This window comes from Donghicola eburneus (genome assembly GCF_900115865.1).
Taxonomy (GTDB): Bacteria; Pseudomonadota; Alphaproteobacteria; order Rhodobacterales; family Rhodobacteraceae; genus Donghicola; species Donghicola eburneus.
In genome coordinates this window covers 1-115,343 of sequence record NZ_FOXY01000009.1, presented here as the reverse complement: position 1 = coordinate 115,343, position 115,343 = coordinate 1, and the positions used below count along the sequence as shown (strand labels likewise).

At 56.8% G+C, this 115,343-nt stretch carries 105 protein-coding genes and 2 pseudogenes (1 of these 107 running past the window's edge); 45 read left to right on the top strand and 62 right to left on the bottom strand.

All coding sequences use genetic code 11. The annotated features are described in order from the left end of the window. The 6 genes from BM225_RS15795 to BM225_RS15770 form a co-directional block, all read left to right on the top strand. Positions 1-986, top strand: the 3' portion of a protein-coding gene (locus BM225_RS15795; RefSeq protein ID WP_092464912.1) for a mandelate racemase/muconate lactonizing enzyme family protein. 211 nt of this gene lie to the left of the window's left edge; the window shows 986 of its 1,197 coding nt (coding positions 212-1,197); its start codon lies off the left edge, out of view; it ends in the stop codon at positions 984-986. Beyond that, complete coding sequence (locus BM225_RS15790; RefSeq protein ID WP_092464911.1) at positions 983-1,750, top strand: SDR family oxidoreductase; 768 nt, start codon at positions 983-985, stop codon at positions 1,748-1,750. The genes BM225_RS15795 and BM225_RS15790 overlap by 4 nt, the downstream gene beginning before the upstream one ends. Positions 1,751-1,766: 16 nt before the next feature. Beyond that, positions 1,767-2,723: a 2-hydroxyacid dehydrogenase gene (locus tag BM225_RS15785; protein ID WP_245780523.1), complete on the top strand. Its 957-nt coding sequence runs from the start codon at positions 1,767-1,769 to the stop codon at positions 2,721-2,723. Between the two features lie 117 nt (positions 2,724-2,840). Then, the gene (locus tag BM225_RS15780) at positions 2,841-3,851 is read left to right on the top strand and encodes an AraC family transcriptional regulator (protein WP_092464910.1); all 1,011 of its coding nucleotides are present in this window, start codon (positions 2,841-2,843) and stop codon (positions 3,849-3,851) included. Between the two features lie 96 nt (positions 3,852-3,947). Then, positions 3,948-5,147: a methyl acetate hydrolase AcmB gene (gene acmB / locus BM225_RS15775; protein ID WP_092464909.1), complete on the top strand. Its 1,200-nt coding sequence runs from the start codon at positions 3,948-3,950 to the stop codon at positions 5,145-5,147. 69 nt (positions 5,148-5,216) lie between these two features. Continuing rightward, a complete protein-coding gene (locus BM225_RS15770; protein ID WP_092464996.1) occupies positions 5,217-6,101 on the top strand; it encodes a helix-turn-helix domain-containing protein in 885 nt (294 codons plus the stop codon). 43 nt (positions 6,102-6,144) lie between these two features. Here the strand turns inward: BM225_RS15770 and BM225_RS15765 are convergent, their stop codons facing one another. Then, positions 6,145-7,779 (bottom strand): flavin-containing monooxygenase, encoded by a 1,635-nt coding sequence (locus tag BM225_RS15765; RefSeq protein WP_092464908.1) that lies wholly within the window; start codon positions 7,777-7,779, stop codon positions 6,145-6,147. A 233-nt stretch (positions 7,780-8,012) separates the two neighbouring features. Between BM225_RS15765 and BM225_RS15760 the strand changes: the two genes are divergently transcribed. Further along, complete coding sequence (locus BM225_RS15760) at positions 8,013-9,062, top strand: zinc-dependent alcohol dehydrogenase family protein (RefSeq protein WP_092464907.1); 1,050 nt, start codon at positions 8,013-8,015, stop codon at positions 9,060-9,062. Positions 9,063-9,176: 114 nt separating this feature from the next. On the opposite strand, the gene BM225_RS15755 is transcribed toward BM225_RS15760, so the two are convergent. The 3 genes from BM225_RS15755 to BM225_RS15745 all read right to left on the bottom strand — a co-directional run bounded on the left by BM225_RS15755 (position 9,177) and on the right by BM225_RS15745 (position 12,232). Further along, positions 9,177-10,691, bottom strand: a complete 1,515-nt coding sequence (locus BM225_RS15755; protein WP_092464906.1) for a tripartite tricarboxylate transporter permease — start codon at positions 10,689-10,691, stop codon at positions 9,177-9,179. A 7-nt stretch (positions 10,692-10,698) separates the two neighbouring features. Then, complete coding sequence (locus BM225_RS15750) at positions 10,699-11,172, bottom strand: tripartite tricarboxylate transporter TctB family protein (protein WP_092464905.1); 474 nt, start codon at positions 11,170-11,172, stop codon at positions 10,699-10,701. A gap of 88 nt (positions 11,173-11,260) precedes the next feature. Next, positions 11,261-12,232 (bottom strand): tripartite tricarboxylate transporter substrate binding protein, encoded by a 972-nt coding sequence (locus BM225_RS15745; RefSeq protein WP_092464904.1) that lies wholly within the window; start codon positions 12,230-12,232, stop codon positions 11,261-11,263. Between the two features lie 181 nt (positions 12,233-12,413). Between BM225_RS15745 and BM225_RS15740 the strand changes: the two genes are divergently transcribed. Continuing rightward, positions 12,414-13,421: a LysR family transcriptional regulator gene (locus tag BM225_RS15740; RefSeq protein ID WP_092464903.1), complete on the top strand. Its 1,008-nt coding sequence runs from the start codon at positions 12,414-12,416 to the stop codon at positions 13,419-13,421. A gap of 11 nt (positions 13,422-13,432) precedes the next feature. Here BM225_RS15740 and BM225_RS15735 read toward each other — a convergent pair whose 3' ends face one another. Together BM225_RS15735 and BM225_RS15730 are read right to left on the bottom strand one after the other, a co-directional pair. Further along, a complete protein-coding gene (locus BM225_RS15735; protein WP_072703555.1) occupies positions 13,433-14,530 on the bottom strand; it encodes a tRNA-dihydrouridine synthase in 1,098 nt (365 codons plus the stop codon). A gap of 153 nt (positions 14,531-14,683) precedes the next feature. Beyond that, on the bottom strand, positions 14,684-15,418 hold the full coding sequence (locus tag BM225_RS15730) for a class I SAM-dependent methyltransferase (protein WP_092464902.1): 735 nt from the start codon (positions 15,416-15,418) through the stop codon (positions 14,684-14,686). Between the two features lie 128 nt (positions 15,419-15,546). Between BM225_RS15730 and BM225_RS15725 the strand changes: the two genes are divergently transcribed. From BM225_RS15725 to BM225_RS15715, 3 genes are read left to right on the top strand one after another with little or no spacing between them, the layout of a single operon-like run. Continuing rightward, positions 15,547-16,683, top strand: a complete 1,137-nt coding sequence (locus tag BM225_RS15725) for an ABC transporter substrate-binding protein (RefSeq protein WP_092464901.1) — start codon at positions 15,547-15,549, stop codon at positions 16,681-16,683. Between the two features lie 45 nt (positions 16,684-16,728). Continuing rightward, positions 16,729-17,793 (top strand): FecCD family ABC transporter permease, encoded by a 1,065-nt coding sequence (locus BM225_RS15720; protein ID WP_092464900.1) that lies wholly within the window; start codon positions 16,729-16,731, stop codon positions 17,791-17,793. Next, the gene (locus BM225_RS15715; RefSeq protein WP_072703567.1) at positions 17,787-18,551 is read left to right on the top strand and encodes an ABC transporter ATP-binding protein; all 765 of its coding nucleotides are present in this window, start codon (positions 17,787-17,789) and stop codon (positions 18,549-18,551) included. The genes BM225_RS15720 and BM225_RS15715 overlap by 7 nt, the downstream gene beginning before the upstream one ends. Here the strand turns inward: BM225_RS15715 and BM225_RS15710 are convergent. The 19 genes from BM225_RS15710 to BM225_RS15620 all read right to left on the bottom strand — a co-directional run bounded on the left by BM225_RS15710 (position 18,548) and on the right by BM225_RS15620 (position 39,483). Further along, on the bottom strand, positions 18,548-19,069 hold the full coding sequence (locus tag BM225_RS15710) for a hypothetical protein (protein WP_092464899.1): 522 nt from the start codon (positions 19,067-19,069) through the stop codon (positions 18,548-18,550). The two genes, BM225_RS15715 and BM225_RS15710, sit on opposite strands and share 4 nt — an antisense overlap. Continuing rightward, positions 19,066-20,163: a DUF3500 domain-containing protein gene (locus BM225_RS15705; RefSeq protein WP_092464898.1), complete on the bottom strand. Its 1,098-nt coding sequence runs from the start codon at positions 20,161-20,163 to the stop codon at positions 19,066-19,068. The genes BM225_RS15710 and BM225_RS15705 overlap by 4 nt, the downstream gene beginning before the upstream one ends. Positions 20,164-20,709: 546 nt before the next feature. Further along, positions 20,710-21,162, bottom strand: coding sequence for an SRPBCC family protein (locus BM225_RS15700; protein WP_072703575.1), 453 nt, complete (start codon positions 21,160-21,162; stop codon positions 20,710-20,712). A gap of 163 nt (positions 21,163-21,325) precedes the next feature. Continuing rightward, entirely contained in the window at positions 21,326-22,111 is a 786-nt protein-coding gene (locus BM225_RS15695) for an XdhC family protein (RefSeq protein ID WP_092464897.1), read from the bottom strand. After that, on the bottom strand, positions 22,108-23,292 hold the full coding sequence (locus tag BM225_RS15690) for a vWA domain-containing protein (protein ID WP_092464896.1): 1,185 nt from the start codon (positions 23,290-23,292) through the stop codon (positions 22,108-22,110). Before BM225_RS15690 ends, BM225_RS15695 begins: the two co-directional genes overlap by 4 nt. Then, positions 23,289-24,167: an AAA family ATPase gene (locus tag BM225_RS15685; RefSeq protein WP_092464895.1), complete on the bottom strand. Its 879-nt coding sequence runs from the start codon at positions 24,165-24,167 to the stop codon at positions 23,289-23,291. Before BM225_RS15685 ends, BM225_RS15690 begins: the two co-directional genes overlap by 4 nt. A 115-nt stretch (positions 24,168-24,282) precedes the next feature. After that, on the bottom strand, positions 24,283-26,715 hold the full coding sequence (locus tag BM225_RS15680) for an aerobic carbon-monoxide dehydrogenase large subunit (protein ID WP_092464894.1): 2,433 nt from the start codon (positions 26,713-26,715) through the stop codon (positions 24,283-24,285). Further along, positions 26,712-27,206: a (2Fe-2S)-binding protein gene (locus tag BM225_RS15675; RefSeq protein ID WP_092464893.1), complete on the bottom strand. Its 495-nt coding sequence runs from the start codon at positions 27,204-27,206 to the stop codon at positions 26,712-26,714. The genes BM225_RS15680 and BM225_RS15675 overlap by 4 nt, the downstream gene beginning before the upstream one ends. A 13-nt stretch (positions 27,207-27,219) precedes the next feature. Continuing rightward, a complete protein-coding gene (locus BM225_RS15670; protein WP_092464892.1) occupies positions 27,220-28,074 on the bottom strand; it encodes an FAD binding domain-containing protein in 855 nt (284 codons plus the stop codon). Between the two features lie 212 nt (positions 28,075-28,286). Then, positions 28,287-29,399, bottom strand: a complete 1,113-nt coding sequence (locus BM225_RS15665) for an MHYT domain-containing protein (RefSeq protein WP_092464891.1) — start codon at positions 29,397-29,399, stop codon at positions 28,287-28,289. Positions 29,400-29,511: 112 nt separating this feature from the next. Beyond that, the gene (locus tag BM225_RS15660) at positions 29,512-30,864 is read right to left on the bottom strand and encodes an NAD(P)/FAD-dependent oxidoreductase (protein ID WP_092464890.1); all 1,353 of its coding nucleotides are present in this window, start codon (positions 30,862-30,864) and stop codon (positions 29,512-29,514) included. 15 nt (positions 30,865-30,879) lie between these two features. Beyond that, a complete protein-coding gene (locus tag BM225_RS15655) occupies positions 30,880-32,202 on the bottom strand; it encodes an NAD(P)/FAD-dependent oxidoreductase (RefSeq protein ID WP_092464889.1) in 1,323 nt (440 codons plus the stop codon). Between the two features lie 8 nt (positions 32,203-32,210). Beyond that, positions 32,211-33,092, bottom strand: coding sequence for an ABC transporter permease (locus BM225_RS15650; protein ID WP_072703601.1), 882 nt, complete (start codon positions 33,090-33,092; stop codon positions 32,211-32,213). 10 nt (positions 33,093-33,102) lie between these two features. Then, complete coding sequence (locus BM225_RS15645; RefSeq protein WP_092464888.1) at positions 33,103-34,053, bottom strand: ABC transporter permease; 951 nt, start codon at positions 34,051-34,053, stop codon at positions 33,103-33,105. Positions 34,054-34,122: 69 nt separating this feature from the next. Further along, positions 34,123-35,784 (bottom strand): peptide ABC transporter substrate-binding protein, encoded by a 1,662-nt coding sequence (locus tag BM225_RS15640; protein WP_092464887.1) that lies wholly within the window; start codon positions 35,782-35,784, stop codon positions 34,123-34,125. A 101-nt stretch (positions 35,785-35,885) separates the two neighbouring features. After that, complete coding sequence (locus BM225_RS15635) at positions 35,886-37,217, bottom strand: NAD(P)/FAD-dependent oxidoreductase (RefSeq protein ID WP_092464886.1); 1,332 nt, start codon at positions 37,215-37,217, stop codon at positions 35,886-35,888. Next, the gene (locus BM225_RS15630; RefSeq protein ID WP_092464885.1) at positions 37,217-37,918 is read right to left on the bottom strand and encodes an SDR family NAD(P)-dependent oxidoreductase; all 702 of its coding nucleotides are present in this window, start codon (positions 37,916-37,918) and stop codon (positions 37,217-37,219) included. Before BM225_RS15630 ends, BM225_RS15635 begins: the two co-directional genes overlap by 1 nt. Continuing rightward, positions 37,915-38,418 (bottom strand): MarR family winged helix-turn-helix transcriptional regulator, encoded by a 504-nt coding sequence (locus BM225_RS15625; protein ID WP_092464884.1) that lies wholly within the window; start codon positions 38,416-38,418, stop codon positions 37,915-37,917. The genes BM225_RS15630 and BM225_RS15625 overlap by 4 nt, the downstream gene beginning before the upstream one ends. Positions 38,419-38,892: 474 nt before the next feature. Continuing rightward, positions 38,893-39,483 (bottom strand): helix-turn-helix transcriptional regulator, encoded by a 591-nt coding sequence (locus BM225_RS15620; protein ID WP_092464995.1) that lies wholly within the window; start codon positions 39,481-39,483, stop codon positions 38,893-38,895. Between the two features lie 151 nt (positions 39,484-39,634). On the opposite strand from BM225_RS15620, the gene BM225_RS15615 reads away from it, so the two are divergent. The 4 genes from BM225_RS15615 (at position 39,635) to BM225_RS15600 (ending at position 45,122) form a co-directional block, all read left to right on the top strand. Next, the gene (locus BM225_RS15615) at positions 39,635-40,237 is read left to right on the top strand and encodes a superoxide dismutase (protein WP_092464883.1); all 603 of its coding nucleotides are present in this window, start codon (positions 39,635-39,637) and stop codon (positions 40,235-40,237) included. A gap of 54 nt (positions 40,238-40,291) precedes the next feature. After that, complete coding sequence (locus BM225_RS15610) at positions 40,292-40,663, top strand: DoxX family protein (protein ID WP_092464882.1); 372 nt, start codon at positions 40,292-40,294, stop codon at positions 40,661-40,663. Positions 40,664-40,765: 102 nt separating this feature from the next. Further along, positions 40,766-41,965 (top strand): efflux RND transporter periplasmic adaptor subunit, encoded by a 1,200-nt coding sequence (locus BM225_RS15605; protein WP_092464881.1) that lies wholly within the window; start codon positions 40,766-40,768, stop codon positions 41,963-41,965. 10 nt (positions 41,966-41,975) lie between these two features. After that, positions 41,976-45,122, top strand: a complete 3,147-nt coding sequence (locus BM225_RS15600) for an efflux RND transporter permease subunit (protein WP_092464880.1) — start codon at positions 41,976-41,978, stop codon at positions 45,120-45,122. A gap of 198 nt (positions 45,123-45,320) precedes the next feature. Here the strand turns inward: BM225_RS15600 and BM225_RS15595 are convergent, their stop codons facing one another. From BM225_RS15595 to BM225_RS15560, 8 genes are all read right to left on the bottom strand, one after another. Next, positions 45,321-46,946: an ABC transporter ATP-binding protein gene (locus BM225_RS15595; RefSeq protein ID WP_245780516.1), complete on the bottom strand. Its 1,626-nt coding sequence runs from the start codon at positions 46,944-46,946 to the stop codon at positions 45,321-45,323. Between the two features lie 181 nt (positions 46,947-47,127). Then, positions 47,128-48,153, bottom strand: coding sequence for a YeiH family protein (locus BM225_RS15590; protein WP_092464878.1), 1,026 nt, complete (start codon positions 48,151-48,153; stop codon positions 47,128-47,130). A 116-nt stretch (positions 48,154-48,269) separates the two neighbouring features. After that, positions 48,270-49,328, bottom strand: coding sequence for a TRAP transporter substrate-binding protein (locus tag BM225_RS15585; RefSeq protein ID WP_092464877.1), 1,059 nt, complete (start codon positions 49,326-49,328; stop codon positions 48,270-48,272). 29 nt (positions 49,329-49,357) lie between these two features. After that, on the bottom strand, positions 49,358-50,647 hold the full coding sequence (locus BM225_RS15580) for a TRAP transporter large permease (protein ID WP_072703639.1): 1,290 nt from the start codon (positions 50,645-50,647) through the stop codon (positions 49,358-49,360). A gap of 1 nt (position 50,648) precedes the next feature. Beyond that, the gene (locus BM225_RS15575; protein ID WP_092464876.1) at positions 50,649-51,236 is read right to left on the bottom strand and encodes a TRAP transporter small permease; all 588 of its coding nucleotides are present in this window, start codon (positions 51,234-51,236) and stop codon (positions 50,649-50,651) included. 58 nt (positions 51,237-51,294) lie between these two features. Further along, complete coding sequence (locus BM225_RS15570; RefSeq protein ID WP_092464875.1) at positions 51,295-51,789, bottom strand: flavin reductase family protein; 495 nt, start codon at positions 51,787-51,789, stop codon at positions 51,295-51,297. After that, entirely contained in the window at positions 51,789-52,679 is an 891-nt protein-coding gene (locus tag BM225_RS15565) for an aldo/keto reductase (RefSeq protein WP_092464874.1), read from the bottom strand. The genes BM225_RS15570 and BM225_RS15565 overlap by 1 nt, the downstream gene beginning before the upstream one ends. Continuing rightward, entirely contained in the window at positions 52,679-53,833 is a 1,155-nt protein-coding gene (locus tag BM225_RS15560) for an LLM class flavin-dependent oxidoreductase (RefSeq protein ID WP_092464873.1), read from the bottom strand. The genes BM225_RS15565 and BM225_RS15560 overlap by 1 nt, the downstream gene beginning before the upstream one ends. 112 nt (positions 53,834-53,945) lie before the next feature. Between BM225_RS15560 and BM225_RS15555 the strand changes: the two genes are divergently transcribed. Both BM225_RS15555 and BM225_RS15550 read left to right on the top strand, forming a co-directional pair. Continuing rightward, positions 53,946-54,671, top strand: a complete 726-nt coding sequence (locus tag BM225_RS15555) for a GntR family transcriptional regulator (RefSeq protein WP_092464872.1) — start codon at positions 53,946-53,948, stop codon at positions 54,669-54,671. Between the two features lie 21 nt (positions 54,672-54,692). Further along, entirely contained in the window at positions 54,693-55,835 is a 1,143-nt protein-coding gene (locus BM225_RS15550) for a Gfo/Idh/MocA family protein (RefSeq protein ID WP_092464871.1), read from the top strand. A 45-nt stretch (positions 55,836-55,880) separates the two neighbouring features. Here BM225_RS15550 and BM225_RS15545 read toward each other — a convergent pair whose 3' ends face one another. The 14 genes from BM225_RS15545 to BM225_RS15490 form a co-directional block, all read right to left on the bottom strand. Beyond that, a complete protein-coding gene (locus BM225_RS15545; protein WP_092464870.1) occupies positions 55,881-56,864 on the bottom strand; it encodes an asparaginase in 984 nt (327 codons plus the stop codon). Positions 56,865-56,873: 9 nt separating this feature from the next. Next, positions 56,874-58,067 carry an ABC transporter substrate-binding protein gene (locus tag BM225_RS15540; RefSeq protein WP_072703660.1) on the bottom strand — a complete coding sequence of 398 codons (1,194 nt, stop codon included), beginning with the start codon at positions 58,065-58,067 and terminating at the stop codon, positions 56,874-56,876. After that, the gene (locus BM225_RS15535; protein WP_092464869.1) at positions 58,064-59,074 is read right to left on the bottom strand and encodes a CobW family GTP-binding protein; all 1,011 of its coding nucleotides are present in this window, start codon (positions 59,072-59,074) and stop codon (positions 58,064-58,066) included. Before BM225_RS15535 ends, BM225_RS15540 begins: the two co-directional genes overlap by 4 nt. Next, complete coding sequence (locus BM225_RS15530) at positions 59,071-59,403, bottom strand: hypothetical protein (protein ID WP_092464868.1); 333 nt, start codon at positions 59,401-59,403, stop codon at positions 59,071-59,073. The genes BM225_RS15535 and BM225_RS15530 overlap by 4 nt, the downstream gene beginning before the upstream one ends. A gap of 71 nt (positions 59,404-59,474) precedes the next feature. Continuing rightward, positions 59,475-60,353 carry a polysaccharide deacetylase family protein gene (locus BM225_RS15525; RefSeq protein WP_072703676.1) on the bottom strand — a complete coding sequence of 293 codons (879 nt, stop codon included), beginning with the start codon at positions 60,351-60,353 and terminating at the stop codon, positions 59,475-59,477. Between the two features lie 23 nt (positions 60,354-60,376). After that, entirely contained in the window at positions 60,377-61,444 is a 1,068-nt protein-coding gene (locus BM225_RS15520) for an ABC transporter ATP-binding protein (RefSeq protein ID WP_072703679.1), read from the bottom strand. A gap of 71 nt (positions 61,445-61,515) precedes the next feature. Then, positions 61,516-62,583, bottom strand: a complete 1,068-nt coding sequence (locus BM225_RS15515; protein ID WP_245780515.1) for an ABC transporter substrate-binding protein — start codon at positions 62,581-62,583, stop codon at positions 61,516-61,518. Between the two features lie 6 nt (positions 62,584-62,589). After that, on the bottom strand, positions 62,590-62,736 hold the full coding sequence (locus BM225_RS22185; RefSeq protein ID WP_245780514.1) for a twin-arginine translocation signal domain-containing protein: 147 nt from the start codon (positions 62,734-62,736) through the stop codon (positions 62,590-62,592). An 81-nt stretch (positions 62,737-62,817) separates the two neighbouring features. Then, positions 62,818-63,570: an SDR family NAD(P)-dependent oxidoreductase gene (locus tag BM225_RS15510; protein ID WP_092464867.1), complete on the bottom strand. Its 753-nt coding sequence runs from the start codon at positions 63,568-63,570 to the stop codon at positions 62,818-62,820. A 24-nt stretch (positions 63,571-63,594) separates the two neighbouring features. Further along, the gene (locus BM225_RS15505) at positions 63,595-64,323 is read right to left on the bottom strand and encodes an SDR family NAD(P)-dependent oxidoreductase (RefSeq protein WP_092464866.1); all 729 of its coding nucleotides are present in this window, start codon (positions 64,321-64,323) and stop codon (positions 63,595-63,597) included. Further along, positions 64,323-65,165, bottom strand: a complete 843-nt coding sequence (locus tag BM225_RS15500; protein ID WP_092464865.1) for an ABC transporter permease — start codon at positions 65,163-65,165, stop codon at positions 64,323-64,325. Before BM225_RS15500 ends, BM225_RS15505 begins: the two co-directional genes overlap by 1 nt. A 3-nt stretch (positions 65,166-65,168) precedes the next feature. Continuing rightward, positions 65,169-65,894 carry an ABC transporter permease gene (locus BM225_RS15495; RefSeq protein ID WP_245780513.1) on the bottom strand — a complete coding sequence of 242 codons (726 nt, stop codon included), beginning with the start codon at positions 65,892-65,894 and terminating at the stop codon, positions 65,169-65,171. An 18-nt stretch (positions 65,895-65,912) separates the two neighbouring features. Then, a complete protein-coding gene (locus BM225_RS22180) occupies positions 65,913-66,080 on the bottom strand; it encodes a hypothetical protein (RefSeq protein ID WP_245780512.1) in 168 nt (55 codons plus the stop codon). Next, the gene (locus tag BM225_RS15490) at positions 66,080-67,102 is read right to left on the bottom strand and encodes an ABC transporter ATP-binding protein (protein WP_245780511.1); all 1,023 of its coding nucleotides are present in this window, start codon (positions 67,100-67,102) and stop codon (positions 66,080-66,082) included. The genes BM225_RS22180 and BM225_RS15490 overlap by 1 nt, the downstream gene beginning before the upstream one ends. Positions 67,103-67,393: 291 nt before the next feature. Here BM225_RS15490 and BM225_RS15485 point away from each other — a divergent pair, with 291 nt between their 5' ends. The 3 genes from BM225_RS15485 (at position 67,394) to BM225_RS15475 (ending at position 69,988) form a co-directional block, all read left to right on the top strand. After that, positions 67,394-68,398 (top strand): GntR family transcriptional regulator, encoded by a 1,005-nt coding sequence (locus BM225_RS15485; protein ID WP_092464863.1) that lies wholly within the window; start codon positions 67,394-67,396, stop codon positions 68,396-68,398. A 274-nt stretch (positions 68,399-68,672) separates the two neighbouring features. Continuing rightward, complete coding sequence (locus BM225_RS15480) at positions 68,673-69,092, top strand: nuclear transport factor 2 family protein (RefSeq protein ID WP_245780510.1); 420 nt, start codon at positions 68,673-68,675, stop codon at positions 69,090-69,092. Further along, complete coding sequence (locus BM225_RS15475; protein ID WP_092464862.1) at positions 69,089-69,988, top strand: polysaccharide deacetylase family protein; 900 nt, start codon at positions 69,089-69,091, stop codon at positions 69,986-69,988. Before BM225_RS15480 ends, BM225_RS15475 begins: the two co-directional genes overlap by 4 nt. A gap of 62 nt (positions 69,989-70,050) precedes the next feature. Here BM225_RS15475 and BM225_RS15470 read toward each other — a convergent pair whose 3' ends face one another. From BM225_RS15470 to BM225_RS15460, 3 genes are read right to left on the bottom strand one after another with little or no spacing between them, the layout of a single operon-like run. Then, complete coding sequence (locus tag BM225_RS15470; protein WP_092464861.1) at positions 70,051-70,704, bottom strand: LysE family translocator; 654 nt, start codon at positions 70,702-70,704, stop codon at positions 70,051-70,053. A gap of 3 nt (positions 70,705-70,707) precedes the next feature. Next, positions 70,708-71,778 (bottom strand): isopenicillin N synthase family dioxygenase, encoded by a 1,071-nt coding sequence (locus BM225_RS15465; protein WP_245780509.1) that lies wholly within the window; start codon positions 71,776-71,778, stop codon positions 70,708-70,710. A gap of 26 nt (positions 71,779-71,804) precedes the next feature. Then, positions 71,805-73,109 (bottom strand): sensor histidine kinase, encoded by a 1,305-nt coding sequence (locus BM225_RS15460; protein WP_177218639.1) that lies wholly within the window; start codon positions 73,107-73,109, stop codon positions 71,805-71,807. Between the two features lie 482 nt (positions 73,110-73,591). Here BM225_RS15460 and BM225_RS15455 point away from each other — a divergent pair, with 482 nt between their 5' ends. Further along, the gene (locus tag BM225_RS15455; RefSeq protein ID WP_092464859.1) at positions 73,592-74,425 is read left to right on the top strand and encodes an SHOCT domain-containing protein; all 834 of its coding nucleotides are present in this window, start codon (positions 73,592-73,594) and stop codon (positions 74,423-74,425) included. Between the two features lie 223 nt (positions 74,426-74,648). Here the strand turns inward: BM225_RS15455 and BM225_RS15450 are convergent. Continuing rightward, positions 74,649-75,449 (bottom strand): annotated as a pseudogene (locus BM225_RS15450) (SDR family oxidoreductase); the annotation flags it as partial. Between the two features lie 54 nt (positions 75,450-75,503). Then, complete coding sequence (locus BM225_RS15445; protein ID WP_092464858.1) at positions 75,504-76,214, bottom strand: IS6 family transposase; 711 nt, start codon at positions 76,212-76,214, stop codon at positions 75,504-75,506. 48 nt (positions 76,215-76,262) lie between these two features. Here BM225_RS15445 and BM225_RS15440 point away from each other — a divergent pair, with 48 nt between their 5' ends. Both BM225_RS15440 and BM225_RS15435 read left to right on the top strand, forming a co-directional pair. After that, positions 76,263-76,433, top strand: coding sequence for a hypothetical protein (locus tag BM225_RS15440; protein ID WP_177218638.1), 171 nt, complete (start codon positions 76,263-76,265; stop codon positions 76,431-76,433). Positions 76,434-77,105: 672 nt separating this feature from the next. Beyond that, a complete protein-coding gene (locus BM225_RS15435; protein ID WP_177218637.1) occupies positions 77,106-77,453 on the top strand; it encodes a DUF983 domain-containing protein in 348 nt (115 codons plus the stop codon). Here BM225_RS15435 and BM225_RS15430 read toward each other — a convergent pair. The 3 genes from BM225_RS15430 to BM225_RS15420 all read right to left on the bottom strand — a co-directional run bounded on the left by BM225_RS15430 (position 77,450) and on the right by BM225_RS15420 (position 81,016). Continuing rightward, positions 77,450-78,814: an aminotransferase-like domain-containing protein gene (locus BM225_RS15430; RefSeq protein WP_420809861.1), complete on the bottom strand. Its 1,365-nt coding sequence runs from the start codon at positions 78,812-78,814 to the stop codon at positions 77,450-77,452. The two genes, BM225_RS15435 and BM225_RS15430, sit on opposite strands and share 4 nt — an antisense overlap. A gap of 286 nt (positions 78,815-79,100) precedes the next feature. Beyond that, positions 79,101-80,060 carry an IS110 family RNA-guided transposase gene (locus BM225_RS15425; RefSeq protein ID WP_218157061.1) on the bottom strand — a complete coding sequence of 320 codons (960 nt, stop codon included), beginning with the start codon at positions 80,058-80,060 and terminating at the stop codon, positions 79,101-79,103. Positions 80,061-80,258: 198 nt separating this feature from the next. Next, positions 80,259-81,016 (bottom strand): IS5 family transposase gene (locus tag BM225_RS15420; RefSeq protein WP_092464856.1). Its coding sequence is split into 2 segments (ribosomal slippage): positions 80,259-80,692 and positions 80,692-81,016, totalling 759 coding nucleotides; the frame shifts between segments, so codons are not numbered across the junction. Between the two features lie 30 nt (positions 81,017-81,046). Between BM225_RS15420 and BM225_RS15415 the strand changes: the two genes are divergently transcribed. Then, positions 81,047-84,331 (top strand): peptidoglycan-binding protein, encoded by a 3,285-nt coding sequence (locus BM225_RS15415; protein WP_092464855.1) that lies wholly within the window; start codon positions 81,047-81,049, stop codon positions 84,329-84,331. Between the two features lie 126 nt (positions 84,332-84,457). On the opposite strand, the gene tyrS is transcribed toward BM225_RS15415, so the two are convergent. After that, on the bottom strand, positions 84,458-85,678 hold the full coding sequence (gene tyrS, locus BM225_RS15410) for a tyrosine--tRNA ligase (protein WP_092464854.1): 1,221 nt from the start codon (positions 85,676-85,678) through the stop codon (positions 84,458-84,460). An 11-nt stretch (positions 85,679-85,689) separates the two neighbouring features. Then, complete coding sequence (locus tag BM225_RS15405) at positions 85,690-86,310, bottom strand: hypothetical protein (RefSeq protein ID WP_143095401.1); 621 nt, start codon at positions 86,308-86,310, stop codon at positions 85,690-85,692. 222 nt (positions 86,311-86,532) lie between these two features. Between BM225_RS15405 and BM225_RS15400 the strand changes: the two genes are divergently transcribed. The 12 genes and pseudogenes from BM225_RS15400 to BM225_RS22410 all read left to right on the top strand — a co-directional run bounded on the left by BM225_RS15400 (position 86,533) and on the right by BM225_RS22410 (position 99,614). After that, entirely contained in the window at positions 86,533-87,291 is a 759-nt protein-coding gene (locus BM225_RS15400; RefSeq protein ID WP_092464852.1) for a hypothetical protein, read from the top strand. Positions 87,292-87,390: 99 nt separating this feature from the next. Beyond that, on the top strand, positions 87,391-90,915 hold the full coding sequence (locus BM225_RS15395) for a trypsin-like peptidase domain-containing protein (RefSeq protein WP_092464851.1): 3,525 nt from the start codon (positions 87,391-87,393) through the stop codon (positions 90,913-90,915). A 253-nt stretch (positions 90,916-91,168) separates the two neighbouring features. Continuing rightward, entirely contained in the window at positions 91,169-92,254 is a 1,086-nt protein-coding gene (locus tag BM225_RS15390) for a hypothetical protein (protein ID WP_092464850.1), read from the top strand. Continuing rightward, positions 92,244-92,777, top strand: coding sequence for a hypothetical protein (locus BM225_RS15385; RefSeq protein ID WP_092464849.1), 534 nt, complete (start codon positions 92,244-92,246; stop codon positions 92,775-92,777). The genes BM225_RS15390 and BM225_RS15385 overlap by 11 nt, the downstream gene beginning before the upstream one ends. Then, positions 92,774-93,988 (top strand): hypothetical protein, encoded by a 1,215-nt coding sequence (locus tag BM225_RS15380; protein WP_092464848.1) that lies wholly within the window; start codon positions 92,774-92,776, stop codon positions 93,986-93,988. Before BM225_RS15385 ends, BM225_RS15380 begins: the two co-directional genes overlap by 4 nt. A 9-nt stretch (positions 93,989-93,997) precedes the next feature. Then, the gene (locus BM225_RS15375; RefSeq protein WP_143095400.1) at positions 93,998-94,627 is read left to right on the top strand and encodes a hypothetical protein; all 630 of its coding nucleotides are present in this window, start codon (positions 93,998-94,000) and stop codon (positions 94,625-94,627) included. Between the two features lie 23 nt (positions 94,628-94,650). Continuing rightward, on the top strand, positions 94,651-95,592 hold the full coding sequence (locus BM225_RS15370; protein ID WP_143095399.1) for an OmpA family protein: 942 nt from the start codon (positions 94,651-94,653) through the stop codon (positions 95,590-95,592). Between the two features lie 81 nt (positions 95,593-95,673). Next, complete coding sequence (locus BM225_RS15365) at positions 95,674-96,432, top strand: hypothetical protein (RefSeq protein WP_092464845.1); 759 nt, start codon at positions 95,674-95,676, stop codon at positions 96,430-96,432. Positions 96,433-96,531: 99 nt separating this feature from the next. Then, complete coding sequence (locus tag BM225_RS15360; protein WP_092464844.1) at positions 96,532-98,001, top strand: trypsin-like serine peptidase; 1,470 nt, start codon at positions 96,532-96,534, stop codon at positions 97,999-98,001. Between the two features lie 196 nt (positions 98,002-98,197). Further along, a complete protein-coding gene (locus BM225_RS15355) occupies positions 98,198-99,259 on the top strand; it encodes a hypothetical protein (protein WP_092464843.1) in 1,062 nt (353 codons plus the stop codon). A 174-nt stretch (positions 99,260-99,433) separates the two neighbouring features. Beyond that, positions 99,434-99,532: pseudogene (locus BM225_RS21645) on the top strand (IS5/IS1182 family transposase); the annotation flags it as partial. Then, a complete protein-coding gene (locus BM225_RS22410) occupies positions 99,501-99,614 on the top strand; it encodes an integrase core domain-containing protein (RefSeq protein ID WP_420809859.1) in 114 nt (37 codons plus the stop codon). The pseudogene BM225_RS21645 and the gene BM225_RS22410, both read left to right, overlap by 32 nt. 23 nt (positions 99,615-99,637) lie before the next feature. Here BM225_RS22410 and BM225_RS15345 read toward each other — a convergent pair whose 3' ends face one another. Both BM225_RS15345 and BM225_RS21640 read right to left on the bottom strand, forming a co-directional pair. Then, the gene (locus tag BM225_RS15345; RefSeq protein ID WP_092464842.1) at positions 99,638-99,910 is read right to left on the bottom strand and encodes a transposase; all 273 of its coding nucleotides are present in this window, start codon (positions 99,908-99,910) and stop codon (positions 99,638-99,640) included. Positions 99,911-100,279: 369 nt separating this feature from the next. Next, positions 100,280-100,507: a hypothetical protein gene (locus tag BM225_RS21640; RefSeq protein WP_143095398.1), complete on the bottom strand. Its 228-nt coding sequence runs from the start codon at positions 100,505-100,507 to the stop codon at positions 100,280-100,282. A gap of 564 nt (positions 100,508-101,071) precedes the next feature. Between BM225_RS21640 and BM225_RS15340 the strand changes: the two genes are divergently transcribed. The 8 genes from BM225_RS15340 (at position 101,072) to BM225_RS15310 (ending at position 110,259) form a co-directional block, all read left to right on the top strand. Further along, complete coding sequence (locus tag BM225_RS15340; RefSeq protein ID WP_092464841.1) at positions 101,072-101,728, top strand: thermonuclease family protein; 657 nt, start codon at positions 101,072-101,074, stop codon at positions 101,726-101,728. An 86-nt stretch (positions 101,729-101,814) separates the two neighbouring features. Beyond that, complete coding sequence (locus BM225_RS22405; protein ID WP_143095397.1) at positions 101,815-102,105, top strand: excalibur calcium-binding domain-containing protein; 291 nt, start codon at positions 101,815-101,817, stop codon at positions 102,103-102,105. 242 nt (positions 102,106-102,347) lie between these two features. Next, the gene (locus tag BM225_RS15335; RefSeq protein WP_143095396.1) at positions 102,348-102,803 is read left to right on the top strand and encodes a hypothetical protein; all 456 of its coding nucleotides are present in this window, start codon (positions 102,348-102,350) and stop codon (positions 102,801-102,803) included. Positions 102,804-103,179: 376 nt separating this feature from the next. After that, complete coding sequence (locus BM225_RS15330) at positions 103,180-103,620, top strand: hypothetical protein (protein WP_092464839.1); 441 nt, start codon at positions 103,180-103,182, stop codon at positions 103,618-103,620. Between the two features lie 9 nt (positions 103,621-103,629). Further along, positions 103,630-104,091 carry a hypothetical protein gene (locus BM225_RS15325; protein ID WP_092464838.1) on the top strand — a complete coding sequence of 154 codons (462 nt, stop codon included), beginning with the start codon at positions 103,630-103,632 and terminating at the stop codon, positions 104,089-104,091. Continuing rightward, a complete protein-coding gene (locus BM225_RS15320; RefSeq protein ID WP_092464837.1) occupies positions 104,088-105,530 on the top strand; it encodes a caspase family protein in 1,443 nt (480 codons plus the stop codon). The genes BM225_RS15325 and BM225_RS15320 overlap by 4 nt, the downstream gene beginning before the upstream one ends. Positions 105,531-105,982: 452 nt before the next feature. After that, complete coding sequence (locus tag BM225_RS15315) at positions 105,983-106,747, top strand: Hachiman antiphage defense system protein HamA (protein WP_092464836.1); 765 nt, start codon at positions 105,983-105,985, stop codon at positions 106,745-106,747. After that, positions 106,744-110,259: a DEAD/DEAH box helicase gene (locus BM225_RS15310; protein WP_218157060.1), complete on the top strand. Its 3,516-nt coding sequence runs from the start codon at positions 106,744-106,746 to the stop codon at positions 110,257-110,259. Before BM225_RS15315 ends, BM225_RS15310 begins: the two co-directional genes overlap by 4 nt. Positions 110,260-110,582: 323 nt before the next feature. Here the strand turns inward: BM225_RS15310 and BM225_RS15305 are convergent, their stop codons facing one another. The 3 genes from BM225_RS15305 to BM225_RS15295 form a co-directional block, all read right to left on the bottom strand. Next, complete coding sequence (locus BM225_RS15305; protein ID WP_092464835.1) at positions 110,583-111,668, bottom strand: RES family NAD+ phosphorylase; 1,086 nt, start codon at positions 111,666-111,668, stop codon at positions 110,583-110,585. A gap of 31 nt (positions 111,669-111,699) precedes the next feature. After that, complete coding sequence (locus BM225_RS15300) at positions 111,700-112,392, bottom strand: hypothetical protein (protein ID WP_092464834.1); 693 nt, start codon at positions 112,390-112,392, stop codon at positions 111,700-111,702. Between the two features lie 616 nt (positions 112,393-113,008). Then, positions 113,009-114,049, bottom strand: a complete 1,041-nt coding sequence (locus BM225_RS15295; RefSeq protein ID WP_092464833.1) for a phospholipase D family protein — start codon at positions 114,047-114,049, stop codon at positions 113,009-113,011. Positions 114,050-114,808: 759 nt separating this feature from the next. On the opposite strand from BM225_RS15295, the gene BM225_RS21630 reads away from it, so the two are divergent. After that, positions 114,809-115,288, top strand: coding sequence for a hypothetical protein (locus BM225_RS21630; protein ID WP_143095395.1), 480 nt, complete (start codon positions 114,809-114,811; stop codon positions 115,286-115,288). Positions 115,289-115,343: the final 55 nt, after the last annotated feature.

The following is a 115,343-nucleotide window of genomic DNA, read 5'->3' as shown; positions in this document are numbered from 1 at the left end:
TGCCCAATGCGCAGGCGTCGACTGGCGTGGAATATCGGGCGGCGTCTGCCATCGACATCGCGCTTTGGGACATCTTTGGCAAGGTTGCGGGGCAGCCGGTGCATGTCATGCTCGGCGGGCAATCGTGGGATAAAATCCGCGTCTACAACACCTGTGCGGGTACACGCTACGTTCGAACACACAAGATCAAGCCGGTGGACACATGGAACCGCGGCGAAGGCCAGTACGAGGATCTGGATGCCTTTATGACCGATGCCGGGGCGCTGGCCGAGGATTTGCTGTCGCAGGGTATCACAGCCATGAAAATCTGGCCCTTTGATCCACCCGCGATCGAGAACAAGGGCATGTTTATCACGGCAGAGCAAATGAAGGCCGCCGTGACCCCATTCGAACAGATCCGCAAGGCTGTTGGCGATCGGATGGAGATCATGGTCGAGATGCATTGCCTCTGGAATTTGCCCGTGGCTATGGATATCGCCCGCGTGCTGCAAGATTACGATCCGCGCTGGTACGAAGATCCGATCCGCATGAACAACCCGCAGGCCTTGGCCGAATTCGCGCGATCGACCGACGTCTGGACCTGCGCGTCTGAAACGCTAGGCTCGCGCTTTGCCTACAAGGACTATCTGGACCGCGACGCGGCGCATGTCGTGATGGCGGATCTGTGCTGGACAGGCGGCCTAACCGAGGGGCGCAAGATCGCCGCCTTGGCAGATCTGCACCACAGGCCATTTGCCCCACACGACTGCATCGGACCAGTTGGGTTTGCCGCAGCCATTCACATGAGCTTTAGCCAGCCCAACACCCTGATCCAGGAATCTGTGCGGGCGTTCTACAACGGGTGGTACAAAGAACTGGTGACCGAAGTGCCGCGTATCGAGAACGGCTACGTCTACCCGATGGAAGGGCCAGGTCTCGGGACCGAACTGGTGCCTGACTTCTTCGATCGCGCTGACCTGACAACACGAATTTCGGAGGTCTCATGACCCATCCTCTTTTTGATTTATCCGGTAAAACTGCCCTCATTACAGGCTCTTCTCGTGGTTTGGGCCGCGCCTTTGCCGAAGGGCTGGCGCAAGCTGGTGCGCGCGTCGTGCTCAATGGCGTAAATCCCCAGCGGCTAGAGGAAGCTGCCAAAGAAATGCAAGGGCAAGGGTACGACGTGTTGACCGCGGCCTTTGACGTGGCGGACGAGATGGCCATCAAGGCCGCTTTTGATCAGTTCGATGCGGATGGTGTGGCAATCGACATTCTAGTGAATAATGCGGGCATCCAGTTTCGCAAACCGATGCTCGAGCTTGAGACAGCCGATTGGCAGCGCGTGATTGACATCAATCTGACCGCAGCCTTTGTGGTTGGGCGCGAGGCGGCCAAGAGAATGGCAAAACGCGGCCATGGCAAGATCGTCAATATCGGCTCTCTGACCTCGGAATTGGCGCGCGCCACCGTCGCGCCTTACACGGTCGCAAAAGGCGGCATCAAAATGCTGACCAAGGCAATGGCCGCCGAATGGGGCGAAGCGGGTATTCAGGCAAACGCCATTGGGCCTGGCTATATGGTTACCGATATGAACGAAGCTTTGATCAATAATCCCGACTTCGATGCGTGGGTCAAAGGGCGCACGCCGATGCGCCGCTGGGGTTTGCCAGAAGAGTTAGCAGGTACTTGCATCTATCTGGCCTCGAATGCGTCAAACTACGTGTCGGGACAGATCATCTATGCCGATGGCGGCATGATTTCGGTTCTGTGAGGGCAAATTGAGGATTGTGTTTTACGGCGCCAACGCCGCGACCTTTGAACCGGGCTTGTCCGAACAACTGGAAATGCCTCACGAGATCACCGTAATTTCGGATGCAGCCGATGGCGCGAAAGAGGCGCAGGCTCTGGCAACAGCCGACGTTGTCGTCGGGGTCCATTACGCAGGCGATAGCGTTCAGAACGCGCGGTTGTTTCAGTTGCCCGCTGCAGGATACGACAAGGTGGACATGGCCGCGCTGCCAGAGGGATGCGCGGTCTGCAACGCCTTTGGCCATGAGAATGCTATTGCAGAGTATGTGATGACCGTACTCTTGTCCCGCCATGTGCCTCTGGTCGATGCAGATGCGCGCTTGCGCAAGGGCGATTGGCATTACTGGGCCGGAGGACCGAACGGTTTGCGTACCGAATTGGGCCAGCAGAGTATTGGCATCGTCGGACACGGTCATATTGGCAAAGCGGTTAAAGAGCGTGCCTTGGCCTTTGGGATGCGGGTGTTCGTGGCCAATCGGTCGGCGATTCAGGATCCACGCATCACAGCCTGCGGGCTGGACGAGCTGCCGAATATGGCTGCTCAGGTCGATGTCCTGCTGAACACCCTGCCCTTGACTGATCAGACAGAGGGGATGATCGGGACCGATGTGCTGACGGCGATGCCCGATGGCGCCTTGATTATGAACGTGGGTCGCGGACCTGTCATTGACGAGGACGCCTTGTTCGACGCTTTGAAAGGTGGGCGCCTGAATGGTGTGATTGATACATGGTACATTTACCCATCCGCCGAGGATGGCGCGCCGCAGCCGTCGCATCATCCGTTTCACGAGCTGCCCAACGTTACAATCACGCCGCATATGTCAGGCTGGACCACGGGCACCATCGCACGGCGCACTGCCACGGTGGCCGAGAACATCAACAGGCTCGCGCGGGGCGATGCCTTGATCAACGTCATCAGGAGCGAAGCGGGCTAAGAGCGCAGCACTGGCTCTTTCCCGCCGGTCTTCGAGACCAGCAAACAAACATTCCTGAAACACTTTAAAAGTGTGCTACTTTGCGTGATCATCGAAATCGCGAGGAGGAGCGGGATTTTGTTGGAGAATGCCCTCGTGCGGGATGCCCGAGGCCAGCTCATCCGTCATGGCGCAAGCACGCGCTCTGCGGATTGGGACGAGGTCGAGGCCTTCTGCCAATCGGTTTACATGCCCTATCGGGTGCGTCCGCTACAGCGGCTGTCGCGCCCCGATGCCACCATGATCTCGGCCAAGGCGGGGCGCGTGACGATGACGCGTTTCTCTTATGGCACGGGAATTCATCTGGATCGTTTTGACCCAGAGGCAGGAAATATCCTTGTTCTCAATACCCTTGGCGGAGCCCTTGATCATCAGACCGATGGTGGGTCGGTCGCCACCGGCGCGGGCGAAAGTTTTGTGGTGGACTGTTCACGGACGGACTACTGGCTCGAGGGGGATGCCGATCATATGCAGCTGAACCTGACAGTCCCCCATCAGCGCATGGCGGAAATGGCAGAGCGTTGGTTCGGCTTTGTCCCCGACGACGGGCTGTGGACGCGGCGGGTCAAGTTTGGCGGGCCCGACTCACCTTGGTTATCGCTATTGGATTACGCGGCGCGCACTGTAGCGCAGGCTGGCGACGGAGCGGCCGACACCGCGATGGCTCGCCACATCGAAGAGATCCTGTGCGTTGAACTGCTGCGGCATTGGGCAGAGGCCGCGGGGCTCTCCCTCGAGACTGGCGCGCGCTGCGCAGCGCCGGGTTATGTGCGCCGCGCCGAAGAGATCATGGAGGCCGAAGCGCGCGAGGCGCCCTCGATTGGCGAGGTCGCAGGCCGTGTCGGCGTCACGGCGCGCACCCTGTCTGGCGGCTTTCAAAAGTTTCGAGGGGTCACCCCGCGCGCTTTTCTGGCGGCACGGCGGCTGGAGGGATTTCGGTATGATCTGGAGACGGAGCCAGCGCATCTAACCGTCACTGCGATCGCGAGCGCTTGGGGCTTTAGCAATTTCGGCGCGTTGGCGGGGCGATACCGCGAGCGGTTCGGCGAAACACCTTCGCAAACGCGCGCGCGCAAAGGCGGCGGCTAATTTGGTTTCCGAAATGGGACAGGCTGTACCGGTCAGTGACAGCCTGCCGCGCTGCGAACGCGCATCCTGATCTTCTCATCTCAATGGGAGGATAAGATGAAAGATATTCACACCGAAGATTTGGCGTCCGCGCTCGACACCGTGCTGCGCGATGTCACCCAAGGTCCCGCACGTGTGCCCGGCGTGGTTGCGATGGTGACGGATCGCGAGCGTGACATCTATTCCGGCTGTGCCGGTGAGCGCCGCTTGGGGGATGACGCCATGACAGAGGACGCCGTCTTTGCCATCTTTTCGACGACCAAGGCAATTGCGGGCACCTGTGCGCTGCAATGTGTCGAAGAGGGTCTGCTCGATCTGGACGCCCCCGCCAAGGAATATGCGCCTTGGCTTGGTCAGGTGCAGGTCCTGGAGGGCTTTGACGCCGACGGAAGCCCCCGTCTGCGCGCCCCGAAGACCGAAATCACGACGCGGCAGCTCATGTTGCACACAGCGGGTTTTGGCTATGACTTCTTCAACGAGATGTACAGGCGCATGGCCGACGAGCATGGTCAGCCCTCGATTGTGACAGGGAGCCGCGCGTCCATCGAAACGCCGCTGCTGTTCGATCCGGGCACCAAGTGGGAATACGGCACCAATATCGACTGGGTTGGTCAAGTGGTCGAGGGCATCCGCGGCAAGCGTTTGGGCGAGGTCATGCGCGAGCGCGTTTTTGATCCGCTGGGCATGGAAGATATCACTTTTACCCGCAGCGAAGCGATGAAGGCGCGCACTGCCACGATCCACGCACGGAGTGGGGACATGTCCCTGACCCCAATGGATGAATTCGAACTGCCGGATGATCCCGAAGTGCACATGGGTGGACATGGTCTGTACGGAACTGTGCCAGAATACATGAAATTCATCCGCATGTGGCTGAACGATGGGGCAGGTCCGAACGGCCGCGTTTTGAAGCCAGAGACTGTGGAATGGGCGGTCAAGGGCGCTCTGATCCCGCCGCAGAAAGTCACCATGTTGCCCGGCGTGAACCCGGAACTGTCGAATGATGCTGAATTCTTTCCGGGGCTCGGAAAAGACTGGTCCTATACCTTTATGGTGAACACCGAAGAGGCCCCGACAGGCCGCCCTGCTGGGGCCATCGGCTGGGCCGGGTTGGCCAACAGTTTCTACTGGATTGATCGCGCTGCAGGCGTTGGCGGCTATTGGGCGACGCAAATCCTCCCGTTTGGCGACCCGACCTCCTTCGTGGGCTATCTCGATTTCGAGAGCGCGGTCTACAAGGCGATCCGGAACAGTTGATCGCTCGTTGGCGGGGGCGGCGCACTTGCCCCCGCCCTGTCTCGCATGTCTTTGGGAGGAGGATGCGTGTTGCGCGAGTACATAAGTTACGAAGAACTGCCCAACTGGGTGCCTGGCCGCGTGCTGCTGGCCAGCGACGGTCTGGGATGGAAGAATGTGGCCTGCCGCGCCTATCATTACGTGGGTCAGGACGTGATCGTCCCGCAGATGAAGGACTTTATGCTGGTGGGATATCGCGGCGGTGTGACGCCAATGCAGCGGCGCTTTGACGGACGGTGGACCAAGGAAACCTTGGGACCTGGCGCGGCCTCTTTGCTGACACGGGCCCAGCAAGTGTCGTGGAACTGGAAAGAGCCCATCGACGTCACCCATGTCTACCTATCCGGTGCGCTCGTGGCAGAGGTGGCGAGCGAAGTTCTGGATTGCAACGTGGCCGAAGTGTCTCTTGCGGACATTTTACGCACTGATGATCCTGTGATGACCCACGCGCTGGAGATGATCGCCCGAGAAGCAGCGGCTCAAGGGATCGGCGGCGCGCTTTATGTCGATAGCATCGCGAGGGGGCTCTGCGTGCATCTTTTGCGCCAATATGCCGAGGTCCGCACGCCTGAACCCCGAAACGAAGGCGCTCTGACCACGGCGCAGATGCGCACGATCATCGCCTATATCGAGGTGCATCTGGGCTCCGGGTTAGACTTGAAATCTATGGCGGACGTGCTGGGTTTGACACCTTGCCTGTTTGCGCGGCAGTTCCGCCGCAGTTTCGGCAAGCCGCCTTATGCCTTTGTTACGGCGCGCCGACTGCAGAAGGCTCGCGAGATGCTGGCAACCACACACAATCCAATCAAGACGATTGCCTTAGACTGCGGATTTTCAGATCAAGCGCACCTGACGCGAATGTTCCGTGCGGCCTATGGCAAAACGCCCGCCGTCTTTCGACGGCAAGCGCTCTAGTGTTGGCTGGGGGTCACGGCGCGCCGAACCCCCAGCGGCAAGATCATTCCGCCGGTTCCGCCATCTCGGGGGCGCCGCTCATGGCAAAGCCTTCGTAGCCCTTGTCCGCGATCTCTTGGCACTTGGCGCGGTAGGTGCCAACGCCGCCAGTGTAAGAAAGAACTCGGCGGGGTTTTCCGGGCACGTTAGAGCCAGTGTACCAGCTGTTTGTCTTGGCAATTAGGGTCGCGTTTGCGGTTTCGTCATGGTGCTTGACCCATGCGTCTTCGCCCTCCGCGGTGGGTTCGATGACCGCGGCCCCTTTGTCACGCATTGCCCTGATGCAGTCCGTGATCCATTCTGTCTGTTGTTGCAGGCAAGTGGTCATGTTGCACAGAGCTGCCGACGGCGCGAGCGGGGCACCGGTCATAAAGAGGTTGGGAAACCCATATTTCTGGAGCCCCAAGGTTGTCCGAATGTCTTTGTCCCACTCTCCCTTTAGCGTCATGCCGTTCCGACCCTGAATGTCGATCCGCGCCAGCGCACCTGACCCGGCATCAAAGCCGACGGCCATGATGATCACGTCCAAAGCGTGCACCGTGCCGTCTTCTAGCTTCACGCCTTCTGGCACGATCTCGGCGATGGGGTTTTCCTTGACGGACACCGCTTGGACGTTGTCCTGCAGGTAGACCTCCAGATAGTTTGTCTCGAGCGGGACGCGGTGTGTGCCGAACCCGTAATCGCCCTTTTTCGGAACCAGAATGTCGATCAGTTTTGGGTCCTTGAGGCGAGCTTCCATCTTTTCGCGAACAAACTGACTAATCTCTTCGGAGACGGCCTCATCAAAGAACATCTCGGCGAAGCTGGCGAGCCAGAGCTTGAGCGATCCGTCTGCATGAATTTCTTCGAGGATCGCGCGCCGCTGTTCTGGGGTGCAGTCGGCCCAAGTGTGTTCGAAGTCGTATTCGAAACCCGTGAATGTCTTGGGAAGGTTCGAGGTCAGCTCATCCCAGCGCGCCTTATAAGCTTTGGCCTCGGCGGGGCCATATTTAGGGTTCTTCATGGGCAGGACATATTGCGGGGTGCGGACAAAGACCGTCATCGACCCAACGACCGGCGCGATGGTCTGGATTACTTGAATGCCGGTGGCGCCAATGCCGATCACGCCAACGCGCTTGCCCTCTAGATCAAGCCCTTCTTTGGGGTAGCGGCCCGTATGGACGATCTGGCCTGTGAACGTGTCCTGACCCTTGAACCGGTCCGTCAGCGGGGCAGACAGCATACCTGTGCATCCGATCAGGAATTGGGTGTCATAGGTTTCGCCAGTGTCTGTTTCGACTGTCCAACGTCCATCATCCTCGCGGTAGACCGCTTTGGTGACCTTGGATGAAAAAGTGATATCCTTGCGCAGGTCGAGCCTGTCCGTCACGTAGTGCATCCAGCGCTCGATTTCAGGCTGTGCGGGGAAACGCTCGGACCACGTCCAGTCTTTGTACAGCTTTTCGTCAAACAGGTACTGATAGATGTAGCTCTCGCTATCGAACTTGGCGCCGGGATAGCGGTTCCAGTACCACGTGCCGCCTACGTCAGAGCCGGCCTCGACCCCATGAACAGTCAGGCCCAGTTCGCGCAGCTGGTGAAGCTGATACAGGCCCGCAACGCCTGCACCAATAATCAGGGCATCAATCTTGTTTGTCATGTCTTCCTCCCTTGGAATGTCATCGCGACCGGTGCGGCCTCCTCTGCCGCGGCGCCGGTGCTGATCACCAAGGCTAATCGGGCCGCAAAACGAGGTATTGAACGATCCTGAATGGCGCTTTGAACGAAACAGACATCTGCCAGAAACCTTCAAAGGCTGGGGTGGGAACGTTCAATACCGCCCGTCACGATCTGCCTACCCTGCTCTGACACAATCCAAGGGAGGACGGATGAATGAAGGCTTTGGTTTATAATGGTGTTGGCCAAAAGGAATGGGTCGAGAAGCCAAAACCCACGATCCAATCGGCCACGGACGTGATCGTCAGAGTCACCGCGACCACGATTTGCGGGACGGATTTGCATATCCTCAAGGGGGACGTGCCTACAATCGCGCCGGGCACAACACTGGGCCACGAAGGAGTCGGCGTGGTCGAGGAAGTCGGTGCTGGCATTCGCGGCTTTAAACCCGGCGATCGCGTGCTGATCGCGTGCATCACCGCCTGCGGGTCCTGCCGAAACTGCCGCAAGGGCATGCATTCCCATTGTCTGGACGGCGGGGGGTGGCAGTTAGGTCATCTGATCGATGGCACCCAAGCAGAGTATGTTCGCATCCCGCATGGTGACTTCAGTTTGCACCGCATCCCCGAAGGTATGGACGAGGAGGCCTTAGTGATGCTGTCAGACATCCTGCCCACTGGTTTCGAAATTGGTGTGCTGGCTGGCAAAGTATCGCCCGGCGATATGGTTGCGATTGTGGGCGCTGGCCCTGTCGGAATGGCGGCGCTGCTCACCGCTGGATTCTATTCTCCGGCCAAAATCATCATGGTGGATATGGACAAAAAACGTCTGTCCTTGGCCCGCCAGTTCGGGGCGACCGATGCGGTTGACGTGTCCGAAGGCAATGCCGCCGAAGCAATTATGGCGATGACGGATGGTGTTGGCGTTGATGTCGCGATGGAGGCCGTGGGCATCCCAAAGACCTTTGAGCTTTGTCAGGATATTATTGCGCCCGGCGGCCGGATCGCGAATATCGGCGTTCATGGGACAAAAGTGGATCTCGCTTTAGAGCGGTTGTGGATTCAGAACATCAGCATCTCGATGGGTCTGGTGAACACCGACACGATGCAGCAATTGATGCGGTCGGTTGAGACGGGGCAGATCGACCCATCAGCCCTGATCACCCACCGCTTTGATCTGGACGAGATTGTCGAAGCCTATGAGGTATTTGGGAACGCAGCAGAAGAAGGCGCGCTGAAAGTCTTGCTCAAGGCGCCAGCTGCCTGAGAGTAAATTGAACGTTGGCGCTGCACGACACATTGCAGCGCCAACGTTGCTCACTGATCAAACTGGAAAGACACCGTTGGGGGTAGGACGGACCCAAAGGGCTTGTGGTTTCGATCAGTTGCCCTGAGTGCTCTGGGTTCCACTCGGCTGAGCTTTCCGGCGAACGAGCACCAAGATCAGCGGCAGGCACCAAACAGCGATGGTGAAAAGTCCCAGTCCCGCAGCAATGGGCCGTTCGAAGAACGCGATGAAGCTGCCGTCCGATTTGATCATCGACGTGACAAAGTTTTGCTCCAGCATCGGTCCAAGGACGAGACCAAGGATCGCAGGGGCAATTGGTATGTCGTTCTCCTCCATCAGGAATCCGATGATGCCAAAAACAAACATCAGCCATATACCAAAGACGGAATTGTTGATGGCGAACGATCCAACCATGCAGAACATCAGGATCAGTGGCATCAGTACACGCTGCGGGATCGACAGCACTTGACGTGCGCCCTTGATCGCGAGCCATCCCAGCGGCAGCATCATCAGGTTTGCGACCAGAAACACGATGAACACCGCGTAAATCATCTGCGGTTGCGTGATGAAAACCATCGGCCCGGGGTTGATACCTTTGATGTACAAGACACCAATGACAATCGCCGTAATCGAGTCCCCCGGAATGCCAAAGACGAGTGCAGGGATCCAAGCGCCTGACATCGCGCCGTTATTGGATGACCCAGACTCGACCAAGCCTTCGACATGGCCGCTGCCGAACTTTTCTGGCGTTTTCGAGAATTTTTTGGATACCGCGTAGCTGATCCAAGCGGCGATATCGGCTCCTGCGCCCGGCAAGGCACCAATGGCGGTGCCCAAAACGCTGCCGCGCAGCGCCTGCACTGGATAGCGGGTGAGATTGCGCGCTTGCTCTCGGAAGATGCCACGCTTGCCTGTTGGCGGGGGCTTTTCGTCTGTGCCGCGATGAATAAAGGCGCGGATCACCTCGGAAACTGCGAATAGGCCGATCATCGCGGGAATGAACTGCACACCGCCCATGAGTTCGACGTTGCCAAAGGTGTAACGCGGCTCTCCTGCGGGGTTTTCCAGGCCGATCGTGGCCGCAAAGAGCCCGATAAACAGCGAAATGAGGCCCCGCGCCGGAGAGCCCGGCGAGATGAAAACCGCACAGGACAGGCCTAGCACAACCAGCCAGAAATACTCGAAAGACGAAAACTTCAGTGCCACTTCGGCCAAGATAGGCGAGGCCGTGATTAGAACGAGCGTCCCGAAAATGCCGCCGAGAGAGGAAAAGACTAGCGATGCGCCTAAGGCAGTTTCAGGCCGCCCCTTGCGTGTCAGGGCGTAGGCGTCTTGGACATAGGCCGCGCTGGCAGGCGTGCCTGGCATGCGCAGCAAAGTGCCGGGAATGTCGCCTGCGAAAATGGCCATAGCGGTCGCCGTCACGATCGCGGCGATCGCGGGCACGGGCTCCATAAAGAACGTCACAGGCACCAAGAGCGCAGTCGCCATCGTCGCGGTCAGCCCAGGGATCGCTCCGACAAACATGCCAAAGGCCGCTGAGGCGAAGATCACCAGCAAAACATAGGGTTGGAAAACGAGGCCAGCGGCCTCAAGGATCATGGACATGGTGGGGTCACCAAAGAAATGTCAGAAAAGAACTGCGCGGCAAAGGCACAAGCAGCAGCTTGCCAAAGCTCTGTTGGATGGCGATCGCGGCCACCAACGCGACGGGCGCGGCTATCAGCAGTCGGACCCGCAGGACCAGCATCGCCAGCACCATCACCACAAAGGCCGTGGGCAGAAAGCCGACGATTGGCGAGATCATGATATAGACGACAATCAGGACCAAGACAGAAGCCGCTCGCGCCATCGGGCCGCGCTGCCTCGTCCAGTCCGCCAACACAAGGCCGGGCACCCGTTCGCCTGCCAAAGCGGCTTTGAAGATCAGGAATATCCCAGTCAGTACGGTCACCAGTGCGATGGCACGGGGCATGGTGCCCGCTCCGTAGGCCTGTCCGGGGATGGCCTTGAACCCCAATGCCGAAATATAGATCGCGATGCCCCCAAGCAGGGTCAATAGCCCTAGGGTCAAGTCCGTTACGCGCATTCTGCTGTCCTCATGTGCGGCCCCGTAACACGGGCAAAGGGCCAAAGGGCTGTCTAACCCTCCGGCCGCGATGTGTTTTCATGAACGGTTATTCCGCAGCCAATCCAGCGGCCTTCATCACTTCGCCAAAGGCGGCATCGTCGTCGGCTACAATTTGAGTGGCCTCATCGCCGCGCGCCCACCGCAGGCCAAAACCGCGGTCCTTCATAAAGGTCTGGTACTCTTCGGAATTGTAGGCAGTTTCGACGGCGTCCATTAGCTTGGTTTTGACATCATCAGGTAGCCCGTCAGGCGCCGCAACCGCACGCCACACGGCGACGGTCCAGTCCGATCCTGTGGTTTCCGCCAGGGTCGGAACATCGGGAAAGGCGTTCTGACGCTCTGCTGACATGCTCGCCAAAGGAACCACGCGGTTTGCGTCGATCATGGAGCGGCCCTCGGCCAGCGACGACGGCACAATGTCCACCCCGCCCGCGACCATGTCGGTCAGGCCCGGTGCTGCCCCTTGGCTGGGGACAAAGGTTACGTAGTCGGGTGCCAAATCTTCGGACAAGAGCCAGCCGGCCAGACCCACATGCCAGATGCCACCTTGGCCGGTGCCTGACGCTTTGAACGTGCCTGCGGGTTGGGATTTGATGTCCTCTAGCAGCGCTTCGACGCTGTCATAGCCTGCATCCGCAGACACCATCACGCCACCAGGATCAGAGTTAACAATGGCGAGGATATCGTAGTCCTCGTAGGTCAGGTCCGTTAGGCCCTGCCAATGCATCATATCAATCTCGATCGTCATGATCCCGATAGTGTAGCCATCTGGGTCAGCGTTTGCGATTGCGCTGTGGCCGACCACGCCAGACCCGCCGGTGCGATTTACGACGTTGACCGGAACCCCCAACTCTTTCTGGATCTCGGCGCCAAGCAGACGTCCAACGGCGTCTGTGCCGCCCCCTGCCCCCCACGGGACGATCATTTGAATCGGGCGCTCGGGAAACTCGGCCCATGCGGCACTAGCAAAAGTTGCAAGCGCCATGGCCGACGCCATGACGGTTGTAGGGAATTTCATGAATCTCCTCCTCAAATTTTCTGGATCAACTGAGGGGCGATTGGGCCTGCTCAGTGAAATGCCAGTGAAAGCTGGAATGGTTCGGCCTGAAACCAACAGGTTGCGTGGCGTCACCTATGTCCAAAGCCCTCCCCGGACCTCCTCCGCCGTTGACGCTATCTAGCGCGGTGATAACGTTCCAATGAATAAATCCGGCTCTGCGACCGCGAAACGCGATTGCTCTGGCCGCCCTGTAAGGAGGAGTTTCGATCTGGATCGAGACATCACCGCCAGCCTAAAGGTCCGACATCTTTCGTTAATCGTGACACTGTCTGATCACGGTACGACCCACAGCGCCGCCGAGGCTCTGAACATGACGCAATCGACAGCTTCCAAAATGCTGCGCGACGTCGAAGAGATTTTTCAGGCCAGTTTGTTCGAGCGTGGCCCCCGAGGTCTGACGCCAACGCCCTTGGGACAGTTCGCTGTGGCCAATGCACGGATGCAACTTTCTCGCCTTAAACGGTTTTCCGACGAATTCTCGGCTCGCCGCGAAGGTGGCTACGGCCGTCTCTCCGTTGGAGCGATCACAGGCGCAGCACCGGATCTGGTCGCCCGCGCCGTCGCGGAAATCAAAGCTCGCCGTCCTCAACTCTTGGTGGAGCTGCACGGAGAGACCAGCGACGGTATTCTAGCAGAGTTAGAGGCGGGACGGCTGGACCTCGCTGTGGGGCGCTTTAGCGCCGACCGCCACAAGACCGTATTTGCCTTTGAGCCCTTGGCCGAAGAGCGCTTGGTCGTGGTGGCCCGTGCAGGTCACAAAACGGCGACCGGTGCGCAGCGGCTGCGCGATTTGCAGAATTGCGTGTGGGCCCTGCAGCCCGCCAGCAATCCTTCGCGGCAGGTGCTGGATGCGGCATTCGACCGAGCCGGCCTGCAACGCCCTGCGGATTTCATCGAGTGCTCTTCGATCCTGCTCATCTTGAACTTGGTACAAGAGTCGAACGCCGTTGCACTCTTGCCCGAAGCCGTGGTTCAAGCGCACCAAAAAGCAGGCCTATTTACCGTGATAGACATCAGGCCGGAAATCCGGCTCTCGGGCTTTGGGCTCGTCACGCGGCGCAAAGAACCCTTGCAGCCAGTGGCCTTGGAATTTTGTGAAATTTTGCGGGACAGAGCCGCAGGATCGCCTGAAGGCTCTGCCGTTTAGGTTTATCCAAGTTAGGCCGACTGAGCGTAGCCGCCGTTGTAAGTCTCGCTTTTGCGGCGGACTTGAGCATGTTCGACGATCCGCTCGCGGGCAATGCCGCGGAATTCCTCGATCGAGGAATACCCCTTGCGATCCAGGTAGTCGGTCAGATCAGTGGTTAGCTCTTTGATCAACTGAACCCCAACACCGCCGCTTCCCTTTTCTTCCATCGCGGCGGTGCAGACCTGCAGATTGCCCGCACCGTGAACGATGAAGTTAAATGCTTCTCGGAATCCTTTGATGCCACCGATGCCCGAAATCGCCCCATCAGGATAGGCGCGAGAGATGTCGGACACGCGTTGCAGCGCTTGGTGCAAAATGGCGAGACCTCCAAGGCCACCTGATGTCACCAAGCCGTCGACCTCGACCTCAAACTTCATGGTTTCAGGGTCCATCAGCGGCAAGGACGGGAAGGTGTTGCACAAGGAAATTGACGATGCGCCCGCCTCGTAAGCTGCACCCGCCGCATCGACGAGGGTCGAGGTCGATGGCGTCAGTTTTACCCAGATCGGCACGCTCACGGCGGATGTTACGGCCTTGAGGACCGAGCGGATGATGTCCTCATCGTTGGCGATGTTCGCGCCCATGTCTTTGCGGTCCATGTGGGGGCACGACATGTTAAGCTCTAGCGCGTCGCAACCGGCGTCCACGCAGGCTCTGGCCAGTTTCTGCCAGTTCGCCATTTCTTCGTCACTGCCCGCGCCTGCCATGATCGAGCCAATCAGCATACGGTCGGGATACGTGCTTTTGATTTCTTCGAGATCGGGCAGCCACTGCTCTAGCGGCTGGTCGGAAATCAGTTCCCAATTCCAAGACGAGTGCGAGACGGTATCAGGGCGTTTGTAGCGCGACACATAAGGTTTCTCGTCGCTTGCGCGCTGGTAGATCGTCTTGGGGCCGGCTACATTTTCGACCGGATGCAGGCCGATGGTTTTTGTCACAACGCCGCCCCATCCGGCCTCGAACGCCTTCAGGATTTTACGTTTGCTTTCCGTCGGTGGCGCAGAGGCCAAGATGAACGGATTGACGAACTCGAGCCCTGTGAAGTGTGTTTTGAGCTTCTCTGACATGGCGTTTCCTCGGTAGACCTTGTGTCTAGGACGCCGCTTTTTGACCATGTAGTCAATAATTTTCGAATTTCGCCTAAGATAAAACGGTGAAACGCTGCCAAACTGTGCGCGAAGTGAGCCAAAGATAAGCAAAACACTTTGGTTTCGAAAGGCTCAGGGCTTGCGCGCTGCTATCGCGTATCGATGTTCCGATTGCCGCAGAAGCCCCTTGCGCCATCCCAATTGACGGGCTTGGGCCAAGTGTATCGCGCTCAGGTTCGTATCAATCTCAATCTTCTCGAAGCCGGCGTCGCGTATGAGGTCCGCAACGGCATCGGACCGCGCACCATCAGAGAAGTGCACGCGGCGTAGGATCGACTGATGGCGCGTGGTGCTGGGGGTGGGCGCCTTGGCTGGCGACAGCCAGCGCGTCCACCAGTTTCGGGACACGAAGTCGCCGTCGACCACCACTAGCTGCCCGCCGGGCAAAAGCAGTCTATGCCATTCAGTGAATGCGGCAGCGGGATCAACCAGCGTCCAGATCAGATGCCGCGTGACGATCACATCAAAGCTGGCCGTGGGCAGCATCGTGCGCTCTGCATCCGCTTGAATAAAAGTGACATCGGGCAATTTGGTGCGCGCCAGTGCAAGCATTGGCTCTGCCCAATCAAGGCCGGTGACATTAAACCCCATATCGCAGCACAGCCGCGCGATTTCTCCTGTGCCGGATGCAAGATCCAGCAACCGGCGTCCCTGTGCGGGACCTAGATGGCGCGTGAACAGGCCGCGCCACGCCCGCATCTCTGGGCCGTCTTGAATGCGATGCCCCGGATCTTGATCAAAGGTGGCGGCGCGGTCAGACCAGTATTCCTTGATTTCATCCCGAATGTCGCGGTTCGAAGCTACCATGTCTTTGTCCGTCTCAAATCTGTTTCGTATGTCAAATCCGTAATGTGACTATTTTTGTCAACTTTAACTTGACGAAAATGGTCGGGTTTTTTATCCGGTCATTAGTTTCGATTTCCAAGGATGCTGACATGACGTTCCGATTGATGCTTGGCGCAGGTGCGCTGACCCTTTTTTCCGCAGGTTTTGCTCTGGCCGAGCCGATCACGGTGACTGATATCGCAGGCCGGGATGTAACTGTTGATGGTCCGGTTGAACGGGTCATCCTTGGTGAAGGCCGCCAGATTTTCTTTGCTGCTGTTCTGGACGGGGAAAACCCGTTCGAGCGCGTGGTGGGCTGGCGCGATGATTTCCGCCAAGCCTCGCCCGAGAGCTACGATCTTTACGCTGCGAAGTTCCCTGAACTGGTTGATATTCCGACCTTTGGTGGGTTCAAAGATGGTACCTTTGACATCGAGCAGGCGGTTTCTTTGAACCCCGACGTGATGATCATGAACCTCGAAGCCAAGGCCGCGACCGACGAGGCGGGCTATGAGGAGAAGCTGGCCAAAGTCGGTATTCCGATTGTCTATGTCGACTTCCGCGAGAAGCCGTTCGAGCATACCGCGTCCTCAATGGAGATCATTGGCAAGCTCTTTGGCAAAGACGAGCGCGCCGCGGAGTTCAACGGCTTTTACGCTGAGCAACTGGCCCGCGTGACTGACGTGATCGAGGCGCAGTCTGATCTGGAACGCCCTGTAGTGTTTGTTGAACGCGCTGGAGGCTATTCCGAAGACTGCTGCATGTCCTTTGGCAACGGCAACTTCGGTACCTTTGTTGAGCTGGCGGGCGGCGAGAATATGGCCAAGCCCTTTATCCCTGGCACCTTTGGCACCGTGAACGCTGAGCAGGTGATCGCGTCGAACCCCGATCAGATCGTCGTGACCGGTGGTAACTGGGATGCCTATGTGCCTGGTGGTAACTGGATCGGCGTAGGGCCCGGGTCTAACATCGAAGTTGCGCAGACCAAACTGGCCAAACTGATGGAGCGCCCCGCTTTCACCGGCGTCAAAGCGGTCGAGACTGGCGATGTCCACGCCATTTGGCATCAATTCTACAACAACCCCTACAGCTTTGTAGCGGTTCAGCGTCTGGCCACTTGGATCCACCCAGAACTGTTCGCGGATCTCGACCCCGAAGCCACGCTGGTTGAGCTGCACGAGCGCTTTCTGCCGGTGGATTACCACCTCGGTTACTGGGTCTCGCTGCCCACCGCCGCAACCAACTAATCTCAAAGGGCGGCTTGCGAGCCGCCCTCTTTTCTGGAGGTCTGAATGACCGCTCTGAGCCTGATGTCTTCTTCCGAGAACGCCAAGAGCTACCGCACTTTGACAGCCCGTAGGATTGCCGTCCTTGGCGGGCTCTTGGCTTTGCTGGTGTTGTCCGTAGCTGTGGACGTCTCACTGGGGCCCGCCCGTTATCCTTTGCCGGATGTATTGCGCACGCTTTTCATGCCGTCATCGGCTGACCTGCAAATGCGTGTGGTCATCTGGGATATCCGCATGCCCATGGCCTTGCTGGCTGTGACCGTCGGAGCGAGCCTGTCGTTGGCGGGGGCCCAGATGCAGACCATTTTGGCGAACCCTTTGGCCAGCCCGTTTACTTTGGGTCTGTCTGCGGCGGCCAGTTTTGGGGCGGCGATTGCGATGGTACTAGGGGTTGCCCTCTTTCCCGCCGCAATTGCGCTGATGGTGCCGATCAATGCCTTTGCCATGGCAATGGCCGCGTCGCTTCTGATTTTTGGGCTCAGCACCTTGCGGGGCGTCACGGTCGAAACGATCATCCTGCTTGGTATTGCGCTGGTCTTTAGTTTCAACGCTGCGTTGGCGTTGTTGCAGTATTTCGCGTCCGAGCAAGCGCTGTCTGCGGTGGTGTTCTGGACCATGGGCAGCCTGACCAAGGCCACTTGGGGCAAAGTGGCTGTCACCGCCATAATTCTTGCGGTTTGCGCCCCGCTTTTTGCTCGACGCGCATGGGCCTTGACCGCTGTACGTCTAGGCGAGACGCGCGCTGCCGCGATGGGTGTTCCGGTCAAACGATTGCGTCTAGAGACACTGTTTCTGGTCTCTTTGCTGGCCGCAGTCCCTGTCAGCTTTGTCGGGACAATCGGGTTCATTGGCATTGTTGGGCCGCACGTGGCGCGACTCTTGCTCGGAGAGGATCAGCGTTTCTTCCTTCCGGGTGCCATGCTCTCGGGCGCCGCGATCCTGTCGGCGACCTCTGTCTTGTCCAAGGCTATCCTGCCCGGTGCTGTGCTGCCGATCGGGATCATCACTGCACTTGTCGGCGTTCCGTTCTTTGCGGCGCTTATCATGACCAAAGGACGCAAATCATGGTAACTCTGACGCTTGATCAGATCGGGGCGCGCTACGGCCGCCGCACTATCCTAGAGGATGCGTCGACGCCCGCATTGAAGGGCGGCGTTCTGACAGCCTTGGTCGGGGCCAACGCCGCGGGGAAATCAACCCTGTTTCGCCGGATCGCAGGGCAAATGCGCGGGACGGGCGCGGTCCGGCTGACGGGCGCGACCAAGGATGATCTGCGCTATATGCCCCAAGATACGGCTATGACGGCGGCGCTGACTGTCTACGAGTCAATTATTCTGGCCTTGAAACAAGGAGCGGGCGGGTGGCGTCTGTCGGCCTCTGAATTGGCGTCGGTGGACAGTGTCCTTCAACGTTTTGGGATCGCTCATCTGGCCGAGCGTCAGTTGCCAGAACTGTCCGGTGGGCAGCGGCAAGCCGTGTCCATCGCACAAACTCTGGTGACACGCCCCAAGGTTGTGCTCATGGATGAACCGACCTCGGCGCTGGACCTTTATCGTCAGTACGAGGTTCTGGAGGCCCTGCGCAGTTATGCTGCCGAAACAGGCGCGGTGATGATCCTCGCGCTCCACGACCTGAACCAAGTGATGCGCGCATGCGAGACGGCGATAGCCCTGTCCCAGGGACGCATTCTGGCCAGCGGCCCCGCGCTCGAGGTTCTAACACCAGCCTTGATCAGCCAGATCTACGGGATTGAAAGCCGTGTTGAGCGGTGCTCTCGCGGATGTCCGATGATGATCGTAGATGGTCCTGCGGTCCCGCGCTCTGCCTAATGGGTGGAGCGCACCTCGATCCGGTTGCTATCCTCGAACCGCAGGATCCGGGGCAAAGGCCCCTCTCGCAGGTCTTCGAAATAATAGGGTTGGATGAGCCATTCCGCCCCAAGCCCATCATACGTCATGCTCAAGTGAATGGTTTCCATTTCCGCCGTCACAGACAAGGTGGCAGTTATCTCGATTTGCCCCTGCCCTGCCTCCAATCGCTCCAACGGGGCGGCGCGGATCTGTGGATCGACAAGAGTGATCGGCTGGGTGTTCCATGAAATTTCCAGAGCTGCGAGCACGGTGTCTAGAAACACTCGTGCTTCGGCGCTGTCCAATTCGCCGTCTTGGTCCAGATCTAGAACCTCGCGCGTCAGGTCGCCCTCGGTTGCCGCTGGGATGATGCGGATGGTGACTTCTGCATGATCGGTCCCGACCGCAAGATGCACCTGCTGGTCCACGCTGCTGTGCGGATGAGCTGCAAGTGGGCCGCTCAGGCCTGCTGCAGCGACGAGACAGAGCCATTTCATTCTGCCGCAATCCACATGGTCCCGTAGTCATTCTGCGGGTCACGATACATGTTGTGCGCATGGTTGGTCGGGTCCGCGTCCAAGTCTTGCGGGGCGTACTCCATCACGACTGACGGCCCTGTCACTCGGAAATATGCTGCGCCAAGGGGGGCTTCTGGTCCCCACCAGCCAAAGTAGGTGTCATCTAGTTGTGACCCAACTACAGCCATCTTGGCCGCAAAGTCATCTGCGTTGATGAACCCCAATCGGGCCTTGATCACATCCATGAGGAGCGCCCGTTGTGAATCGGTTAGATCGCTCCCTTTGACACCTTCGGGGGCGAGGGTTGTTCCAAACTCGCCTGGCCCCAGCAACAGGTTGATCGCTTTGTCGCTGCGGATCGCCTCTTTCTTCTGGGCATCGCTCAAGCTGTGGATCAGAGCGGCTGCGGCTGTGGTTTCCTTTTCCGTGATATAGACGGTTTCGTCGTTCATGTTGATGCGCAGCGGTTCACCGCCTGTCAGCATCGGAGAAAAGGTGAGGTCCGGCCCAAACACTGTGACATTGATTGCAAGGTGGTGACCGCCAAACTGGAACATCCAAGGCACGTCCAAAGCAGGTTCGCCTAGAAAGGAGACGTAGTAGAAGTCGTCTCCAAAATTCGGCTCACTCGGGCCGTTCTCCAAACTCTCCTCTGCGGCCAACTGGTACAAGACGTTTTGGTAGCCCTCTTCGCTTAGGGCGGTGCGCAGCAGAGTGTTGAGGGCATCAAGTTGCGTTTCGCTCATATTGCCGCGCATTACCCCCTGACGCATGACTGGCCCATCCGGAAAATTAGACCAGTTTGCGCGCTGAGTGTTGTCCGCAAAGTCGAAAACTGCCGCCGCGCGTTGTTCTGTGTTTAGCGTGTCTAGAAACGCGTTCGCCGCCGTGATAATCGCATCTGTCTGCGCGTCAGCCCGAGGCACATTGAAGTCCCGTTTAACGTCAATTTGGGCAGCTGGCGTCTGCAAATTGCGCCCCTGCGCCGACATTTCAGAAAGATAGAAGCAGCCGAGTGAAGCTGCTGCGGCGATGCCAAGAAGGCCGAATTTTTGAAAACGTGTAAGTGTCATGTGAAGTCCTGTGTTCGCACTTTACACGCGGCACAGCTGGCATTCCGTCGAAGAAAAGTACCCTGTGAGCAACCTTTCCGAAGGCGAGGTGCGCGGCTAAAGCACCAAAATTATCGATGAGGTTATTGATCTGTCGCGTCACCGCTGCGGTCCTTCGAACAACTGTGCATTTTGTGATCTCTATCGGAGTCAGAGCACGCAAATCCCATTTCGAAGTGGGCAAAGAAGTAGGGGCTTCGGTCTCTGGCAAAACCGAACGTGAGAGCGCCGGCTGAGAGTATTCTCGCTTTGCCTCTTGCCCGCGCTAATACCATGCCATGAAGAGCAACGCGCTCTAGTTCTTTCGTCAATCGCTCAATCAAACCTCGGAACTCGCTTTAGCGCAAGCACCCTTAGACAAACAAACGGGCTTCGAAGAGATTGCCGCAGCGACCCTCCCAAGTCTGTGATATGCTGGTCCGCCACAATGAACCCTTCTCCGAAGTGCCGAGCCACGCTGTTGAAAGTGGCAGGGCAATCCGGCGAGACTAAGTCAGGGCTATAGGTTTAGGAGACTTTTTCTTCTTCGACCGCTTCGCCGAAGGATTTGAAAAACTTGCCCGCCAGCTTCTGGGCAGTCCCTTGGATCAATCGGCTGCCGAGCTGAGCGAGCTTGCCGCCGATCTCTGCCTTGGCGTTGTAAGTCAGGATCGTTTCATCTCCGTCTTCCGTCAATGTGACGTCGGCGCCGCCCTTGGCGTGTCCCGCTGCGCCGCCATTGCCTTGGCCGGTCAAAGAGAACGAGTCCGGCGCGCCTGTGGTGTCCAGCGTCACATCCCCGCTGAACTTGGCCTTGACCGGACCGACTTTCAGCACGACCTTGGCCTCGAGTTCGTTATCGGACTTCTTGATCAGCTCTTCGCAGCCGGGGATGCATTGCTTCAGGATTTTAGGGTCTTGCAGGGCATCGTAGACCACGCGCTTGGGGGCCGAGATCCTGATTTCATCTTTGAGTTCCATAAATCATCCTCTTGGTTAACAGCATGGGAATTTGATCTGCGCCAGCGTTCGGGCCTGCGCATCAGTCATCGAAAAGACTTTCCGAAGGCGCGCGAGCAATCCGCGCGCTTCGGGCTCTGGCCGCTCTGTTGTTTGGGGCTGCGACGTGGCACAGATGTCAGTCTTAGGCATCGGCTTGATCCCCTATAGGCTTGCGGCGCACCTGGATCAGTTCTGCCAAGATAGAGAGCGCGATTTCCTCGGGCGTGACTGCTCCGATATCAAGGCCAGCCGGGGCCGAGACTTGCTCCACCATTGATGATGACACACCGGCGTCGATCAATTTGGCGGCGAGACTCGCGAATTTCTTGTGACTGCCCACGAACGACACATGGTTCGCCCCCGACTTCAGTGCCGCGGTGAGCGCATCCAGATCGCCTTGGCCTTGGGTGGCCACAACAATCGCGCGCATGCGCGGCACGGTTAGGGGCTTTGACATGGCGCCTTCGACGGACCAGTGAAACTGAGGCGCCAGTGCGGCCAATGCCTGTGCGACGGGCGACGCGCCGAGTACAACGAGTTCAGGCATGGGCAGAATGGGCTCGATGAAAATATCGATCGTCCCCCGAGATGGGCAGCCGTTGCGGGCAAAGGTGATCCCGTCCACCTCGGCCCCGGCGGTGACGCCGCGCTGGGTCAGCTGCTCTTCTGGGGTGACCGAAATCAATCGGGGCGCACCGCTTTCTATTGCTGCGAGCGCCGCGCGTTTGACGGCTCCGCGCGTGCATCCACCGCCGAGAAAACCGTGCAGGATCGTGCCTTGGGCGTCCAGAATGGCTTTGGCGCCCGGTTTGGCGGCAGTGGTGCCAGCCGTCCGCACAATCGTCGCGAAAACAAAGGGTTCCTGACGGGATCTCAGGTTCTGCGCAACGTCAGCGAGGTCGGTTCGAAGGATCTCTGCGGGGGTCATAGGCGGGTCAACTCCGGTTCGAGCGCAGCCAGATCGGCCAGCGTGTTGGCAGGTTGAAAAAGATCGAGATAGGGCATCGCAGCGGCCATGCCGGTGGCGATGGGCTGGTAGTCTTTCCAGCCTTTCAAAGGGTTGAGCCAGATGATGCGGCAGCCCCGTTTGCTCAGACGCGCGAGGGCTTGTTCAATGTGGTCTGGCGTCGAGGTGTCATACCCATCGGACAGGATCAGCACGACGCTGCGACCATCGACAAACCGGCGGGCATAGGTCTCGGCGAAACGGTTCAGGCTCTCGCCAATTTTCGATCCACCTCCGAACCCGTCTGCCATCAGGGACATACGGCCGATGGCGCGCAAGGCGTCCTTGTCGCGCAGTGCTTCGGTGATACGCACGAGGCGCGTGTGAAACAGATAGGCATCGGCTGTGCTGTCCCCGCGCATCAAGCCAGCCAGAAACGCGAGGAAGACCTGCGCATAGACGCCCATAGAACCTGATACATCGCACAGCGCGACGATTTTCCGGCTGCGGTCGGGCCGTTGTTTGCGGAACAGGCGCAAGGGTTCGCCTCCGGTCGACAGGCTCCGGCGGATGGTTTTGCGGAAGTGAAGCCTGTCGCCGCGCCGCGCTGCAATCCGGCGACGCGATCGTTTGTCCCGTAACGCAAGGCCCAGACGGCGGGCCACAGCCTCGGCCTCAGCAATATCTTCGGGGCGGACCAGATCGCGCAGGTCGCGGCGGGACAGATTGCGCATCTGGGTTGCGATCAGCTTGCCCTCGCCATCGCGATCCGCCTCCCCGTGGCCGCCGTCCGGTGCGGTGGATTGGCCTGTGCCGCACATATCCTGGCCCACCCCATCCCGAGAGGACTGCATGGAGTCCTGCGGCGTCTGCGGAGTCGCACTGGGCACGACCTTCTGCCGAACGCGGCCCATATCCATCCAGTAGGAGTCAAACAGCGCGTCAAATCTTTGGGCTTCGTCTTTGGTCCCTGTGCACACCGCCTTGAGCGCCGCGCGAGCGAGCAACGGTTGTGTGGACTCGACATGGGTGAGCGCGGTCAGCGCGACTTGGGTCTCTTGGGCCCCAAGGCGCAGGCCGTTGTGACGCAAATGCGCCAGGAATCCCGACACCCGCGCAGTTGGGCCCGGATCGCGGGCGGCAAAGCGGGTCACGCGGCTCATGCAGCTTTCCCCGCGATGCGTTGCGCCACCTCGGTCGGGATCGCGGCGCGATCCGATTGGGTTTTGAGCAATGTTGTCAGTGTGTTCTGCAAGATGGCCGGATCGCGGGTCAAATCCCCGATCCCAAGGCCCATGAGCGCTGCCGCAAAGTCCAGTGTCTCTGCGATGCCGGGAACCTTTTCCAAATCCTCTTTGCGCAGGGTTTGGACAAAGCCGACGATCTGCTCGGCCAAGCGGTCCTCGATGCCTGCGCAACGCGCTTTCAGGATCGCCAGCTCTGTGGTGCGGTCGGGATAGTCCACGTAGGCAAACAGACAGCGGCGGCGCAGGGCATCGGACAGATCGCGGGTACCGTTCGAAGTCAGGATGACGATGGGCTTGCTGACCGCTTGAATGGTGCCAAGTTCGGGCACGGTGATCTGATATTCCGCCAGCATTTCAAGCAGGAAGGCTTCGAATTCCTCGTCCGCGCGGTCAATCTCGTCAATGAGCAGGACGGGCGAGACCTCTTGTGTGATCGCCTGCAACAACGGGCGCTCTAACAAATAGTCCCGAGAAAAGATGCGCTCTTCGATGCCTTTGGTGTCTTCGCCGCGCTCGGCAGCGGCACGGATGGCCAAGAGTTGTCGCTGGTAGTTCCATTCATATATGGCCTGCGCGGCGTCCAACCCTTCGTAGCATTGCAGGCGGATCAGTTGTGTCTCGCGGGCTTTCGATAGCACGCGGGCGACTTCGGTTTTGCCCACACCTGCGGCCCCTTCGAGCAAGAGCGGGCGCTGGAGCTGCAGCGCTAAGTGCAGTGCAACAGACAGATCATCTGATGCAACGTAACCCAAAGTCTTCAGGCAGGCCTGTAGCGCACGATAGTCCTTCATCGGAGCCTCTTGCCGTTCGAAATTCGAAATCTGAGTGCGGTGTTGTGGGGGAGGCCACGCCTCCCCCGGGCGATCGGTGCGCACAGGCCGCTCAGCCATACGCACCGAAGCTCTGTTACCCGTGTAGCCCTAGCTTGTTGGCGGTTTTCCAGATCCGCCAATGGTCGTGGGGCATGTGGGTATGCCGCAGGCCAAAGGCGCGGAAGGCATCGTTCACCGCATTCGAGAAGCAGGGAACACCGCCCACGTGGGGGCTTTCACCGACGCCCTTGGCACCGATCGGGTGATGGGGCGACGGGGTTACGGTATGGTCGGTCTCGTAGTTCGGGACCTCCCATGCGGTGGGCAGGAAGAAGTCCATCAGCGTGCCCGTCTTGACGTTGCCCATGTCGTCATAGGCAATCTCTTGGCCCAGAGCGACGGCGAGCGCCTCGGTCAGACCGCCATGGACCTGCCCTTCGATGATCATCGGGTTGATGCGGGTGCCGCAGTCATCCAATGCATAGAACCGGCGGATATCGACCTCGCCCGTGTCCACGTCAATGTCCATCACGCAGATATAGGCGCCAAACGGGTAGGTCATGTTCGGCGGATCGTAGTAGCTGACGGCCTCTAGGCCCGGCTCGATCCCCGGAATGGCCTGATTGTAGGCCGCAAAGGCGATCTCCTTCATGGTCTTGAACTTCTCGGGCGCGCCTTTGACGACAAAGCGGTCCACGTCGAACTCTACGTCGTCGTCATGCACCTCGAGCAGATAGGCCGCGATCATCTGCGCCTTGGCACGGATCTTCCGACCCGCCATGGCGGTTGCGGCCCCAGCCACAGGAGTAGACCGCGAGCCATAGGTTCCCAAGCCATAGGGCGCGGTGTCGGTGTCGCCCTCTTCGATGGTGATGCTGTCCGCAGGCAGACCAATTTCGCTCGCGAGGATTTGGGCAAACGTGGTGGCATGCCCCTGCCCCTGAGAGATGGTGCCTAAACGTGCGATCGCCGATCCGGTGGGATGGATGCGAATTTCGCAACTGTCGAACATACCGAGGCCCAGGATATCGCAGTTCTTGACCGGACCTGCTCCGACGATCTCGGTAAAGAAGGACAGGCCGACGCCCATCAGCTTGCGTGTTTTTCCAGTTTTGAAGTCCTCTACCCGTTGGGCCTGCTCGGTTCGTAGGCCTTCGTAGTCGACGGCCTTCAGGGCCTTGTCCCAAGCGGTGTGGTAGTCGCCGCTATCGTATTCCCAACCGAGTGCGGACTGGTAGGGGAACTGCTCTTTCTTGATGAAGTTGATCCGGCGCAGCTCTGCGGCGTCCATGTTCATCTCGATCGCCAGCACTTCGATCATCCGCTCGATGAAGTACACCGCTTCTGTCACGCGGAAGGAACAGCGGTAGCTGACCCCGCCCGGCGCTTTGTTGGTGTAGACACCGTCAACAGCCAGATAGGCGGTTGGGATGTCATACGAGCCCGTGCAGATATTCATGAAACCTGCGGGGAACTTCGTCGGGTCAGCGCAAGCGTCAAAGCCGCCGTGGTCCGCGGTCACTTCGCACCACAGGCCGGTGATCTTGCCTTCGGGCGTAGCCGAGATTTTGCCCTTCATCCAGTAGTCGCGGGCAAAGGCGGTGGTCATCAGGTTTTCCATCCGGTCTTCGACCCACTTCACCGGAACGCCGGTGACGATCGAAGCAACGACCGAACAAACGTAGCCGGGATACGCGCCGACCTTGTTGCCAAAGCCCCCGCCGATATCAGGCGAGATGACGCGGATGTTGTGCTCTTCGATGCCCGAAATCAGGCTGACGACCGTCCGGATCGCGTGCGGTGCTTGGAACGTGCCATAGAGGGTCAGCTTGCCGTTCACCTTGTCCATCGAGGCCACACAGCCGCAGGTTTCCAGCGGGCACGGGTGCGTGCGGTGGTAGTACATGGTCTCTTCGGCGACGACCTGAGCGCTGTCGATGACTTGGCTGGTGGCTTCTTTCTCGCCGACTTCCCACGTGAAGATGTGGTTGTGATGTTTGCGCGGGCCGTGAGCGCCGTCGGGAAGCGAGCCGTCCTCTGCCACCAGATCCTCGCGCAGAACGGTGTCCGATTTCATCGATTCAAACGGATCGACAATCACAGGCAGTTCTTCGTAGTCCACGTCGATCAGTTCGACCGCGTCGGCTGCGATGTAGCGGTCCTTGGCCACCACATAGGCAACCTCTTGGCCTTGGAACAGAACCTTGCCGTCGGCCAGAACCATCTGCTTGTCGCCTGCCAAGGTCGGCATCCAGTGCAGACCCAAGGGCCTCAGATCGTCCGCAGTCAGAACCGCAACGACCCCGTCCAAGGCGAGTGCAGCCGATGTGTCGATAGACTTGATCCGCGCATGGGCATAGGGCGAGCGGACAAAGTCCCCGAACAGCATCCCCGGCATTTTGATGTCGTCAACGTAGTTGCCTTTGCCCTGTGTGAAACGGGCATCCTCGACGCGCTTGCGCTTGCAGCCCATGCCACCCAGCGCTTCGACGCGTTGCTCGCGTGTAACTCCTGCATCGTCCTTCATTCCGCGGCCTCCTTGGATGCGCTCATCTCTGCCGCAGCAGCGAGGATGGATTTCACGATGTTCTGGTAGCCTGTGCATCGGCAGATATTGCCTGCCATGCCAAACCGGACCTCTTCCTCAGTGGGGCTGGGGTTTTCCTCAAGCAGTTTCGACGCTCGGGTGATCATACCTGGTGTACAGAACCCGCACTGCAATCCGTGGTGCTCTTTGAATGCCTCTTGCAGCACGTGCAGTTTGTCCGGATTGCCAAGGCCTTCGATGGTGGTGATTTCTGCGCCGTCCGCTTGGGCGACGAAAACAGTGCAGGACTTCACGGATTTGCCGTTCAGGGTGACGGTGCAGGCCCCGCAGTGAGAGGTCTCGCAGCCGATATGAGGACCGGTGATGTTCAACCGTTCCCGCAGGGTGTGGATCAACAGCTCGCGCGGTTCGGCCAGAAATTCCTGCGCCTCGCCGTTTACGGTCAGCTGGATATGCATTTTTTTGGACATGGTTTCCTCCCGATCAGGCGCGCGACCAAGCGCGTGCGATGGCACGGCGCAGGATCACAGCGGCTGCGTGGCGTTTGAATTCGACGGGGCCGCGGTTGTCTTCGGCAGGATCGATGTCTCCCAGCATCGCCTGCACGGCCGCGTCGATGTCGCTGTCAGTGACAGATGTCCCGACCAGTGCCGCACCTGCGGCCTCTGAATAGACCGGCGTGTCGCTCAGGTTGGTCATAGCGATGGAGGCGCGTGCGCAGGTGCCGCCCTCTTTGACGATCTGAACGGCGGCAGCGGCGGTCGCGTAGTCGCCAATCTTTCTTTTCTGCTTTTGGTAGGCGTAGCCGCCCTCGGGCACCTTGAAGGACACGGCGGTCAGCACCTCGTCATCCTCGCGGGCGGTCATATAGGCGGACTCGTAGAAATCCCGCGCCGCGACCTCGCGTTCGCCGTCGGGACCGATCAGCGTAAAGGTCGCATCAAGGCATTGCATCAGGCCTGGCATGTCATTGCCCGGATCACCATTGGCCACGTTCCCTCCGACGGTGCCCATGTAGCGCACTTGCGGGTCAGCAATCTGGAGAGACGCCTCGCGCATGATGGGCGCAGCGTCGGCGAGAACAGCGTCGGCGATGATGTCAGACTGGGTCACCATCGCGCCAAGGCGCACGGTGCCATCGCTGACGGAAATCCCGCCAAGTCCCGCGACGTCTTGCAGGTCGATCAGGTGCGGGACCTCGGCCATGCGCAGCTTCATCATCGGTATCAGGCTGTGTCCGCCGGCAAGGACACGCGCGTCATCACCATGCTCTGTAAGCACCGCGAGAACCCCCTCCATGTCCTTTGGCCGGTAGTATTCGAACGCCGCTGGAATCATCGTCACTCCTCCCTGAGCAATCATTCTGGCGAGGAGAAGGCTGGCGGCCGGACGGGTCTATGGCTTCTGAAAACGCTTTATTTCCGAGCATTTTGCACGAAATGCGCCGCCTGCTGCACGAAATGCGCTCGGTTGAACGAACAGCTTCGGGGTCCGAAGGTCGGGGCACGAGATGGCATGGGACGAGGCGTGGATGCGCGGCGGAGCCGTCCTCAGGAAAAGGCGGTTTCTGCCTCTTTCAGATGGGACCGGCTGACAGGAACTTCGGGCAATCCAGAGGGACCAAAGGAGCAGCGCCCCTTGTCCTTCTTGCGCTCGAAATGGACCACCTTGGACGGATTCACCAAATAGCTGCGGTGGACCTTCATCAGGCCCTCGGGGACCAGACGCTTGGTTGCTTCGGTGATCGGCCAAGCGCAGTAGTAGCGCCCATCTTCGGTGTAGATTTGGGTGTAGTGCCCGTCCGCGCGGACAAAGGCGACCTCTCCTGCTGCGACACGGACCTTGGCGCCCTCGCGTTCGCAGGGCACCCATATTTCAGGGCTGGCTGGGGTGGTCTCGGTAGGCTGGTCGACAGGGGCGGTCGCAACCGGATCAGCGGAATTTGGATCAACCGGAACCAAGACGGTCGAGCCAACCCACAGAAACATGCCAAAAATCACAAAGCTGCTTAGGATCACACCTATCGCCATAACTTCTTTGCTGATCAGGGGGCCGATCTCTTGGGTCCGCTCGAGCGCGACAAAGTTTGTGCTCGACATGGCGAGAAAGTGCACAGCGGTTACAGCTACGCCAAAGCACAGTGTTCCAATCAGGATATTCCGGTTGGACCGCCGCCCATAGGCCACCGCAAAGGCAAGAATGCATAGGCCAATCGCTAAAATCGAAGATCCTATTACGCCGCTCGGGGTATAGACTGGTTGGCACAACTGCATCCCCGCCATGCCGACGTAGTGCATGGCCAGCACCCCTGCACCAACCAATGTGCCCGCGATCAAGATTGTTGTTTTGGTCCGCTTACGGAAGTGCAGCAGCAGAAGCGCCGAAGTGACGATCAGTATGGCGATCAGTGCAGACACAAGGGTTATCGCCGCGTCGTAGTAGAACAGCATCGGCATCCGCAGCCCGAGCATCGCGACAAAGTGCATCGACCAAATCCCGCCCCCCAGCGCAATCGCAGCCAAGGCCACCGAGAGTTTGCGCTGCAGGACGGTCTTTTTCGAAAGGTCTTTGGTGAGCCAAAGGCCGGTCGCGCCCGCCACCAGTGCGACGACGAACGAAATTGCAACGAGCCAGAGGTTATGTCCGTAGTCGATAAACGTCATGCACCGAGCATGCATGACGCGACGGATTGACGCAAACCCCGTTTTGCCGAGCGGCTTCGGGACTTGTCGGAACTCAGGCCCTTAGAGTGGCCGTGCAGGCTGTTTCTACGCGCTAGCGTTGCAGAATGCCCCCCATCGGCACGATCTTGGTCCCGTCCGAAAACCGACTGAGCCGAAATGGCGTGGGATCTACACATGGGCCCTGCCCCGTGATCAGATCGGCCGCCAGCCGCCCTGCGCCTGTCCCGAGCCCGAAGCCATGACCAGAGAAGCCGGCCACGACATAGAGACCGGGAATTCCATTTTTCACGTCTTTGGTATCGGAAATCACGGGGATCACGTCAGGCATCACGTCGATATAACCTGCCCAACGCTGGGCAATTTTAGCGTTTTTGAAGGGTGCGTAAAATCCAGTGAGCGTCGCCAACGCTTTGTCCAGTAGTTTGGTGTCGGGCTCTGGATCAAGGATGCGCGTCTTCTCGAACGGGGTGATATCAGTGGCGCTCCAGCGCTTCGGCATGCGCAGCGCCTCGAAAAACGCGGTCCCGACGCCAAGGCTCAAGCGTCTCCATTCGTTCATCAATGTGGGTAGAAATTTCCCTAGCAGGCGGAAGCTGTCGGGGGTCAGTTGATATCGGCTCGGGATGGCCGAGGCGATGGTGTAGCCGCCATCGCGGCGCTTCCGCATCGTGAAATCGGGGTGCTTGAGCGTGCCTTCGGGCCCATCAGGGATAGCTTCGGTGCGCTGAACGTTGCCCTTGGTCCAGAGTGCGGGCAGATCAATTCCGTGGTTGCCGAGGAAAAGCCGCGACCAGACACCTCCTGCTACAAGCACCGCATCACACTTGATGGTGCCATGCTCGGTGACGACGCCAGAGATCTTGCCGTCTTTTGTCTCCAGGGTCCGGACTGCACAGTTTTGATGAACCGTGCCGCCGTTGGCCATGATCGCGCGTGCGATTGCGGGAGCCGCGGCCTGAGGCTCTGCGCGCCCATCCTGCGGATTATGCAGCGCCCCCTTGATCGACAGTCCCAATCCGGGAAAAGCCTCTTTGACCTCGTCTGCGCTTAGGATCCGTGCGGGAATCTGGTAGGCCTGCAAGTCGTCTGCACTTCGGCGTTCGGTTTCGAGCGCGGCCTCGGAGGTGACAGTGTATGTCGCGCCGCATTGTACATAGCCGGTCTTTTGTCCTGTGCGCTCGTCCATCTGTTTCCACAGTCGCACGGACTCAATCATCAGGGGCATCTCGCGCGGATCGCGGTGGGTTAGCCGGACCCAGCCCCAGTTCCGGCTAGATTGCTCGGCCCCGATCTGGCCCTTTTCGCAGAGGGCGACCGTCTTGCCCCGCTCGACCAATTCCAGTGCGGCAGAGACTCCTGCTATGCCGCCGCCAATAACCACCACGTCGACTTGATCCGGCAATGTGGTGCTACTTTCGACCGGTTCGACTTTCGGTCCGGGCATGAAGTTTCTCCTATCTCATGCAAAAGGGGGGAGCGGCGCGTTCTGGCGTTTCGCTCGCAAATTGTCGCGGATCCGATAACTGCGCAGGGCGGCCTGCGGCGCGACGCTCATGTAGAGCGGTTGCCGGCTCAGGGGTTCGAGTTTCAGGTCCAGATCGGCTTCTGGTGTGCCATTGGCCCAATCTGCCAGAATGCCGCCGATCATTGACCCCGTGGGTACACCGCGTCCCGACAGCCCTGTCATCGCGATCACACCAGGCGCTAAACCGTAAAGCCGCGGCACGGTTCGGCGCTGCATGTCCAACTCGCCGAACCAGAAGAACTCCCAGCGCGGCTCTTCGCGTAGATCAGGGTGCAGCCATTTCAGACGCTCTGACAAGATCTTTCGAGTCAAAGCGGGGTCGCGGCCGCGGGCCCCCATCGGGAACATGGAGGCCACGATCCGGTTTTCGCGGTTGTACTTGTAGACGTAGATGTCACCACGTCCGTCCTGAATGGTTGTGCGCTTGGGCAGAACGATCCGTTGCGCTTCGGCGGACAAGGGCTGCGTTGCGGCAACGAAGACCCGCATGATCTTGAAGGTCTGATCCAGCTTGGGCCAGCCCGCGACGGTGTAGGCGCCGGTGGTGTAGATCACCTTTTCAGCGCGGACAGCCCCTCGGGGCGTTTTGACGACCCAAGCTTGCCCCTGTCGATCACAGATTTCGGCTGGTGTGCGCGTATAAATTACCCCGCCTTCTGCCTGCACGGCGCGGCCAAGCCCACGTGCATACGCCAAAGCGTTCATGCCGCCGGCCTCTTCGTGGAACCAGCCACCGTAAAAGCGCGGCGATCCAGTGATCTCGTGGGCTTCTTCACGGTCCAGCATACGCGTGCGGGCCCCGACGGCATTGTAACTCTTCATATGGCCGCGCAGGGTTTTGAGGTGCGAGGGGAAGAGCGCCCCTTGGACATAGCCGTTCTGCTCCCACTCGCAGTCGATGCCGTAGCGATTGATCATTGCTGCCACTTTGTCATTGGCGCGGGTTTGACGCTGGATCAGGCGGTCCGCCCATGGGGCACCCAAGTGCTTGCGCAGTTCCGGCAGGCTGAAGTGAGTGAAGGTCGGTGTGCAGTGTCCGGCATTGCGGCCCGATCCGCCAAACCCGACCTCTTCGCGTTCCAAAACCACGACCGAGACCCCTGCCCGTGCCAGTTCCAGCGCTGTGGTCAGGCCAGAATACCCCGCCCCGACGACGCAGACGTCAGCTTTGACTTCGCCCTTGAGCGCCGTCGTCTTTGGCGCATCGTGCGCGGTCGCGTACCACAGGGTGTCCTTGAACTCCGAGAACTTGGGCATAGTTTGGCTCATCCCAGATCGCTGCGACTGTCAAAGGCGTCCCGCAGGCCGTCCCCAATGAAGTTGAAGCCAGCGACCGCGATGGTGATCGCCACACCAGGTACGATGGCCAGCCAAGGTGCAGTGGCCAGATACTGCTGTGCGCCGTTCAGCATGTTGCCCCAGCTGGGAAGCGGTGGCTGAATGCCGTAGCCAAGGAACGAGATGTACGCTTCTAGCAGGATCGCGCGGGCCACTGTCAGGGTCGCGGCGACGATGATGGGGCCAATGGCATTGGGTAGCAGCTCGCGGAACATGATCCAGCGGTTGGACAGCCCCAGCATGTGGGCGGCTTGGACAAAGTCCTGATTGCGCAGGGATTTGACTTCGGCTTCGACGATACGGGCGACTTCCATCCAACTGGTGGCCGAAATGATCAGTGCGATCATCACCGGGCCGGGCTGAATGAATGCTGCCAGCGCCAGCAGCAGGAAGACCGACGGGAATGACAGAAAGGCATCGACGACGCGCATCAGTACGGCAGACACAGCGCCCCCATAGTATCCAGAAATCACGCCGATCACAGACCCGATGCACGTCGCGATGATCATCACGGCGAACCCGACTGCCATGGAAATCTGCCCCGCATGGAACAGGCGCGCTGCAATATCACGACCTAATGGGTCTGTACCAAACAGGTGACCGTTCGTGCCCGGCGGGGCAAAGCGGGACATCAGATCAATGTAGAGCTCGTCATAAGGCAGCAGATACGGGCCGACGAAACAGGCAAAAGTTAACGTCAGCACCATGATCGTCCCGATCAGCGCCAACTTGTGGCTCAGGAAGCGGCGCAGGGCGCGGGATTTGATCAAGGGTTTGCGTTCGGCAGAGTTGGTAGAAAGGGTTGTCATGTGCAGCTCCTCAATCAAGACGGATGCGCGGATCAATGAGCGCGACAGTGATGTCGGCCAGCAGATTACCGACCAGAACCAGCATGGCAGAGGCCATCAAGAGCCCCATGACCACGGGGTAATCCGAGTACCCAAGGCTATCGAGGAACAGCCGCCCCATGCCGGGCCACGTGAAAACGGTTTCGGTCACCAGCGCGCCGCCAAGGACCATCGGCAGTTGCAGGCCAGCCAGTGTGATCATCGGAACCAGCGAGTTGCCGACGATGTGCTTGAAAAGGACACGGCGACCGGTCAGCCCTTTGGCTTTGGCGGTGCGGACGAAATCTTGGTTCACTACATTCAGGGTCGAGGTCCGCATGTAGCGGCTCCAGATTGCCACATCGACGAGCGCCAGAACGGTGGCGGGCATGATGAGGTGGCTGATGTAGTCCAGAACCGACCCATCGCCGACGGTGTACATGTTGCCTGCGGGCAGCCAGCCGAGGTTTAGGGAAAAGATGTAGATCGCGATCAGACCGAACCAGAAAGTCGGGATCGACAGGGCAACCATCGCAAAGACGGTCATGGTATAGTCGAACGCTCCGCCACGGCGCAGGGCACTATAGATGCCGATGCTGCTACCAAGGGTGACGGAAATCACGGTGGCGGTGCCCATCAGCAAGAGCGTCGCAAACAGGTGGCTGCCGATCACGTGCAGCACCGACTGGCCATCGCGATAGGAGGTGCCCCAGTCGCCGATCAGCAGATGGCTGAGCCAGTCGAAATACTGAACGACCACGGGACGGTCGAGGCCCATCTGGTTTGCGATCTTGTCGATTTGCTCCTGTGTCATGCCCGGACTGAGCGCGAATTGCGACAGGGGTCCACCGGGGGCCAGCGTGAGCACCGCGAACCCGATAAAGGACACAATCAGCAACAGGATAAGGCTCTGGCCGAGCCGAGACAAAAGATAACGGGCCATGATGTCCCCTCATGTAGGTAAACGTTGGGGGAGGTCAGCCGCGGAGCGCGGCTGACCAAGAGAGTGGGATCAGGTGCGTGCCCAATCGCGCACGTTCCATGTATCGATCCGGTTGTTCACGTTGGGGGTCGGGCCGGTCACGTCGTCTTTCCAGCCTTTGACCACCGCGTATTGGAACATCGGCAAGAAGGGCAGATCCTCGCGCATAACGGCCTGCATTTCCTGATAGATCGCCTTGCGTTCCTCGGGGACGAAGTTCTGCGCGCCTTTGGTCAGCAGCTCGTCCACCTTGGGGTTCTGGTAGGCAAAGGTGTTCTGCCCCGACCCACCCAGCGCGGGCGACATTGTAGACATGAAATAGTCTGAGGTGTCAGGGTCCGCGCCTGCCAGAGTGTTCAGGCCAACAACGACTGTGTCGAACTCGGAATTCATCCAGTAGTCGCCCCACATGACAGCGGGTGGGAAATTCTTGATCGTCATCTCGACGCCGATCATCGCAAAGGTCTGCTGGATGAACTGCTGTGCTTGTTCCCGTAGGTGATTGCCCGCGGTGGTCGAGTTCGAGAAGGACAGACGCACGCCATCTTTGGTGCGAATGCCGTCGGAACCCTTTTCCCAGCCCGCTTCATCAAGCAGCGCGTTTGCCTTTTCGATGTTGAACTCATGCGTCGGCAGGTCGTCGTTATAGTAATAGGACTGCCGGGGCATGTAGGTCTCGGTCGGGGTCGGCACGCCATAATACAGCGCGTCGATGATCGAGGTTTTGTCGATCGCCAGATACAGGGCCTGACGCACGGCTTTTTCCTGAAACTGCGGGCGGGTCATGTTCAGGCCGATGGATTCAAAGGTCGCGGTGCCAGCGACTGTGACCTCTTTGCCTTCTAGTCCTTCGGCTTCGGCCAAATGATCGGGGGTGATGTATTGCAGGCCAATGACGTCGATGTCGCCGGATTTGAACTGGGTGTACATGACGTTCAGGTCAGGCACGTATTTGATGATCAGCGTCTTCAGGAACGGGCCGTCCATGTGGTAGTCGGCGTTAGCTTCCAGCTCAATGTGGTCACCGGCCATGCGGTTTTTGAACTTGAACGGACCGGTTCCGATGGGCGCGGTGTTGAGGATGGTCGCGTTCTTGTCCTCGACCCCGTCGAACACGTGCTTGGGCACGATGTAGGTCGACGCAAGAATGGCCGCCATTGGGGCAAAAGGTTCGCTCATGGTCCATGTCAGTTCGGTGTCCGAAACGACGGTGATGTCCTGCATCAGCTTATAGCCGGTCGAGCGGAACGAGCGGAAATCGGGGTCCACGGTCAATTCGAGCGAGAATTTCACATCCTCGGCCGTAAAGGGCGTACCGTCATGCCAGGTGACACCCTCTTTAAGCTTCAGCGTCCAGTTCAGACCGTCCGCCGAGATGCCGCCATTGGCAACTGTGGGGACTTCGGCGGCAAGAATGGGAAAGAATTCGCCATCAGGATCAAAGTCGAACAGGGTGTCGTAGACCGCGTAATACAGGCCTTCGTCCACTTCGATGTGGGGCATCAGCGGGTTGAAGACGGTCGGCTCTTGGGAAAATGCCAGAACCAGCTGTCCGGTCGCATCCGCGTTTGCGGCAAAGGCCTTGTCACGGCCAATCGCCATAGGCGTCATCAAGGCCGCACCAGCAGCCCCCATCATCATGAGCGCCTGACGGCGGTTGAGATGTGCGGAATTTTTCTTCTCGTCAGTCATCTTGATTTCCCTGTTGCGCACAAAAGGAGGAGGAGAGAACGCCGCCGGCGCAGCGCGCACGTTCTCTGGGACGCGGGCACACCAGTGCCGCGCGAAAGGGGTCAAAAGCCGCTGATGATCTCGATCTTCGAGCCGTCGGAGAAACGGGAGAAGCGGAAGGCCGTCGGGTCGACCACGGGGGTCACGCCGCGCACCAGATCAGACATGAGGCGGCCAGCCGCGGGGCCGATACCAAAGCCGTGGCCTGAAAATCCGGTTGCGATGTAAAAGCCCGGAATGTCATCGACGCCAGAGATCACAGGTATCGCATCGGGCGTCACGTCAATCGCCCCTGCCCACCGCTGCGCGATCTCGGCTTTTTCGAAGACGGGAAACGCTTTTCGCAGGTTGGCAAGCGCTTGGTCCTGTAATGAAAACGCGGGTTTGGGGTCCAATACGCGGTTGTATTCAAAGGGGCTGGCCTCGCTCAGGGACCATTTGTTTGGCAGCCGCGCCTCGTCGTAAAAGCGCCCGCCAAAGCGCAGCATGAGCGCTTTCCACTGCGCGCCCAAAGCTGGCAAAAAGTCCATCATGTAACGGAAATTGTCAGGGACGATATCGACGATATTCCGAAAGCCATCCGCGATGGTGTAGCCGCCATCCTGACGTTTGCGGACAGCGAAGCCGTCGTACCAGATGGCGTGTTCGGGTCCGCCCTCTAGTGGCTTGGTGCGGATGACCGAGTTTTTCACTTTCAATTGCGGCAGGCGCAGGCCGGTGTTTCGTGCAAACAGACTGGACCATGCCCCGCCCGCCAGAACGACCTGTTCGCATTCGATCTCTCCGCGTTCTGTGACCACGCTGCAGACCGCACCGCCCTTGGTCTCGATCCCGCGTACCGCGCATTCGGTTAGAACATGCGCTCCGCGATCACGAGCGGCTTCGGCGATCGCAGGCGCGGCCTTTTGCGGCTCTGCCCGCCCGTCGGCGGAGGTGTAGAGCGCGCCCTCGATGGGCAAGTTGAAGCCCGGCGTCATGGCTTCGAATTCTTCGCGGGACAGCATTTTGCTGTCGAACTGGTAGTCCTTGAGGTACTCGAGCCAGCGCTCATGCTCGGCATAATCTTTTGCCGTGCCGCAGGCAAAGGCGATGCCGGATCGTTTGTAGCCCAAATCGCGACCCGTGCGCTCGGCAAGCGTGGGCCAGATGCGCAGTGCCTCGGCCATCAAGGCGATTTCGCGTGGGTCGCGGCGGGTGATCCGGACCCATCCCCAATTGCGGCTGGACTGTTCGTGCCCGATGCCACCTTTTTCGCAGAGGGCGACTTTCAGGCCCTTTTCGGCCAATTCGAGCGCGGTCGAGCAGCCAATGATGCCGCCGCCTATGACAACCACGTCGACTTTTTTCGGCAGATCAACATCGCCGTGAACAGGTACTACAAAGGGGCCGGGCATTAGTAACGCTCCTCCAACTGGCAATTTACGGCGAATTCGGCGACGCTGGCCTCGTTAGGCAGGTCGATCAGCATGTGCATGACGCGGGCCAGATCCTCTGGCTGGGTCATGGTGTTGGGGGCGCGGTCGGATATCGACGCCGCCATATCGGTCGCGACAAATCCCGGACAGACAGCCGTACATCGGATGCCCTGATCAAAACCCGCCTGGCGCAAGGCATGAGACAACCCGACCACAGCGAATTTCGACATCGAGTAAGAGCCGGCCATTGCAGATTTCACCCGTTTTCCGGAGAGAGAGGCCAGCAGAATAATGCGCCCGCGACCCGACGCGCCGAGCGCTTCCCAACACGCGGCTGCCAAACGGCGCGGAGCGTGAACGTTGATCTCGAGCATTTCGGTCATTTCTGCGTCGCTAATCTCGACCGGTGTTTTGGGGATCATGATCCCGGCGCTCGCAATCAGCGCGTCGATCTGGCCGAACTGACCTGATGCAGCCTTGGCCCAGTTGTCTGCTGCGTTCTTGTCTGTCGCATCATAAGGGAACAAGTGGACGCGATCTGTGTCGGTTTCAGCCCATCCCGGCATGACCGGTTGGCGCATCCCCAGAGACACGGCCCATCCTGCATTGAATAGGCTCTGCGCTGTCGCTGCGCCGATGCCGCGACTGGCACCGGAAATCAGGGCAACCTTGCGGCTCATTTCAGTTTGTTCCTCATGTTGATATACGCCCTCTGAAGCATCCGCATAAATTCATCGCGATCCTCGGGGGGAATAAAGTCAAAGAAATCATCCTGTTGCTCGCGGATGATGTCGCGGACCTCTTGGGCCAAAGCGCTGCCTTTGTCAGTGATGTACAAGGCTTGTGCGCGCTGATCCTCGGCATCGCTCTCGCGACGTATGTCACCGGCTTTGACCAAGTGGTCGATGATCCTGCCTGTTGCGGGCCGGTCGCGCATCAGGACTTCTGCGATCTGAGAGGGGCGGATTCCCGGATGCCCATCGACCAAAAGCAAGGCTGTAATCTTGCCCTTGCCTTTGGCTACGTCGAGATGAGCGGTGCGTTGATCCAGATCGCGAGAGACGACTGCATCAATTGCGCGGATGTACCAACTGAAGGCGCCCTCCAGAACGTCCATGCGCAGGCCCGCGACGGTAAAGGGCTGTGCCTCGTTTTCTGAGGGGGTTGGTGGTTTGGTCATGGTGTCTCTCTGTTGTCTTAGATTCATCTTTTGGCGGGATTGGATGCGGCGCAACAAAAAGATTGTGTTTCACAACTAGATAATTGTAAAACACAATCAATGCTCGATTTTTCGGCAGTCTCGGCGCTGACAGCTCATGGGGAAGGTTTTTCTTGGAGCTTTGGCCATGTGCACGACCATATCATGCCCAATACCTAGCTCTTGCGCTGACATATCGTCCGATATGTGCACTAGGACCCAAGTATGCTGAGAAGGCCGGCCGCACTGCATTAAGCCGAGCGCGTCAGCAGTTGTTTGCGCGAGAACTGAGCGTAGGGCCGGTGAGTACATGCGTGGCGGCACTCAGGCATGCTCCCTCCTAACCTAATGGCAGAAAGCAACATGGATTCTTGCGCGCCAAGGATGGCGGCAATGGTAGAGAGACAGGGTCCCGGTGTCGGGGCTTTCTAGGTTATCGATACGAGGAAAAGTGTGCTACTCGCGTACAAGATAGGTGCAGCGGCGACCGCCGCCAACGATGTGTTCGTCACGCTGTATCTCAACATCCGGCCCGAGCGCGCTTTGGAATACGGCTTTCTCGGCGCGGCAGAAACCTTGGCAGAACGCGGCTGCAGCACAGATCGGGCAGTGGTTCTCGATCAGGCGAAGGTTGCCGTCCTCTTCGACAACTTCTGCCATGTAGCCTTCAGCGGTACGCAACTCTGCGAGTTTTTCTAATCGCTCTCGGGTGGTCCTGCATTCGGACAGCGACTGTCGGTACCGCGCAAGCGTGGTTGCTTCTCGCTCTTTGATCACACGGTCCAAGGCGTCTGGGCCGAGTACTTCAGAGATACTGCGCAGGATATCGACGGTCAAATCCGCGTGGGTGTCGGGAAAGCGCGCTTGGGCCTTGTCGGTCAGGTGCCAGTAGGTCGCGGGCCGTCCCCGTCCTGCACTGCGGCGCTCTTCTTCCACTAGCCCGTCCTCGTGCAGCTTCATCAACTGCTGGCGCGCCGCCTCTCCGGTAATGCGATGCCTCCGGCCTATTTCTGCCGAGGTTTGGGGGCCCTGCATTTTCAGCGTCATCAGCAACCGCTCGGACGGAGCCCGTGGTGACCACGTTTCTTTTTCCAAGTCATTGCTTGACATATTCGCCTCGATGTTTTTCAAAGTCATTACTTGTTTAAATAACCAAGCGCGCGCCATCACGCAAGCGTCGCGTCCATAGGAGCCTCGAATGACTTTTGAACTTCCCGCGCTGAATTATTCTCACGCCGCCCTCGCCGAGCGCGGAATGAGCCAAGAAACGCTCGAATTGCACCACGACAAGCACCATCAGGCGTATGTCACCGCGCTGAACGGTTTTGTGGAAAAGAATGCAGAATTGCAGGGCAAATCGCTCGAGGAGATCATTGCGCTGAGCTATGCGGACGATGCGCTGGCAGGCGTTTTCAACCAAGCCGGTCAGCACTGGAACCACATCCATTTCTGGAATGCTCTGTCCCCGACCGGTGGCGGCATCCCCAGTGCACTCGAGGCGAAGCTGGTCGAGTCATTTGGATCGGTCGATGATTTCAAGGCAGCTTTTAAAACCGCTGCGACCACACAGTTTGGCTCCGGCTGGGCTTGGCTTATTCAAAAAGCAGACGGTAGCCTCGGCGTGACCAAGACCGCGAATGGCGTGAACCCCTTGGCAACCGGCGAAGGCACTGCGCTTCTGGGCCTCGATGTGTGGGAGCACAGCTACTACGTCGACTTCCGCAACCGCCGGCCCGACTATGTGAGCAACTTCCTCGACAACCTCGCGAACTACGAATTCGCTGAATCCAATCTGGCCTAACGTTGGTGGGCTGGCCCCATGTCGGGGGCCAGCTCCGCGCAATAGGAGACGCCTATGAAAACCCTTCCTTGGCGCGCGTTGATCACGTGGCTGCTTGCTGCGTTCTTTCTGCTTGGCGGTACGCTTAATGTTTTTGCCTCGCCAGAGATACTGGCCGATTACGCGCGCTGGGGGTATCCGGCGGGCTTTCATCTGGTGACTGGGCTGCTTGAATGGTCGGCCGCACTGCTCATACTGCTGCGGCGCACGCGCTTTCTTGGTGGACTGCTAGGCGCAGCAATCATGGGCGCTGCGGCGTTGACGGTTTTGTTGCATGGCGAATTTGCTCACGCAGTGCCCCCGCTGATCGTGATGTCGCTATCGCTACTGACTGCCATGATATGGCGCGCGGACCGGCTCTCTACTGGCTTTCGTCTGGGCGGCTGACGCCCTTTGCTTCTCTGACAATCCTCCCCGCCAGCGATGGCCTCGCAGGCACCCTTCGACCCCCGGGGGGCCGAATGGCGGCCCCTCCTCCGGAGTTTTACTATGTTTCCGATCCCTCGGCGCGCACGCCGCGCCGCTCTACCTTTTTTGTCGCTTCTGGCGCTCTTTCCTGTTGCAGCCAGTGCTCAGGGGTATCCTCCGCCCTCTGTCGGCGTCGTTATCGCCGAGCCGCAGCGCGTCGAGGTTGCCCAAGAGCTGCCCGGACGTATCAGCCCGACACGCGTCGCTGAGGTGCGGCCTCGCATCGGCGGAATCGTCGAACGTCGTGTCTTTACCCAAGGGAGCACTGTCGAGGCGGGGGATGTTCTATATGAATTAGATCCCCTGCCCTACGAGGTCGCTGTCGATGCCGCGCGTGCCACCGTTGCACGGGCCGAGGCAGGGCTGGCTGACGCCCGCCAGACCGAGACGCGGCTGGCATCCCTGCGCTCGCGGAATGTCGCAAGCCGTGCCGATCTGGATAGCGCAGAGACCGCCGTGCTTCAGGCCAACGCCGCGCTGGCCGAAGCCCAAGCCCAGTTGCGTGCTGCTGAGATCAACCTTGGCTATGCTGCCGTACGCGCCCCCATCGCCGGTCGCACCGGACGCGCGCTGACCACAGAAGGTGCACTTGTGAGCGCGCAAGGAGAGGTCATGACCACGATCCAAGCACTCGATACGGTTTATGCGGACATGCAACAGCCGGTCTCGGAGCTCTTGCGTTTGCGTCGCGCGATGGAAGCTGGAGAGATCACGGAACTGGCTCCGGGTGCTGCCGAGGTGCAACTGTATCTCGATGATGGTTCACTCTACCCTCATCCCGGAAAGCTGCTCTTTGCCGAGGCATCGGTTGATCGGTCTAGCGGTCAGGTGACCTTACGGGCCGAAGTGCCGAACCCGGAAGGCGTTCTATTGCCCGGAATGTATGTTCGTGTGCGCGTCGCGCAGGCAGTGCGAGAGGCCGCGCTGGTCGTGCCCGCGCAGGCGTTGCGCCGCGATGCGTCGGGGCAGGCGCAGCTGATGCTGGTACAGGACGGCTCTGTCGCGCCGCGCCCCGTTACAGAGGGGCGAGCCAATGATGACAACACCCTGATTATCGAAGAGGGTTTAGCTCCGGGCGACATCGTCATTGTCGACGGCTTCCAGAAAATCGGATCTGGTGCGCCGGTGACGCCAGTGTGCTGGAGCGATCCCGCCGTCGATGAGACCACGCCTTCCGAAACATGTGCCCGCGCCATTGACGCGCCCGCTCCGACTAACTGAGGCGCGATAGATGGCACGTTTCTTTATCGACAACCCAGTTTTGGCTTGGGTGATCGCAATCTTCATTTCGCTGGCTGGGGTGCTGTCCCTGCCGTCGCTACCCGTTGCGCAATATCCTGATGTCGCGCCGCCGCAGGTCACCATTTCAACCCGTTTTGCCGGAGCCTCGCCCGAGGACCTCTATCAACAGGTTACACGACCCATCGAAGAAGAGCTGAATGGCATTCCGAACCTGCTCTACTTTGAATCCACGTCAGAGGCGACGGGCGCGGTGACGATCACTGTCACCTTTGCGTCTGGCAGCAGTATTTCACAGGCCGTCGTGGACACGCAAAACAGATTGCGCCGCGTGGAGTCTGCCCTGCCCGCTCAGGTGCAACAACAAGGGCTTCTGGTCGAAGAGGCGGGCAGCAGCTACCTGATGTTCGTCTCGCTCGCTGCAGCTCCGGGGTCGGGATATGACTCCGTCGGGCTCGCGGATTACGCAACACGTTTTGTCTTGAATGAGATCCGACGGGTCGATGGTGTCGGCAAAGCGCAGCTCTTTTCTGCGGAGCGGGCGATGCGGGTTTGGATCGATCCAGCCAAGCTTGTGGGCCTAGATCTGTCTGTCACTGACATCACGGCGGCGATTTCCGAGCAAAACGCGCAGGTTGCGGCAGGTGCCATCGGTGTCGATCCCGCGCCCGAGGGCCAGCAAACCCAAGCGACGCTTCTGGTCACTGGCCAATTGCGCACCCCTGCAGAGTTTGGTCAGATCGTCCTGCGCGCTGGCGAAGATGGCTCTATCGTGCGTCTTTCTGACGTGGCGCGCATCGAGATGGACGCCGAGTTCTACTCCTTCAAAGCCTATTTGAACGGCGAAGAAGCCGCACAGATCGGCATTCAACTGTCGCCCGCTGGCAATGCGCTCGAGACGGCCGAAGGGGTTCGAACCTTGTTGGACGAGCTGTCGGCGGGTTTCCCTGCGGGGGTCGAAGCGTCCATTCCCTATGACACCACGCCCTTTGTGTCGGCCTCCATCGAAAAGGTTGTGCACACCCTGCTCGAAGCGGTGGCTCTGGTCTTTGTGGTAATGCTGATCTTCTTACAGAACTTGCGCTACACCCTTATTCCGATGTTGGTGGTTCCAATCGCACTGGCGGGTACATTGGGGGTGATGCTGGGGGCGGGATTCTCGATCAACGTGCTGACCATGTTCGCGATGATTTTGGCCATTGGTATTCTCGTCGACGACGCCATTGTTGTGGTCGAGAACGTCGAGCGTATCATGTCCGAAGAGGGCTTATCGCCCCGCGACGCGTCGAAGAAAGCTATGGGCCAGATTTCTGGCGCCATCGTCGGGATCACGCTGGCACTGATGGCGGTTTTCATCCCGCTGGCCTTCTTTCCCGGCTCGGTTGGCATCATCTATCAGCAGTTCTCGCTGACCATGGTGGTGTCGATTTTCTTCTCGGCATTCCTCGCGCTCTCGCTGACTCCGGCGCTCTGCGCGACATTTTTGAAGCCGATCCCCAAGGGCCACGGCCATGCCCGCAAGGGACCGGCGGGATGGTTCAACCGCAACTTTGACCGCGCTTCAAAGGGATACGCCGGAGGCGTCCGTAGCATGGTGCGCCGCTCTGGGCGGATGATGGTGATCTATGCCGCGCTGGTTGCGGGGCTTGGATATGTGTATGTGCAGATCCCCGCGGCTTTCTTGCCGCAAGAGGACCAAGGTTACCTGATCGCCTCAATGCAGTCTCCGCCCGAGGCGACATCCTTTCGGATGCGCGAAGTCACCAAACAGGCCGAAGCCTTTGCTTTGGGGACCGAAGGTGTGGCCGACGTGGTGACGATCCAAGGTTTCTCGTTCTCTGGTCAGGGTCCGAATTCTGCTGTCAGCTTTGTCACGCTGGAGGATTGGGCCGAGCGGGAAAGTCCGGAACTGAGTGCCGCTTCTTTGGCGGGGCGGTTGTCAGGCATGCTCTTCTCGATCCGCGACACCTTTGCCTTCGCCATTTCTCCGCCCCCGATCCAAGGACTCGGCACGGGTTCTGGCTTCAGCTTCCGGCTTCAGGACCGCGCCAATCTGGGCAACGCGGCGCTGCAACAGGCAGCGGGGCGGATCATGGGCGCGGGCGCGGAAAGCCCGATCCTTGGTCAAATGTATATCGAAGGGCTTCAACCGGGGCCGCAGCTGCGTCTCGACGTAGATCGAGAAAAGGCGAATGCCTTTGGCGTCACCTTTGGTGAAATCAACCGAACCATTTCGGTTGCACTGGGATCAGGTTACGTCAACGACTTCCCGAACAATGGCAAGATGCAGAGCGTGATCGTTCAGGCCGAGGCCGAGGCACGCAGCAACATCGAAGAGGTGCTAAAGCTCAACGTTCGCAACGTACAGGGCGGAATGGTGCCGCTGTCCTCCTTTGCCACCGCTGAATGGGGGTTCGGCCCGTCCCAGATCGTCGGTTACAACGGATACCCGTCGATCCGCATCAACGGCGAAGCCGCGCCGGGTTATTCCTCGGGCGAGGCTTTGGCCGAAATGCAGCGTATTGCCGAAGACCTACCGCCGGGCTTTGGCTACCAATGGACTGGGCAGTCGCTGCAAGAGATCGAAAGTGGCAGCCAAGCACCGATACTGATCGGCCTGTCGGTGCTCTTTGTCTTCCTCTGTCTTGCGGGCCTATACGGCAGCTGGTCAATTCCGCTGTCAGTGATGTTGATCGTGCCGATGGGAGCAATCGGGGCAGTGGCGGCGGTGACGCTGACTGGACTGTCCAACGATGTTTTCTTCACCGTGGGTCTGATCACTATCGTCGGTCTATCTGCCAAGAACGCCATCCTGATCGTCGAGGTCGCAAAGGACTTGATCACCGAGGGCTACAACCTGATCGACGCCACCGTCGAGGCTTGCCGCTTGCGGTTCCGTCCGATCCTGATGACTTCGCTGGCGTTCACCATGGGGGTTATCCCTATGGCGATCGCCACCGGTCCCTCGGCCGCGAGCCAAAACGCGATCGGCATCAATGTGGTTGGCGGAATGATCTCGGCCACCGTGTTAGGCGTGATCTTTGCGCCCGTGTTCTTTGTCTTCGTCATGAAGCTTACAGGCACTCACAAACGGCTTGGCAGCCCTGAACCGGAGCAAGCTGAACCGTCCCAAGTGTGATGGATTGACCCCCCAAGCGACTTGGGGGGCCTTGTTACGCGGTTTCGGTCGGGTGGGTGCTGCTAAGGCCGTAGCCGCTAAATGGGGCAGTTCACTGCCGATGCATCGCATACTGCGGTCTAAGATGAACATAGACACGACATGCAAAAGGGGGCGATGTGTATCGCCCCCTTTTCATATGTCCTTACGGTCTGCGTCTCAGGCCGCAGCCGAACCCGGGATCGCAGCAACCAGCGAACGGGTGTAGTCATGTTCTGGCCGCTGGAAAATTTGGCTTGGCGGTCCGTATTCGACCATCTTGCCACGATGCATCACGATGATTTCGTCGCTGATCTGGCTCGCCACACGCAGATCGTGGGTGATGAAAATCATGGCCAATTTGCGTTCACGCCGGATTTTATCAAGCAACTCCAAAACCTGCGCTTGGATGGACACGTCCAGTGCAGAGACGGCTTCGTCAGCGACGATGACTTCGGGATCAAACATGAGCGCACGGGCGATGCCGACGCGCTGGCGCTGACCGCCCGAAAACTCGTGCGGATAGCGGTCAAAGGCCGACGCGTCCAAGCCGACCAGTTCCAGCAGACCTTCGGCTTTTTTGCGGGCATCCACGCGGGTTAGTAGGCTATGTGCGATGGGGCCAACGGTCAGCGCTTGGCCGATGGTAAAGCGCGGGTTGAGCGAGGCATAGGGATCCTGAAAGATCATCTGAATGCGAGGGCGCAAGTGGCGGAAGTTCTCTTCGTCCATGTCCAGCGTGTTCTTGCCCTGAAAGCGGATTTCGCCGCTGTCGGCTGAGATCAGCTTCATCAGGACCTTCCCCATCGACGATTTTCCGGAGCCGGACTCGCCGACGATTCCAATCGTCTCGCCGCGGTGAAGGGTAAAGCTGATGTCGTCCACGGCCTTGACCTCGCGCATTCGGCCAAGGAAGCCGCTGCGGGTGCGGTAGGTTTTGTGCAGATTGCGCACTTCCATTGCGACGGGGCGCGTCTCTTCGCGGGCCCGGTCCTCTTCGCGCATTTTGGGAACGGCAGCGATCAGCTTTTGTGTGTACCGGTGCTGGGGCGCTGTCAGAACCTTGGCAGCGCGGCCTTGTTCAACCAAGTTGCCCTTTTCCATCACAATCACGCGGTCCGCAATTTCGGCGACAACGCCGAAATCGTGGGTGATGAACATGACGCTCATGCCTTTGCGCTTCTGAATGCGGGCGATCAGGTCAAGGATTTGCGCCTGCGTGGTCACATCCAGCGCCGTTGTCGGCTCGTCCGCGATCAAGATGTCAGGGTCCAGCGCCAAGGCCATGGCAATCATCACGCGCTGACGTTGACCGCCGGACAGGCGGAAAGGATACTGATGCTGGATGAGCAGCGGATCAGGCAGGCCGACCTCGGTCAACATCTCGACCACCTTGTCTGCGCGGCTCTCCTTGGTGCCGATGGCGTGCGCGTCCAAAACCTCGCGGATCTGCTCGCCGACCGTCATCAGCGGGTTCAATGCAGACAATGGGTCTTGGAAGATGATCGAAACCGCGCGACCGCGCAGTTTGCGAAGTTCGGGCTCTGACAGGTTCAGAAGTTCGCGACCTTTGAACTCAATAGAGCCCTTTTCGATGGTCATAACATCGGGCAACAGCCCCATCACCGTGTTTGCTGTCACCGATTTGCCAGAACCGGATTCCCCAATAATACAAAGGATCTCGCCTTGCATGAGATCAAAGCTGATCTCTTTGACCGCATAGGCGCGGTCATGTTTCCCGGGCAGCGCCACCGACAGGTCGCGCACGGACAGGACGGGGGAGGCCCCCGTATGCTTGGTCGTCATAAGTTTTCTCATCGTTTGTTGTTATTATGCCCGACGAGAGAAACTGTTGGAACGGCGTGCTTCATAGGGGCGGCGTGCAAAAAGACTTGCCGCGGCTCCGAATTTTACGTGATGAGATCAAAGCTTAGGAGGTTGGCGACTTTTTAGGCATCATGCGCCCTGACGCGTCTCTGCTCTGCAATCAGAGCAACCCGAATAGCAGGGGCGCCAACACCAAACCCGCAAGAACGGCCGTTTGAACGGCAAGAAGTGCGATGGCTGTCCCGCCGACATCCGCAAGTTTCGCGAGCGAGGTTTTCATGCCCACGGCGGCGACGGCGGTCACGAGCAAGGCGCGGGATAGTGTCGCGGCGGGCGCACTGACGGCCTCCGGCACCAAATGAAACGAGTTCAGCGCGGCCAAAATCAGGAATGCCCCGACAAAGCCCGGCAGCAAGGGCGGTCTGCTGGTTCCAGTTGGTGCGTGGCGCCGCATTACAAGTGCACCGATCAGAACAACGGGGGCCAGCATCGTCACGCGGATCAACTTCACCACCGTCGCAATGTCTCCGGTTTCGTCCGATACGGAATAGCCTGCCCCGACCACTTGGGCGACATCATGAATTGTCCCGCCAAGGAAAAGGCCTGCTTCGTGCGCGTCTAGCCCGAGCGCGTCCGCAACGATTGGATAGAGGACCATCGCCAGAGTAGAAAACGCCGTCACCGAAATAACGGTAAAGGACAAATCCCGCTCTGCTGTGTCGCGCTGGGGCAGGATCGACGAGATGGCCATCGCGGCAGAGGCCCCGCAGATCGCGACGGAGCCCCCAGTGAGAAAGCCAAACGCGCGGTCTTTGCCCACGACGCGCGAAAGGAACACGGAGGCTAGGATCACAAAGGCAACACATAGCGCGATCACCAGAACAAAGCTCCATCCGATCTGCCGCACCATGTCTAGCGAGACCCGCAGCCCAAGGAGTGCGACACCGATCCGCAAAAGCCCCTTGGCCGCATAGCTGATCCCCGGTCCGGTGGTTTCATGCTCTGACAGGAAATGGAACGGGATGCCGAGCAGGATCGCCATCAGCATGACGGGTGCGCCGTAATGGTTCGACAGGAATTGCGCAGCCATCGCCAGCACGACCGTCAGTGCCACACCGGGCCCAAGCAGCTTGCCCTGCGCGAGGGCATCGCGCGGGTTGGTCAGGGCAGAAATGAGGGTGTTCATGAGGTGTCCTAGACAGAATTCCCTGTTCCCGCCCATCGGGCGGTCATGGTCGACAGCTGTGTGCGAACCGGCCATGAAAGTGCGCCTCGGGCCACCCGAGGCGCACCGGATTGTCGTTACTGGATGTCGCGCGAACGCTCTGCTTCTAGCTCTTCAGTGGCTTCGGCGACTGCTGTTTGTAGCGCGTCAAAGATCTTTTCCCCGCCGGTCACATTGCCGCTGAACCAGTCGTAGACAGGCTGCACGGCATCCGCAAAGGCTTGCTTTTCCTCGGGGGTGGGCACGTAGAGGTCACCGCCGCCTTCGACGAATTCCGCATAGGCGGGGATCGATTTGCGCTTGGGCGAAGCAAAGGTCGCCTGCTGCAGCGCATAGAAGCCGTCAACCACCACGCGGCGCTGATCTTCGGGCATGCCCATGAAAGTCTCGTTAGACATCCACCAGAGCGCGCCCATGTAGGCGTGGCCATCAAGGGTCACATATTGCAGGCCCGCTTCGGGGAACTTCATCGACATGATGTCGGTAATGCCGTTCTTGGTGCCCTCTACCACGCCAGTTTGCAGCGAGGTAAACAGTTCTGGCCACGGGATCGGTGTGGGCGCTGCGCCCAATGCACGCACCAGTTCCTGCGGCAGGTCTGCAACCACGGTCCGCATTTTCATGCCTTCCAGATCGGCGGGCGTCTGCACGCGTTTCTGGGTGTTGGCAAAGTTGCGCCAGCCGCCAGTGTTGCCGATGGTCATCAGTCGGATCGCGCCGCCGGAATCCTCGAGCGCCATGTCACGCATGGTACGGGTGAAGTCACCGGACAGCACTTTTTCCGCGATGCGGTCGTCCTGCATGACATATGGCAGATCCAACACCTGAACATAAGGGAACAGGCCAGCCGCGCCGCCCGAGGTCGAGATGTAGACATCAATAGAGCCATCTGCGACGCCTTGCAGACACTCGGCCCCGTTCGAGCACAGCTGGGTGCCCATGTAGATTTCCACCGCAATCGCACCGTTCGATGCGCTCTCGACGTAGGATTTAAAGACCTGCAGGCCGTCGTAATCCTCGTCATTTTCGTTGGAGTTGGCGACGGCGCGGATCGTATAGTCCTGTGCCATAGCCGGACCGGCAAGGGCTGCCGTCATGAGCAGCGCCGCTGCCACCTTTTTCGTTGTTCCGAGCATAATATCCTCCCTGATAGCTCTGAATTGTTCTAGTTCGCGAAGCCCGTCAAACGCGGGATCGTCATGGATAGCGCGGGGAAATAGGTGATCAAAAAGATCACCACGATCTCGACCGCGAGAAAGGGCAAAATAGCCTTGGCGATGGTCGTGACCCGCTCGCCCGACACTGCCGATGCGACGAACAGTACCAATCCCATCGGCGGCGTCGCCAAGCCCACGGTCAGGTTCACGCACATGATGATCGCGAAATGCACAGAGTCGACCCCCATGCTGGTGAACACCGGTCCAAGGATTGGGCCAAGAATGATAATCGCGGGGCCAGCGTCCAGAAACATCCCCACCGCAAAGAGCAAAAGGTTGATCAGGAACAGCAAAAGCAGCGGATTTTCGGTCAGCGTCAGGATGTAATCAGCCATGATCTGCGGCGCGTGGGACAAAGACACCACTGTCTTGAAGGACATGGCCGCACCGACCAGTAAGAGCACCACAGCCGAGGTCAGCCCTGCCCGTCCGAGCACATCGGGTAGTTCTGTCAGGCGCAGGGTTTTCAGGACAAAGATACTGATGAACAGCGCGTAGGCGACTGCCACTGCGGCGGCTTCGGTCGGGGTGAAGACACCGGCCAATATCCCGCCAAGGATGATCACCGGAGTCAGCAGCGGAAAGAATGCCTTCAGGCTGGCATCGCCTCTTTCGCCCCAGCTGTATTTGCGCGAGGCGACGGGGAAATCGTAGCGGTTCGCCATGACCTTGATCAGCAGCATAAGTCCGAGGCCGACCATCAGGCCCGGTACCATGCCTGCAAGGAACAGAGCCGCAACGCTTTCACCCATGACATAGGCGTAGATGATCATGATGCCCGACGGTGGAATGATTGGCCCGATGACCGAACTGGCTGCCGTGATCGCAGCAGCGAAACGGCGCGTGTAGCCTTGCTTCTCCATCGCGGGGATCAGCATCGACCCTAGCGCAGAGGTGTCAGCCACGGCAGATCCAGACAGGCCCGCAAACAGCATCGAAGACATGACGTTTACGTGGGCCAATCCACCCCGCAGGTGCCCCATGAAGGCTTGGCTGAACTCGACCAGTCTATGGGTGATGCCGCCACGGTTCATAATCTCGCCCGCGAGCATGAAGAACGGGATCGCCATCAGAGGAAAACTGTCCATCCCGTTATACAGATTGCGATAAAGCAGTGTCAGGTCGCGTTCTTGACCATTTAGAAATAGCAAAATGCCGGGCGCGGCCAGCAGTCCGAAAAAGACCGGCAAGCCGACCATCAGGAACACAAGAAACAGGGGCAGAAACCAGATCAGCATGTCATTCCGCCCCTTGCGTCTCGGCCAGCGGGATGGGGGGCAGTGGGCGATCAGACACGAGCCTGACAAAGTTGCGCAGGATCAGTTCAATGTTCACCAGAACCAAAAGCGCGACCCCGACGAAGATCGACATCATCATCCAGCTGCGAGGAATGCGGTACCAGCTGCTGAAATCAAGCGCGGTGGGCAGATAAAGCGAGGCCGACGCAAAGCGTCCGCCAAGACCTGTGACCTCTTTCCACCCGATCTGTACAGCGATCACCAAAACCACCAAGCTGATCCCAAGCAGAAGCAGATTTAGCAGGTTGGCCACTCGGCCCGGTAGCAGCGATGGCAGAACGTCAATTGCCACGAACCCGCCACGGCGAAATGCGGTCGGTGCCATCAGCCCTGTCATCCAGAGCATGCAGAAGCGCGCAGCCTCGTCCGGCCACGGTAGGGCATTTCCTAGCACATAACGGCAAAAGACTTGAAGCAGCGTCACCGCGACCATGATAGCGATCGCGACGACCCCGATGCCTCGGCCGAACTTCAACAGGTGTTCGTTGATCCACGACAACAGCCGGATCAACCCGTCGAATAGCACCATACTTTCCTCCCAATCGCACTTGTACACCGCGCCCTCCTCCAAAGGCGCGGTGCTGCGATCAATTCAATTCGAGTCGTGCAACGCGCCCACTGAAGAATGCCAACGGGTCTCCTTGCTGCATCGTAGCCTGAAGAACTTCGCCGACAATGATTGCGTGGTCGCCTGCTTCGTGCACTGCATTGCGCCGACAGTCAAAGCGCGCGAGGCAATGGGGTAGCACTGGAACGCCGTGGGCATTGGTATCCAGATCGGTGGACAGCAGAGCGCCGCCGTCCTTGGCAACAGACCAAGCCAAGTCTTGCTGATCAGCGGCCAACACGTGGATCGCGTAATGTTCTGCCTCTGCAAACAACGGATAGCGGCGCGAGGCCCGTGCAGGCGACCACAGAACCAGCGGCGGGTCCATGGACACCGAGGAAAAGCTGTTCGCAGTGATCGCAACGCACCCCTCTGGCCCGCAGGTGGTGACGATGGTCACCCCCGTCGCAAACAGCCCGAACGCATCGCGCAACGCACGACCGTTACTGGGTTCGGGCACGAAGCTTTGCAGCATCACGCAACCTCCCGTCCCAAGGCAGCCTCGTACAGCTGGAACCACTGCACGCGGGTCAGGTTGACCTTGGTCGCGTCCGAGATTTTGGCGATCCGCTCCAGCGAATTGGTGCCGAGAACGGGCAGGATCTTGGCGGGATGACGGAGCAAAAACGCCACGGCGACCGCCGCGCGGTCTACGCCGAATTCACTGGCGAAACCATCCATCAAGCGCGTCAAGTTGCTGTCATCCGTCATCAAACTACCTCCGCCCAAGGGGGACCACGCCATAACCGCATCGCGCTGGCGCTGGTGGAACGCAAGATCGCCGTCGGTAAAGGGATCGATCCGTGCCAGCGAAATCTCGATCTGGTTGGTGACCAGCTTGCTGCTCATCGCGCTCTGCAGCAATTCTACATCCCAAGGGCGGAAGTTCGAGACACCCGCTGCTCGGATTTTGCCCGCTTTGATCAGACCATCCAGCGCAGCGCCGGTTTCGTCATGGTCCATTAGCGGATCGGGTCGGTGGATCAGCAGCAGGTCGATATAATCGGTGCCCATGTCCCGCAGGGAGTTTTCGACCGACGCTTCGATATGCGCCTTCGAGGTGTCGTAGTGCTTGCATGCGACATCAGCATATTTCCCGCAAGGCGCCACGATATCGCATTTGGTCACGATTTCGACCTGACCGCGCAGGCTGGGATCGGCCTTCAGCGACTGCCCCAGCACCGCTTCGGCAGTGTAATCGCCATAGATATCCGCCTGATCAAGCGTAGTGATCCCTTGGGCCAGACAGGCATCAATCTTGGCGCGCACATGTTTTTCCGAGGTATCGGGATCATCCCCGATCCGCCACATGCCATAAACAAGACGGGAAAAGCTAAGGCCATCGGCCAATTCAACGCGTTCCATTAGCGGCGCTCTCCTACTCCGAGGGGTGTTGCTGGGGTGGACGCGGGGACGCGGTTCCACACCCGATTGAGTTGGCATGTTTTCATCTGTGGCAGCACACGGGTGCCGAAATGCTCTGCCTCTTCGATATGAGGGTAGCCGGACAGAACAAAGGCGCGAATGCCCATTTTTTGCAGTTCTTCCAGCTTGCTGAGGACCTGATCGGTCGAACCGACAATCGCCGCCCCGCAACCAGAACGCGCGCGGCCAATGCCGGTCCAGAGGTTGGGTTCGATGTACCCCTCCAAATCGGCCAGCTCGCGGTTGCGCGCCTGATGACTGACCCCAAGGCTGCTGGCGTCCAGCGCCCGCTCGCGGATCGCTTTGCCGTACTCATCGTCCAGTTTGCTGGCGATATAACGGGCGTATTCTTTTGCTTCCGCCTCAGTGTCGCGCACGATCACATGGCTGCGGAAACCGTAATCCAGTGTACGACCATATTTCTCGGCGGCGGCATTTGCGGCCTTCATGCGCTCGGCGATGTCTTCGGATTTCTCAGGCCACATAAGGTAGACGTCGCAATGCTGGCCACATAGGTCCAGCGCGTCCGGTGAATAGCCCCCGAAATAGAGCATCGGCCCGTTGGTCTGATAGGGTCTGGCGGGATCGGTGGTCAGGCCCTCGAAGGTGTAGACCTGCCCCTGGTAGTTGATCTCGTCTTGCGTCCACGCCTGCTTCAATATCTCAACGACTTCGCGCGAACGCTGGTAGCGGAATGCGCTCTCGGCCTTTTCTCCCGGGAAATCGGATGAGATGATGTTGACGGTCAAACGGCCCTGCAGCATGTGATCCAGCGTCGCGATTGTGCGCGCCAGCATGATCGGCTGCATCTCGCCGCAGCGGACGGCGGCCAGTAGGTTCATGGTGTCGGTAATCGGCGCGCATCCGGCGACAAAGCTCAGTGTGTCCTGTCCCACTTGATAGGACGACGGGCACAGAATGTTGCCAAAGCCCTGCGCCTCGGCGGTTTTCACGATGTCCGAGCAATGCGCCCATGACGACCGCAATTCCCCGTCCGGCACCCCCAGAAACTGATAGTCATCCGAGCAAAGCGCCGAAAACCAAGCCACCTCGACTGCGTCAAGATCGGCAGATGTTACGGGTACGACCGTCATGTTTCCCTCCCTGAGAGCCTCCGAACTTTCCACTTGCATAGCTTTGTCTTTGATGTAAATCAATGGTGTATCAATTATTTTCGAGCGCTGATGCTGTGGAGGAGCCGCAAAGATGCAGGAGAAAAGCAGGAAATCTGCGGGCCGTGCGGATGCGCTGCCCATCTACATGCAGATTTGCGAGCTCATGATCCGTGACATCGCGGCGGGTCGTTTGATTGATGGGCAAAAACTGCCCCCTGAGCGCGAGTTCGCCAAAGCACATGGCACCACGGTGCGGACCTTGCGCAAAGCTTTGGCAGAGCTAGAGAAAAAGGGAATGCTAGAGCGCCGTCAGGGGTCGGGGAATTACGTTCGGGCCAGCACACAAGTCGAGCCCGTGTACTCGATGTTCCGTCTGGAGCTGGCCGAGGGCGGTGGCGGTTTGCCTACGGCTGACATCCTGTCCGTGGACTACCTGCCGAAAGATGCGCGCCAGCCAGATTACGGAACTTCCACCGAAGGCACCCGCTTCCGGCGCCTCAGATTTCTGGACGATCAGATCATCGCGGTCGAGGAGATCTGGCTCGACGGCGGAGCAGGGAAAGTCCCGCGCGAGATGGTGCAGGACTCGCTTTATCTGACCTACAAACGAGCATTGCACCTGTGGATCACCCGCGCCGAAGATCGGGTGGGGGTCGGTCAGGTCCCTGACTGGTCGCCAGAGGCATTTCCCCTGAAGCCCGGCACGACAACTGCCTACATCGAACGGCTGTCATGGGCACAAGAGGCTACCGCGGTCGAGTTTTCCCGCACTTGGTACGACACAAACAAGGCGCTCTATGTGCAGCGCCTGATCTGAAGAATGGGAGGAGGAGACCCCATGACCGTGGATACGCTGGCCCATAGCGGCACTCGTACGATCACCTACGGCGTCATCGGCTGCGGCATGATGGGCCAAGAGCATCTGCGCAATATCGCTCTGTTGGACAACACGGCGGTCGGCGCGATCTTTGAACCCGATGCCGAAATGCGGGCACATGCGCGCCAATTCGCGCCCGATGCGCAATTCGTGGACAGCATTGAGGCTCTGCTCGATGTGCCAGAAGTCGATTGCTTGCTGATCGCCAGCCCGAACTTCCGCCATGTAGAGCAGCTCCAGCAGATTGCGGCGAAACGGCCTCTGCCTGTGTTGGTCGAAAAGCCCCTGTTCACCGATCCAGCGCACGTCGCGGCGATTGATGCGTTCGTGGACGGCTATCCCGCGCCAGTCTGGGTTGCGATGGAATACCGCTACATGCCACCCGTCGCCAAACTGCTCGAGGATGCCGAAGACGTCACCGGTGGCATCAAGATGCTGACCATCCGCGAACACCGCTTCCCCTTCCTCGACAAAGTCGGCGCGTGGAACCGGTTCAACCGCTACACAGGCGGGACGTTTGTCGAGAAGTGCTGCCATTTCTTCGATCTGATGCGCTTGGCGCTGAAATCGAACCCCGTGCGGATCATGGCAATGGGCGGCCAAGCGACCAACCACATGGACGAAACGTATGCTGGCGAAGCGCCTGATATCTTTGACCATGGGTACGTCATGGTCGAGTTTGAAAGCGGCGTGCGCGCGATGCTGGAGCTGTGCATGTTCGCCGAAGGCTCGCGGTACCAAGAGGAAATCTCGGCGGTCGGTCCAAAGGGTAAGATCGAGGCACTCGTGCCTGGACCGGGGCGGTTCTGGCCTGCGAGCCTGGGTCCGGCGCCACTACCGCAAGTGATCGTCTCTCCTCGGGATCCGAAGGGCCCCGAAGTGCGCGATATCCCAGTCGATCCAACGCTTTTAGAGGCAGGAGATCACAACGGGTCGACGTTCTACCAGCACAAAGGTTTTCTGGAATTGGTGCGGGGTGCCAAAGCCACGCCAGACGTGACGCTTGCGGACGGGAAATGGGCCGTGCTCATGGGCTTCGCCGCACAGCGCTCTATGGTCGAAGGGCGCGCGGTTGATCTGGATGAATACGCTGCGGCGTTATGAGAGTGCGGCCCAGAGGTTTAAGTCCTCTGGGCCGGTTCCTCTGATCTACGTGTATGCCTGAAACACCTCGGTTAATTTCGCGCCGCTGAACCCAGCTCCAAGCAAAGCGGACAGCAAGAGACGGGCTTTGATCGCTGACAAATCCCCAGCCAATACCGCGCCGCTACGCTCTAGAGTGACGCCGCCGCTATCTTTGCCATACACTGCACGGGTGCGTCCTTCGTGGCAGCGCGAGGCAGCGATGACAGGGCATCCGCGAGCAATGGCGTTTTCAGCCTCTGCGGCAAACCCTTTGGGCGCATTGCCGCGACCAAAGGCAGACAAAATGATGCCCGAGGCGCCAGCTTGCACAGCAAGCCCCATCAAACGCGGCGTCGTGCCAACCCCAAGAGCAATGAGTTCGACATCGGGATCCAAGTTCGCCGGCGCCAAAATGCGGCGTTCAAATGCAGGGCGGGCGTAAATATGCAGTGTTCCGTGATCGATCTCGCCAAGCTTCCCCTGTCCAACCGAGCGAAAGGTATCAACCCGCGAGGTATGCGCCTTGGTCACGTAGCGCGCGCCGTGAATGTCCCCCTCGAACAGGATCACGGGCCCGACCTCTACCATGTCAGCGCAGGCTGCGGTGCAGATCGCATCGTAAATATTGCGCGGGCCATCGGTGTCGGGTTGCCCTGCATGGCGCTGTGCTCCTGTGAAAACGACGGGCTTGTCGCTTTGCACCAAAAGCCACGCGAGAAAGGCGCTTTCTTCCATCGTGTCCGTGCCGTGGGTCACCACAACCCCGTCCACCTTGGGATCAGCCAAAACCACGTCGATGCGTTTGCACAGCGCGTGTATCGTGGCCAAATCCAAAGCATAGCTGCCCGAGGCTTTGAAGTTTTCGACCGTCACGGTGATCCCGACAAGGGGGTCGTGAAGGCTCTGCATCAGCGCCTCTCCGGTGAGGCCGGCATTCACCGCGCCCGCAGAGGTGTCGGTCGACGAGGCAATGGTCCCGCCGGTTGCGATCAGTGTCACATTTTTCATGGAGTTCTCTTAGCTTGCGCGGCGATTGGGCCGTGTTTTGGAAGATGCGAGGGTCACCAACTCGTTCCAGCGGCGCACAACGTAGTTGTGTTCGTCCATCGTGGTATTCCACAGGGCAATATGATGCGCGCGTTCCGTGCGCGATCCACCCGAGCGAACGTGACCCTTGGGAATGGCGACATGGCCTTCGACGTCGTTCAGAGGTTCGGCAGCGGGCAGGCCTTCGTACCAGTAATCCCAGTCCGCCTTGGGCAAGCACTCTTTGACGCGGTCCGGCACGGACATGTAGTAGCCTTGGCGCGCAACAATCGCGCCCGCAGGGCCGTCCAGATACCAGTTCAACCAGTCATAGGCTCGATCCAGTGTCGCGCCTGACAGACACCGCGACAGACACATTCCGCCATGCCACGCGCGATACCCTTCGGTCGGATGAGCTTGCCTGACGTTCAGCCCTTGGCGCTTCATTTCAACAAGGGTTGGCGACCAAATTGAGGCAAGCTTTAATTCGCCGCTCAGAAAACGATCTACCGGATCGCTGGCGCGCAGCCAGAAGGGGCTAAGGTGGCCCGACTGGACCAAAGATGTGGCGCGGTCGATGACGCCGTCAATCTCGTGGACCGACATGTTTCCGATGTTCTCGAACGTCATCTGCCCGGAGGCAGACAAGGCAAGAGCCAAGTCAAAAAGACCGATCGCGGGCTCGTCAACCAATGCCACCTGCCCCGCCCATTTAGGATCGAGCAACGCGGCCCAACTGCGAATGTCGCGCTCCATATCGATGTCTGCGGCGTTCACCGCAAAGCTGTCGAAGTTATAGAAGGTCGGCAGCATGGAAATCCGCGCCGACGGCGCGTCTGACAGGGACAGGTCCTGCTGCACATAGAGGCGCGATGCTGGCACGTCCCCTAGATTACGACCGGCATTCGGGGGCGAGATGCGCGAGAACGGATCGATATTGTCCCACTGGGAGATGCGTTTCGTCTCAATGGGTTGGACGGCACGCCAGTACCAAACGATGTCCAGATTGTGAAAGCATTGATCATAAACGTCGTAGCTGTCTGGCTCGAGTGCAGCCATCCGTTGGGCGCTGTTGAAATCCGTCTCGATGAATTCCAGCGGGAACCCCAAATCCGCCTCGGCCCGCTCCTTGAGGAACCGCCAAGGCTGGATTTCTGTCGTCAGAATGCGAAGTGGTCCGGTCACGCCGCGGCCCTCACGTCGGCAAGACCGGTAAAGGCAGTGAAAGAGCGCCGGATCGCGTCGGGAGAAATCCCTTCCATGATGAACACCAGACGGGATTGGCGCGGGCCTGCGGGCCAATGGTCCATATGCGTCGGGGCGTGCACCAAATGCTGCACTCCGTGAATCGCGATTGGCCTGTCTTCGCCTTCGAGTGCCAAAATGCCCTTCACCCTGAATATCCTGTCGCCGTGCTTGTGCAGCAATAGCGTAAGCCACGTTCCGAACATAGTCCAATCAATGGCGCCATCGATCACGAGCGAGAAGCTGGTGACATCAAGGTCGGCATCGTGGTGGTGGTGCCCATGGTGGTGATGGTCGTGACCGCAGGTCGGTGTGCAGACATGGTCGGACGACAGGGTGTCGGCAAAAGTGGCAGGGCCAAAGCCCCCGAGGATCGTGGGAACATCCAGATCGGACGTGACACTGCGGGCCGCCGGATTGATGCGCAAAAGGCGCGCGCGAATGTCGCTGATCTGCTCTGGGGTCGCCAAATCGGTTTTGGTCAGCACGATCCGGTCTGCGGCTGCAATCTGGCGCACAGCCTCGGCGCGGTGTTCGACTTGGAGGTTGGCATTTACCGCATCGACGGTCGTCAGGACACCGCCATTGACGAAGTGTGAGCGGAGGACCGGATGGGCGGTCAGGGTTTGCAGTACAGGATAGGGATCTGCCAAGCCAGTCGTCTCAATCACCACGCGGTCAAAAGCAATGTCGCCCGAGGCGCGCATCGTATTTAGGTTCGACAAGGCGTCGGCCACTTCGCCTCGGACGGTACAGCAGATGCAGCCGGATTTCAGCAGCACGACGTTGTCGTCGATCCGGTCGAGCAGGTGGTGGTCGAGCCCCACCTCGCCAAATTCATTAATCAGAACGGCGGCGCCTGCCATTGAAGCATCGGTCAGCAGCCGTTGCAGCAGGGTCGTCTTGCCGGACCCAAGAAAGCCTGTCAGCAGAACAACCGGCGTCATGAGCGCGCCCTCTCTTCCATCCATGACAAGAGCCCTTCGTCCAGAGGGTCAAATTCGCGACCAGCCAATGTCTCGGCCTCTGGCCACAGGTGAGACAGGGCCTCGAATACACTGGACGCCCCCGTGGGCGAGGACACGATATAAGACCGGCTCTGCCAAATATCGAGTTTCAGTCGCCTGTAAGAAAGGATTTCGTTCGCAGCTTTGACCCGTCGCGCGCTTTCGGCGCGGCGCGACTGACTGTCGTGATTGCGCGTGTAGACACCGGGTCGCGCGACAGCGTTGGTCCAGTGATCGTCACATCCCAGAATTCCGCACAGTGAACACATGACACTCTCCTATCCTTCAGAAGACGGCGGGCGGCGAAGGGTCCGCCACCCGCCAAACCTACGACAAGACATTAGCCCCGCGGGAACTTCTTGTCGTAGTTGTCAGCCATCTCGTCCATGGTGACAAACTTTACGCCCTCGTGTGATGCCATGTGCTTGAACAGACGCTCCAGCATCATCAGCACTTGTGGGCGACCCGATACGTCGGGGTGAATGGTGATCGGGAAGACCGCGTAGTCCATGTTCTCGTAGACCCAATCGAACTGATCCTGCCACATCTGTTCGATGTCGCGGGGGTTCACAAAGCCATGGGAGTTCGGCGATTTCTTGATGAACATCATCGGCGGCAGGTCATCAAGATACCAGTTCGCGGGGATCTCGATCAGGTCGGTTTCCTCGCCGCGGACCAGAGGCTTCATCCAGTCTTCGGGCTTGGCCGCGTAGTCGATCTTGGTCCAGCTGTCGCCAACCCGTACGCGGTAGGGTTCGAAATCTTTGTGCATCAGCGAGTGGTCGTACTTGATGCCCTTTTTCAGCAGAAGTTCGTTTGTGACGTTCGAGAACTCCCACCAAGGCGCCACGTAGCCGGTCGGACGCTTGCCCGAGATATCGGTGATCAGGTCAATACACTTGTCCAGAACAGCTTCTTCCTGCTCGGGGGTCATGGCGATCGGGTTTTCGTGGCTGTAGCCGTGGATGCCGATCTCGTGGCCGCGCTTGGCCACCTCTTTCATCTGCTCTGGGAAGGTCTCTGCCGAGTGGCCGGGGATAAACCAAGTTGTCTTGATGTCCAGCTTGTCGAATAGGTCCAGCAGACGCATGGACCCAACCTCGCCTGCGAACATGCCGCGCGAGATGTCGTCCGGGCTGTCCTCGCCGCCGTACGAGCCGAGCCAGCCGGCGACGGCGTCCACATCAATCCCGAAACCGACGAGAATTTCTTTTGCCATTGGGGTAGTCTCCTGTTGGGGTATTAAGCGTGAATGAGGGTGACAGACGCTGGATCAACGCCGAGCGTGACAGGTGCACCGGGTGTCAAAGTCCGCACCTCTGGACGGTCTGCGCTGACCTCGACAGCAATGTCGCGATCACCGGGCAGACGGATTTTCAAATGGCCAACGGCACCAACCAGCTGACGTTCTGCCAGCGTGCCGTGGAGCAGGATTTCGTTCGGGGTCCCCATTGGGACGATACGGAAAGCCTCGGCCGGAACAACGGCGAGCGTCTCGTTCCCCTGCCCCAAGCCCGTCATTATGCCGTAAGGCGTGTCGATCTGCCCAAATCCTGAGCCAGCAGTGCCCTTGGGTGTGCCTTCGAACACGGTATTCGAGCCGATGAAGTCCGCTACAAAGGGGGTGGCTGGGCGGCGATATAGTTCGCGTGGTGGCGAAATTTGCTCGACCACGCCGTTCGACATCACGACGACGCGGTCCGAAAGGCCCAAAGCCTCTGACTGCGCGTGGGTCACAAAGACAAAGGTGATGCCAAGCTCGCGTTGGAGCAGTTTCAGCTCGTTCTGGATGATGCGGCGCAGGTTCGCGTCCAGCGCGCCAAGCGGCTCATCCAAGAGCAGAATTTCGGGTTCGACCACCAGGCCGCGGGCCAATGCGATGCGCTGGCGCTGGCCGCCGGACAGCTTGTCAGCCTTGCGATCGGCGAAAGGTTCAAGGTCGAACATATCAAGGATGCGGTCGACTTTACGGTCACGCTCGGCCTTGGGCGTGCCTTTGACATCCAGACCAAAAGCCACGTTTTCGCGCACGCTCATGTGCGGGAACAGCGCGTAGTTTTGAAAGATCATCGAGGTCGGGCGCTTTTCAGGAGGCACGTGGGTCACGTTGCGACCCATCATCATGACTTCGCCGTTGGTAATATCCTCGAAACCCGCGATCATCCGCAGGGTGGTGGACTTGCCGCAGCCCGACGGCCCGAGAAAGGCGACAAACTCGCCCTTTTCCACTTTGAGGTCGAAGTCAGAGACGGCGACAGTGCCATCAGAATAGGTTTTGCCGACAGAAATCAGCTCGAGGTCATAGACCATGGCGCGCGACTTTCAGGTTATTCGTGGGGGTTGGGCGGGCGCCCGGATGAGGAAAGGCGCCCGCCGCGGGATCAGGCGTTCAGGAACTCGTCCCAGCGCATGATGAGGTGGTCGTATTCGTCGGGCCACTGGTGCCAATAGGCCACGTTCGATGCGCGCTCTTCGAGCGAGCCGCCGTCACGTAGGTCGCCCGGATTGATGCCGCGCTCGGGCTCGCCTTTCCACGGCTGTCCTTCGTACCAGAAGGCGTACTTGTCGGGGTCCATGGCCGCTTTGATGTTGGTCGAGGGCGAATAGTAACCCTGCTCGGTCACGGCGATACCCGGCTCGCCCGACAGCCAGAAATTGGCATAGGCGATCACGGCTTCGCGGTTTGGCGTCCCCTTGAGCATCGACGGGCCGATGGCCCAACCACGGTAGCCCTCTTTGGGGTTGGCGTATTTCGCGGGCTTGCCCTGCGCTTTGACTGCCATGACAGCGGGCTGCCACGCATCACACACCACCATTTCGCCCGACGCCATCAGGTTCACGAGCTCGCCGAAATCACCCCAGAGCGCACGGAACTGGCCGTCTTTCTTCTTGGAGATCAGGAATTTGGCGGCCTCGTCGATCTCGGCCATGGTCGGGTTTCCGGGGTTCTTGGCTTCTAGCAGACCCAGCGAATTCATCGCCAGAACCGCCTGACCGATCGCGATCAGCGGGTCGACGTTCAGGCCGGATTTGCCCTTCCACTTCTCGTCAAAGAGCGCAGTCCACGTGTTGGCTTCTTCGTCGGACAGAAGCTCGGGGTTATAGCCGATCGAATCGTAGTTGTAGACGGCAGGCACCATGTAGAGCTGCGTTTTCGCCTCATCAGCCCAGATTTGACCCGAGATTTGTGCGCGGGCGTCCCACTTGGGGTTGGTCTGGGTAAAGGTATCGCGGATCGAGGCCCAGTTGGGCAGATCGGCAGCGGGGATGGTTTCGACGTTATCGGTTGCGATCAGGGCAGGCAGACGCTCGCCAATGATTTCCCAGCAGTCATAATCCGAAGAGCCCGACAGGATCTTGGTCTGTGCGTCGGGATAAGTCGACGGGGTGCCAGAGGTGGACGCAACGCCGGTCTGGGCTTTGAACATTTCAAGGATGCGGTCCTGCACGGTAGTCTACAAGCCAGTGGTGCGCAGTTCCTGTTCGCTCAGGTTCTGGGCATAGGCCATGCGGGTCCACGGATGCAGACCCGAGCCGAGGGCAGCTGCCCCAGCGGCAGCGCCGTATTTCAAGAAGCTGCGGCGATTAGAAGTCAAAGTCATTCACTCGTTCCCTGTTGGTGGAAATAGACGTTGAGGTTGGAATAGGCGGGGACGTTTGGCGCCCCTCGCTCGCGGGTATTCTCAGTAGCGGCCGGGGGTCAGACCCCCATCCACGGTGATGACCTGGCCCGTGAGGTAAGAGGCATCATCCGAGGCGAGAAATTTGATGACATTCGCGATCTCGGCGGGTTCACCCAGCCGTTTCATCGGGATGTAAGGAGACGCGATTTCTGCCGCGTCCGGCCCAAGGCTGTGGCCCGGGTTCAGCAGTTGCGCGGTGCGGATGTAACCAGGCGCAACACCATTCACGCGGATACCTTTGTCCGCGAATTCCACGGCCAGACCACGGATCAGGCCGATGACGCCGGACTTGGCGGTCGAGTAGTGGACGTGTTCGTCCCAGCCGTAGCTCGTGCCCATGATCGAAGACAGGCAGATGATAGACGCGCCCTCTTTCATCGCGGGCAAGGCGGGACGAATGACGCGGAGCATACCGTAGAGATCGACGTCCATCGTCTTGTGCCACGTCTCGTCGGTCATTTCCGACATGGGGACGCGCAGGGCGATACCAGCATTCGCGACGATCACATCGACGCCGCCGAAGCGGGTATTCAGATCGCCAACCAGTGCATCTGCAGCCTCGGTCGAGGTGACGTCTAGGTGGTGGAACTCGGCGCTGCCGCCAGCAGCTTGGATCTCGGTGACAACTTCTGCGCCTTTGTCGTCTAGAACGTCGGTGACGATCACATGATCCCCCTGCGCGCCAAAAGTCAGGGCAGCAGCGCGGCCAATGCCAATACCGGCGCCGGTAATAAGAACGATACGCTTATTCATCTGGGAAACTTTCATTTTCTGGGGTCAGAGCATGACGTCGCCGGAATTCGGCCCGAGCGTTTGCCCGACGAACAACGCAGCATCGTCAGAGACGAGAAAAGACACGACGCCGCCGACCTCTGCCGGACTGCCAAAGCGGCCCAAGGGTAGATCGGCGCGCTTGGCAGCTTTCCAGTCCTCGGATAGGGCTTCGACCAGCGGTGTGTTGATCGGACCGGGAGCGACGGCGTTGACGCGCACGCCTTTGGCTGAAACTTCGCGGGCCAGTGATTTCGTCATGCCGATGATGGCAGCCTTGGCCCCTGCGTAGTGGACCAGCTCCACCCCGCCGATCTGCCCGAGTTGCGAGGCGATGTTGACGATGTGCCCCTGCCCTGCCTCTAACATCGCGGGCAAACACGCCCGTGTGCACAAATAGTTGCCGCGCACATGAACTGCGAAAATCTTGTCAAACATGGCGGGCTCAATGTCTGTGAATAACGCCTGATGGCCAAAGCCTGCATTGTTCACCAAGATTTCCGGCGCTCCGTGGTCAGCTCTGATCGCGGCGACCATGCTGTTTACGGCAATCTCGTCGCTGACGTCGGCGGCATAGGGGGTCGCTGTGCCGCCCGCTGCGGTGATCCGGTCTACCGTCGCCTGTGCGGCATCCAGCGATAGGTCATTCACAGCGACCACATGTCCATCGGCGGCAAGGCGTTCTGCGATGGCAGCTCCGATGCCGCTGCCTGCTCCTGTGACGAGTGCTATCATCACGCGTCCTCCTGACCACTAAAGCGGGAGGCCTTGGCGGTGAAGCGCTTCATCAGCAGGCCGTAGATCACCAAGAGAGTGAAGCTAAACAGCGCGGTGAGCACGCCAAAGGCAAAAATGTTGGGGTAAATCTCGACCGAGAAGGTGCCGTAGATCGCCAGCGGCAGGGTCAAGTCGCGGCCAGCCGTGAACAGGGTACGGGCGAATTCGTCATAGCTGAGCGTGAAGCTGAAGAGCATTGCCGAGAGCACCCCCGGAAAGATGATTGGAAAGGTCACGCGGCGGAACGTCTGCGCAGGGCTGACGCCAAGGGACAACGAGGCTTCCTCGACGGTACGATCAAAGCGATTGAAGATGGCCAGCATGACGAGGAAGGCGAAGGGATACGTGTAGACCACATGCAGGACAAAGGATGTGCCCCACCAAGCCCGCGCTATCCCTAGCGTGTTCGACAAGAGCGCCATGCCAAGGCCGACCAGTACACCAGGCACCATCATGCCAAGAATGATCAGGTAGAATGCAGGGCCCGAGCCTTTGAACCGTGTGCGGAAGGCTTCGGCGCTCATGACGCCTAGGGTTGTCGAAACGACTGTGGTCATAAAGGCCAGTGCGATCGAGCGCAGCAGGCTATCGCCCACGGGCAGTTGCGAGACGCGCGATGTTTCGGCCAGCCCCAGCAGGTGCTCGTACCAGTAGATCGACCAGTCGCGGATCGGGAATTGCGGACCGCCGTCTATGCTCTGGAATGACAGGATCGCAAGAACGATCATCGGGCCATAGAGGAACAGCAGGAAGATGGCGGTGTACGCGGCCAGAGTTGGGCGCAGGAGACGGGATTCCATGGCTCACATTTCCTTTCGCAGATCGACCAGACGCAGCGCGAGGGCGATCACGGCGGTGATGATGATGGTGAGGACGACGCCAGCAACAGCGGCAAAGGCCCATTTCAAGGAGCCGACCTGGCTGACGATAATGTTGCCCAAGAGGTTGGTTTTGCGGCCCGACAGGGATGCGGCGGTTGCGAATTCCCCCAACACCATGACCGAGACAAAAATCGATCCGACCATGACCCCCGGCATCGAAAGCGGCAGGATAATCCGGCGGAAGATGGTGCCAAAGGACGCTCCCAAATCACGAGCGGCTTCGATCACCGAAACGTCGATACGCCCTAGCATGAAGGTGATCGGTCCGACCATGAAGACGCAGTAAATCTGGGTCATGCCGACCAGTACCGAAAATTCGGAGAACAGCAGGAACGTCAGCGGCTCCGAAATGATGCCAAGCTTCATCAGGATCATATTGATCGCACCTTCGGTCCCCAGCATGGGACGCCACGCGATCACGCGGATCAGGAATGACGTCCAGAAGGGGATGACACAGGCGACGAGGAGCGCAGTCTGAAGCGTCTTGTTCCGAACAAAGAGGCCAATGAACAGCGCGACCGGATATCCGACAACAATCGTCGCGATCAGCACGATCAGCCAGATCCGCAGAGTGGTCCAGATCGCCCCGAGATAGGTCGCGGAACTTAGGAAACGTTCCCAGCTGGCGGTGGTCAGTGTGGAGTTCACCGAAAACGTAGTTTGCGTTCAGAACGACACATAAATGACCATCGCCATCGGCAGGACCATAAACAGTGTCATCCAGAGCAATCCGGGCGTGAGCAGAGTGATCGCGCGGCGACGGTCCTTCTTCTCGCGCATTTCAGCAGGGGATAGGGTGGCCTGGACGGTGCTTTCCGTCGAGATGGCGGACATCAGGCGGCTCCGTGGAATTGGCGCACCGCATCGGATGCAAAGTGAAGGTCGTAGCGGGTGCCCTCGACCAGATCGGGAAGGCGTGGCTGGCTTAGGTGATCTACGATCTGCAGCAGCGTGCCGTCTTCGGCGCGGAAGAATGACAGCGCCGTTGGGCCATTGAATTCACCGGTCAGGTAAGTGGCCGTCAGCGCAGGACGGGCGTCCGGGGCATTGCCGATCGCAGTCACATCCATCTGGTCAAAGCGCACCGCGATCTGGCCGTGACCGAACGCATTGCCGCAGAGGGCGGCGTCGAAGATGTTCCAAGCATTCAGGTGACGCGCAGACTCGGCATTGCGCGGCGCACCAAAGAGCGTGTCGGGCGCGTCAGCCTGCATGATGCGCCCTTGGGCCAGTACAGCAACTTCGTCGCCCATGGTTAAAGCCTCGGTTTCCGAGCCTGTGACGTGCAGGAAGCTCACGCCAAGACGTTCGCGGATGGCTTTGAGTTCGTCACACATCCGCGCGCGCAGATTGGCATCCAGCGCCCCAAGGGGCTCGTCCAGCAGCACGATGCGGGGTTCGCAAACCAGTGTCCGTGCCAATGCAACGCGTTGCCGTTGCCCGCCAGATATCGCCGAAACGCCACGATGGCCGAAGCCATCTAGCCCAACCAGTTTCAGTGCGGCCTCTGTCCGGTCGCGGATCTCTGTCTCGTTGGTCAGCGGCGCGTGTGCACGGTGGCGCAGGCCGAAGGCCACGTTTTCGGAAACTGACAAATGTGGGAACAGCGCAAAGTTCTGGAACACAAATCCAATGTCGCGCAGGTGCGAGGGTTTGCCGTCGATCCGCTCGCCGTGGATAGCAATCTCGCCTTCGTCCGGTTCCTCGAAACCGGCGATCAACCGAAGGAGCGTCGTCTTGCCCGACCCCGATGCACCAAGTAGCGACATGTAGGTGTTTTCGGGCACTGTGAAATCTACGCCATCCAGCGCGACCGTGTCGCTATACCTGCGGCCAACCCGCGTTAACGTCAGCACATCTATCCCCTGCGTTATCATTGAACGATTTTTTAAATACAAACATCGATTCACGCTTCGCCGTAAAGTAAAAAATGATTTTTATGATGCAAAAATCAAAAAATAATACTTGGCATGCAGGCGGGACAGATTTTCAAGTTATTGTTTTAAAGTAAAGAAATGCAGTTTTGCGCTTTTTCTGTGCGCTTGACCTTAGCTCCTATAGAAATGATTTTTGCATGCTGATAAAAGTACCTTCCACTGCCAGTGGCCGCCGCGTATGCTGTCGACAGAGCAGTAGGACGACACCAAATGACCGCAGTGAAAGAGAAAGCGCCCCAAGCAGATGAACAGGACAAGCGCGCTGCTCTGTTCGAGGTGGCGGCCGATTTTATCCGTCACAATATTGCTGAGGGGCATCTCTATGAGGGGCTCGTTCTGCAAGAGAGTGCCCTGTCCGAGCGGCTGGAAATGTCGCGCGCAACAGTGAAGCGCGCTCTTGAAATGATCGAGACCGAGGGATTGATCCGAAAGTTCAGCGGCCGCGGATTTCTAGTGGCGGGACCTGCGGCAGAGGTGAAGCGAGATGATCTGCGCAGTCTGGAGCTTGATACCTCAATCCTAGATGCGTCGTCGGGCAAGCCCAACTGGCTGCGAGTGTATGACGAAGTCGCGTATCATGTGACTCGCTGCCCCGTGTTCGGGCGCTATCGCGTGCTAGAGGCCCAAATGGCCGAAGAGTATGGCGTTTCACGCACAATCATTCGCGACGTATTGGGTCGTCTGCAAGAACGCGGGCTTGTACAAAAGAGCCGCACATCCCGCTGGACCGTTGCACCGCTGACGTCACAGCGGATCAAGGATAAGTACGAACTGCGCAGTATCCTCGAGGTCGCGGCCCTGACTTCGGCAAAGCTGCCGGTGGACAAGCTGAATGCATTTGCGCAAGAGGTGCGTGATCTGCCGGCCGGCGCACCCCTGACGCCGGAACGTTGGTTTGCCCTTGAACGCCGTTTCTTTGAAATGACGGTTCTTACCTCGGCGAACGAGGATCTGACCGAGTATGCTGCTACCAACCGAGTCGCGTTAGAAGCCTGCCAATCGGCACTGTTTTCGCTGGGTTTGCCGCCAGACACCCAATCAATTGTCGAACTAGGCAGGGTCGTCGAACTCGCGCTGTCCGGCTCTTTGCCTGCAGCGACGAGTATGCTCACCATGCATCTGGAAAAGGCGTGCCACCGTACTGTCGCGCAGCTCAAGATCACTGCAATTTTGCCGCCACCGACGGATTTCCCTCCATACCTGCAGTTGAGTTAAAGCGATGCCTGTGGAAGGCAGGCTAATACTTTGTTAATTAAGTGCCTTTGCCTTGTGCATCCTTTCGAAAGTGGTTCTCGGTGGCTGCCGATTTCTGGCAGCTGGTAACTTCCCTAGTGGTCCTGTGTTGCTAGTTGGGCAGCGTCTACTTAGAAGGCAGTTTGGAAAAAATAGCGCCGCTTTTGGCGTATTCTGATCACACGCTCTGGTCGCGGTTTTGAATGCTCTCTTACATGTGGTGAGGAGTTTCAGAGCAATCGATAGGAGGCCAATTGTGTCCAGTGATCCGGTAAGTGCAGCGAAAGCCATTGTCGAACGCTACCTTGAGCTTTCTATGGTGCCTGATCCTGAAGGCGCCTCGCGATTCATAGCGCCTGACTTTCAGATGATTTTCACAGGTGGGCGACATTTTACGTCACCGGCGGAGTCTGCGGCCTTTAACGCAAAGCGCTATAAGTGGGTGAAAAAGCGGTTTTTGCGCACAGATGCCGCATTGGATGCTGAGACCGGAGAAGTGCGGGTCTTCAACACGGGCTATCTCTATGGCGAATGGCCAGACGGCACACCCTTCGAGACAAATCGCTACATCGACATTTTCACCGTCCGCGATGGGCTCATTTTGGAAACTCAGATCTGGAACGACAGTGCAGAGATTCTGCTTGACGGTGCTGGCTTGGCAGAGGCGCCTCTATGAGTTTGGCAGGACATGGGCGATTTGGTTACGTGCCCATCACGCACAGGCCAGATGTGCGATGGCCCGGTGACAAGCGGCTCGCGGTCTATATCGGGCTAAATCTGGAACATTTCGCGTTTGGCGAAGGACTTGGCGCAGAGCTGGCGCCAGGTGGTCCGCAGCCCGATGTTCTGAATTACGCATGGCGGGATTATGGTAATCGCGTCGGGGCCTGGCGGATGCTGGAGCTGTTGGACAACCTCGGGATGCCGACGACGGTTTTGGCCAACAGCGCGATGTATGGATATGCGCCTGCATTGATGGAGGCCTTTCGCGCTCGGGGGGATGAAATTGCGGGGCACGGACGCACGAATTCCGAGCGCCAAAGCACGATGTCAGAGGACGAAGAACGTGCGATGATTGCTGAAGCGACCGGGATACTGAGCGCGGCCGAAGGGGAGGCGCCATCGGGCTGGCTCAGCCCATGGATCGCCGAAAGCAATGTTACGCCAGATCTCTTAGTCGAGGCTGGATATCGTTATGCGCTCAATTGGTGCATGGATGATCAGCCCATTTGGATGACCACGCGCGCTGGCCCGCTGCTGAGCGTGCCCTACCCGCAAGAAGTGAATGATATCCCCGCCATCGTGGCGCGTAAGGAGTCGGGCAGCGACTTTGCCGACATGATTATCGACACGTTCGACGAGATGTTGGAGCAGTCGGAAGGTCAGAGCCTCGTGATGGGGATCGCTTTGCATCCCTACATTGTCGGGCAGCCTTTCCGTCTGCGTCACCTGCGGCGCGCTTTGGCACATATCGCCGAGAACCGGGAAAATATCTGGCTCACCCGCGCTGCCGAGATTGCAGAGCATTGGACAAAGGCCATGCCCTACGGCGCTACAGAGCTGTCGGTTTGAACGAAGAAAAACGCAGCGCTATTGCCATCTGGGGCTATAGCGCTGCGTTTGGTTTCATTGCGTCAGAGAAGTTGTAGATGCAAGTTCAGAGCGATCCCGATCAGGATCAGACCCCCTGCCCACGCGGTCCGTTCGCGCATCGCTTTTTGCCGGTTCAGCACGCGTGTCATCGTGCCGCCCATGTAAGCCACGACCAAATCCGAAGGAATCGCAGTGAGTGGGACCAATGCCCCCAAGACCAGCAACTGCAAAGTCACGCTGGACACTGCGCCCTGAGCATCCCCCGCATGGATGAACGGGGGCAAGAACAGAGCAAAGAACAAGACCGTCTTTGGGTTTAGAACCTCAACGACGACACCTTGCCAGATGATGGAGCCTAGGCTTCTTTTCTGAACGCTGTCGACATCAAGTGTCACTTGGGACTCTGCTTTGGCGCTGCGGATCATGTCCAAGCCCAACCAGATCAGATAGGCCGAACCGATGTAGCGCAGGGCCGCGACCAGCCAATCGGACTGTTGGAACACCGCCGCGAGCCCGAGGGCCGAGGCGACCGCCAGAACAATTCCGCCCAAACACAAGCCAAGCGCAGAGGCCAGACCAGCGGCACGGCTTTGGCCGACCGTGCGAGACAAGACATAGAGCATTGATGGACCCGGAGTCGCACTTAGGGCCAAGCCCGCTAGGGCTACAGCAATCATCGCATCCAAACTTGGCATATTTTAATTTGAACTCCCGTTCATTCTCTTTTCGAAGGGATTTTCCACGTTCTGGTTGCCTTCTGTGGAACCCTTCTGAACTTGATTTCTTAAATACGGAAAATCGCGGATCAGCATCCGCTCCAAATGATCCCCGGCCCTGAAGGGCGCGTACTTTGGTTTTTCCCCACGCCCGACCAATTCGGGGAAAGGGCTAATCACGGTGCCATGGTTCGCTGCAACGAAATATGGCATCGAGAACCGCTCTGGGCTCTGGTTCAGAACACGGTGCGGGGTGGAGCGCAGGAGCCCGTTGGTCCATGCCTCCATCATATCGCCAATATTGACGACATAGACGCGGCGATCGACGGGTACATCGATCCATTCATCTTCGGCTGTCATCACCTGCAGGCCCGCGTTCCGCGTGTGTAGCAGGGTGAGACATTCATAATCGGTGTGCGCCCCCATGTTGACCGACTTGGTGTCAACCTCGGCATTGCGGCGCACATAATGCAGTAGACGCAACTGCGAGATGGGTTTGCTCATTTGATCGGTCATCGAACCGGGTGGCAGTCCCAAGTGCAGCTCCAGCGCGGTGCTGATGATCCGACCAAGCGCCGAAATTTGCGCGTAATAGGCTGATACAGTCTGCTTGAAGCCAACAACACCTGGCCACACGTTCGGACCCAGCAAGCGGTTCCCTGCCAAATAGTCAGGATCGTCATGGGGCAGATCTACCCCAAGGTCGAACGCCTCGTAGCTGCGGTTCACTTCATCTGGATAATCGCCTTTCTCGGTAAAGGGGACATACCCACGGTGGTTCGTGCTCAGGCCGATGTAATAGCGGCGTTTGAATGCCTCCGGCAGGGCAAAGAACTGCTGGGCTTGCTGGTATGTCCTTTCGACCAGATCGAGATCAATGCCATGTCCGATAATTCTGAAGAAGCCGATTTCCCGTGCGGCATTCCCGATTTCATCTGCGATTTCTCGAAGCCGCCTGTTGTCCGCGCTTCTGATACCGCTGATGTCAATTAGTGGCAGGTGCCCAACCGTACCTGCGCTGCTCGCATTCCTTTTTTCGATTATAGTTCCCACAAGCAACGAACCTCCAATGTAATATACTAGGTAACAAATTCATTCACACCGCTGGCTGCTGGAAAGTAGAGGTCAAAGGTCGTGCCTTGGCCGACCTCACTGCGTACTGCGACGGTGCCGCCGGACTGACGCATGACCCCTAAAACCATCGAAAGACCGAGACCGGTGCCTTCTCCAACTGTTTTGGTTGTAAAAAATGGATCAAAAATTTGAGTTAACAGGTCGGGAGAAATTCCGACCCCTTGATCTGTAACGCTAAGGCGCACGTAGCGTCCCGGCGTCAAATCGGTTGGGCTATTCCGCCCGTCTGTCAGAGTATGAAAAATGTTCTCTGTTTTGATTTCGAAGATACCATCGTCTGGCATCGCCTCGATCCCGTTTAAAATAAGGGCGAGGAGCATGTTCTCGAGTGCTGATCGATCCACGGATACGGGCCACAGGCCAGCCGCCAAATTTTGATCGACCTGACGCCCCAATGAGTCCTCGCATTCGAAACAGAACGCCGAGACTAATGCGTTCAGGTCTGCGGTTTCGGGCACAAGCCGCGTTTTCTGGGCAAAGGCGAGCATGTCTCGAATCAACTGTTCGCCCCGCGCCGACGCCATCCGTGCATCGTGTAGGGTGTTGTGCCCGCCCACCTCTGGCGCATCCAACTGGAGCAGTTCGATGTTCCCAGAAATCACGGTGAGTAAGTTGTTGAATTCGTGAGCGAACCGGCCTGCCAGTCGTCCAATTGCCTCTTGCTTACGCGACTCGAACAGCTTGGCTTCCAGAGACTTCCTGTTCTTCGTCTCGCGGGTTAGCTGAGTGTGAGTGATCACCAGATCTTCGTAGCGCCGCTGCGAGCGCTCGGTTTCGGCCAGCAAATCTAACTTGGCGCTCGTCATCGCGGCCACGGTGCTCAGGATTTCCAGTTCGCGCTCGTCAAAGGCGGCGACATCGGGATGCTCGCTGTCGATCACGCCCGCGATGCGGCCTGCACTAATCAATGGGACGCAAATTTCGGATCGTGCCGGTTCGGTGTCTGCGATGTAGTCCACATCGCTCAACAGATCATCGACGATAATAGGCTGGCGGCTTTGCGCTACCTGCCCTGTGATGCCACGGCCAAAAGGGATAATCAGTGGATTGATGATGTTCCGGCCATAGGGATTCTTCTCCCCCCATGCCGCGACTTGCGTCAACTCTGTTTGCATCTCGTTCGATTGATAGATCACGCAGTCGACGAACCCCAACTTACCCACCACATTCTGCGCGACATACCAAAACAGGTCATCCACAGAGGGGATCGACATCAGATCAACCGCAAAAGTGTTGAGAGTACGAAGCATCTGAGCTTCGCTGGCCCGATTTCTCTGGCTAAGGCGCAATGGCACTGGCTGGAGCATGATTTGACTTCCCGAAACTCGTTACGTCAGCCATCCTAATGATTATTTTCGCTTAGGTATATTAATTTTGTGCATTTCTCGCAGGGGTTGCCGTGGCATGCTGCGAGACGATCAAAAATTATTTGCAAATTGCGAGATGATCTCTACTGGCGAACGCGATGAGAGTGCCGCTACAGCAACGGCTGGAAGCCTGAATTTCTCGATCAAATAGTCAGCGGATTGCGTGCGGACTGTCTGGCGCTGATCGCATTTTGATAATCGAAATTTTTTGGATTGATCGGAGCACTTTCCTCCCCTTGCAGCCTTTGGGCGATTACGCCGAGGCGGCATGTTCACATAACGTGTGCGCGGGGTGTTCGCGGGACACGTCGCATGTTACTCGGGTCCATATTTTATTGGGGGCGCCGCGTGATCGGCGAGGTTTTATGGATCAACTGACACCAGCCGGCACGACACTTCTCACCGATCTGAGCCATCGGTACGGCCTCTCGGAGCAAGCAGTGCGTGCGATGATCGACGCAGTTGTCCGCGGCGGAGGGACACAGGCTCAATTTTCGATCCCTGAATTGGGTGGCATGGGGCAATGGTCGTTGGGCGGCATGACCATGGTAGGCGATATGTTCAACACCGGCCTGCAAGCGACTGTGTCCAACCTCTGTGGCGAGATTTCGAGTGCGCACGCCCAATCGCCGCTATATGAACGTCCGCAACACACTGGCAGCTGGCAGGCCCAAGGCAACGGGGTCTCTCTGACATGGTCCGGCGGGAATTGGTGGCCTGCCGAGTTGGGGCAACCCTCCTCTTCGGGGAGTCAGAATGGTCTAAGCTATGCGATCTTCCCTACGTGCCGCCGATTGGCGACAAATTTAGAGGGTCGGATCACTGTCTATGACACGCTTGACCACAGCATCGGCGGTGTGGGCCAGCAGCAATCGGGTGATGCGAGTTGGACTTTCACGAGCCAGTACGGGGCGGTGCGTTTGGCGGACCTGCCCGTGGTAAATCCGGTCTCAGTTGAGGCACATTCGTCGGAGTCTGATCAGCCGACTTCGGAGCAGGCTTTGGCTGAACCTTCCATGCGAGCGGAGGCAGAGCCTGTCCAATCCGCGCCAAGTTCGGCGCAAACGGTACATGGCTCTCTGCAGGACGTTGAGGCCATCTTCTCTGCGCTAGAAAAACTAGGGCAGTTGAAAGAGATGGGTGTTCTAACGGACGAAGAGTTCTCTACCAAAAAGACTGAGCTTCTTGCGCGTCTTTAACGGGCCACCCGTGTGATGTTGATGCAAGCCCGTCATGTCCAACTGTAACGACGTCTATAGAGTGAAAATTATACGCTTTGGGGGCCGCTGACGTCGCGCCACGGAAAGGTCTGCGCAGACGGTTGCAGACCGCTCCGCAATACCACCCACCTTCAATGCTTAGGTTCAAACTGCATTCGCGATGCGTGGACACAGGTCGGGGCAGAGGCCCCGACCCGGCGCCTTAGGCGGCTTTGACCAAGGCCAAGTGAGATAGCCCAAGCGCCTCGAGCGTTTGCGCCTGCACCGGCTCGGTTGTGGCATTGATCTGATCCGCGCCAAAGCCGTTGCCGACCACTAAACGCGCGGCCCTTTGACCTGTAGGTTGGTCGACAAGGCTGGCGACAGCATCTGCGATATCCTGCGGATTTGGGGCATCGTCGCCCGAGAGCATCGACATAAATTGCTCAAACATCGCGGCAGGGATCTGGCCGACCGCGCCATAGGACTCCACGCGCGCCAAATCCGTCGGCTGATCGGCGCTGGCGTACATCTGCGTCGGATAGGCGCTAGGCTGAACAAGAGTCACATCAATGCCAAGTTGCGATAACTCGTAGCGATAGCTCTCGCTCAGTGCTTCGACTGCGAATTTGCTGGCCCCGTAAATCCCAAAAAACGGAAAGGTCACGCGACCCAAAATGGAGCCGATGTTCACAATCAGCCCAGAGCCCTGAGCGCGCATGGACGGCAAAACCGCACGTGTGACGCGCTGCAGTCCTAGCACGTTGACATCAAAGAGTTTGGCCATTTGCGCGTCAGAAAAAGCTTCGGATACACCCGCCGATGCTACACCCGCATTATTCACCACAACGTCAATGTTTCCGATGTTTTCGATCACATGGGAGACTGCGGCCTCGACCGATCTGGTATCAGTCACGTCTAGGTCAACCACATACAGGCCCGCATCGCGCAGGGATCTTGCGTGTTCAAGGTTCTTGGTTTCCGTGGCGCGCATCGTCGCGACCACAGTGTGGCCAGAGGCCGCAAGGGCATTGCCAAGTTGTTTTCATCTGGCCGAATGCAGCCTGACCCCAGCCCGTCAGGCGGTCATCTCGCAGGCATAGTCGGTCCAGAGGCTGAAAGCATCAGCCCTTGCATGACGATAGGAGTTGGCGGTGAGGCGATAACGGCGTGGTTTGAAGAGGACGTTGATCTGGTCATGGGCAGCGAGGAACCGCTGTGCCTGCCTGGGTGACTTGAACCGCCCCATGATTTTCTCCCGCCGCCGGGTCGGTCTGTGGCTGCCCTCAATCATGTTGTTGAGACGCTTGTGTGCCCGATGATCGGCACCCGGTGCCTGGCGTGCGATCGGTTTGATGTAGCTGCGTAGCTTGTCGGTGATGACAACCCTTGGCTGGCCGAATTGAGCAATCAGCCTTGCCAGAAAGCGCTTGGCGGCCTTCGCGTTGCGGCGTGTCTGAACCAGAATGTCGAGCGTGTCACCATTGGCGTCGACCGCGCGCCAAAGCCAGTGCTTCACGCCATTGATCGGGATCACAACCTCATCCATGTGCCACTTGTCGTTCGGGCGCGGACGATCGCGGCGAATACAAGCGGCAAAATGCGAACCAAACCGGTTGACCCAAAGGCGTATGATTTCGCGGCTGACGATCACGCCGCGCTCCGCCAAAAGATCTTCCACATCCGCGGTGCTAAGGGCAAAGCGGTGGTAAGCCCAAACCGCATAGGCCACGACGTCACGCGGAAAACGATAGCCCTTCAGGCGAAGCATAGAAGATGGGATCAACATCCCAGACCTCTACCGGCTGCGGCGGCCTTAAACAACTTGGCAATGCCGATGGACACCATCCGGCACATGCACGGAGCCAAGGCTCTATCGCTCGGCACCCAGACAGAAATTGAGGGTGGCTATGTTGGTGCAAAGATCGCCTTCGGACGCATTCCCGACGAAGACGACTTCAGCGATGCTGCCACGAGAGATGAAGAAACCCGTTTCTTGTCATCTTGAGACAGCACCATTCATGAGGCAGCAAGATCACGCCCCAATGGATTGCAAGGCGGAAGCGGCGCAATCTCCATTTACTTCGTTTCCAAAGTGCTGCGGTGCAGCTTCATCAGGTCCTCAAGTCTGTATTGACCCAGCATTTTCTGCTCAGTTTAAGCCGTTAATCTGAATGCCTCGGCAGGCGTGCGCATGGCAAGGGCCTGATGCGGAGCGAGCTTTCCCCTCCCGCGCGGTCCTTGGCAGGTAGGTTTCGCATGGCCTTTGGTCCGCGCCTGCCGCGCCCCGCTTAACTCTTCTTCAATGTATTTCTGAAGCCGCGACCGAAGGGATAAAAGAAAGGGCGCTGACCTGATCCATCCTTCCAAACGAGATGACTCACATCTGATCGCCAAGGGGAAGCTAAACCAGTCAGGTTCAAGCCGAGACGCTCTAGCCATCAGGATTCCGGAGGGGAATTTCTTTCACTGATATGTGCAGCAAGGTCCATTGGGTGACGAATAGTGGATTAAAATGTATGCACGATTGATTGCACTAATGTGTCGCATTGATTGGGTTTTGACGCCGAGGTAATGGTGTTGAGAAGTCGCGTGCGAGTGACACTCGCTCGTGCCGCTTGCGTGCCATAGTCAAGGGAGACACTCCGTGTGTGAAAGTAGAGATTCCAGAACAGCGCTCATGAACGGCTTTCGTTTGCGCTGCCCGAAATGTGGGAATGGCAAATTGTTTCGAGGCTACCTGAAGGTAAAGGCTAGCTGCGAGTCGTGCGCGCTGGACTTAACACCGCAGCGCGCGGATGACGGACCCGCATATGTGGTGATATTGCTCGTTTGCCACATTGCCGGTGTGGCGATGCACCTGATGTACAAACCGTTTGTGGATGCTCCCTTAGTGCTTGCTTTGATCATTAGCGTGGGTGCTATTGCGCTTTCTTTGGCGATGCTTCCTCCCGTAAAAGGCGGATTTGTTGCGATTCAGTGGGCAAAGGGTATGCACGGATTTGGAGAGGCGAAATCAACCGATTAACCCATAAATGTATTTGGAACCAAAGCGTTGGAGAGGCCGTGAAGCGCCTCTTTTAGCCCATCTCTGGTGATCGAGCCACCAAGCCCAACGCGAATTTTCTCTGTAGGCGCACCAAGGACCGTGAACGCGTCAGACGGCATAAGGCCGATCTGCCGACGCGCCATACGCGCAACCACATCGGCGCGTGAAGCTCCCTCGGGCAGCGTAAGCCACAGATTGAAGGCGTTCTCGGCAGAGAGATATTCGAACCCACTCAGAACCTCGGCGGCGATCGCCTGCCGTGCTGCGCTTTCGGAACGGATGAAGCGGCGGATGCTATCCGCTGTGCCATCCTCGATCCACTGCGTTGTCAGCGCCATCGACAAAGGCGACGGCATGACCGAAAGCGCCCGAATGGCTTGAGACAGATGCATTGCGCAACGTGCCGTCGGCGCGATCGTGTACGCCAACCGGAGACCTGCCCCAATACATTTGGCCAACCCACCAATATGCCACGTCAATTCCGGTGCGGACAATGCAATCGGCGCAGGCGCCTTGGACGGGATGAAGCCGTAGGCGTCGTCCTCGATCAGGAAGAGGTTATGCTTCAGCATGACGACCGCAATGGCCTCGCGCCGCTGTGCGGGAGTGGTCAACGTGGTCGGGTTTTGCAACGTCGGATTCAGGTAAAGCGCCTTGGGCTTATGCTCTGCAATGGTCGCAGTCAGCGCTTCGGGGATCACTCCATCCGCATCCATTTCGATCCCGACCAACCGCACTCCGAACCGGCCTGCGACGTTGCGGACACCGGGGTAAGTGACCGCTTCGCACAAGACGACATCGCCAGGTTTGGTGATGATCGAGAAGATCGCCGCCATCGTTGCATGAGCGCCGGGCGTCACGGCGACGCGTTCCAATGACGGAACCATGCCGCGCATCGACAGCCAGCTCGAGGCCGCGACCTTGTCCCTTTCTGCCCCCACGGGCGACTGGTAGCGCAGCAGGTCAATCAGGTTGGCCGAGACATATCCCAGACCCGCCTCCATCTTGCGTAGCAATTCGGGGTCCGTGGGTTCGGGCGCCATGTTCATCGACAGATCCGCATCGCTCGACCGCGCCGGATCGGGCCGGTTCGACACTACACTGCCGCGGACAAACGTGCCCCGCCCCACGTGGCTTTCCACATGGCCGCGGGCCTGCGCCTCGGCATAAGCGCGCGACACAGTGGTAAAGTCGATCCCCAGCGCATCGGCGAGTTTGCGTTGTGGCGGCAAGCGCATCCCGTCCTTGAGGCGGCCCTCTTTGATATCCTGCGCGATGGCGTCGGCGATAGCGAGGTAGCGGGGCTTACCGCTTTCCAAGGTGTTCGGAGTCCAGTGCATCAGATGGCCCTTCGGTTGGAACGTGCCTCTCTGTAGATCAAATTGATTCGGCAATGAAGCGGAAATTGTATGGATCTACAGAGTGGCCGAATTTGTGCTTATGCATTCGGAAGTTGGAATTTCAATGTATGTAAATTGACCGCTTTTGCTGGGAAAATGTGCAGACCGGCCGAGTCTTTGCGAAATCGGCGCCAAATTATTGTATGCAAAATAGACTGCAATTTGATTCCATCAATCCAGACGCGTCAGCCTGTCCCTACGAACGCAATACTAGCAACTGTATCCTTCAGGGATGGCGGGGCTCCCATTTCCGCCGTTTTTTACAGAGAGCATTGGCGATGATGACGAGCTTGCGGGCGACGGCCGTGACGATGACCTTGTGCGGCTTGCCGGCTTTTCGGAGCCGATCCGCGAAGACTTTGAGCATAGGGTTGTGATGTGAGGCAACCAGTGCCGCCTGGAATAGAACATGCCTCAGGGCACGCCTGCCACCGGCGATCGCGCGCCTGCCGCGCAGCGTTCCGCTGTCCTGCGCCACAGGCGCCAGACCGGTCAGCGCTGCAGCTTGTTCGCCAGTGATCGCGCCGAGTTCGGGAAGTTCGGCGATCAGCGTCGAACTGGCGACCGGCCCAATTCCGGGAACGGAACGAAGGATCCGGGCGGTGTCCGCAAGATGCCTGTCGCGACCGAGAAGCTCTGAAATTCGGCTTTCCAGCTCGGCGATCGCGACATCCAACCGCTCTTTCAGCTCCACATCGATATCCTCGAACAGCTCTGCAGTTCCCGATTTCTGATGCGCCCGAATCTGCGCCAAGAGCCGCTTTCGCATTTCGACCGCCTGTGCCCGCCTGGTGGTCAAGGCCCTGAGAAGACGTAGATGTTCCGCGGGAAGTGTTCGTCCCGCCTCAGGTCTGAAGACCAGGAAGCGCGCTATAAGTTCGGCATCGATCCTGTCGGTCTTGGCGCGGGTTCCAAGGCTGCGCGCGAAGGCCTTGACTTGGGCTGGCGGCACTTGACGGGTTTCGACGCCTGCATCCTCCAGATGGAACCAGAGCCGCCATTCCTGCCCGCCCGTCGCTTCGAAACAGACGACGGCTCTCTGGTCGTGAGCGAGATCGGACACCGCGACATGGCCATCATCGGTATTGGGGATACGATGGCGCTGACCGTCCGGGAGACAATGAATGTCTAGCCAATCTCGGCTCACATCTATTCCCATGATCCGACCGTGTGTTACCTTCTCCATGCTCTCCTCCTTCTGATACGCGGTCCCAAGCGGGCCGCTGGCAACTGTTCGAGATAATGAAGGAGAGGTGGTGCCGACAGGCTAGGAAGCGTGGTCATGCCACGAGGGTCAGACGTCGCGCACCACCCCGTCACGGGTCCTGGCCGGGACACGTGACGGGACCACGCTACCAGATCCGAGATACAGAAGGGTCAGGATTCATAACCAAAATATGACGACCGCAGCGAGGGCGATGGCTGATAGGAACACCTTGGGGCATCGATCATAGCGGGTGGCGACTCGCCTCCAATCCTTCAGTCTGCCGAACATGATCTCGATGCGGTTTCGCCGTTTGTAACGGCGCGTGTCGTATTTGACCGGCGTCTTGCGTTGCTTCCGACCGGGGATGCAGGCCCGTATCCCCTTGTTCTGCAAAGCTTCTCTGAACCAGTCAGCGTCATATCCACGATCCCCGAGTAGCCATTTGACGTTTGGTAGGCTACTGAGCAGCGCCCGGGCGCCGATATAGTCGCTCACCTGCCCGGCAGTGACGAACAGGTCGATGGGCCGCCCCTGGCTGTCGCAAATGGCGTGCAGTTTGGTGTTCATGCCGCCTTTGGTGCGACCGATCAAGCGGCCACGCCCCCCTTTTTGGCGGCCATGCTGGTCGCCGTTCGGTGGGCCTTCAGGTATGTAGCATCGATCATCACCGTCGCCTTCTCACCGTGTTCTGCCGCTAGCCCGGCCATCATCCGCGCGAAGATGCCCTTTTCGCTCCAACGCTTCCAGCGGCTGTAGAGTGTTTTGTGAGGGCCATAGGCGGCAGGCGCATCGCGCCACCGCAAGCCATTGCGATTGATGAAGATAATCCCACTCAGTACGCGTCTGTCATCGACCGGAGGCTTACCATGGGATTTGGGGAAGAAAGGCGCCAGACGGGCCATCTGCGCGTCCGTCAGCCAGAAGAGATCGCTCATGTCACCGCTCCGTTTTCCGAGCCGTGAATCATGCGGCGCGACCGAAATCAATGCATCCTGACCCTAGATTTTCTTAATCTTGGAGAATGGAAAAGCCGGCCGAAGTACGGTGTTAAATTTCCACCAAAGGAAATTGGCGATAAGAACGGTCTGGATTACGCGATTTTTGAACTGGAGAAGCCTGTCAAGAACATCGGAAAGCTTAATGTTGAGATCCGTGACCCAGGCAAGGGCGAGAGTATGTTCATCCTCGGTCATCCCAATGGGGATGTGATGCGACTGAGCCGGATGAAATGTAAGTCGGACAGACAGAATCCTATCGCGGGCATTTTTGTTCAACATACCTGCGAGACATTGCCAGGAAGCTCGGGATCGCCCGGCTTTGCGGAGCGGGATGGAATGCTGATCACGCTTCATGCGCGCGGCTTTGACGAAGGTGGCAGCATGTTCAATATCGGCATCTCGATGTCGGCCTTGGTCAAGGAAAGTGCGATCCTGCAGGAGGTCTTCGCGCGCCCTGAAAACGCTGCACAGGGGGCGCAGGCTTTGAAGTCTCAGGATCCGTGCGAGGCAATCGGCTTGGATGATGGGCTTGACCTTGTTTGTCGCGTTGTTGACGGCAAGGTTCAGATCGGCATGCCGCCCGCACGCGATCTGACAGCAAATAACGGCGCGTCCGTTATCCCGTTAACAGAATGCGATCGATTGGCTGGATCCATGGTCGCTAAACGCTCGGGAGAGGTTGAAGGTCTTTTTTTCGAGGACATCGATGGTCCCGCAGCCATTCAGGCCTGCGAAGCTGCAATCAAAGAGTATCCGCAAGAACCCCACTTCCACATTTATTTGGCTAGGGCGCTAAACGCGGTTGATGATCAAGACCCTCGTATCTGGTCGGAACTGGAGTTGGGGAAAGCCGCCAACACCCAGTACGTAACGAATTATCAGGCAGGGCTGCTTGTGGACGGCGAGGCCGGACAGGAGAAAAATCTCGCGAAAGGCATAAGCCTCTACGGCGAATTATGTGACACTGGGTACGCTAACGCCTGCAGGAGCTTAGCGTGGCGCTACAAGAACGGCGAAGGTGGTCTTTCTGTCGATCTGGCCAAAGCGGCCGACCTGTTTGGTCAGGCGTGTGAGGGCGGCAATGCGGACGCCTGCAACTCGCTCGGTGTGATGTACTCTGAAGCTGAAGTCACCGGCGAAGAGGACGAGGCCTTGGCGGTGACATATTTCCAGCGCGCCTGCGATGGGGGCAATATGTACGGCTGCAGCAATTTGGCGTGGCGCTACAAGAACGGCGAAGGTGGTCTTTCTGTCGATCTGGCCAAAGCGGCCGACCTCTATGATCAGGCGTGTGAGGGCGGCAATGCATATGCCTGCAACTCACTCGGTTTTATGTACGCGGACGGTGAGGTCTCCGGCGAAGAGGATGAGGCCTCGGCCGTGACCTATTTCCAGCGCGCCTGTGATGGCGGCGAGATGCACGGCTGCAGGAACTTAGCGTGGCGCTACGAGAACGGCGAAGGTGGTCTTTCTGTCGATCTGGCCAAAGTGGCCGACCTCTACGGTCAGGCGTGTGAGGGCGGCAATGCAGGCGCCTGCAATTGGCTTGGCGTGATGTACGAGCGCGCTGAGGTCACAGGCGAAGCGGAGCAGACGACGGCAGTGACCTACTACCAGCGCGCCTGTGATGGCGGCGAGATGTGGGGATGCAGAAACTTAGCGTTGAATTACAAGAACGGCAAAGGGGGTCTTTCTGTCGATCTGGCCAAAGTGGCCGACCTCTACGGTCAGGCGTGTGAGGGCGGCAATGCAGGCGCCTGCAATTGGCTTGGCGTGATGTACGAGCGCGCTGAAGTCACAGGCGAAGCGGAGCAGACGACGGCAGTGACCTACTACCAGCGCGCCTGTGATGGCGGCGAGATGTGGGGATGCAGAAACTTAGCGTTGAATTACAAGAACGGCAAAGGGGGTCTTTCTGTCGATCTGGCCAAAGCGGCCGACCTCTATGGTCAGGCGTGTGAGGGTGGGAATGCACTCGCCTGCAATGATCTCGGCGTCATGTACTCTGAAGGTGAGGTCACCGGCGAAGAGGACGAGGCCTCCGCAGTGACCTACTACCAGCGTGCCTGCGATGGCGGTGAGATGTGGGGCTGCAGCAACTTGGCCTGGCACTACAAAAACGGCGAAGGTGGCCTGTCTGTCGATCTGGCCAAAGCGGCCGACCTCTATGATCAGGCGTGTGAGGGCGGCAATGCACTCGCCTGCAATGATCTCGGCGTCATGTACTCTGAAGGTGAGGTCACCGGCGAAGAGGACGAGGCCTCCGCAGTGACCTACTACCAGCGTGCCTGCGATGGCGGCGAGATGCACGGCTGCAAAAACTTAGCGTGGAGCTACAAGAACGGCGAAGGTGGTCTTTCTGTCGATCTGGTCAAAGCGGCCGACCTCTATGGTCAGGCGTGTGAGGGCGGCAATGCAGGCGCCTGCAACTCTCTCGGCACTATGTATGCGAAAGGTGAAGTCTCCGGGGAGGAGGATGAGGCGACCGCAGTGAGCTACCGCCAGCGCGCCTGCGATGGCGGTGACATGTGGGGGTGCGGAAACTTAGCGTGGTCCTATGGGCATGGCGAAGGGGGCCTCGAAGTCGATCTGGCTAAGGCGGCTAAACTCTATGGTCAGGCGTGTGAGGGGAATGTTGGGTGGTCATGCTACAGGCTCGCTCATATGTACGGCAGTGGTGAGGTCACTGGCAAAAAAGATGTTGTAACTGGTGTTGCGTACTATGAGAGAGCATGCGACGAGGGTTATATGTGGGGCTGCCATGATTTGGGCTGGTCTTACCTGCATGGCACCGAAGGAAAGCAGGTCGACGTCGACAAGGCCATTTCGCTATATGAACGCGCGTGCGACTCTGAAATCGGATCAGCATGTAACTTTCTTGGCATGATTTGGGAGGGCGAATGGAGTGCCAGTGTTTCGCCTGATTTGAAGCAAGCCGAGTTATTTCATAGAGAAGCATGCAGATTGGGGTTCCCTTGTGGAAACTTATTTTATTTCTTACGAGGTGAGATGAAATGGGAGGAGGCAGCAAATATTCTGTACAAAGAATTGGAAAAATCGCCTTTAGATTCGACCTTTGGAGAGCTCGGGTTTCTGCGGCCAGCAAATTTGCGCGGAGAAGTGCTACGCGCATTGCAGCGCAAACTACGTGATCAGGGCTATTATTCCGGAAAAATAGACGGCGATTTCGGACCCAAGACCAAGTCCGCCATACAGGAACTTTGTCAGTGCAATCCACCTGCCCTCAAATGATGAGTGTTTGGACCCGTGCTCTGCGTGTTAGGCGTTAGGCTATGTGAAGCCGATGCATTTCGGTAAGGATTGGGCTCGGCGATAGTGCCGAGCCCTTATCTGTATGTAAGTCAAACAATCGCTTCTTTACACGATCTCGACGCTCCAGCGCGACTGTTCGCCGATCGATACGAGTATCTTCTGGCCAATTTCCAAGCGTGGCTCTGCCGCAGGCTCATCAAAGATTTTACCGTCGATCCGGAAACCGCCGCCTGTTATTAGTCGGCGGAGGACCTTTCCCGAAGCTTCCGGGCGCAACTCTGATGCAAGCTGCAGAATGCTCAGACCATCTCCCAAGCGAATGGTCTGAGTGGCTCCTACATTCAGATTGTCTGCGCTGACGCCGTCCATGCGAAGATCATGAACGTGTCTTACGGCAGTATGGCCATGACAAATTGCGGTAACTTCGTTTGCAAGGGTCTCTTTCGCGGCATTCAAGTATTCGCCGTCTTTGCGTGTAAGCGCTTCACAGTCGCGGATAGGCAGTTCTGTGAAGAGCTTCAGGAACTGAAGAACCTTGTCGTCGGGTGTATTTCGCCAGTACTGCCAGAATTCGAAAGAAGACGTTTGGGCGGGATTAAGCGAAATGGCCTTTCCATTACTTTTGCCAATCTTGTTACCAGCAGCATCGGTCAGCAAAGGGGTGGTAACCGCAAAGACCTCCTGACCATGAACGCGCCTTACAAGATCAATCCCATTGATGATGTTCCCCCATTGATCTGATCCGCCCATCTGCAAAACACAACCGTGTTGTTGGAAGAGTTCCAAAAAGTCGTAGGCTTGCAGGATCATGTAGTTGAATTCAAGGAACGATAGGGATTTCTGTGTGTCGAGCCGATCTTTGACTGAGTCAAAAGAGAGCATCCTGTTGACGCTGAAGTGCTTTCCTATGTCCCGCAAGAACCCAAGGTAATTCAGGGAATCTAGCCAAAAGCCGTTATTCGCCATAATGGCATCACTGCCGAGGTCCGCATCGTAATCGAGAAAGCGACTAAAAACGGTTTTGATTTTCTCAATGTTGGCGGCTATCGCCGCATCATCGAGCAATGGTCGTTCGGCGTTTCGGAACGAAGGATCCCCTACCTTTGTAGTGCCCCCTCCCATGAGGGTAATAGGCCTGTGGCCACACTTCTGGAACCACCGCAAAAGCATCAGGTTCACCAGATGGCCAACATGTAGCGAAGACGCCGTCGCGTCGTATCCGATGTAGGCGGTTGTGCATCCTTTCTCGAGCTCCTTGCGAAGCTCGATTGTGTTGGAACAGGCATGTACAAACCCGCGCTCTTCTATGATGTTTGCAAAATCCATCGATTTCTTCCTTATTTACGAGGGACAAGAATTACGAAAGGCAGCTCATCAGCGCCTTGGACGACGTACTTGATTTGGTCGGGAGCTTCGTGCTGCGCGACGAAGTCAGGGGCGACGAAGCCGATAGTGCGCTTCAGTGCGCTGTGCATCCGGCGTGCTCTACCGGGTGCTTCCGCGTTGTTGTTGATGTGTTCCAAGGGGCCTTGGATAGGGCATTGGGAAAGAAAGCGGTTTGCTGCGGGGTGCAGGACAATGCTTGCAGGCGTGCCCTCCCCAAACTGCCCATAGACAAATGGTGAGATGCGATCAACGAACGACCCATGGTGCTTAAATCTCACCCAGAGGCTATTGAGAGAAGGGCAAAGAATGGGGACCAACAGCGCATCAGCCTCTCCGCAAAGAACTGCGGTTGCCGCATCGTCGAACTTCTCGAACCCAGAGATCTCATGCTCTGGAAACCAACGAAATGCCGTTGTCATCGAGACCGTCATTTTATCTTTGGGGTTGCCCAAAGCCGCGAGACGATTGGGCACGGGGTGGCCTTGATAGCCATAGAACGGGTCAGGCTTCGGGTCAGACTTCATGTTATTCATTTGAACTAGCCTCCAGATGTGGTGGTCAGCGCCTTTCAACTGCGCTCATCCAATTGCCGGTCAGGGAAGCTGAGATGTTCTCTCAAATAAATTTTAAGATGCTGAAAAATAGTAATAAAAACAAAAATGCGAGCGAGCGTCGGCTTTCTTCATCACAAGCTAAGATATTTTTGGACCTTCTGATCGGACCATTTTTCAAATCCTGACCGGAGGAAAGGCATGGGGTGATGACGCCCTTTGAAACCCGGGAAAGGATACGAGATGAAAACGATCACGAGCATGGCAGCGACTTTTGCGCTTCTGGCCGGTGTGGCCGCGATTGCGGCACCGGAGCGCAGCCGCGCAGCTTTTGAAGCCTTCAATAAAGGTTTGACGGATCTGACGGCACCGGACTGCGATACTGATCCCGTTGCCTGTCTGGATCGTCGGGAAGACGATCTTCAGGCAGCTCTGGGAGATATCTCGCGCGGTGTCTCCGAACTCAAAGCCGAGCAGGAGAATGCGCAGGAAGCAGCGCGCCAGGCGCAAGCTCTCTCCGCGCGCAATGCTCTCTTCGCGGAAGAAGGGCGCCGGCTGCTGGACACGCAGATGAGCGGGCCTTACTCGTTCATTGGCGTGAGCTATCCGGATCGCACGGCGCTGGAGGCGCAGGTTCGTTTTGTGTGGAACGAGAAGCAGACACTTGATGCGAGCGCGGCCGAGGCGGCAACGGTTGCGCGCCATTTGTCGGAAGCACGGGCCAAGGTGAATGCGCAGGAGGCCCAGGTTCTGGCGGCCCTCGAAGTTATTCCTTCGAAGCGTGCGCTTGTGCGGGCAAACAAGATCGTCGGTGGAATTGCCGAAGATCTGTCCTCGATCGACGATGTTCTTGCGTCGAGCCGGGCTGCGTCCAATGCCAAGGACGCGCTTTTGCGGACCACCCGGGAACTTCAGGCGGATGCTGATAGCGGCCTAGTGTCCAATTCCGTCGGAGATGCGGCCTTTGAAGCTTGGCTGAAGCAAGGCAGCCAGCGTCCCTGATTGCAGGGCCCGGGCGTTTCGACGCCCGGGTAATTGATTTGCACTGGAATTCGCGTATACATTTTTGAGAATACGGAATTGATATTGTTGGACTATTGAATGATGAAGCGCCCCATTGAGTTTTTCCTCTCCGTAATTCTGTCATTTATTCTAACAATATCCGCCGAGCCTTCTCACGCTGAAAGTTCTGCGGCAGCTTTAAATAAATGCGAGGGATCACAAAAGTACTCGGAGTTAATGCCAGGCGGGACGCAGTCCTTACTGAATTACACGCCGGCGCCCAAGTACGGAAGTATGGAAGAGCTCCGAGAGTATGGTGAAGCGGCTACGTATCGAGCAATTGGTAAAAATGTGGGTATGCTGCGAATATGCCGGGAAGATGGCAATGTGGATGCTTGCACGGCCATTCTGTTGAATGAAAGGCTGATATTAACCAACGCCCACTGCTTTCAAGCGAATGAAAATGGCCATGCCGCAATTGGCATGAACTTGTTTCTGGAATTTCTGAATCCTGGGGAATGGGAGAACCGCCCAAAGTACGGCGTTAAATTCCCACCAAAGGAAATCGGCGATAAGAACGGGCTCGATTACGCGATCTTTGAACTGGAGAAGCCCGTCAAGAACATTGAAAAGCTTAGCGTTGAGATCCGTGATCCGGGCAAGGGCGAGAGTATGTTCATCCTCGGTCATCCCAATGGGGATGTGATGCGCCTGAGCCGGATGAAATGTAAGTCGGACAGACAGAGGCCTATCGCCGCAGGAAACCTTGTTCAGCATACCTGCGAGACATTGCCAGGAAGCTCGGGCTCACCCGGCTTTGCGGAACGGGATGGAAAGCTGATCACGCTTCATGCACGCGGCGTTGGGGATAGCGGCAGCAGGGTCAATATCGGCATCTTGATGTCGGCCTTGGTTAAGGAAAGTGCAATCTTGCAGGAGGTCTTCGCGCGACCTGAAAACGAAGCACAGGGGGCGCAGACTTCGAAGTCTCAGGATCCGTGCGAGGCAATCGGCTTGGATGATGGGTTGGACCTTGTTTGCCGCGTTGTTGATGGCAAGGTTCAGATCGGCATGCCGCCCGCACGCGATCTGACAGCAAAGAACGGCGCATCGGTTATCCCGTTGACGGAATGCGATCGGCTGGCTGGATCCATGTTCGCTAAGCGCTCGGGAGAGATTGAAGGTCTTTTTCTCGAGGACATCGATGGTCCCGCAGCGATTCAGGCCTGCGAAGCTGCAATCAAAGAGTATCCGCAAGAACCCCACTTCCACATTTACTTGGCCCGGGCACTGAACGCGGTTGATGATCAGCACCCTCGTATCTGGTCGGAACTGGAGTTGGGGAAAGCCGCCAACACCCAGTACGTAACGACTTATCAGGCAGAGCTGCTTGTGGATGGCGAGGCTGGGCAGGAGAAAGATGTCGAGAAAAGGATAAGCCTCCTAGGCGAATTGTGTGACACTGGGTACGCCATTGCCTGTAACTCACTTGGAATTTTGTACGCGGAAGGCGAAGCCACCGGCGCAGAGGACGAGGCCACAGCGGTGACCTACTACCAGCGCGCCTGTGATGGCGGCAATATGTACGGCTGCAGCAATTTGGCGTGGCGCTACAAGAACGGCGAAGGTGGTCTTTCTGTCGATCTGGCCAAAGCGGCCGAGCTTTTTGCTCAGGCGTGTGAGGGCGGCGATGCGGACGACTGCGACTCGCTCGGCACTATGTACGCAGAAGGTGAGGTCTCCGGCGAAGAAGACGAGACCTCGGCAGTGACCTACTACCAGCGCGCCTGCGATGGTGGTGAGATGTACGGCTGCAAAAATTTGGCGTGGCGCTACAAGAACGGCAAAGGTGGTCTTTCTGTCGATCTGGCCAAAGCGGCTGACCTCTATGGTCAGGCGTGCGAGGGTGGGAATGCAAACGCCTGCAATTCGCTTGGCATTATGCACGCGGAAGGTGAGGTCACCGGCGAAGAAGATGAGAGCTCCGCAGTGACCTATTATCAGCGTGCCTGCGATGGCGGCGACATGTGGGGTTGTAGCAACTTGGCGTGGCGCTACGAGAACGGCAAAGGTGGTCTTTCTATCGATCTGGCCAAAGCGGCCGACCTCTATGGCCAGGCGTGTCAGGGCGGCAATGCAGGCGCCTGCAACTCGCTTGGCGTGATGTACGCGGAAGGTGAGGTCACCGGCGAAGAAGATAGGGCGACCGCAGTGACCTACTACCATCGTGCCTGCGAAGGCGGCAACATGACGGGTTGCAAAAACTTAGCGTGGCACTACCAGAACGGCAAAGGTGGTCTTTCTGTCGATCTGGTCAAAGCGGCCGACCTCTACGGCCAAGCGTGTGAGGGCGGCAAGGCAGGCGCCTGCAACTCTCTCGGCGCCATGTACTCTGAAGGTGAGGTCGCCGGCGAAGAGGACGAGGCGACCGCAGTGACCTACTACGAGCGCGCCTGTGATGGCGGCGAGATGTGGGGCTGCACCAACCTAGCTGGGCGCTACAAGAACGGCGAAGGTGGTCTTTCTGTCGATCTGGCCAAAGCGGCCGACCTCTACGGCCAAGCGTGTGAGGGCGGCAAGGCAGTCGCCTGCAACTCTCTCGGCGCCATGTACTCTGAAGGTGAGGTCGCCGGCGAAGAGGACGAGGCGACCGCAGTGACCTACTACCAGCGCGCCTGCGATGGCGGCAACATATACGGCTGCCGCAACCTAGCGTGGCGCTACAGGAACGGCGAAGGTGGTCTTTCTGTCGATCTGGCCAAAGCGGCCGACCTCTTGCAGAAAGGATGCGATGCCGATCACGCGGAGAGTTGTGAAAATCTTGCGGACTTGTACGAGGACGGTGAGGTCACTGGGCAAGAAGATTTAAAACGCTCTTCAAATCTTTTTATCCGCGCCTGTGATTTAGAGAACTCTCGCTGCAATCGTGTCGGATGGCGCTACGAGCACGGTGCGGGAGGCTTCGAGGTCAATTTAGGCAAGGCTGCTGAGTTTTACGGACGGGCTTGCGAAGAGGGGGCAGCAGAAAGTTGCTTCAGCCTTGGATTGATCTTTGCTCGGGGCGGAGAGGGTTTGCCGGTCGATGAACAGAAGGCAGAAACTCTCCTTCAGTCAGCTTGTGAGAGCCAATACGGAGAAGCATGTCGACAGCTGGGCTATAACCACGCAGATGAGACAGAGAAAGCTCTAATTTTCTTCAAGAAGGCATGTGAATTTGAAGACTCTGTTGGATGTGCAGCTTACGCAGAGTGGGTTCTATTCCAGAATCCTGCAGAACGCAGAGAATTTATGGAACGAGGTTGTAATCTAGAGCGAAACGCTGATCTCGCAGGGTTTGCCTGCGCGGGTCTTGTTGCTCTTGAGCTTGAGGAAGAGAATTATCTCAAAGCCGCGTCAATCTCGATGGAGCATTTTAAAGCAGGCTCGAGTGGAATTTACGATCAAAACTACGTTCATAGTAGACCGCCAAATAGTACTCTATTTCATCCAGATTTCACGGGCTATCTCCAACAAGCGCTAAAAGCTGAAGGCTATTACTCGGGCAAAATTGACGGAGACTTCGGGCCCAAGACCATGAGCGCTATCGAAGCACTGTGCGAGTGCAAGGTAGCCGTCTTTCATTGAACCTAGAGGCGCAACGCTCGAAGCATTGGTTTTTGACATCGCTTTTAAGAGTTCGTGGAGGCCGTGCCTTCGAATGGCCGACCAAACCCGCAGAACAGTCAAGCTCCAGCATCTTTTGCATGGAACTGCTTCTGGTCAGCTTTTAGTGGAATCAAACACATCTGAACGCGGCCTCAGGGAAAAAATTTAAAAAATTTCGACCGATCTTTGAAAACCGGACCGGTATAAAGATGGAGCAATTAAGGAGCATAGCATGCAGGAAGTGAATTGGGTTCTTGCCACGCCTCAAGGGAGAGATATTTTACTGCATGCCTTCGGGGCTGGGTTGGATATTGCGGAAAACGGCGCGTGCACAAAGCACGTCGAGGTCCTAGGACAAAAAAGTATTACAAAATTTGGCGATCGAGCGTTCGAGATCGCGTCCGGAACGAAAGATCCAGCCATCAAGGCAGCTTGGGTAAATCGTGAATGTGACGAAGAACAGCATTTTTTGTCCCATCACTGGCTCCGGGGCATCATCCTCTCTCAAAGAAGCAAACCGCTGCCTGTTGCGATTGACCGATGCGTGGTGGAACTGGCTGCTGGAAAGTGTATGCCGGAAATTTCGAGGAAAGTCTGCAACGATACAGAAAGTTCCATGCGAAGAAAAAAGTGCGATTGCGTCCCTGACTACAAAGGTTTCGCCAAAAATATCATGGCAGATGTAAAAAAAGGCCTCTCGTTCGTCCCACTTATGAAGGCAACAGAACTCTCGAAAGAAAGAGTGTTTCGACTTCTCGATGTTAAGAAATCTTGGGTGAGATCAATGAGAGAGGGAGACAAAAGCACGTCTCAAGCACGTGAATACTTTCGTACAGACTACGGCCACAAGTATTTTACAGCAAAAAAAGCCCATGATTTGACAATTAACGAAGCATTCTCAGACTTCGACTTTTATTGGAGCTTGCGGAAGGCCAGTGAAAATCTGGATAAGCCGGAACGCTATTTTTCGGGTGAAAATACGTACTCCGCTAGCGGCAAGTATACTTCAGGACGTGATTTTACCGATACAGAGCCATTGAGTGATAAAGAACATGACTTCATAGAGTTTCTTGAGGGGGACATTCAGCGAACGCTTTTGAGTTCGACGCGTGTTGAGAGGGAAATCGTTGAACTGATACGTCTTTTTGTTTGGGAATATTTCTCTGAGAATGACCCAGAGGTTATAAGGCGTGCAGAATCTGGGGATGGAAGGTTGAATGTTCTGTGGGATAGGGAAAGGGACTATCGAAAGGAATTTCAAGAGTACTTAAGAAAAAAGCTGACAGACATGCTGAAGGAAGAAAAAGATGTTGGATGAGAAAATTGATTGCCTGATCTCAAATTTGATCTCTGGACAAGACGATCTTCCTGATATTCCTGTCAAGTCTAGAGAGTATTGGGAGAGGCGCTTCTTTAATCTTTCCGAGGCAGATAGAATGCTTCTAGCAATTTCTCCCGCAAATCGCCTCGTATTTGAAGAGGCCTGGATCGATCGTCGTGCGGAAAAATTCCAAGACATTGTCGCAAATGACAATAAGCCGAAATTGCGGGCAGCAGCGAGCAGCCGTTCGAGAGATTCTATCACGTTCGACTTGGAGAATGCAGATCTGAATCTTACTTTCGAGCCGGTAGGTAGCGAAGACTGGCAGGCGATCTTGAGAACTAATAATCCGCATAAATTCAGTGGCATCAGGATGAAACTCATGGAGTTATCGTCCGGTCGGATAATACTCAATGATTTTTTCGATGATCAGGGGTACATAAACGGCATTTGGCCACTGAAAGAGCGCCCGGACGCTGTTGGTCTTGATTTTTTGCTCATGCCAGAGGAAGAAATATGACCGCGTCTGTATATCTGGAGAATATTTACTTCCCAACCGATGATGGGGAAATCCACCAGATAATCTCTGATGCCAAATCAACTGGAAACATAGGGCATATTTTTTATAATCCTCAAAAGCTCGCAGGGATAATTAATCCTTTGATAAGCGACAAAGTGAGGACCCACGGTGAAGAAGTCAAAAGATTCAGTGGTCGCGAACTGAGACAGGTTACCCTAACCATTAAGAATTATAGAGATTTTAATGGCAGAAGCTTCGTTCTCTCTATGGTACTTGCAGAAAGGATGGTTTCCTATCTTTCACCACTGAAAGCAACTGCAGCTAGAAAGGCTTGCATCGTCGCAAGTGGGAACTTGGGCGATAATTTCGAGGTGTTGCCGATTGAAGGCTTGGCACGAAAATTGGATGCAGTTCTGTCTTTTGGCGCAGATGACGACATTGCGGAGAAGCTGCTCATCTTGCCCGAGGGTGCTCAAGATGATGAGGCGTTCGTAGATAGAGCAGCTAAATTGAAAGAAGCAGGATGGAATCCTCGCTTTGTAAAAAATTTTTTCGATCTCGCAGACCTGTGGGAGAAACTTGGTTCACCGAACGCTAAAGAGACACAAAGTGAAAATACCTTAGACGACAAAGATCCTGACAATGGCAAACCGCTCTTTGATAGTCGTTTGCTTAGAGGGGTTGCTCTAGGTTTCTTGCTATTCTGCGCGGCACTCGTCGTGACCTTTGTGGATTTTCATCCCATCCCTGCAGAAAACGAAGATCTTCGCGTAGATAATGATGTCGTTGCCTCGCTTGTTCAGGAGAAAGACATGCCATCCGACCCAGTTGACGCGCAGTTCAAGATTGCGCTTTGGAGTGTGAAGCCAGCCGGTGTCTTAGGCGCTGAGTTGGCCCCAGGGCACCTTTTTACCAGCAAGGACGAAGTTGCAGTTGTCATTGATCCTACCAATTATGATGGTCTTTTCGGGGTACAACTTTCTGACGGCACAGAGCTTTTCTCTGACGGTGGTAGAAGGATTGTCACACGTCACCTTCTCGAAAATATCGCGCCAGATTGGTCCTTATTAGCGACTATTGCTCTTTGCGGAGAGGCCGCTGGAAGTTGCTTTCGGAACGGTGCAGAGAGAGTCATCTCTGGCCTCAGGGAATTCTCGATATCAGAAGAAAATCCTTCAGTGCAGTTGGAAGTGAAAATCTCTCACCCATAGGGGGCAATTATGAATGTTTTACGAAACGTTTTTTCAGCATTGTCAATATGCATGATGTCTTCCGCAGTGTTGGCATCGGAATGCATCGAGTTGGATGTAGAGTTTCTGAGGTACAGCAATGAAGGCGATTTCATTGAGAAAGGCCAGCCCAATGAAATTAAATTTCGATATGGAGATTTCTTCAAGATTCAGATCGTCGGAAACTATCCTGGTGAATTTCAGGTAAAGGCTACCGACGAAAACGACAAAACGTCAACGTTGGGGAACTCGTACTTTGCGTTTGGCGACGCTCCCATTGTGCTGCCTTGTTCTCTGGGAGACGCGTGCGCAGATGGTGAGTTTTATGAATTTTACGATCATCGCTTGGATGGGAATGAATCTAACGAAGAAGTCATGGTTCTCTATTATCTACCATGCAAAGTTTCTGGTGAGGACATGAACCAGAATTTGGCCTCTGTATACGAACAGCTACCCAAATGTGACCCTGAAAAGCCCTCGGTAGGCAATAGAGATTACGCGATGTTAAGGTATGAAGCGGTCAGGTTGACATCTTCCAAAACCAAATTGTGTGGACGAGAAGGAGATTCCGAAGGACGTTTGAAACTTTGGCAAAAGCTAGAGTTCGAGGTTGCCAAGTGACCTTAGTAAGGATTTCCGCATTGGTGGCGATTGCTCTCGCCGTCCTGATTGCGCTTCCGAACGAGCCTTCAGCCAGCGAGGTGATTTCCTTTGAAACTATGAAAATGGTCGCTTCGGAAAAAAATCATCAAGATGGCTGTGAAGATGTCACAGTAGTGGATCTGCCAGATATCAACTTCGATTTTGATGCTTCGACGTTGCGGCCAAGCGCAGCTGCGCAAATGAATGACTTCGCAGATGTGCTTTTGAGTGCGGACTTTCGAACATCGCGGTTCTCATTGGAAGGCCATACCGATGCCCGAGGAACCGACGAATATAATGTAGAACTTTCGAAGAAGCGGGTTCTAGCAGTGCGTAATGCTCTGACCGAGCGCGGTGTTCAAACTGATCGTGTCTCGGTTCGCTACTTTGGGGAGCAGCGACTTTTGTTTCCCAACGAACCTGAGAATGAAAGGAACCGCCGTGTCTCGTTGGTCGTATCCGACGAGAACTCAGCGGTCGCCCTCTCTCAAATAAGGGCGGACAGCGGGAGTCCTGAACTCGTCGTCCAATTGAAGCGCAGGCTATCGAGCGGTTATCAAAATTTGAATGCTGAGGTGCCTTTGGTGAAAGAAGGTGATCAACTATTTCTTTGCATGGCTGCTCCAGTGCGGGGCCGCGTCGTCATCGAAGTTTCCGGCAGGAATGGCTTGGAAAAAGTCGGTGATTGGTTGCTTCCTGAACAAACACTGCTGCGGGTACCGGAGCAGTATACGTTCGATGTCGACGGAAAGGCGTTAGAAGAAAAGATCAGGCTGAAGTTCATTCCGTGCGATCATGACTGCACACCAGAGGTCAAGCAGAGCTTTGAAGCGATACGGCTTTCGCGACCAAAACCGGTAGCAGCCAAGGTTTCTTTACCCTTGGATCCTCTATGCGGCACCAAAGGAGTGCAGTGCAAATTAATCAAAATGAAAGTCAGGTAATTTCGAGACCATTTTTCAAATCCTGACCGGAGGAAAGGCATGGGGTGATGACGCCCTTTGAAACCCGGGAAAGGATACGAGATGAAAACGATCACGAGCATGGCAGCGACTTTCGCACTTCTGGCCGGTGTGGCCGCGATTGCGGCACCGGAGCGCAGCCGCGCAGCTTTTGAAGCCTTCAATAAAGGTTTGACCGATCTGACGGCACCAGACTGCGATACTGATCCTGTTGCCTGTCTGGATCGTCGGGAAGACGATCTTCAGGCAGCTCTGGGAGATATCTCTCGCGGTGTCTCCGAACTCAAAGCCGAGCAGGAGAATGCGCAGGAAGCAGCGCGCCAGGCGCAAGCTCTCTCCGCGCGCAATGCTCTCTTCGCGGAAGAAGGGCGCCGGCTGCTGGACACGCAGATGAGCGGGCCTTACTCGTTCATTGGCGTGAGCTATCCGGATCGCACGGCGCTGGAGGCGCAGGTTCGTTTTGTGTGGAACGAGAAGCGGACACTTGATGCGAGCGCGGCCGAGGCGGCAACGGTTGCGCGCCATTTGTCGGAAGCACGGGCCAAGGTGAATGCGCAGGAGGCCCAGGTTCTGGCGGCCCTCGAAGTTATTCCTTCGAAGCGTGCGCTTGTGCGGGCAAACAAGATCGTCGGTGGAATTGCCGAAGATCTGTCCTCGATCGACGATGTTCTTGCGTCGAGCCGGGCTGCGTCCAATGCCAAGGACGCGCTTTTGCGGACCACCCGCGAACTTCAGGCGGATGCTGATAGCGGCTTAGTGTCCAATTCCGTCGGAGATGCAGCCTTTGAAGCTTGGCTGAAGCAAGGCAGCCAGCGTCCCTGATTGCAGCGCCCGGGCGTTTCGATGTCCAGGCAATTGATTTGCACTGGAATTCGCGTATACATTTTTGAGAATACGGAATTGATATTGTTGGGTTGTTGAATGATGAAGCGCCTCATTGAGTTTTTCCTCTCAGCGATATTGTCATTTATTCTAACAATATCCGCCGAGCCGTCACAAGCGGGGTTCCTGGGTGTTTTTGCGAAAAGTGATTTGGAGAAGTGTGAAGATAGCCAATCATTTTCGGAGTTAAAGCTTGGTCACCATCAGGCATTGACTGGTCCACGGCAGGATAAGAATTTTGGCCAAATGGAGCCCGTGCAAAATATTCTTAAGGGCCCAATTCGGAAGGCGGCCAATCGGACTGGCATGCTTCGCATTTGCCGAGAAGGCGGGGAGGTGGACGCCTGTACAGCAACGCTGCTCAATGATCATTTACTACTAACTAACGCTCATTGCCTCGAAGCAACCCAAAGATCCGGGCGTGCTATCGGAATGTACTTGTTTCTTGGGTATGAAAAATACGCGGACTATTCAGATCGTCCGCGCTACGATGTGCGAATTGAGCCAGTTGAAATCGGCAGCAGTAAGGATCTGGATTACGCCATCCTTGAATTGGAGAAACCGGTCCCAAATATCGCCCCACTTAAGGCGTCCGTTCGTGATCCCGAAGCTGGCGAGACCATGACAATCGTCAGCCATGCGCTAGGAGGGATCATGAGGGTCACCAGAGGCGGATGCGTTGCTGATGCTGGCCGACCAGTGGTAGGCCTCAATGTTCTGCATTGGTGCGACACGCGCGCGGGAAGCTCCGGAGCATTGGGCTTTGCCGATGAAGACCGTGCGCTGCTATTTCTCCATGCGAGTGGCGATGCCGCCGAAGATATCAGGGATCGAGGGCCCAATCAGGGCATTCGTATGACGGCTTTGCTGAAGCAGAGCGACATTCTACGGCAAATGTTCACTCCTAAGCCCGCCGATCCGTGTGAAGATTTGAAGCTGGGTTCAGGTTTATCCTGCGAGGCCATTGATGGGCGAGCCGTGGTGACCAACAATCTAATCCTAGAACCAGTTATCGAAGCTCCGGTGGTGCAAATCGAAGAGCCAATCATAGAAGCACCGATATTTGTAGGAATTGATGAAGAAATAAGATTCCTTAGAGACAATTGTGATCGCGGAAATGCGGAGGCTTGTAGCGACTTAAGCACGATACTTCGGTTTGAAGAGGGGGGCGTTGGCCCTGAGGTTATTGATGCATCTGATAAATCTTGTCATCTGGGTGTAGTTGATGAGTGTACGTTTTTACACTTCATCTTTGAGGATGAATGGTGGAAAAAGTCTAATGAATTTTATGACGAAAGGGCGCTTGATTATATTGTGATCGGTTGCCGGAAGGGGGACGAATTCTCTTGCGAAAAGCTCTGGAGTCTTTTCGAAGAAAACCTAGTCATGCCAACAAGGGAAGAGGCTATCGAGTTCTCTGGAATCTTCAGCAGTGCGTGCAGTCAAGGAGAGCAATTTTCTTGTGAAGTGAAAAGTAAGTTAGTAGCGGGAATAGAAGCCCACAAATAATTAAACAATATTCGCTATAAATTTCGACAAGTCCATCGCGCGACATCATTTCAAAATGTGAGCCACAGAATTGATCTTACCAACCCAGACCTTCGACGTTGCAATATTGGCGGTGCATTCCACCAAATTACGTCCAATATATTTCTCTTTAATTTGCACACTTATTTTCATGGGTACGCTAGCGGTCGGGAGTGGTATGAACCCGGCCAAAGCTTCAGAGAAACCTGAACGCTTTGAAACTATTTTCTACCAGGAGGTTGGGGAATATAGTGTCGATGTTGACATGCTGGATGCCGACATACGCGGTAAGAATTTATTGGTGGCTGGATATAATTACACGGGGGGAGCGAGGGCGCAGATTATAGACTTGGAGGTTGGAAAAACTAAGAATATTGAAGGCTTTCGCTCTGGTGCCCTATCTGCAGTATTTTTCAATGATGATACCTTCTTTATTGGCGGGCAGGAGGGGGGAGTTATTCGGAAATATAACCTTGCGAGCAGTGAACCCTTGGGTGCGATTCACTTGGGGCAAGATGTAAATGAACTTCTTTTGTTTGAAGGTGGATTAGTTGCGGGCACCAGTGCTGAGAAGCTCACTTTAATAAATAAAAACTTGGAAGTGACCGCTGACCTCTTAGAGGAAGATCAGAGGTACATGTCGCCTTATTCTGTAATTCCTCCTGAATATGTTTCCCTCCGATTTCCACCAGTGGGGGTCACACGCCATCCAAATGTTGGTGGTCGTGAAACACTTATCTTCATGATGTACCAAATCGACAAACAAACTGGTAGCACATCAGAATTTACTTCACTCACTTTAGAGGACGAACAGGAAATCGAGCATGCGCCCCATCCTCAAAACTCGTTGATACTGGCGCTTACGCAGGCTCAATACGCGCCCAAATCGCCTATACTCCCGTTTCATCGATACGGAGCTTATAGTTACGACCAGGAGGCAGGAGAGCTTTCTAGGGTCGCAATTTATCGAGTTCCATTGAATGCTGCTGGAGTGACATATAGCCCCAAACTAAATCTAGGTTTCTATTACCAGTTTGATGGAGAGGAGTTTTGCTTAAATGAGTATAGGAGAAGCGATCCTCAACAGGAGCTTTCAGGTTGTCTATCTCTTTCAAATGATATTAAGTCTCAAATCATATGGGGCAATTTCGTTATAAGTGAAGATATGGAACATGTTGTCTTTTCGGGGCGTAATAGCGAAGGGGCGCATCGCGTTCGAGTGTTCAGAATCGTCCTTTGAACCTATTGGTGGCTGCACCCCCAGCCTTGACATTGGGTGAAACCAATGTTTCGGGCATTTGCAGTACTGTCCGTCGTCAGGGGTTTTGGGGCAGATGGTAGCCTGATCTAGGCTCAGGATCCATTGATTTCAGTCGGATGGCGTGCTTCACGGTTTGAAAATCGCGTGGTGAACATGTCTGATCTTTTTTGGCTGACGGATGCGCAGATGGTGCGTCTTGAGCCTTTCTTTCGCAAGTCACATGGCAAGCCACGCGTTGATGATCGGCGACTGGATCAGCTTTTACAATAACCGCCGTCCTCATCAAGCCCTTGCCATGCGCACGCCTGTCGATGCATTCAGATTAGCGGCTTGAATTGAGCAGAAATCGCTGGGTCATTACATTCGTTCCAAAAAAGAGTTGGCCACCGCCAGCTCCCCGATCTTGGCGTGGAGCTCCTTCACCTGCTCCTCGTCGATCTCGGGGCTCTTGCGGCCGCCACGCTCAAACGCGCCGGACGCGCCTTCGAGCAGGGCGCGCTTCCATTGATGGATCATCGTTGGATGCACCCCGAACCGGCTCGCCAGCTCGGCCGCCGTCTCTTCCCCTTTCAGGGCTTCCAGCGCGACCTTCGCCTTGAACTCAGGCGCGTGCTGCTTGCGTTTCGACATCTCTGATCTCCTTCTCGTCGAAGATCAGCAGACTGCAAATCATAGCTTATGTCAGTGTCCGAAATTTGGGGGGTAGCTCACGACACCAGAAGTTGTGCCGCCCCTCATGACCAGATCACATTCCTTCAAGGCTAATACTCCACAGAATGAACTTTAAAATAGCTCCAGTTTTCCTGTGGCTGTTTTTCTGGTCAACGTTTCCGTTGAGAACAATTCAGTGCGTATTTCTGTCCAATAGGTCAAATTCCTGAAATATAAGAATAACTTTATTCGTTTGAGGGTTTTTCTAAGGCCGTTTGGTGAACTGGAAGATGGAAAAAGAGATGAGTTTCTTTGAAAAATGCAAAGAAAATTATTCATTCATGTATTTTAAGAGAATGGACTTTTAGGAAGATGTTCCGACTTTCTTTTGAAGTTTTCTTCCTCCAATCTGGCGATAAACGCAGCTTCCTCTTCAGTGAGGCGCGCCTTGTTTAAGTGCCGCCAATGACGCCGATAGATGCTCCAAGCCTGTTCTTCTGTGAGTTCCATATCGGTTTGACGATGCCAACAAAGGTAGCGAAGCTGGGGGTAGTCAAAAAGGCGAACCGTTTTCATGTGTTTCCCCAATCAGATGTGCTTTGAGAGCGCCGAAGCCAGCAGGGCCCGACGTCGTCAAAGACTACGCATTCCTTTAATGGTCGTCAAAAGGCCTCCGCGCCGGCGTTAGAGACGTGAACGGCGTTTAGAGCAATAAACGCAGACGGCATGTCATACCGCATCAATACTTGAAGACCGGCTCTTCGAAAGCCTTCGGCACAGGATAGAGCATGCTTTCGCATGAAACTTGGCTGCTCTTTGGTCCGCACCTTCAGAGAACGGCTTCCCCTGCCACACCCGTTTTAGTTCATATCTCTGCTGTTCGGGGCGCTTCGCTGCCATTTCAAATCACCGACGCCGTTATCATTCACTACCCGGGCAGAATGGAAAGGCACTACAAAGGGCCGACCCTAAGGCGCCCCCCGCCGCGTAAATTCAGGGGCCCTTTTCAAAAAAAATGTCTCAACTCGTTCAAGAAAATTGCGTGACCCGCATGCTCGCCTTTGCGCAAACTCACGCCGACGCCCTGCGAGCGGAGCGCTAACAAATATTTAACTTTCCTTCGATGGCCCGACAAATCCAATGAAAAACATCATCCTGCCCTTAGCGCTATTTGCCTCTGTATTGGCCTGTTCCACTGCAGGAGCAGCGGAAATTCGGGTGATTGATGGTGATACCCTCTCCGATGGCGAGATCACCTACCGGCTGAACGGGATCGATGCTCCAGAAAGCGGACAGACCTGCTTGAACTCTTCAGGAACATCCTGGCGATGCGGCGAGGCCGCGACAGCGTTTCTTGTCGATCTGCTCGCCAACAGTGACTTGAAGTGCCAAGCAATGGCGCGAGACCGCTACGGCCGAACAATCGCGACATGCTTTGCGTCAGGCACTGACCTTGGGAAAAGCCTTGTCGAAGCGGGCCTTGCTTGGTCGTTCAGGCGCTACGATGATGTCTATTCTGAAGCGGAAGAGACCGCCAAGGCACGCCATAAGGGCGTCTGGACTGGCGTCAACCAAGCCCCCTGGGAATACCGCGAAGAAAGATGGACGGCGGCGAAACAAAGCGCTCCCGAAGGATGCCCCATCAAAGGGAACATTTCAAAGAACGGCAAGATTTACCACGCGCCTTGGTCGCCTTGGTATTCTCGTACTAAGATCTCACCAGCTAAAGGGGAGCGTTGGTTTTGTAATGAAGCCGACGCCATTGCAGCAGGGTGGCGCGCTCCGCATTGGCACTGAGCGAACACATCACCGCCCCAATAGCGCCTCATTCCAAGGTAACTTTGTGATCCTAGATTACAATGACTTAAGAATTCAGAATACAAATGAAACTACTGACTTTGTTGCTTTTAGCAGCGCTTCCCCCAGCGCCAGCATTCGCCGAAGAAGCCTCCCCGATCACGATCTTTAGCCCACAATCGCAACGCCAAATCCACCAAGAAGACACGTATAGGAGCTCATATCGTATTGCGCAAAGCTGGAGTTGCTCTCCAAGGCGCTATTGCTCAAAGAGCATATCCAGCTGCCGCGAAGCGCGGTGGTATTTCACCAACTGCAGTTGGGGCGGCGCTTTAGATGGCGACAATGATGGAGTGCCCTGCGAAAACCTCTGCTGATCGCTTTCGGCAAAGGCTCGGATTTCTGGCTGCTCGGATTTTGAAAATTTTGGCATGCGAACAACGGTCCGAGCCAATATTCGTTCATGGCTCAATGCAGGACATGTGACCAATGATATTGCGACACCCAACTGCGATGGTGGTCTGCAACCCAAGGGCCGATGTTAACTTTTCCGCGGGAATTTTTACGTTCGCGTCTTTCGGTTTCAATGTCCTCAAAGGCAACTAGTGGAGATCACTCTTTGGCTAAAGATCCAGATCCAAATGAAATGTCAGATGTCGATGCCATTCGCAGACTGCTGGCAAATGCAGTTCGCTTAAAGCGAGAGGATATCGCAAATGCGTGCCGAATTCGCGTTTATGAGTTATCTGGCACTGACTACGAGGACCCTATCGAAAGGCGATTGTGGCAAGCGGTGACCGCATATGAAGAAACTCTTCTGGAGAAGCATGGTCGCAGGCAACTAGCCAGCTATACACGTCGAAAGATCGCGGACAAGGGTCCTCTCCAAACCTTGACGGACTGGGCGTTAGATCCAAAAGTAACTCCTGGATTTGAGGCTTTGGTGGCAGCTAACGCAGCCAAGTTTACTGGAGAATACATCGTAGTCGAACACGCAGAAAGTTTTCCAGCCGAAGCCGTGCAAGCCGCTAGGTCAAAGCTGGAAGCCTACGGTGTTGAAGTCACGATGCCTTAACCCTAACGACCCAAATCGGGTCTTGGCAAAGAGGCTTTATACTGCGTTGCGGCCCGTGAGATGAGGCATTAGCTCCAACTGCATATACCGAGAAATGGTGAACCCACAGATCGCGGACAAAACAGTTATCGAAGATTGAAACGACGACGGTGGCGCTTCGGAGTAGTAATACCGCCATCGTTTTTGTAGCTTGCGATTGCTTTAATAGGAGCTAATCGCCGATTGCGGTCAACTTGATGCACCACCACGGTTCATGGATTGTGGCACAAGATAGCATTCCAAGTTGATAGAAACTTCGTTTGCGTATATGTTTTATCAATAGATAATTGAATCCTAAAAAACAAATTCTGTGCTTACAAATCGAGAGTTTTTATAATTGGAGTTGAATCGAGACATGCGGTTTCTGTTGATTTTCCTATGCTCTGGATTGGCGTTCTCTTACGTCCAAGCTGAACCAGCAGGCGATCTTTCGACATTCTTGCATGGTGGCGCATCGAAGACGTGGGTGCAGGAAGCCGTGACCGTCGAGCTCGGCGAAGGTTCGGACTGCCTTACCGGCCACGAACTCACATTCGTGCAAGACGGAACGATGACCGAAAAAGTCTGCGGGGATGGTAGACTCGTTTCTATAGAAAGAAGCTATACGATCACCACGGACGAGCTCGATACGTTCGTTACGTTCGAGGGGCAGTCGTACCGACTCTCGGGGCGCCGCTTCGAGCAGGAATTGCTCCTGTTCGAGGAGGCCATTCTTCGCATCGAAGATGCCAAGGACGTGCCGACCGAAAATCGCATCTTGCAACGTCTTGCCGAGTAGGCCGCTGGGATGAACGAGAAAGATCGTTGGGAGCTCCGCTTCGAATTCGTGAAGTCCGCCCTCACCGGTCTGGGCCTTATTCTGAGTGTGCTCATCTTTGTCATTGGAGACATGTGGACGGCGGAACGCGAGAACGAACTCGCAGAAGCTCGAAACCTCGCAGAGTATGAGCGGCGATTATGGGACGAACGGCGAGACGCGTATCGCGCGCTTGCGGAAGTGCTCGGCGGAATAGCGGCGGATTTGGATTCAGGCTCGGACATCGATGCAGCAAACAAGCGCGCCTTCGATAAAACCTATTGGGGCGCTCTGATTCTGACCGAGAACGAAGAAATCGAGCTACAGATGGTGCGGCTTCGTAATGATCTCCGGGATCTCGAGGCGGGGCGTACGACAAGCGATCAAATCAAGCGTCGCGTTCAGCGAATTGTCTCTCTCAGCAGAGAGCATTTGGAAGAGGTGTCGCAATGAGAAAACTGTTGCTCGGTTTTGTTTTGATCTTCGTGATTCCGATAAAGGTTTGGCCAAAAGATGCTCTCGATGTCCATATCTTAGCTATCGGAAATGGTCATTATGCTGGCAATATCGAAGGTGATGAGACAGGATTTAATCCTACTGGTGCTCCTTTCTCTGCATCGATTGCCCTTAGCCGGCTTGAAAGTATTTTTGGATCGGCATCGCGTCATTTGCTGACGTCGAGTGATAACGCTCTGATTACTCGAAACGACATTTTCAATGCGCTTGATCGCCTGGAAGCCGTGGCAAGAGTGACCCCGCGCGATGATTTTATTATTGTTTATTATATGGGGCACGGCTTTGGCGAGGGATTTGGTTGGAATTACTTTCTGCAACCGGGAAACGTCGTTATACCTCAAGGCGAGATCGGCGAGTCGGACGTGGTCGTTTTGGCCGAGACGCTGATTTATGCAGGCGACATCGTAGATCGCCTCAAAAAAATTGGTTCGCGCTTCTTGGTGATCTTCGATGCTTGTTACGAGGGCGATGAAGTGGAATTCGCATCGCCTGTCTTTAGCGAAGAGGCACTACGCAACATTCGGGACGTCGCTGCGATCATGCGCTTTATAAACGAGTTTCACGGAAACGACCCGGTGATATTCTCGGCAATTCCCGGAGATACCGTTCCCACCGTCTCTTCTCCCGTGCCAGGCTCCGCGAGCAATTTCAACATTGGCCCCCTGGCTCGGCGGCTCGCTCTCGCGCTCGAAAAAAACTTAGGCGTTCAGTCAGGTTCGGTCGCAGATCTCGTGCGCGTGCTTAGCCAGGAGGGATACCTTAGCGATCCCGAAAGCTCTCCGGGCGTTACGCGCTCTGAAGCGACAGCCTTCTATACCGACCCTTCCCGCCGCGTGTCTGAGATCTACCGGTCCAAAGGCTCTGGGTCTGTCGACGCGGCGATCCGACTGTCTTCGAGCGCAGCGGCGTCCTATGGGAATTATGAAGCTGAGGAGCCGTCGTATGTTGTTCGAAACGGAGCATTGTTTTTCACCGGTGTGGATGGCGAATACATATCGGATGGACAGTCGCACGCGTTCTCGACGGAGACCGATGTGATCGAGGTCGAGTATTTCGACGGCAACAGCCTGGAACTCTCAATCGAAAGCGACGGGTGGACGTACCGGGCTTCTTTCGCGGCCCCCGAAGGTCAAGCACTGACTCAGACACGCTATCGCGATGCGCAAAGACAGGGGTTTCAAGATGCGGTTAGCCCTGGACTGAGCATATCTGGCGCAGGTCGCGGCTGCAACGTTATCGACGGTGAGTTCGATGTGGTTGCGTTCAATGAGCGTGGTGGCAAGCGCGATATTGAAATCACATTCAGTCAAGTTTGCGATGAAGACGGACCTGCCCTGAGCGGGAAGCTGAAGCTCTTTCTTGACGAAGTTCGATGATGACGGCTCCGCGCTCGCTTCGACGGTTATGGAAGAGCGCCTTACCTCCGTGTGTGAGGTGCAGCCGGTATATCTGCAACCGGCTCTCAGCCTACCTAGAAGGCAGCGCTGCGTTCCTGGTCGAGCCACGAATTTGCCAATTATGGACGGCCCAATGCGGACCTCCATGCGACCTGCCTCCGCTGCAACGCGGTGTCACGAAAGCGGCCGTTGGCAAAGTAGCGCAGCGTCGTTCATCTCACGGAGGTTCGCCGGGCGGGCAGTGTATCGCCCGCGACCCTTTGCCGCCTCTCTTCGACGTAGGAGTGCTGGCTCGAAGTTGCCATACGAACAATGCTGCATGTTCTTCGGGCTCTGGGTGGCTTTAGTTGTTGTCCAACCGAACAATCCTGGCTTGAATTGAATTAACCGAAAATAGCACAGTCACTTGTGAAGAGAGAAAGGCGTTTTTCATGGCTTCGTTTGATGAATGGAGTGATGAGACAGAAGCCGAAGTCAACGGGCACAGGCTGCGTCTGGTCACTCTTCTGGAAGGCCATGGCGCCGTCGCACAAAAGAAGGCGGTAGAAATCCTGCCCGATCACTATGCCGCACCCGAGCAGGTGGCGCATGTCTTTGAGCGTCTGGGAAAGGAAGCCGCGGCGAAATACCTCCGCCAGAAACTTCCCACCACACCTTCCCTACGCTCGGGCGATTTAGGAGAGATTTATGCGACGGAGTATATCGAAGAACGGACGGACTTCTCTGCCCCTGTGAAAAGGCTGCGGTGGCGCGATCATCGAGAAATGGCCATGCGAGGCGACGATGTAATCGGACTTCGCCCTGCGGCTGAGGGACGGCCAATCAATTTCCTGAAAGTGGAAGCCAAGAGCGAAGCCGCCCTTCAGACACGTACTGTTACGAAGGCCCGAGGTGCGCTGGATGGTGACGGCGGATTGCCTTCGCCACACGCTTTAACCTTCGTCGCAGACCGGTTGCGCGAAATGGGAGAGGAAGAGCTTCCAGATGCCATTCTCAAAGCGCAACTCGTGGACGGGATTACAGCCGCGCACGTCCAGCATTTGCTCTTCACGTTTAGCGGCAATGACCCGAACAACTTCCTTCGTGCTGATCTGAACGGATGCGGTGAAGGCATACCCCAAAACGGCGTAGGACTGAGAATTGCGGACCACCAAGATTTCATCCGAAGGGTTTTTGAAGAGGTGTTCGGCGAATGAATATCGATGAAGTTCAAGCGATTGTCGGACAGGCGATGGAGCCGGGTTATCGGGGCCGATTGCTCGCCCGAGGACAGGCCCGCGCGATGATCTGGCGCAATGGCCAGCTTCCTCCGGGTGCTCCCGGCTTCGCCCCTTCGCTTTCCTATGATCTCATGGGCTACGGCCATGCGCTGCTCTCGTTGGGCATTCGGCTTCGCGAGGAAGGCGGCGACCTGACCATGATGCGCTCTGCGTTCGAACACGCAGGCGATGCCTTCGAGGCCATTGTTTCGAAGGGCGATCCTGACGATCCGCGAAGGGGTTTCGTCCGTCTGTTGGCTTCTGCCTCGTTTCACCTGGCAAGGCTTTCGGCCCGCGCGTTTTCGATGCTGTTCGTCACGTTGGAGGATGTGAACCTTTCGCGCATGGAACGTGCGCTCGCCCTTCTTATCTTGCGATCTCTCGATCAGCTTGAAGCTGAAATCACCGCATGGAACTTGGAAGGCACTGGTTCGGATGCAGCCGTGCGAGCAGAGTTGATGCAGGTCTTGGAGGACGAGGCAGACCAAGGAGCGGGCGAAGAGGATGACGGAGAGGTAATCTCCGGGGCTCTAGACCTCGCCCTCACAGATCAGCTCTACGGCGGCCTCGCTGCTTTCCTACTTGCGCTTCAAACCGGAGAGGCAGACCTTTTGGAGGTGGCGCACGCAGAGATCGAAGACGGATTGGCCGCTGCAGCCGAACTGAATCTGGTTCCCCAGTGGTGGTGCTTCCGTCTGACTAGGCACCTATTGGACGATCTGTGGGGCTCCAGTTTCCATGAAGTTCTGCCGACCAATCCACCGGAAGGCGACGGAGCGGCTTGGCAGCAATTGCGTCGGCTATTCATTGCAACGTTGTTTGGTCGTAAGCGGTCCGAAATTGAATTTTGGCCGTCTCAGATTGATGCGGCCCGGCGTTCGGTGGATTCCAAGGACAATCTTGTCATCTCTCTGCCAACGAGCGCTGGAAAAACGCGCGTGGCGGAACTCTGTATTCTAAAATGCCTATCGGAGGGTCGTCGTATTGTCTTTGTGACTCCCCTCCGCGCACTTTCTGCACAGACAGAGACCGGACTACAGCGCACGTTCGGCCCGTTGGGCAAGACCATTTCAGCGTTGTATGGAAGCATCGGAACGAGCGGCTTTGAAGAAGACGCTCTAAGGACTCGTCATATCGTTGTCGCTACTCCTGAGAAGCTGGACTTCGCACTGAGAAACGACCCGACAATCCTTGATGATGTGGGACTTGTGGTGTTGGACGAAGGCCACATGATCGGTCTCGGCGAACGTGAAATTCGCTACGAGGTCCAGATTCAACGACTCTTGCGGCGCGCCGATGCGGATCAGCGTCGCATTGTTTGCCTGTCGGCGATCCTTCCCGAGGGAAATCAGTTTGATGATTTCGTGGACTGGATACGTCGCGACGAGGACGGCGATGCGGTTTCGGTTGATTGGCGCCCGACGCGTATTCGATTTGGAGAGGTGATCTGGCGCAACAACAGCGCACGCCTGGAGTTACGGGTTGGAGAAGAGAAGCCGTTCGTGCCGGACTTCTTTGGGCAGAGACACCCGACGAGCGGACAGCGAACGATCCCATTTCCACGAGACCAGCGCGAACTGGTTCTAGCTACGGCGTGGCGGCTGGTTGAAGACGGGCAATCTGTTTTGATCTACTGCCCGTTACGAAAATCCGTCGAGCCGTTCGCCGACGCCATTGTTGATCTAGCGGGTCGCGGCTTTCTGGACTCCGTACTTACCATCGATCAAGCACGATTAGCGCCCGCTCTCGCGATTGGCGCAGAATGGCTCGGGGAGAACCACCCCATTCTCAAGTGCTTGTCACTGGGTGTTGCCGTTCACCACGGAGCTTTGCCGACACCATTCCGGAAGGAAATGGAGCGTTTGCTTAGGGACGGCGCTTTGAAGATTACGGTTTCCTCACCCACTCTTGCTCAAGGCCTGAACTTGACGGCAACGGCCGTGATAATGCACTCGCTGCATAGAAATCGTGAGATAATCCCGGCCTCGGAGTTTAAGAACGTCATTGGCAGGGCCGGTCGTGCGTTCATCGACGTTGAGGGCCAAGTTCTTTTTCCAATTTTTGACAACCATAATTACAGGAGAAGGCAGTGGATCGAATTGATCGAAAAAGCCAGCGAGCACAGTCTCGAAAGCGGCCTGTTGCGTCTTCTTGTTACTTTGCTGGTTCGGTTGCAGAAGGCTATCGGAATAAAGCGTCTAGCGGACCTTCAAGAATATGTAGTGAATAACGCCGTTGCTTGGGATTTCCCGGAGATCGCCGAAGAGAAGGCCGAAGTGAGAGAGGCCCAAGAATATCGATGGGATCAGTTTATAACCGTTCTCGATACGGCGTTGTTGAGCCTTTTGGGAGAGCTGGACATTGCCGCGGACGAAATTGCCGCAAAACTTGATGAGGTCTTGCAGTCTTCACTCTGGCAACGCCGTTTGGCTCGTAAGAAAGAAGGGGTGCAGAACCTTTTGAAGGCGAGCCTCGAAGCTCGCGCCAGGCTGATTTGGAACCAGAGCACCACGCAACAAAGACGTGGTTATTTCCTTGCTGGGGTCGGCTTGCAAGCGGGCCAGCAACTTGATGCTTCCGCCGCGGCTGCCAATGACCTCTTGATTGCGGCCAACGGGGCGATCTTGGGGAACGAGAACGAACAGGCAATCGAAGCGATTACAGGGTTGGCCGAAATCGTTTTCAACATAGTGCACTTTGTGCCCGATCCTTTCCCCGACAACTGGCGCGATGTCCTGCGGTTCTGGTTGATGGGGCAACCACTCTCTGAAGTGGTTGCCGATAACCCGTCCGATGTACTGCGGTTCGTCGAGAACGGATTAATCTACAAGCTGCCTTGGGGCATCGAGGCGATTAAGGTTCGAGCGCAAGCCAATGGTGACACCATTGGCGATGACGGAATCTTCACCATCGATGACTTCGAGACCGGTCTTGCCGTTCCGGCCATCGAGACTGGCACGCTCAACCGTAGTGCGGCGATATTGATGCAGGCCGGGTTCACTTCACGGTTGGCCGCGATCAAAGCCGTCTATGACACTGGCGCGAATTTTGAGAATGCCGCTGACATGAGAGCCTGGATGGATTCTGAGGCAGTCGTTGAACTTGGCCAAAACGCCGAGTGGCCAACGCCAGAGAGCCATGAGCTATGGCTGGATTTCACCACCAACTATGTGCCCCCCGAGCGGAGCATCTGGAGTACGCAATCTGCAACTTTCGAAGCTGAATGGCTCAATCCAGAAAATGTGCCTGCAACTGGGGTGGCTGTAAAACTTGTCGGTCACGGAGACGAAATTCTGATCCTTTCTGCCACGATGGATAAAATTGGTCGACTCGCCGATCCGCTCATCATGATGTCGCGGGGCATAACCACAGCGCGAGTCGCGCCGGACAACCAATACCTTGATGTCGTCTACCACGGACCCGACGACTTGAACCTGCTCGCGGCGTAACCACCAAACTGACCCTAGCCATCCATGCCGCGAACGACTGCTCTCCGCCCGTCGTTCTGAAGTCTGCGCGCATGCAGCGAACGGCAGCTCCCGCCCCTCCAAGACTTTAGAATAAAGTGCAGCATCTCAAATTCGAATTGGAAATTGGGCGGAAAGCCGACTTCCACCGCGCTTGCTGTAGACGGCCGCAGTACGCAGAAAGCAGGCTCTGCAAGAGCTGGATTGATGGGTCCGGCACGTCGCTGGGAGGTGCCATAGGTTTCCGGCTCAAACTATCTTGGCAAGGGCCGACGCTGACCGGATGTCACAGTCATTCTTACCAGTCAATTTAGCTCCACAGCTGAAGATACCTCGTCGCAGATAAGCAGCTGCTCCTCGTCGACAAAAAGTTCGTTGTTGAAGATGGCTGGGCCAAAACCGAACTCATATGAAACGTTGTGAAGATTCACTTTGTTGATCCCCTCAACTCTAACCAACCCGGAAACTACCGGACGGTCAAAAAGGCATAGGTTCGCGTGCTTTGCACGAGCGGCCTGCTGAAAATAGCTTTCAACAATGAAACCATCGTAGCCGAGCGACCTGATGTGCGAAGCCAACCGCTGACAACAATCATAGCTGCCATGATCGTAGACAAGACTTTTCAGCCAAATTCGAGGATCATCGAAGGGAGAGATCTCAAAATCCACTTTTGGCGAAGTCAGATCCAAGAGGCGTAGCGTTCTTGTTGGGTGCATCGTTGCAACAAAAATGTCGTCCTCAAGGCTGACTCTGCTCTCATGGAGGCAAGTTTCGACGTCAAGAGAGCAATACAAGATAGGTAGCTTGGGAGAGTCAAATCGTCCGTAGGCCGTCCTAAAATTCTCTGGCGGAGAACAAAATCGTGCATCTTCAGGCGTGAATTCGATGTTCCTTTGGACTCGAAAGAATGTGGAATTACTGTCCAGTTCTCGCTCGTTGTGATAGTCGCAGATTTTTTGGTAGGCAGAATCTTCCCAACGTTGCTTTCCATCTTCCTCAGCGGGCTTTCCAAACATCCACAGCGGAGGGCCGTAAAGGAAAACTTTCAGCCCGAAGGCCTCAGACAATAGCCTAATGTCTTTTCGTAGAGGTTCTCTCCCGACTTCATCGATCGGCCTGTCAAAATAGTTAAATTGGAGCAATGGCGCAAACCACCCTCTGCCCGCGAAAATTGAGCCGCGAACAAAAAATTCAGTGCAAGAAAGTTCCAGCGCGCTGTGGGTAAGCTTAGTCCCGTCCGACGAACCACAGATCGGACAAGTCCCAAACTTACTCTTCCCAAATTTTTCAGCAACTTTACGCAACCCGATATCATCGAAGCACCTTGAGCAGCCGATAATTTTTCCACCAAGTCGACGTTCACGCAGCTTGCGCAGAATTAATGAAATCATTATGCCACCCCGTGAAGGAATTATTCTACTTTCAAATTTTCGAGATCACTTCGAAAGAAGTGATTAGAGTCGGGATCGCGAGCAGTGCAGATCCAATAGTGAACATAACCGCGCAGGAAAGTCGCATACCAAATCTGGACGACTCATCAAAAGTGTAGGTCATATAAAACACGTCCCGTGCTCGATCCTCTACAATAACGCTGATGGCATTGTGCCATAATGCTCGATGAACTCTGCGCCTCGATAGAATGCATTCCAAGACGCGGTCCGTCATTACATAACCCAAGGCATTGTAAAATCCGATATCCGGGTCAGGCTGCTCCGAATTGTTGGAGTGAGGCTCGTCATCAAAAGCATTGTGGCCTGCATGTTCCAAGATAGCATCAAGTTGGAACATCGCTTCCTCCGTGAAGCTTAATGAAATATTCCCGTAGCTATCTGGATTTTCGAAGTATTCTCCTTTCCATGCCGACCGGCCAACCCGTGTTAAACTGTCTATAATAAGCCATTCGGTTTGCGCTGCCCCCATTGCGAGAACGCATTCCTCCGGCGTCTTGTATTTCTTAATGCTAATCGGCGCAAATATGGCAAACAGGATTGCTCCGATGCCAAAAAATATTAGGCCAATATAGAGTAGTGTTAGTTTTAGGTCCCCAAGAAGATCAAGAATGGTGACAGGCTCGGCGCCTGTGCCCCCACCTTTCGATAGAAAGAAAATCAGCAATTAGCTGGTTGTAAATGATAAGGTAACCAATCAGAGGCGCCAACGCAGTTAATCGCGCCGGATAGGAGTTCCCTACGCTCGCCAATGCCGACCACGGAATGAGTAGGCTTAATCTATGCAGAAAGCTTCTTTCCAATCGTGACCCCGATCAATCTACCCGCCCGCTGACGATAAGTTACATCTGAACGCAACCCTACTCGACATACCTTCTGCCTGACTGTCAAGGCAGGCTCCTTTCCGCGAGTGGCACGCGTTGAACGGTGTGGTTTGGCGACGGGTGCCTGCCTATTAAGGCTAGTTCCTCTGCTATTAGAACCGTTGTCTGGCTTCGCCCGAATTTGCCACTTTGCCGATGCGCTCAGGTCTCGCGGCGGAGGTTTCGTCTGATGAACCCGTGACAGAAAAGCGGACTTTCGCCGCGCATATGTGGAAGGTTGGCTGAGGGCCGGATCCTCGCCAGATTAAGGCCTCGCCTAGGTGAGGTGGTCGCCGTGTTGCCGCGAGTCGGCTTCGAGTTCCTGATCCTGCGGCATGGTCTTACCTGCCCCCCTCGCAGGGGCGCACTTGATTAAAGTTTCGCTACCGAAATCCGCCTTCAAACCTTGCCCAATAGTACCTATGTCAGCTTCAAATTCTTGCGTGCGTCTGCGGCGTCGAGCACCTTCCCGCACACGCGATCAAATATGCGTTCGTTATGGAACAAGGTTTCGAGCTCAGTCTGGCACTCCAAGATCGTTGCCAGCTTTCGCAGGTCTCCGAACGAAGCTCCACCGGTGTTCCACTTAACTTTGGTTGCAACGAACACCTCCTCGGTCTCACCTTCCCCATTAGAGACCTGCTGGAGAAACCGTAAATGACGATACATGCCAAGGAAAATTTGACCGTTTGACCCACGGTAGACGGAGATGAACAGCCCGGGCCAGTCACTCTCCTTCATTTCCCAGTTGGAGAAGCAATGGTACTTGAGTGGGCCAGCACCCGCGTCTTCCGCAGTGCCATCGTTATTCGTCAACTCTTCGTCCATAATCGTCTTGGCACCCGCCTGGACCGTCTCGGTAACGTCTTCATTCGAGAAGACAAAGCGGATGCCCTTGAATGCTTCAGGGTCGTGGCGAAGAAGTTGCAAAAGCGTTGGCGGGTCCCCGAGATCGACCGCCTCATTTGTGCCGACCGCAGCGGCGCCGAGGCCCGCCAAGTACTCTGGCGCTCTTGCGAGAGCATCAGCGTCTACACGCACGGCGTTGCTGTAGCGCGTCTCGAAGGTAGCTTCGGCTTCATGGTGCGCTTTGCTTCCGCGGGGCAACCACACTCCATCCTCGATCCGGTCAGCCGAGGATAGTGCGGAGCGCGAGGCATTGGCCGAACATACAACCGCGCCCTTGTCAGACGCGTAGATCTTCGCATGCATTTGCTTGTCAGGGAAGTGGCGTAGGCGTTCGTTGTCAGGGGCTCCTCCGGCGCGAAGTGCCGCCTGAACTGTCATACCCATATGTAGGTCGCACACGACGCGCAGGTTCTCCGGCGCTGCCCCGCCAGCAAACAGTTCATCAATCCAAGTTGGACCTAGAAAGGCGACGCACATCCAAGGGTTGTCGCCAGCCAAAACCTTGCGGATGCGCTGAGCCAGTTGTTCACCAGTGAGGTATTTCTCACTCATAGATTTATTCCTCTCTCCCGTTGGAAATTTTTCTATAGCAAGGTGCATCATACCCATCCAGCCGCGACATTGCGCATTCTGATAGCCAAGGAGAATCACATTCACATTAGTCACAGAAAATGAAATGGATAATTTCCGGCATGCGATCTATCCGCAATTATAGACTGCATCGAAAATGTCGCCATTAGCTTACATATAAAGTACATAGAAGTTAACTATGAGGCGTGATGGTGCTTAAGGATGAATGTGACGTGTAATCCAGTTGAAGCGAAAATTGAAACTTTGTCTGCGCTAGACACATATTGTCACCTTGATGTAAAATTGGCTTGTGTGAAGGGCAGCAGAGAGATGAGTAGTTTTAAATTCATATTTTTCTCATTCTTTCGACTGTATCAGGGATAAAGAACCTTGAAAGTGAAAGTATGAAAGAGTTGATGTAAGATCTGTGTACACCCAACACGTCATCAGGAATTGTTGCCGAAAGCTCTTACTTTATTGTCAGGCTTTTCAGAAATGTACGAATCGATACGTAGATGGATGCACTTGGGAATACTTTTGAGACATCATAAGCAATTGATTTATTGAGTCGTTCGTATGCTGCGCAAGATGTTTTGTTATAAATAAGTGCGAACACAAGGAACTAAGGCTAGGGTAAGAAAGACTCGGTGAGCGTGAGAAATTTTTGGTCTAGGTGAAATTGGATTTGCACACAGCTGCCTGGATTAATTTCATGTGATGAGCATATAGAGGCATTGGAAAGTGGATAAAACTTGGTGGGTTGCAGGCTTGGGGGCAGCTATTGTGGCGGTTTCTGGCGTTTCGACAATTCTGGTGGATTCGATTGCTATTAAAGAAGAGATGGAGGTTATATTTAATGGGCACTCAACTCAAGACGCATATGATTTAATTCATGACCTTCACAGTTCCATATCCTCTTCCGATCGCGAGGTCATTCGATTTATGTCCTCAGCTTATGTCAATGGTGTGGATTTTTACGGCCGCACGTCGTCTATAAATTACGTTGTAGAAGATAAGAGAAAGTTATTTCAACGATGGCCCAATAGGGATTACTATTTTGTCCCTATTCATGAAGAGACGGACTGCAAAGGATCGCGATGTATTGTCGTTGGCGTCACACACTTCAACGTCTCCAATGAAAGCGGCTTATCGAAATCGGGCTCTAATAAATACAAGTATACCCCACATTTCCCAAGTAAGGCGCTGATTTCGCTGTCCTGACCATTATATTTCCTATATAAAACATGGTGTTGAAGGCTGCGAGGGGCGCGTTTCA

Excerpts from the sequence above, each read along its gene's own strand:
- BM225_RS15695 (WP_092464897.1), bottom strand. The coding sequence starts at position 22,111 with ATGACCCCCGCAGAGATCCTTCGAACCGACCTCGCTGACGTTGCGCAG.
- BM225_RS15415 (WP_092464855.1), top strand. The coding sequence starts at position 81,047 with ATGCGGCGCGACCGAAATCAATGCATCCTGACCCTAGATTTTCTTAAT.
- BM225_RS15340 (WP_092464841.1), top strand. The coding sequence starts at position 101,072 with ATGAAAAACATCATCCTGCCCTTAGCGCTATTTGCCTCTGTATTGGCC.
- BM225_RS15345 (WP_092464842.1), bottom strand. The coding sequence starts at position 99,910 with ATGTCGAAACGCAAGCAGCACGCGCCTGAGTTCAAGGCGAAGGTCGCG.
- tyrS (WP_092464854.1), bottom strand. The coding sequence starts at position 85,678 with ATGGATTTTGCAAACATCATAGAAGAGCGCGGGTTTGTACATGCCTGT.
- BM225_RS15570 (WP_092464875.1), bottom strand. The coding sequence starts at position 51,789 with ATGCTGCAAAGCTTCGTGCCCGAACCCAGTAACGGTCGTGCGTTGCGC.
- BM225_RS15525 (WP_072703676.1), bottom strand. The coding sequence starts at position 60,353 with ATGGCAAAAGAAATTCTCGTCGGTTTCGGGATTGATGTGGACGCCGTC.
- BM225_RS15315 (WP_092464836.1), top strand. The coding sequence starts at position 105,983 with ATGGCTTCGTTTGATGAATGGAGTGATGAGACAGAAGCCGAAGTCAAC.
- BM225_RS15435 (WP_177218637.1), top strand. The coding sequence starts at position 77,106 with ATGAACGGCTTTCGTTTGCGCTGCCCGAAATGTGGGAATGGCAAATTG.
- BM225_RS15440 (WP_177218638.1), top strand. The coding sequence starts at position 76,263 with ATGGACACCATCCGGCACATGCACGGAGCCAAGGCTCTATCGCTCGGC.
- BM225_RS15555 (WP_092464872.1), top strand. The coding sequence starts at position 53,946 with ATGCAGGAGAAAAGCAGGAAATCTGCGGGCCGTGCGGATGCGCTGCCC.
- BM225_RS22180 (WP_245780512.1), bottom strand. The coding sequence starts at position 66,080 with ATGTCCGCCATCTCGACGGAAAGCACCGTCCAGGCCACCCTATCCCCT.
- BM225_RS15395 (WP_092464851.1), top strand. The coding sequence starts at position 87,391 with ATGATGAAGCGCCCCATTGAGTTTTTCCTCTCCGTAATTCTGTCATTT.
- BM225_RS15605 (WP_092464881.1), top strand. The coding sequence starts at position 40,766 with ATGTTTCCGATCCCTCGGCGCGCACGCCGCGCCGCTCTACCTTTTTTG.
- BM225_RS15380 (WP_092464848.1), top strand. The coding sequence starts at position 92,774 with ATGACCGCGTCTGTATATCTGGAGAATATTTACTTCCCAACCGATGAT.
- BM225_RS15390 (WP_092464850.1), top strand. The coding sequence starts at position 91,169 with ATGCAGGAAGTGAATTGGGTTCTTGCCACGCCTCAAGGGAGAGATATT.
- BM225_RS15310 (WP_218157060.1), top strand. The coding sequence starts at position 106,744 with ATGAATATCGATGAAGTTCAAGCGATTGTCGGACAGGCGATGGAGCCG.
- BM225_RS15590 (WP_092464878.1), bottom strand. The coding sequence starts at position 48,153 with ATGAACACCCTCATTTCTGCCCTGACCAACCCGCGCGATGCCCTCGCG.
- BM225_RS15500 (WP_092464865.1), bottom strand. The coding sequence starts at position 65,165 with ATGGAATCCCGTCTCCTGCGCCCAACTCTGGCCGCGTACACCGCCATC.
- BM225_RS15740 (WP_092464903.1), top strand. The coding sequence starts at position 12,414 with ATGAATAAATCCGGCTCTGCGACCGCGAAACGCGATTGCTCTGGCCGC.
- BM225_RS15665 (WP_092464891.1), bottom strand. The coding sequence starts at position 29,399 with ATGACGTTTATCGACTACGGACATAACCTCTGGCTCGTTGCAATTTCG.
- BM225_RS15510 (WP_092464867.1), bottom strand. The coding sequence starts at position 63,570 with ATGAATAAGCGTATCGTTCTTATTACCGGCGCCGGTATTGGCATTGGC.
- BM225_RS15400 (WP_092464852.1), top strand. The coding sequence starts at position 86,533 with ATGAAAACGATCACGAGCATGGCAGCGACTTTTGCGCTTCTGGCCGGT.
- BM225_RS15485 (WP_092464863.1), top strand. The coding sequence starts at position 67,394 with ATGACCGCAGTGAAAGAGAAAGCGCCCCAAGCAGATGAACAGGACAAG.
- BM225_RS15460 (WP_177218639.1), bottom strand. The coding sequence starts at position 73,109 with ATGCTTCGTACTCTCAACACTTTTGCGGTTGATCTGATGTCGATCCCC.
- BM225_RS21640 (WP_143095398.1), bottom strand. The coding sequence starts at position 100,507 with ATGAAAACGGTTCGCCTTTTTGACTACCCCCAGCTTCGCTACCTTTGT.
- BM225_RS15620 (WP_092464995.1), bottom strand. The coding sequence starts at position 39,483 with ATGACGCTGAAAATGCAGGGCCCCCAAACCTCGGCAGAAATAGGCCGG.
- BM225_RS15645 (WP_092464888.1), bottom strand. The coding sequence starts at position 34,053 with ATGGCCCGTTATCTTTTGTCTCGGCTCGGCCAGAGCCTTATCCTGTTG.
- BM225_RS15755 (WP_092464906.1), bottom strand. The coding sequence starts at position 10,691 with ATGTCCATGATCCTTGAGGCCGCTGGCCTCGTTTTCCAACCCTATGTT.
- BM225_RS15760 (WP_092464907.1), top strand. The coding sequence starts at position 8,013 with ATGAAGGCTTTGGTTTATAATGGTGTTGGCCAAAAGGAATGGGTCGAG.
- BM225_RS15565 (WP_092464874.1), bottom strand. The coding sequence starts at position 52,679 with ATGGAACGCGTTGAATTGGCCGATGGCCTTAGCTTTTCCCGTCTTGTT.
- BM225_RS15560 (WP_092464873.1), bottom strand. The coding sequence starts at position 53,833 with ATGACGGTCGTACCCGTAACATCTGCCGATCTTGACGCAGTCGAGGTG.
- BM225_RS15575 (WP_092464876.1), bottom strand. The coding sequence starts at position 51,236 with ATGGTGCTATTCGACGGGTTGATCCGGCTGTTGTCGTGGATCAACGAA.
- BM225_RS15355 (WP_092464843.1), top strand. The coding sequence starts at position 98,198 with ATGAACCCGGCCAAAGCTTCAGAGAAACCTGAACGCTTTGAAACTATT.
- BM225_RS15710 (WP_092464899.1), bottom strand. The coding sequence starts at position 19,069 with ATGAAATGGCTCTGTCTCGTCGCTGCAGCAGGCCTGAGCGGCCCACTT.
- BM225_RS15550 (WP_092464871.1), top strand. The coding sequence starts at position 54,693 with ATGACCGTGGATACGCTGGCCCATAGCGGCACTCGTACGATCACCTAC.
- BM225_RS15470 (WP_092464861.1), bottom strand. The coding sequence starts at position 70,704 with ATGCCAAGTTTGGATGCGATGATTGCTGTAGCCCTAGCGGGCTTGGCC.
- BM225_RS15655 (WP_092464889.1), bottom strand. The coding sequence starts at position 32,202 with ATGCCCAAGTTCTCGGAGTTCAAGGACACCCTGTGGTACGCGACCGCG.
- BM225_RS15765 (WP_092464908.1), bottom strand. The coding sequence starts at position 7,779 with ATGACAAACAAGATTGATGCCCTGATTATTGGTGCAGGCGTTGCGGGC.
- BM225_RS15365 (WP_092464845.1), top strand. The coding sequence starts at position 95,674 with ATGAAAACGATCACGAGCATGGCAGCGACTTTCGCACTTCTGGCCGGT.
- BM225_RS15680 (WP_092464894.1), bottom strand. The coding sequence starts at position 26,715 with ATGAAGGACGATGCAGGAGTTACACGCGAGCAACGCGTCGAAGCGCTG.
- BM225_RS15520 (WP_072703679.1), bottom strand. The coding sequence starts at position 61,444 with ATGGTCTATGACCTCGAGCTGATTTCTGTCGGCAAAACCTATTCTGAT.
- BM225_RS15690 (WP_092464896.1), bottom strand. The coding sequence starts at position 23,292 with ATGAGCCGCGTGACCCGCTTTGCCGCCCGCGATCCGGGCCCAACTGCG.
- BM225_RS15360 (WP_092464844.1), top strand. The coding sequence starts at position 96,532 with ATGATGAAGCGCCTCATTGAGTTTTTCCTCTCAGCGATATTGTCATTT.
- BM225_RS15585 (WP_092464877.1), bottom strand. The coding sequence starts at position 49,328 with ATGCTCGGAACAACGAAAAAGGTGGCAGCGGCGCTGCTCATGACGGCA.
- BM225_RS22185 (WP_245780514.1), bottom strand. The coding sequence starts at position 62,736 with ATGACTTTGACTTCTAATCGCCGCAGCTTCTTGAAATACGGCGCTGCC.
- BM225_RS15675 (WP_092464893.1), bottom strand. The coding sequence starts at position 27,206 with ATGTCCAAAAAAATGCATATCCAGCTGACCGTAAACGGCGAGGCGCAG.
- BM225_RS15455 (WP_092464859.1), top strand. The coding sequence starts at position 73,592 with ATGGATCAACTGACACCAGCCGGCACGACACTTCTCACCGATCTGAGC.
- BM225_RS15580 (WP_072703639.1), bottom strand. The coding sequence starts at position 50,647 with ATGCTGATCTGGTTTCTGCCCCTGTTTCTTGTGTTCCTGATGGTCGGC.
- BM225_RS15385 (WP_092464849.1), top strand. The coding sequence starts at position 92,244 with ATGTTGGATGAGAAAATTGATTGCCTGATCTCAAATTTGATCTCTGGA.
- BM225_RS22405 (WP_143095397.1), top strand. The coding sequence starts at position 101,815 with ATGAAACTACTGACTTTGTTGCTTTTAGCAGCGCTTCCCCCAGCGCCA.
- BM225_RS15685 (WP_092464895.1), bottom strand. The coding sequence starts at position 24,167 with ATGAAGGACTATCGTGCGCTACAGGCCTGCCTGAAGACTTTGGGTTAC.
- BM225_RS15375 (WP_143095400.1), top strand. The coding sequence starts at position 93,998 with ATGAATGTTTTACGAAACGTTTTTTCAGCATTGTCAATATGCATGATG.
- BM225_RS15715 (WP_072703567.1), top strand. The coding sequence starts at position 17,787 with ATGGTAACTCTGACGCTTGATCAGATCGGGGCGCGCTACGGCCGCCGC.
- BM225_RS15650 (WP_072703601.1), bottom strand. The coding sequence starts at position 33,092 with ATGACAACCCTTTCTACCAACTCTGCCGAACGCAAACCCTTGATCAAA.
- BM225_RS15625 (WP_092464884.1), bottom strand. The coding sequence starts at position 38,418 with ATGACCAAACCACCAACCCCCTCAGAAAACGAGGCACAGCCCTTTACC.
- BM225_RS15530 (WP_092464868.1), bottom strand. The coding sequence starts at position 59,403 with ATGTGTTCACTGTGCGGAATTCTGGGATGTGACGATCACTGGACCAAC.
- BM225_RS15430 (WP_420809861.1), bottom strand. The coding sequence starts at position 78,814 with ATGCACTGGACTCCGAACACCTTGGAAAGCGGTAAGCCCCGCTACCTC.
- BM225_RS15535 (WP_092464869.1), bottom strand. The coding sequence starts at position 59,074 with ATGACGCCGGTTGTTCTGCTGACAGGCTTTCTTGGGTCCGGCAAGACG.
- BM225_RS15735 (WP_072703555.1), bottom strand. The coding sequence starts at position 14,530 with ATGTCAGAGAAGCTCAAAACACACTTCACAGGGCTCGAGTTCGTCAAT.
- BM225_RS15750 (WP_092464905.1), bottom strand. The coding sequence starts at position 11,172 with ATGCGCGTAACGGACTTGACCCTAGGGCTATTGACCCTGCTTGGGGGC.
- BM225_RS15700 (WP_072703575.1), bottom strand. The coding sequence starts at position 21,162 with ATGGAACTCAAAGATGAAATCAGGATCTCGGCCCCCAAGCGCGTGGTC.
- BM225_RS15595 (WP_245780516.1), bottom strand. The coding sequence starts at position 46,946 with ATGACGACCAAGCATACGGGGGCCTCCCCCGTCCTGTCCGTGCGCGAC.
- BM225_RS15705 (WP_092464898.1), bottom strand. The coding sequence starts at position 20,163 with ATGACACTTACACGTTTTCAAAAATTCGGCCTTCTTGGCATCGCCGCA.
- BM225_RS15660 (WP_092464890.1), bottom strand. The coding sequence starts at position 30,864 with ATGCCCGGACCGAAAGTCGAACCGGTCGAAAGTAGCACCACATTGCCG.
- BM225_RS15725 (WP_092464901.1), top strand. The coding sequence starts at position 15,547 with ATGACGTTCCGATTGATGCTTGGCGCAGGTGCGCTGACCCTTTTTTCC.
- BM225_RS15730 (WP_092464902.1), bottom strand. The coding sequence starts at position 15,418 with ATGGTAGCTTCGAACCGCGACATTCGGGATGAAATCAAGGAATACTGG.
- BM225_RS15745 (WP_092464904.1), bottom strand. The coding sequence starts at position 12,232 with ATGAAATTCCCTACAACCGTCATGGCGTCGGCCATGGCGCTTGCAACT.
- BM225_RS15635 (WP_092464886.1), bottom strand. The coding sequence starts at position 37,217 with ATGCCCGGCCCCTTTGTAGTACCTGTTCACGGCGATGTTGATCTGCCG.
- BM225_RS15615 (WP_092464883.1), top strand. The coding sequence starts at position 39,635 with ATGACTTTTGAACTTCCCGCGCTGAATTATTCTCACGCCGCCCTCGCC.
- BM225_RS15325 (WP_092464838.1), top strand. The coding sequence starts at position 103,630 with ATGAACGAGAAAGATCGTTGGGAGCTCCGCTTCGAATTCGTGAAGTCC.
- BM225_RS15445 (WP_092464858.1), bottom strand. The coding sequence starts at position 76,214 with ATGTTGATCCCATCTTCTATGCTTCGCCTGAAGGGCTATCGTTTTCCG.
- BM225_RS22410 (WP_420809859.1), top strand. The coding sequence starts at position 99,501 with ATGGCAAGCCACGCGTTGATGATCGGCGACTGGATCAGCTTTTACAAT.
- acmB (WP_092464909.1), top strand. The coding sequence starts at position 3,948 with ATGAAAGATATTCACACCGAAGATTTGGCGTCCGCGCTCGACACCGTG.
- BM225_RS15475 (WP_092464862.1), top strand. The coding sequence starts at position 69,089 with ATGAGTTTGGCAGGACATGGGCGATTTGGTTACGTGCCCATCACGCAC.
- BM225_RS15295 (WP_092464833.1), bottom strand. The coding sequence starts at position 114,049 with ATGAGTGAGAAATACCTCACTGGTGAACAACTGGCTCAGCGCATCCGC.
- BM225_RS15610 (WP_092464882.1), top strand. The coding sequence starts at position 40,292 with ATGAAAACCCTTCCTTGGCGCGCGTTGATCACGTGGCTGCTTGCTGCG.
- BM225_RS15640 (WP_092464887.1), bottom strand. The coding sequence starts at position 35,784 with ATGACTGACGAGAAGAAAAATTCCGCACATCTCAACCGCCGTCAGGCG.
- BM225_RS15600 (WP_092464880.1), top strand. The coding sequence starts at position 41,976 with ATGGCACGTTTCTTTATCGACAACCCAGTTTTGGCTTGGGTGATCGCA.
- BM225_RS15425 (WP_218157061.1), bottom strand. The coding sequence starts at position 80,060 with ATGGAGAAGGTAACACACGGTCGGATCATGGGAATAGATGTGAGCCGA.
- BM225_RS15545 (WP_092464870.1), bottom strand. The coding sequence starts at position 56,864 with ATGAAAAATGTGACACTGATCGCAACCGGCGGGACCATTGCCTCGTCG.
- BM225_RS15320 (WP_092464837.1), top strand. The coding sequence starts at position 104,088 with ATGAGAAAACTGTTGCTCGGTTTTGTTTTGATCTTCGTGATTCCGATA.
- BM225_RS15505 (WP_092464866.1), bottom strand. The coding sequence starts at position 64,323 with ATGATAGCACTCGTCACAGGAGCAGGCAGCGGCATCGGAGCTGCCATC.
- BM225_RS15790 (WP_092464911.1), top strand. The coding sequence starts at position 983 with ATGACCCATCCTCTTTTTGATTTATCCGGTAAAACTGCCCTCATTACA.
- BM225_RS15305 (WP_092464835.1), bottom strand. The coding sequence starts at position 111,668 with ATGATTTCATTAATTCTGCGCAAGCTGCGTGAACGTCGACTTGGTGGA.
- BM225_RS15720 (WP_092464900.1), top strand. The coding sequence starts at position 16,729 with ATGACCGCTCTGAGCCTGATGTCTTCTTCCGAGAACGCCAAGAGCTAC.
- BM225_RS15670 (WP_092464892.1), bottom strand. The coding sequence starts at position 28,074 with ATGATTCCAGCGGCGTTCGAATACTACCGGCCAAAGGACATGGAGGGG.
- BM225_RS15630 (WP_092464885.1), bottom strand. The coding sequence starts at position 37,918 with ATGAGCCGCAAGGTTGCCCTGATTTCCGGTGCCAGTCGCGGCATCGGC.